We start from the raw sequence: 96,722 nt of genomic DNA, 5'->3' as shown, positions 1-96,722 counted from the left end.
ATCAATACCAATATCGAATATGCTTTTGGTGCCAGATATATACTCACTAAATATGTTTCGGCTTCGACTCATTACGACAGTGACATGAAATTCGGTGCTGGGATTACTTTAACATATTGACACTTAACGGTAATTTATATATTTATAGCGAGCTACGAAAGTGGCTCGCATTGTTTTTGTATATGTCGGTCGTCTTTAATTACATAAGGGTGTCTTATGTCTTCTAAAGAAAATAAAAGTCTTATCTTTATAACTAATAAACCAATAACAAGGGCGGCAAATATGAGCAAAACCAATTATTCGCTAAGTCTTCTCAAATCTTTATGGAAAAGGTTAAGGAGGAATGATGAGAAAATAGACATCAATGTTTATTTCATATCAGGTATGTGTTATAATTGTGCAGTATTTGACAATATTAAACTTCCTATAGGATATAAGAAAGTATATATCGAATGGCATACTCCGCGCCCCGATGAAAGTCTGACTGAGTATGCTCATACTATGGCTCAAAAAATAGATACTTCGTCTCCTTTTACATTGGTCGGTTACTCGTTTGGTGCAGTGATAATGCAGGAAATGAGCCTGTTTCTCCAACCCGAAAAAAGTATTATTATATCATCTTTCAAACGAGAAGAAGAGATTCCGACACTTTTTCGTGCAGTGAAAAGAGTTAATCTGACTGAAAGGTTACCAATGAGTCTCTATTATTCTACCGATTTTATAACAAATGCTTTCAATCAGTTTGTATATCAGATGCCTACAAGTGAAGTTTCGCAATTTATGATTTATACGGATCCTGTGTATGTGAAATGGGCAGTGAAGGAGATTACTAACTGGACTCCCAATAATAATTGCAAGCACCTTTATCATATCCATGGTACGGATGATCAGATATTTCCTTACGAACTGATACGGAATGCTTTTCCTGTGCAGGGAGGCGATCATTTGATGGTACTCAAAAAAGCAGATACCGTAAGCCTTATTTTGGGCAGTATATTACTGATGAATGAGTAAACAGTAGTATTTAAAATCAAGATAGATCCTTAATTTGCGTTGGATAGTAGAAAAGACTAGTTAAAATATTTATCTTTGGCGGATATAACACAAAGTAAATTTTGATGAAAGCATTACTATACCTTACTATCGCATTAATACTTATTGGTTTATCCTCCAACCTAAAAGCACAATCAACAATTAAGCCTCTTTTTCTTCACAACAAAGACAAGACTGATTTTAATTTACCTCAATTGGGCATAAGCTTATCATTACCTGCTTTAGCCGGTTTTAAAACAATGCCGACTTCTAAGAAGAATGTCTTTACAGATATGCAAGATGACAGAACAGACTATTTCTTCGATATTACAAATCTGGATGAGTCGAATGATAATCACATCCTTTTTTCTCTAAAGGAGAATTCTGTTTTTTTCAGAATGAGTATGACGGCTGGAGAAGCTAAGTTAACAAGAATGGCAGTATCTCAGCGACCATATTTCGTGGACTTTACATCTTCACTTAAGACCAAACTCGGGAAAACTACTTCTTATAAAATGAAACAAAAAGATGAAACACATGAGGTACATCTGCTTAATTATAATGGGTATTTATATGCTTTCAGCTTCAACTCCGATATCGACAAGAATACCAAGAAAGAATTTGAAAAAATAATCAAAAGTTTCCGTGCCGAGAAGTATAGTCTTGGGTTACTCACTTATGAAAATAAATTGAGAAACGGTTATTTCGATAAGAAAAGTAAGAAAACTGAAAATTCCGATATATTCGATGAATTAGTGAATATGGAAGGCATTCTATCTAAAGAAACTACATTCGATTTCGAAAAACTCAATTACAGTATTACGATTCCTGAAAAATGGGAATATAAGATTTCTGGTAAGCAGGTCGATAATCTGGATAAAGTGTTTAATCGAATAGAATTAGATGGTGTAGATCTAATAAAAACCTCTATGATAATAAACTCCTTCAGAAGTCCCAATACAGAAATGGGGTTAATACTTCGCAGCTATTTCTATAATACTACTTTCAATATGGAAGAATTTGCACAAAAGTCGGCTGTCGATGCAATATATTCGAAAGAGGGAAACATAGTAATTGATGGATTTGAATTTCCTGCTATAATATATGGAACAAAAGATCAGGTGGCACTGACCTTTTATTATACTGATAATGACATTAAATACAGTAACGAGATATTTGGTATTACAGAAAAGAATGCTTCAACAGTAGATGATCTCCTATCAACAATGAAGATAGAAAGCAATAACCTCCCTCGTGCAAAGAGCAATACGAACAAACCTTTTTCTTCTGTCTTTAAGTTGGCTCCTCTCTCTTCGGTGAAAATAGGAAAGGTATTATTGCCTGAACCTGATTTAACGAATACATTTAAATGCAATCTGTCAGCTTTGGGTCTGGAGATAAATCTATATGGAGCCTCTGGTGACTATCAATCTTCAATTGGAGGTAAGCATAAACAACTCCCTAAAAATGCAATAATATCTGACTTGCCCAAAGAAAAGACACAACTGAGTCTCTATTCGTTATCCAATTCAGGGGTATCTGTTACCATAAGAAAAGATCCAAAACCTATGGATTTGAAAATAACAGCAGAGGGAATGTTCAGATCTTTTTCAAGTAATAAGAATATTTCGATCTTCGAAAGTGGAATTAGTACTATAAAGTCGAAAAACTGGCATATCCTCTTATATCAGCAGGGCACTTACTATTTGGGTTTTATGAAAACATACAAGGACGATTATGAAGTATTAGTCACAGTAAGAGCCAAAAGTAAGGAAGAACTTTTGGATAAAGCCGCTATAATAAAATCATTTACGTTCAAGTAAGTAAATTTATAGAGTCGAGAACTTTGGAGGATGATCAATCAGAACTCGTCAACTTTCAAATCTTTTCTATACTTGTCTAATGTATCTTGCAGTTCTTTTGTAATTTCCTGATAACCATTTTGTCCGTACAGATTGTTTAATTCATTCGGATCACTCTTAAGATCATATAGTTCATTACAATTAATGTCTTCATCATCTGCCATCTCACCTTCTCCATAAAAATGGATTAGTTTGTAACGATCGGTTCTTACACCGTCGTGCTTCCTCACATTATGCACTGCCGGATAGTCATAGTAATGATAATAGAGGCTTTCTCTCCAATCGGCAGGTTTCTCTCCTTCAAAAAGAGTTTCGAGCGACCTTCCACTCATTTCTTCCGGTTTTTCTATTCCTGCCAATGAAAGATAAGTAGGAGCATAGTCGATATTCTGTACCAAAGCATTGGTTTTAGATCCTGCTTTTATGGCTTTCGGATAGCGGATAATAAGAGGTGTCCGGAAAGACTCTTCGTACATAAAACGTTTGTCGAACCATCCATGCTCACCCATATAGAACCCTTGGTCGGATGTATAAACAATGATTGTATTCTCTAATAACCCTTCTTTTTCAAGATATTGAATGAGTCGTCCTACCTCGTCGTCAATAGATTTAATACAACGAAGATAATCTCTCAAATAGCGTTGAAATTTCCAGTCAAGCAATTCATTACCCGATAGCTTATCGCTAATAAATTTTTCATTCTTTGGGTGGTAAGCATTTTCCCATGCTGTGCGTTGTGAAGGAGTCATTCTGTTCAGCGAATTTTCGAATCCTTTTATGTTTCCTTCTTTGTTATAGGGAGCAGTATCTTTTAGCTCGATCACCTTGAGGTCGTGTACAAATTCCATAGTCTTATCAACAGTCATATCCTGAGTACTTGCGGCAGAGCATCGTGTGCTATAGTCGTCGTAGAACGTAGATGGTTTAGGAAATTCCACATCCTCATACAGATCGAGATATTTCTCTTCGGGCATCCAGTTGCGATGAGGTGCTTTGTGATGTACAAGCAAACAGAATGGTTTATCTTTATCCCTTTGTTCCAAGAATTCAATCGAATGATCGGTAGTGAGAGTTGTAGCATATCCCTCTTCTTTTATATATTTTCCGTTGGAATTCTTACTTCTGAATGCCGGATTATAATAATCTCCCTGATCCCATAGTATATGATAGAAATCGAAGCCTTTAGGCTCACATTGCATATGCCATTTACCAACAACACCAGTTTCGTATCCCTGCTCGTGTAGCAGTTCGGAGAAGAATGTTTTAGTAGAATCGATCCCTTTTCCCAATTGACGTTGTCCATTTTGATGACTATATAAGCCCGTTATCAGACATGCCCTGCTTGGTGTAGATAATGAATTTTCAACAAATGCTTGCTGAAAAAGCATACCTTCATTCGCTAAACGGTCGATATTAGGAGTGGGAGCAAGTTGCGATATAGGATGTCCGTATGCACTGATGGTCTGGAACGAGTGGTCGTCAGTCATAATATGGATAATATTAGGACGCGATTTTTTAGTTTGTACATCTTGCTGTCCATATATGTAGGGGCTGAATAAAGTAATAGGGATGATGATTAATCCTGCTTTCTTAAGGTTGTCCATGGTATATGATTTTAGATTCAGCTATAAAGCTAAAAATATGTTTTGATAATTCAAAGGATATGTCCAATAGTTTATCCATCTATTTAAATAACTTTATTATCGCTATTTTTAACTTTTGTAAACAATAACAGAAGTTAATTGTTCTGATTGTAGCAAGTTTACTATGGAGATACGAATTTTAAACAGTGTTTGCATGTTTAAATAAATTGTCCCTTTGGTCAAATAAATACTTACCGCTTATGAAACGATTCCCAATTTCGAAGAATGCCAGAAATGCACTCTTTGTTTTGTTAATGGCATTCTCGGCTTTCTTAGCATTCGAGCCTTTGTTTGAAAATCTCGGTCAAAAGGCAGCGCAAGAGTTCGCAGCAGCTATTTTCGGAACTATCTTCGCTGCTGTTATAACAATGGTATTGTTGACAAAACAAACCGAAACAGAGCAAGAAAAAGATCGTAATGATAAAGTCTTCGAACAGAAGATACTGCTTTACAATCAGGTAATTGATACATTGCAGACTATCTTTGAGAAAACGGAAGACGGGTCATTAAAAATTACTCGGAAAGAAATAATGCAGATCGAATTTTTGCTGGCGAAGATGATGATGATTGGCAGCGATAAAACTATTTATGAGTTCAAGAGTTTTTATGAAACAGTTACAAATAACTATTCATCGGATACAGGAATCGTAAATCTTAGTTCGAGCGATAAACAGATTGTATTTCGCTTTGCCGACTATTGCCGCGAAGAACTGGGCTTGTCTACAAAGAATATAGAGAAAGATATATTAGAAGATATTATCCTTCAAAGTGAACTGCTATCTACTATGCAGCAAGTAGATGATATTGATGCTAATGCCATTGAAACAATAAAAGATATCTATGGATATTTAGTTTTTGATTTGAATATCCGTAATCAAAATGTAAGTTTTACTTCAAATGGATTTAAGGCTTATATAAATAAAAAGCAGACAGACGATGGTTGCTTCTTGAAGTGCGTTATCGATCGCGATCAAGTGTATCTGGTATTGAACAAGGAATATAAGACCAAAGAGTTCGAAAAGGGTAATTTAGATAATGAACCGGCTATAATATTAAAGTCATCGGATCGTAAAAATATTGAATTGCATTTTCCTGTTATAGAGAAGTTGATTAAAGAGAGCTTGAAAGAAACCATTGTATAAATTGAGCAATAGATTAGAGAATACGATAGAAGTATTTCTATCGTTTGAGGTTAACAAATATTTGAGTGTTAAGCCAACTTTTTTTACGATTATATCGTCTCCAAAGAAGACTATTACGGCTGCAATGCTCGAAGTTTGTATAGATATATTTTAGGGCTATACGTTAATTCGTTCCCTAAAATAGCTGAAAATGTCTGTTCAGGGAAATAATATATTTATCTTCGTCTAGAATTTACAAACACAACGTCATGGAAGAAAAAGATAGAGAAAAAGGCAAACGTATTCGTCGTACCAATTACGAAGTTGAGCGAGATATAATGAATGCCGTAAAAAACTTAGTTGAAGAAAGAGGTTTTGGTAACGTAACACTCTCTGCTGTTTCTCAAGAAGCTAAAGTTGAACTTCCTGTTATTTATAGTAGGTACGGTAACTTAAATGGCATGTTTGAAGCTTTTGTTGAAAAATATAATTTCTGGTTGAATAGTATTCTAGAGAATTATATTGATGATTTCAAAAGTGGAAACTACGATATTTTTCTGACTAAATTTTTAAGGGATGTTACTTTCGAGTTGTATAAGGACAAGGGAATGCAGCAATTAATTCTTTGGGAAATATCCGAAAATAATGCGATAACATCTAAAACATCGAAGCTGAGGGAGGCAAACACCAATATGTTTGTGAAATTTTACGAAAATCTGTTTAAAGATACTGATATAAACTTCAGTGCTCTTACTGCACTTGTAATGGGAGGTACTTATTATCTTGTCCTGCACCGAGACAGTTCCACTTATTGTGGGGTAGACTTTAGCACAGATGAAGGCAAGAAGGAGTTGGTAGATACAATAGATAAGATTTACTCTTGGGTGTTTTCTCTCATTCAGCCGAATAAACAAATGCAGGAGGTTGCTTCTAAATTGAAGAAAAGAGGAGTGGACTTCGAAATAATTTCTGAATCTACAGGATTAAGTATAGAGGAAATATCCGAATTAGCATAAAAGGTAAATACTGCACATTCAATATATATTACCCTATTTTCGAACAATAATTTTCATTACGAAATTATATAATTCCTGATTTTGAATAAAAGGTATTGCCGAGTCCTTTTATTTACTATTTTTGCGCCCGAATTATAAACTAGAAATAATGGAAATTAAAAAAGTAAAGGTAGAAGTTGCCGACCCTACGACTCTTGGTCTGTTTGGTTTGGCAATAGTAACGCTTGTGGCATCAACTCAAAAGTTAGGATTAACAGATGGTCTTGCATTTGTATTGCCTTGGGCTCTGTTCTTGGGTGGAGTGGCACAGATCATAGCATCTATATTCGATTTTAAGCATAACAATCTTTTTGGTGCAACAGCATTTAGCGCCTATGGCTTATTTTGGATTGGTATGTCGATGAGTTGGCTGATCAAGTTAGGGTGCTTAGGCGAGACTTTGGCCGCAACAGTTGATGTAAAACAGCTAGGAGCAGTATTTGTAGGCTATATGATTCTTACGATCATTTTGCTCATATCAGGATTGAAAATGTCGAAAGCCATGTTTTTCCTTTTGTTCTTAATCGTACTTCTATTCTTAGGCTTAGCACTAGATGCCTTTGGTTTTGGTCATATCTGGCATGCTGTTGCCGCTTATTCCGAATTGGCTATTTCATTATTAACCTTCTATGTGTTAGCTGCAAAGTATCTGAATAGTTTTTTCGGAAAAGACTTAGTGCCTGTTGGTGCTCCATTTCTAAAATAAAAATTTAGCTATATAATATTATAAAGCAGGAGGATGCAGCGTAAGTAATCTTTCGTATGATTCTGTTATCCTGAACGGAGAGAAGGATCTCTTAATCAAGAGTCGGGATTCTTCTCTCCGTTCAGAATGACAAGAGAGAGTAGCATTTTTACTGTACTATTTTAGTTATGGCATACCCTCCTGCTTTTTCATCTGTATATTTTTACTTCGTCATTTCAGACTGCCAACCATATCTTCGGGTTTCACCCATTCGTCGAATTGCTCACCCGAAAGAAATCCCGATTTCACAGCTTCTTCTCTGAGAGTTGTACCGTTTTTATGTGCAGCCTTTGCTATTTTTGCCGATTTCTCATAGCCAATATGTGTATTCAGTGCCGTGACAAGCATTAATGAATTATCTACTAGCTCTTTGATGCGTTTCAGATTCGGCTCTATTCCCGATACACAATGGTCGGTGAACGAAATACAAGCATCACCCAATAATTGAGCCGATTGCAGGAAGTTAGCCGCAATCACAGGTTTAAATACATTCAACTCATAATTACCATTTGCTCCGGCAAAAGTAATAGCTGTGTTATTACCCATCACTTGCACACAAACCATGGTTAGGGCTTCGTTCTGTGTAGGGTTAACCTTACCCGGCATAATGGACGAACCAGGCTCATTCTCCGGTAGATTGAGTTCTCCGATTCCCGAGCGAGGTCCCGAACCGAGAAGACGTATATCTTGTGCTATCTTAAAGAGTGCAACCGCTAATCTGTTCAATGCGCCATGAGTCCCCACTATTGCATCGTTCGAAGCCAGAGCCTCAAACTTATTGGGGGCTGTGACAAACGGGTGTCCTGTAAATTGGGCTATATATTCCGCTACTTTCGTATCATAACCTTTCGGTGTATTAAGTCCTGTTCCCACTGCTGTACCACCTAAAGCCAACTGTGACAGATGACCTAGCGTAGCTTTTATTGCTTCAATAGAATATTGTACTTGCGCAGTGTAACCCGAGAATTCCTGACCTAAGGTCAAAGGAGTTGCATCCTGAAGATGAGTTCTTCCTATCTTTACAATATCTTTGAATTGTTCAGCTTTTGTAGCCAGAGCTTTTTGTAATTTTTCTGCTGCCGGTATGGTATGTTCAACTATTTTCTTGTAGGCTGCAATGTGCAGAGCCGTTGGAAATGTATCGTTAGACGACTGCGATTTGTTAACATCATCATTGGGATGGATAGGACTTTTATCTCCTAGATTACCACCGCTTAAAACAAGTGCCCGATTGGATATAACTTCGTTTACATTCATGTTAGACTGAGTGCCTGACCCTGTTTGCCAGATAACCAATGGAAACTGATCGTCAAGCTTTTCTTCCAGAATCTCGTCACAAGCCTTGGCTATCAGATCCCTTTTATCGGCAGGTAGAACACCTAATTCTGCATTAGCAAATGCAGCAGCTTTTTTAAGATAACCGAAAGCATGAATAATTTCCTTAGGCATAGATGCCACAGGGCCTATTTTGAAGTTGTTTCTCGAACGTTCGGTCTGTGCTCCCCAGTATTTATCGGCAGGAACTTGCACCTCGCCCATAGTATCTTTCTCTATACGATATTTCATAAGAATAGTTATTAGTGAATTATTTATATTATAGTATAGGTAAAGATCGAGAATAGACTGTGTTTTATCAATACCTATTAATGGTGATTTATAAATAACAAAATCACTAATAGGTTTGTTTGAATTTAGAAGAATCTGTCATTCCGAAACGCAGTGAGGAATCTGCTGTCTCTGTAGCAAAATAACAGCCATAGATTCCTCACTGCGTTTCGGAATGACAAACAGAAAGATATAAAACTCATGATTACAAGATACTATATATTGCCATTATATGACATATACTACCTCCCAAGACAAATAAATGGAAAACAGTATGCATATATCTCCTCTTTTTCCAAGAGTAGAATAAAGCACCAACTACATATGAAACACCTCCTGCAATTATCCAATAAAGGGTGCTCACCAATCCCATAGGGGCTAATGTCTCTTGCAAAGGTTTGAAGGCTACAAGAATACTGGCACCCATTACTACAAAGCAGATAGTTTCGAGATGGCTATGATCTTTCAGTTTTTTGAAACTTGCAATTAGGCCCAGAATGGCAGATACCCATACAAAAGCGAATAAAGACCATCCCCATGCTCCCACATCACGTAATATAAGTAAGGTAAACGGTGAATAAGTTCCGGCAATATGCAAGTAGATAGCACTATGATCGAATTTGCGGAGTAATGCTTTTCGCTTTTCATGCCTGCAACTATGATACCAGGTAGATGTAACGTAAGAAGCGAGCATACCGAACAGGTAAATGCTGACACTGCCTATAGCCCATGGGTCGCCGTTTTGTATTGCAGCAGCAATCATAAACCATCCGGCTATCAATCCGATCAGGATGCCTACACCATGCGATATGGCATTTGCAGTTTCTTCGCTCTGTGTATAATTTCTTGTTCTCATCATTCATATTTTATATAAGAAATACAAATTTAGGGTTTAAAAGTAATAAACAGTTTAAAATTTCATTAATGCTGATATTTCGTCTCAAAAGTTATATGAAAAAATATACGAATTGTAAAGAAAACACCCTATAGTGTAAAAATAATTTACACTATATACTCCTTTTTATTTTTATAATTAATTGATATTAAGTGTATTATTGTTTTGGCATGCTATTGGCTTAATAAATAGTAAAAGCACCACTTATGAGATACATCTACATTATCGTTTTAATTTTGATTAGCCAGACAGGTAAGGCTCAGGAAAAAGAATGGACACTGGAAGAGTGTATGCAATACGCCGTAGAAAACAGTCTGGAAAAGAGGAAACAAGAAGCCCAGAATACAATCTATCATCAGAATTATCTGGAAGCCATCGGACGGTTATTGCCATCCATAAATGCTAATACGAATGCCAATTTTAATTTTGGTCGTGGTCTCGATTCTGAGACAAATACCTATACTGATGTGAACTCGTTTAGTAACAACTACAATCTTTATTCGTCTTTAATATTGTTTGATGGACTGACGAGTATCACCAGAGTAAGATTACAACGAGTAAATAAACTGATGGGCAGGCAGCAGCTAGAGGCAGTAAAGGATCTTATAGCTTACGAAACAATGGAATGTTTCTTCAATGTATTATATAGTACAGAATTAGTCAGATTGGCGGAGGCACAGCTCGAGGAGAGCACCGAGACACTAAAACAAATAACACGAATGGCAGAACTCGGTGTAAAGAGTTATCCGGATGTAGCCGAAATATCGGCTCAGGAAGCCGAGAATAATTATAATCTGACTCGTCAGAAGAATATACTGGCCATTGCAGTTATAAAACTGAAAGAGAAAATGAATTTTCCTATAGAAGACGTCCTTCATGTTTCAGATTCTGCTACTACACCACTAATAGTCAAATCGCAAGATACAGCGATCAGTATCTTTGAGCAATCTAGACTATTTATCCCCAAAGCTGTGGCGGCAGAGTCGAAACTGAAGTCTCAAAAATTAGCCTATAAATCGGCAAAAGGCGTATTGTTTCCAACACTCTCTGTTGATGGTGGCTATAATACAAACTTTTCACGTTATATGGATGGGAGTAACTATTCTTCATTTAATGAACAATTTAGAAATAAGGTAGGCCGTTATGTCGGTTTTACTCTCAGCATCCCTATATTCAATGGATTCTCTCGATCGGCACAAGTAAGGCGTGGTAAGGCTGAGGTTGTAATGGCGCAGGCTGAGCGCGATAAAACACTACGGACTTTGCATAGTGAGATAGAGCAGGCTGTAGCCGATATGAATGGAGAAGCAGACCAATATTATCAGGCAAAAAAACAAGTAGATGCTATGGATATTGCTCATCAGGTAAATCAGCGTAAGTATATTGAGGGACTTATAAATGCTCTCGATTTGCATATAACAGCGAATAGACTACTTCAGGCTAGAGCAGAGGAATTAAATTCTAAACTTAGATTTCAACTGAAACATAAATTAGTCGAATATTACAAAGGTGAGCCATTTATAATTATAAACGAGTAGAAATAAAATATAACAAACAATATATATGGATACAATTATTGAACAAAAAAAAGGATTGAAAAAGAAGCATATACCTTTTCTTATTGGCGGTCTCATATTCCTTATAGTTATTATATGGCTTGTATTTGGAGATCACTCATCCAAGCTTAATGTAGAGAAGGATAGGGTGACTGTTCAGGAAGTTACACATGGTCAGTTTAACGATTATGTCCGTATTAGTGGACAAGTGCAGCCAATCAATACGATTCAGTTAAGCGCAATAGAAGGCGGAATGGTTGCGGAGAAACTTATAGAGGAAGGTTCGGAAGTACGTAAAGGAGACATTGTTATACAGCTTACTAATCCGATGTTGAGTCTCAATATTCTGGATAGCGAAGCTCAATTGGCAGAGAAGCAGAACTTTTTACGTAATACGCAAGTTTCGATGGAACAGGAAAAATTAAACCTTAAAAAGGAAAAACTCCAGCTCGATATGGATGTTGAACGAAAGAAGCGCAAATATGAGCAATACAAACAATTGTATGCTGAAAAACTCTCGTCTAAAGAAGAATATCTGCAAGCTAAAGAAGATTACGAATATGCAGTTAATGGTCGCAGTTTAGTTGTGGAACGTCAGAAACAAGACTCGATTTATCGAGGAATTCAAATCGATCAGATGGAAGAAAGCTTACATAATATTCGTAAGAATCTAATATTGGTACGCCAACGTGTCGATAATCTGAATGTAAAAGCTCCTGTTGATGGGCAATTAGGTTTACTCGATGTCGAAATAGGTCAATCGATCAATAGCGGTGGACGAGTAGGGCAGATCAGTGTTTTGTCAGACTATAAAGTGGAAGCCATGATCGATGAGCATTACATAGACCGCGTAAGAGCAGGATTGGATGGGACATTTGAGCGTCAGGATAAAAACTTTGCTTTGCGTGTGCGAAAAGTATATCCTGAAGTGCGTGAAAAACAATTCAAAACCGATTTCGTATTCGAAGGTGAGCGTCCCGATAATATTAGAGCCGGACAGACTTATTATATAAATTTACAACTGGGCCAGCCTGTTGATGCAGTGCTTATTCCAAGAGGTGTTTTTTATCAGACAACTGGTGGACAGTGGATATTCGTTGTATCACCGGATGGAAGCAAAGCCGTGAGACGGAATATAACTATCGGTCGTCAGAATCCTAATTTTTATGAAGTAACCAGCGGACTGGAGCCCGGAGAGAAAGTGATCACATCAGCCTATGATTCGTATGGCGATGTACAAGAGTTAATTTTAAAATAACCTTTTAAATAAAATAACAAGAATAATAACAAATTTAAATAGTCAATTATGATACAAATTAATGATTTAAGAAAAGTATTCCGTACCGAAGAAGTAGAAACAGTAGCATTAAACAATATATCGTTGCATGTAGATGCTGGCGAATTTATAGCTATCATGGGACCTTCGGGTTGTGGTAAATCTACCTTGTTGAATATACTTGGTTTGTTGGACAATCCTACATCGGGAAAATATTTGCTCAATGGTAAAGAAGTTGGTAATTTGAAAGAAAAGGAACGTACACAAGCTCGAAAAGGCAATCTGGGTTTTGTATTCCAAAGTTTCAATCTGATAGAAGAAATGACCGTGTTTGAAAATGTCGAATTACCATTGGTTTATCTCAAAGTAAAAGCATCGGAACGAAAACAACGTGTTGAAGAAACGCTCCGTAAGATGAGTATCAGCCACCGTGCCAACCATTTTCCAAATCAGTTATCGGGTGGACAACAACAGCGTGTCGCTATTGCTCGTGCCGTAGTTGCTAATCCTAAATTGATATTAGCCGATGAGCCTACCGGTAATTTGGATTCAAAAAACGGAAAAGATGTGATGGATCTTCTTACCGAACTGAATCAGGAAGGTTCTACAATCGTAATGGTTACTCACTCTCAGCATGATGCTTCTTTTGCTCACCGTGTTATCAACTTATTTGACGGGCAGGTTGTGACAGAGGTTGAAGGTAAGATGTAAATAAGCCTATTGGAAAACTTTTATATCACTTTTAGAAAAAATAAATACGACTATGGGTTTCATATTTGAGAACTTTGTTCATCTGCTAAAGCGCTTCAGGGTGCCGTCTATTATTAATATAGTCGGTTTATCTCTCGCATTTGCTGTTTTTATAATTATTGGTATACAAACATGCTACGATGCCACGTTCAATAGACAATTTACAAAGTCTGATAATATCTATAATTTTAGTCGTTATTATCCTTCCGATGGCATACGTATATCAACTATTAGTGTTCCTGTGGCTGAAAGTATGGTACAAGAATTTTCCGAAATAAACAATTACTGCTTATTGCAAAGTTGGGATGAAAATTCTTTCGATATCTATGGTAAAGACAATAAGCATGTCACGCATACAGAGAATTTGGTCTTTACTACAAGCGGTTTTTTAGATATTTTCACTCCTGAAATAATATTAGGAGATGTTTCAAAAACGCTTGAAATCGATAACAGGGCTTTAATATCAGAAAGTGTAGCTAAAAAGATATTTGGAGATCAAAATCCTGTCGGTCAGGTTATATACGATCATTTTTCACAACAACCTATAACTATAGATGCTGTTTATAAAGACTTTCCTGAAAATTGCAGTCTGACAAATGGCATATATACAAAACTGGTTGATTATAATCAAAACAACTGGGCATACAAAGGCTATTTTGAACTCTTACCTGGCACTTACACCCAATTACAGGAAAAATTGAATGGAGCTGAATTTCGGGGCGAAGCCACTCTTAAAGCTCAGGATGAAGATCCGACAATCCGCGAAGATTATGAGTTAACTCCCCTGACTGACTTACATCTGAATCAGAACACAGCCCGGAAAACTTTATTTTTATCATTGATAGCTATTGGAGTAGTTATATTGGTAATTGTATATACCAATTATATTAACTTCTCTATAGCTATGGCATCTTCACGTATCAGGAATATTAATATCCATAAAATATTGGGTATCCATAAAATGTTGTTGAGAATATCTATTTTATTCGAAGGCTTATTTTTAACTCTCATCTCATTCATGCTTGCTCTGCTGTATCTCTATTTTTTCCAGAAAACAACTTTAAGTAGTTTATTCGATGCCGATTTATCTTTTGATCAGAATATATTTGTTATTAGTGCAGTAGGTGTAATCCTTTTGTTCCTGTCGTTTCTTGTCGGATTATATCCTACGAAATATGTGACCTCATTCAACGAAGCAGTTGCACTGAATGCTTCTTTTGCTTTATCACCAAGAGGTGTTAAATTGAGAAATGTATTGATCACCATACAGTTTACAGCAGCTATGGTACTCATCGTAGTTTCCTCTTTTATGCAAATACAGAATAAGTATATGCAGAATTATTCGATAGGAATACAGAAAGAAAATATAGTATACCTCCCTGTTGCTGGTTTGAAAACCGATCTGAAAACCTTTGCTGAAGAACTTAATAAAAATCCGAATGTAAAAGGGTTTACGGCATCGGAGCATCTTCCGGGCTACATCGGGATGAGTTGGAACAGAAATTTTGAAGGGCAATTTCTACAGAAAGTCGTTGCATGGTCAGTTACTCCCGATTTTTTAGATTTTTTTGGTGTTGATATTTTGGCGGGAAATAATTTTACAAAAAATGATACGATCGGACAGGAGCAAATTATATTTAACGAGAAGTTTCTCGAAAAATACGGATTGGATAAAAGTATTGTAGGCAAAGATTTCGAGTGTTTTAATCCGGGTATTATAGTAGGGATAGCAAAGGATATCAATTTTCAATCATTGCACTATGCCATAGAGCCGATGGGCTATGTAGTACTTAATGATCAAAAAGGCTGGATTAAATTTATGTACATCAAAATATCAGGACAGAATACACCTGAAACAATCGATTACATTGAGAAGACTTGGAGCAAATTCAATGATGAGACTTTCGATTTGAATTTTCTTGATTCTAAAATGAACGATCTTTATAAAAAGGAAGAAAATCAGTCCAAATTAATAACGCTATTTGGATTTATTACAATCGTAATTGCTGTTATGGGGGTTTATGGATTAATCTTATTTAATACGAGACAAAAAAACAAGCAAATAGCTATCCGTAAAATAAACGGAGCGAGTGAAGCACAAATTGTTTTTATGCTTAATAAAGATTTGCTTTTACTTCTTTTTATAGCCTTTCTGATAGCGATGCCGGTGGCTTACTATTTTGTCGGAAAATGGCTTGAAAATTTCGCTTATAAAACTCCAATTTATTACTGGGTATTTTTTGCCAGTGGATTTTTAGTGTTTCTGATTACGATAGCTACAGTTAGCATACAGAGCTGGAGAGCAGCAAAAGCAAATCCTGTAGATTCATTAAAAACTGAATAACCACAATTAATATAAAAATAGGCCAATTGTATAATATCACTGATTTAAGTAAAGTATAAAAATGAGAACTATTATAAGAAATTTTTTAAGTACGCTGAAACGCTTCAAAATGGCTAGCATACTCAATATTTTAGGATTGAGTGTGGCTTTTGCCTCTTTTGTTGTAATCATGATGCAGGTGGATTATGATTATAACTTTGATAATTTCGATAAAGACGCAGATAAGATCTATCGTGTCGAATGGGTGAACAACGAAGGAGGAAAACAATCCATTATATCAAGAGGTCTTGCGGATGTCTTGTTCGAGTCGTCTCCTGCTATTGAAGCCGGTACACTTAAAAGTTTTGTTAAAAAGATATATTTCAGTATCGATATTGATGGAGTTCCTGTCCATTATTGGGAAAAGGATATTGCTGTTTATCCTTCTTATACCAAGATATTCGATTTTAAAATGATAGAAGGAACTGCCGATGCTTTGAATGAACCTGATAAAATACTCGTTCCTCAGAGCCTTGCAAAGAAAATATTCGGAAAAGAATCTGCTTTGGGTAAAATATTAAAGGGGCAATCACAAAACTTTATAATTGGGGGTGTATATAAAGATTTTCCTCGCAATTCATCTGTTGAAAATGTCATAGTACGAACTATGCCGAAGGATGAAAATTTGAATAATTGGGGTAATTCAAATTATAATGTCTTTGTGAAACTAAATTCTTCGGATATCCCGAAAGGTTTGGGAGAAAATCTGAATGTACCTGAAGAGCAAAAAAACTTTTTGGAAGGTCATTTACAATTTACTCAGCTGAAAGATTTACACACTATTATAGGTATACAATATGATGAAATACCTAAAACGAGTAGTCAGACTATTATAGTACTTTTTACTATAGCTATTGCGATATTAATAATTGCTGCGGTTAATTTTACAAACTTTAGTATGGCTCTGGCTCCAATGCGTATTAAGAGCATCAATACACAAAAAGTTCTTGGAGCCGGCGAATCGGATTTAAGACGTTCGCTTCTGTTAGAGACTATTATAATCAGCTTTTTCGCATTTATCCTCTCTCTAGTCTGGATTCAGCTTTTCTCGATGTTTCCTGCAATTACTAAACTGATAAGCGCCGAGATTCTTTTATCTTCCTATCCTTCGTTGATCGTATTAACAGGTTTATTGTCATTATTGCTTGGCGTTGTTTCCGGTATTTATCCTGCCTATTATATGACATCTTTTGAGCCTGCACTTGTACTGAAAGGTAGTTTTGGTCTTTCGCCTAAGGGTCGTCAGTTGAGAAATCTGTTGATCGGTTTACAGTTCAGTGTGTCGATTGCATTGATTATTAGTGCATCGTTTATGTATTTGCAAAATTACTATATGCAAAATGCTTCCTTGGGTTTTGACAAAGATCAATTGATCGTAACGGATTTGAATACCAAGATAAACGATAACAAAAGTGCTTTTACCAACGGATTAAAGTCCTTTGCAGGTATCGATAATGTGACATCGGGGTTTGCAGTGCTTTCTAGTAGAGATAGTTATATGGGATGGGGACGAAAGTATAAAAATGAAGTTATCGACTTCCAGTGTTTCCCTGTCGATCCTTCTTTTTTGGAAGTCGTAGGTATAGATATTACTGATGGGCGAAACTTCAGGGAAGATGATGAAAAAACGAATCATGGTGTTTATATATTTAATGAGGCGGCACGGAAAAAATATAATTTGGAATTAAATAAATTTCTAGATGAGGCAGAGATAATCGGTTTTATCCCAGATGTCAAGTTTGCATCTTTCCGCAATACTGTCACACCTATGGCCTTCTATGTATGGGGTATCCATAATTGGGGAATGAATCCTAATTATGCTTATATACGTGTAGAAGCTGGTAGTGATATGTACGCGGCTATGGAACATGTTAAGGCATCATTAAAACATATTGATCCTGATTACCCTTTTGATGTTCGTTTTTACGACAATGTGCTGAATAGCCTCTACGAAAAAGAGCAGAACCTAACCTCCCTAATATCACTTTTTAGCTTGATAGCAATTATTATTTCTATGGTTGGTGTCTTCGGACTGGTTCTTTTCGAGAGTGAATATCGTCGTAGAGAGATCAGTATCCGTAAGGTTTTAGGAGCATCTATCAGTGAAATACTTATAATGTTTAATAAAACATACATTATTATTCTAGGTATTTGTTTTCTCATCGCTACTCCGATAGTTTACTATGCCATAGATATCTGGCTTGAAAATTTCGCATATAAAACCCCGATGCACTGGTGGGTATTTCTTGTTAGCGGTCTGATTATATTTTTTATTACAGTTGTAACTGTGAGTGTACAAAGCTGGCGAGCAGCCAATACAAATCCTGTAGATTCGCTAAAAAATGAATAACTACGGTTAATACGAAAATAAACCAATTGTATATTGTATCAATGATTTAAGTAAAGTATAAAAATGAGAACTATTATAAGAAATTTTTTAAGTACGCTGAAACGCTTCAAGATGGCGAGCATACTCAATATTTTAGGGTTAAGCGTAGCTTTTGCAGCCTTTGCCATTATCATGATACAATTAAATTATGAGCGGCAATTTGATAAGGTGCACCCTACATCAGACCGTATATTCCGTGTAGATTTACCTAACGAAGAAGGTGTTTTCTCTATGATTCTTCCCCGACCTTTTATCGAGGATGTGATGCGGTCTTCGCCTCATATCAAGGCAGCAACCATTATCAATCCGTTTATAGGTCAGGTTTATTTTACAGTAAATGATCGTGGTGAAAAGAGAGGTTTTAGAAAGAAATTTACAACATGTAGCTCTGATATAACCAAGGTATTCGATTTTCCGATAATAGACGGAGATATTAATTGCTTAAAAGATCCGGATAAAGTTATTATACCATTGAGTGTTGCACATGCATTGTTTGGAGAAACTTCGGCTATTGGGAAAGCTATACATTGTGAAGAGCCGGTATGGAGCAAAACACGTACAGATATGGTGGTGGGGGGTGTTTACCGGGATTTTCCCGAAAACACTCAATTAAGCAATGATATCTATACAGCTATGGATCCCGATTTTTCAATGGATAATTGGAGTGCAAGTAATTATTTATGTTATCTTCTATTAGATAATGCTAAGGATAGCCAAAGCGTAGTAGATAATTTTAATAAAAACTACGATTACTCCAAACTGGAATGGAACGATAGTAAAAAAGAAATAGGACTCACTTTGTTGACGGATATTTACTATGAAAATGAAAGTAAAGATGGTAATATAGTGCGTAGCGGGAGTAAAGAGTCTGCTAATCTTATTTTAGTAATAGGTATCTTGGTTATTGTTGTAGCTACTATAAATTTCATGAATTTTAGTACATCACTTGCACCACTGCGTATTAAAAGTATTAATACACAAAAAACGTTGGGTTGCCCGGATAGTATTTTACGAATCACATTAGTTAGCGAGGCTGTAAGTCTTGCCATAATATCCTATATGATAAGCATTCTGATAATATGGATATTAAATGAAACTACTTTATTGTCATTCTTTGATGCAGATCTTAGTATTAGCCGGAATATCCCATTGTTACTGATCTGTGGAGTAGTGGCATTTATAGTTGGTGTGCTAGCTGGTTTGTATCCAGCATTCTACATGACTTCTTTTTCTCCTGCTATGGTGCTGAAGGGTAGTTTTAGTGTTTCCCCTGCGGGACGGCGATTGCGTACAGCACTGATAGGTTTTCAATTTATAGTATCGATAGGATTGATAATTGCCTCTTCTTTCGTTTGGTTGCAAAACAATTATATGCAAAAATACTCATTAGGTTTTGATAGAGATCAGATTGCTATAGTTGAACTGGGTATCGATTTTTATAAAAATTATCGTGAAACTTATACAAACCAATTGAAAGCCTATTCGGGGATAGAGGATGTAGCCTTTTCTAGACAGAAGCTAGGCTCACGAGATACCTATTCATCATCGTCTACCACTTATAAAGAACAAACGTTCAATTATTATATGCTGGATGTTTCGTGGAATTTTGCCGATGTAATGGGTATACCATTAGTAGGAGGTAGAAAAGCTTCTCCGACAGATGAAAAGGGAGCGAATATGTCTTTTATTTTGAACAAAGATCTCCAGCAGAAATATAATATAGAAACCGAGACACCCATACAGCCTTTTGAGAATTCATCTATTATTGGCTTTGTCGACAACGTTAAATTTACATCTCTTCGCCAGGGAAATGATAATATAGTGCTTACAATTAATAATCCATGGAATACTTTACCTGTTTCTTATATACGATTGAAGGCCGGAACAGATTATTTTGCCGCTGTAAATCATATAAGTAAAACGATAAGTCAACTTGATCCGACATACCCTTTCGAAGTCGAATTTTATGATTCTCTGTTCAATCAGCTATACCATAAGGAGGAGAACCTGCGTAAGATGATTACTCTGTTTAGCTTATTGACAATTATTATTGCCATTGTCGGAGTATTCGGTCTCGTAATATTCGATACCGAATCGCGACGTAAGGAAATTAGTATCCGTAAAGTACATGGTGCTACAATCGGCGAGATACTCGTAATGTTTAATAAGACATATTTTTATATTATATGTACATGTTTTGCGATAGCCATACCATTGATTTATTATGGAATAACAAAATGGCTCGAAGGCTTTGCGTATAGAACGCCGATTTACTGGTGGGTATTTTTAGTAGGTGGTTTAGTGATATTTTTAATTACCGCAGCTACAGTTAGCATACAAAGCTGGCGAGCAGCAAGTACAAATCCGGTAGATTCACTAAAGACAGAATAGATAATACAAGAAAGTGATGAAACAATTTATACGTAATTTTAAGAAACAAAAGACCGTCAGCATTTTAAATATATGTGGATTGAGTCTTGGTATCATGGTGTCTCTTACAGTGGGACTGTGGGCTGTGAACGAACTGACTTTTGATGATTTTCATGTCAACGGGGATAAAATGTATAGGGTTGTACAGTCTTTCGAGCTTAATAACAAACCTCTTAGGGCTGCTACTTCTTTCGAACCTTTGGGAGAAATAGCTGCTGCCGAAATTCCTGACATAGTGCAAATGTGTAGGGTATATAAAGAAAATAATGGTGTAACAATAAATAATAAAGTCAATTTTGGCTTAACAGCTATTATGACTGATTATGACTTCTTTTCTTTCTTTACTTTCCCGATGAAAGAAGGGGATGCCAAAACAGCTTTCTCTGCTCCCGATAATGTAATAATTACCGAGTCGACAGCTAGGAAATATTTTGCGAATGAAGATCCCATCGGACAGAAAATTAGTTATCATGGATATAATTTTTCGGTAAGTGGTATTATGTACGATATGCCACGGAATTCACATATTCAGGCGGATATTGTGTTCCCTTTATTCGGCTATTTTGGCGATTGGGGGTGGAATAGCAGTTTCTCGTATGATACATATTTTATCCTGTCGAATAATGCAGATATCCCCTCGATTCAAAACAAGCTGACTCAAATTAATAGATCAGGCGCAGCTGCATTTTTAAAAGAAACATATAATAAAGTTGAGCTTGAGCCATTGAAAGATGTGCATTTCAGTAAGACTGATCCGACTTTCGACAGCGCGGTAAAAGGAGATAAAAAACTTTTAGGGATATTTATTATTACAGCTATAACTATCCTTGTCATCGCCTGTATTAATTTTACCAATCTGTTCATCTCTACATCTTTTATCAGGGCAAAAAGCATTGGTATAAGAAAGTCGCAAGGAGCAAGTAAAGCATTGCTGATGATTGATTTTTATAAAGAGACACTGTCATATGTTCTCATATCAGTTATCGGAGGCCTTGTATTAGCTATTCTGACATTACCGGTATTTAATAGCTATACAAGATCGTATATAACTATAGATTTTTCATCACCTCTATTGTATATATTTATTGTAAGTCTGATAATAGTAACAACTCTTATAGCCGGTTCTTTTCCTGCATTCCGGATGACACAGTTTGGAATTATCGAAACATTGAAAAGTAGATTCCGTGGAAAAAAGATGTCGGTATTTCAAAAGATTCTTATAATTATACAATTTACTTCGTCACTTTGCCTTCTTATAGTCGTATTCTTTTTTGGCAGGCAGATAGACCATATATTATCACAGGATCTGAGGTTCGATACTCAAAATGTGATTTATGTAAATGGATGGAGGGATTTCGGTGCTAATTACAAAACATTGCGTAATGATCTGGTCAGAGACCCGTCCATCGTCGATGTAGCTATGAAACAATACAACTTACCTATTAGGATGGGCAACGGCATAGGCGCGAAAAATATAGAAACAGGCGAACAGATAATGATGGATATGTCGGAAGTTTCTCCTAACTATTTTGATTTTTTCGGCATGGAATTCGTCGCAGGCGAAAATCCTTTAACCTTGGAAAGTGCTCCCGATCTTAATTATTGTGTTATAAACGAACGCGCAGCGGAAGTTCTTGGTCTTAAAAATCCTGTTGACAATTCTTTTATTCTAATTTCCATCGGCGGGGCACGTATCGAGAAAGATGGGCAATCCTTTATTGTAAAAGGAGTTGTACGTGATTCGTATGTAAAATCTTTATATCAGGAACCCGATCCTCAAATGTATCTGAACTTATCGAGGGACGATCACAATCCGATATTTTTTAAGATTGCAGGTAATCCTCAGAAAGCGATAAAAGTAATAGAAACAAAATGGAAAGAAATGGTTCCCGATACTCCTTTCGAATATCATTTCTTAAACGAAACATATCAGAATTTATATCTGTCCGAAATGAATACTCGTCATGTATTAAGCTATGCTTTGTTTATAACTTTTGTAATTACCGTTACCGGTTTGTACGCCATGGTTTTTTATTCTACGCAACGCCGGATAAAAGAAATAGGTATCCGTAAAATAAATGGAGCTACTATTAAAGACTTGCTTTTATTACTTAATAAAGATATTTTACTCTGGATCATAATATCGTTTGTGATAGCTTGTCCTATTTCATATCTGTATCTGACGAACTGGCTTGACACTTTTGTTGTGAAAACAACCTTAAGTCCTTGGGTATTTGTTTTAGCGGGACTAATAACTTGCCTAATAGCATTATTAACAGTTTCTTTTCAAACATGGAGAGCGGCAAATGCAAATCCTGTAGAGTCACTTAAAAACGAATAAGCATTTTTTTATTTAAGTTTAGTTCAGAACACCATGCTAAAGACAGTCCATTGGTCTGAGGTATGGTGTTTTAGATTCCCACCGTGCAATCTCATTATGTAACGTGAAACACTTAGCCCGATTCCTGTGCCTGTCTCTTTAGTGGTGAAGAAAGGAATAAATATATGAGGTGTAATATCGTGAGGAATGGGTTCTCCATTATTCGATATATCGATTCGTATTTTATGATCGGTGTCTGTAATCTTTATTAAGATTTTGCCACCCTCTCTCTCTCCGATAGCCTCTATCGCATTCTTTATAAGGTTTACAAGAATTTGAGTGATTTGAGATTCGTCTGCATTCAGTATATAATCTCTGCTATGAGATATTATTTGTATATCGATTTTTTTTCTTTCAATTTCGGACGATTCCAGATAAATAACCCTGTCAAGTAAAGGGATTAGTTCAACCTGATTGAACTGTGGTTTCGATACGCCTGTAAATTTGCGATAGGAATCGACGAACGAAGCCAAACCTTTTGCTGTGGAACTAATCGTCTCAAGAGCATCTATCGTATTTGCTCTAAGCGATTCGTTCGATAATTCTGCATGCTGTGTCTTATAAGAGAATAATAAAGTCTCCGTTAGCGATGTTATAGGCGCTATCGAGTTCATTATCTCATGAGTCATTACTCGGATAAGTCGTATCCACGATTCCATCTCTTTTGCTTCCAACTCGTTTCCAATATTGTTGAGTGTGATAATCCTTATTTCTCCTTTTTTAGATGTTATTTTCGAGACCTGTAAACTTATTTGTATTTCTTCCCGTTCGTTGCTTATCTTTATTTGTACGTTATCATTCGTATCCAGTTTTTTGAATAATTCGGGAAAGGTTTCATCAACAGTGGCTAACTGATTGAGATGAGTAAATACAGGTAATCCGAGCAACTTATTCGTTGCATGATTCACCGATTTGATATTATTTCGTTCATCTAATAATATGATTCCAGTAGAAACACTTTCGATAATAAGGCTTAGAAACTTTTCGTTTTCGATGATCTCAGTGCGTGCCCTACTTAATATTTCTTTGATCCGGTTGAGCATCTGATTCAATTCTTTTTCTCTCTTCGATATTTTGCTTTCGGCAAAATTGAAAGAGTAATCGCCGTTATCCAAAGCATTTAATAAAAAGAGGATATTCTGATTGAATTTCTTATAATGATTTTGCAAGCTTTTCAGCGAAAAAAGCAGCAATAGAATAAACAAGCTGCTATATATGTATGCCCCAGACACAATTAATGCAGTTGTCGTCGCTACCGATACGATCAATAGTCCGAGGTAGAGGATAAGTTTATATTCGATAGATCTAAACATTCGTATTCAGAGCTTTATTCAGATTTATGATAATCCGTATTTTTTCATTTTACTATATAGGGTAGGGCGTGTAACTCCCAGTTCCAATGCAATGGCAGATATATTTCTATCGTATTTTTGCAGCGCTTTTTCGATAAGTATTCTCTCCATTTCTTCCAGAGTTATAGCTTCGATAATAGAAGCCTTATTTTCCATCGACCGCATATAAAAATCAGATGGTTGTAATTCATTATTGTCGCTTAATATCACTGCTTTCTCGATAGTATGCTGTAATTCCCGCACATTTCCCGGCCATGGATATTCTGTAAGCTTGGCAATAGCCTTATCGCCCAGTTTCAATTCTTGCTTATTGTATTTTTTCGCAAATCGTCTGAGAAAGAAATTGGCTAACGCAGCAATGTCTTCACGGCGATCGCGCAAAGGTGGAACTTCTATCTGAATCGTATTGATACGATAGAGTAAATCTTCTCTAAACTCACCATCCTTAACCGATTTAAATAAATCCTTATTGGTAGCACATATCAGTCGTATATCAACCGATATCGGGTTATTGCTTCCCACTCTGATTATCTGTCTCGACTGCAGGGCTGTAAGTAGTTTGGCTTGTAATACATAACTTAGGTTTCCTATCTCATCGAGAAAAAGAGTTCCTTTGTCGGCAGCTTCAAATTTTCCTGCACGATCGGTTTTAGCATCAGTAAATGAACCTTTGGTATGTCCGAATAGTTCGCTTTCGAATAATGATTCAGTCACGGCACCCATATCTACTGTTACCAAGGTTTCGTTTTCACGCAACGATAAGTGATGTATTTTTTTTGCAATCAGTTCTTTACCTGTTCCATTTTCGCCGGTTATCAGAATATTTGCATCGGTTCGAGCTACTTTCTTTATGATTGCCAGCAGATTTTGCATAATTGCCGACTCTCCCCAGCATATATCATCTTCTTTGTTTAACTCGTGATTCAGTATATTCTGTTTTTCCCGCAATTTTTTCACTTCTTTCCTTGATTGGCGTAAAGAGAAGGCCGATTGAAGCGTTGCCAATAATTTCGTATTATCCCATGGCTTAACCACAAAATCACTGGCCCCTTCTTTAAGTGCTTTTACAGCCAGTTCTATGTCTGCATAAGCTGTGAACAAAACAACAGGAAGTTCAGGATCAACTTTTTTTATTTCCGATAGCCAATATAAGCCTTCATTACCTGTATTTATTCCTGCCGAAAAATTCATATCGAGCAAGACAACATCGGGACTTTTCTCTCTTAATGCTGATATTAGCATATTTGGGGAGGCTAAGAGGTGTACCTGTTCAAAATAAGTGTCTAATAAAATGCGTAAAGCATTTAAGACATTTTTATTATCGTCGACAACTAATATTGTTCCTGTTTTCATGTATGAAGTAGCTAAAACTTATATTACAAATGTAATTATTTATAAGTTACTATGCGATTCTATTAGAAGACAATTCTATCAATATAGTTCACTGTTACGATGTGATCTATTTTTATCACTGGTCAAAATATTTAAAATAATTATTTAATCATTTGTTTAAATCAATATATTAATTACATTTGCATTATCGTAATACTTTATGCAATATGGAAAAAGATATTTCAACAGAAAAAAAAATAAAAGAAGCCGCGCGAAAAGTCTTTCACGAAAAAGGATACGGACAGGCACGTACACGTGATATAGCAGACGAAGCAGGAATAAATCTGGCACTACTCAATTACTATTTCCGTAGTAAAGAGAAGTTGTTTGATATTATAATGGAAGAAAGTCTGATAGAGATATTCTCAATTATTATAGATATAGTGAACGATGAAAGTACGTCTTTAGATCGCAAGATCGATATAGTTGTCAATGGATACATCGATTCGCTACTTGTAAATCCCAATTTACCATTATTTGTATTAAGCGAAATACAGGCAAACCCTGAAAAGCTAATGAAAAAAGTTGGTGTGCCCAAAAGCATGATTCTTAACAGCTATTTCTATAAGCAGATGCAAGATCAGTTGGATCTGAAGGATATAAAAGATTTTACCCCTTTGCATATTTTTATCAATCTGGTGTCTATGACAGTGTTTCCTATTGTAGGTAAACCTTTGCTGATGGCATTACACCACCCAATGAATGAAGATATGTATATGACATTTATGAATGAGCGAAGAATATTTGTACCGATGTGGATTAAAGGAATGTTGAAAATAGACGAATAAGCTAAAGATTATGAAAAGGAATATATTTATAATTGCTTGTATGTTTGCGGTTCCGTTCGTTGTTTCTGCTCAGAATACGGCTCTAACATTAGAGATGTGCCACCAGAAGTCGAAGGAAAATTATCCGTTGATCAAGCGCTACGAGCTGATAGAGAAATCGAAAAACTACAATCTTGAGAATGCAAGCAAAGGATACTTACCGCAAGTTTCCCTATCGGCAAAAGCATCTTATCAATCGGAAGTAACCGCTGTTCCAATCTCAGTTCCGGGAGTAGATATACCGAGAATTAGCAAAGATCAGTATCTGGCAACACTCGATGTTACCCAGACCATCTGGGATGGAGGAGTAATCCGTTCAAAAAAAGAAATAACAAAAACTTCGGCGCAGGCAGATCAAAAGCAACTGGATGTAGATATGTATGCGATTAACGATCGTGTAAATCAGTTGTACTTCGGTGTATTACTTCTGGATGAAAAGCTAAAACAAAATAATCTGTTACAAGAAGAACTTCAGCGCAATTACAATCTGATAACAAGTTATATTCAAAACGGAGTAGCCAACCAATCCGATCTTGACGAAATAAAGATAGAGCAATTAAAGGCTATTCAAAATCAAGGGCAGTTACAATTAAGCAGAAAATCGTACATGGATATGCTGGCTATATTGCTTGGCGAATCATTTGGCGAAGAAACCTTATTGCAAAAGCCCAACAGTAACGACTTGCTTGTGCCGTCTCAAATTAAACGCCCCGAATTGGAATTATTCGATGCGCAATTAAATAATCTTGAGTCTCAAAAGAAACTAATCAAAGCCGCTTATATGCCTAAACTCGGATTGTTTGTTACAGGAGGGTATGGCAGACCGGGCTTGAATATGTTGGAAGATGAATTTTCGCCTTACTACATAGGTGGTATTCGTCTATCCTGGAATTTCGGTAGCCTTTATACTCAAAAGAACGATAGGAGATTGATCGAAATAAACCAGAATAATGTGCTGGCTCAGCGGGAAACTTTTCTTTTTAATACTACCGTAGAGACTACGCAGGAAAGTAACGAGATAAAAAAGAATCGTGATTTGCTTAAATACGATGATGAAATAATCTCGTTACGCAGTAATGTGAAGAAAGCCACAGAAGTGAAAGTTGCAAATGGTATATCTACAATAACCGATCTTTTGCGTGATGTGAATGCCGAAGATATGGCAAAGCAGGACAAGATACAGCACGAAACAGAATTGCTGTTATCTATTTATAATCTGAAATTTACAACGAACAATTAAACGAATATATATGAAAACGACAAAGAATATATTTTTCATCGGCCTTATACTGCTTTTGGCTTCGTGTGGCAACAGGGACGGAGATTACGATGCTTCGGGTGTATTTGAGGCAACAGAGGTGATTGTTTCGGCAGAAGCCAACGGTAAGATTATGCAGTTTGATCTGGAGGAAGGGCAGGAGGTTTCACCCGAAAATATTCTTGGCTATATAGACACAACTCAACTGTATTTGAGGAAGATACAGTTGTTGACGAACGTAAAAGCCGTGAAAAGCCGACAAACGAATGTACCGCAACAAATAGCTGCTATAAAACAACAGATAGCGACTCAAAAGAATGAACAAAAACGTTTCGAGAGTTTGGTAAAAGCCAATGCTGCCAATCAAAAGCAACTGGATGATATAAACGCTCAGATACTTTATCTGGAAAGGCAATTATCTGCACAAACAGAAGTATTGGAAAACTCAAACAGAGGTGTAACCGAAGAGAGTTCAAGCATAGATATACAAGTAGCACAGTTAGAAGACCAGATACAAAAATCTAAGATTATGAGTCCGATACAAGGTATGGTATTGACCAAATATGCAGAGCAGGGAGAACTTGCCACACAGGGCAAAGCTCTGTTTAAAGTGGCAGATATGAATAATATGTTTCTGCGTGCCTATATTACAGCCAGTCAGCTTACACAAGTGAAGATAGGGCAGGAGGTAAGAGTATTTGCCGATTTCGGAGAAAGTGGTGCTAAAGAATATACAGGTACAATTACATGGATTTCAGATAAATCGGAATTTACACCTAAGACGATTCAAACTCGTGACGAACGTGCAAATCTTGTATATGCTGTCAAAATAGCTGTAAAGAATGACGGTTATCTGAAAAAAGGGATGTATGGCGAATTGAAATTACAATGAAAGCGATATCGGTAAAAAATATAAGTAAGAAATATCGGAATGTGCAGGCTTTGAACGATATTAGTTTCGAAGTCGAGCAAGGGGATATCTACGGAATTATCGGTCCAGACGGTGCGGGTAAAACCAGCCTTTTCCGTATTCTTACCACACTACTTTTAGCAGATAGCGGAACAGCCCGGGTAGATGGTTTCGATGTAGTAAAAGATTATAAAAAGATACGTAACAGTATCGGCTATATGCCCGGTCGGTTTTCGCTTTATCAGGACATGACAGTAGAAGAAAATCTGGAGTTTTTTGCTTCTGTATTTAATACAACTATCGGGGAAAACTATTATCTGATAAAAGACATATATCAGCAAATAGAACCGTTTAAACACCGTAGAGCAGGGAAGCTGTCAGGTGGTATGAAACAGAAATTAGCCCTTAGCTGTGCATTGATACATAAACCGTCAGTTCTTTTCCTGGATGAACCGACTACGGGTGTTGACCCTGTTTCACGTAAAGAATTTTGGGAAATGCTGCGAAAGCTGAAAGAACAAAACATCACTATTTTAGTTTCAACCCCTTACATGGATGAAGCTACATTATGCGATCGTATAGCTTTGATTAGGGATGGTAGATTTTTGCAAGTCGATACACCTCACAATATTATCAATCGGTTCTCCGAAATCTTATGGTCTGTAAAAAGTAACAATATGTATAAATTGCTCAAAGATTTAAGAGGATATAATAAAATAAAAACATGTTTCACATTTGGCGAAGCACATCATATAACGGTAGATCAAAATTTATCTGCTGATACATTAAAAACCTATCTGACTGAAAAAGGGCATACGGATATTGAGATACATGCAATAGAACCAAGCATAGAAGATTGCTATATGCAATTCTCATAAATAAAAAGAACAATGGGCGAATCGGTAATATATACAGAAAATCTGACAAAGAAATTCGGCAGTTTCACGGCTGTAGACAATATATCTTTCACTGTTGATAAAGGTGAGATATTCGGATTTCTCGGTGCAAATGGTGCAGGTAAGACTACGGCAATGCGCATGCTCTGTGGCCTGAGTTATCCTACTTCGGGAAAAGGCACTGTTGCAGGTTTCGATATTGCACGTCAGCAAGAGGATGTAAAGAAAAATATAGGTTATATGAGTCAGCGTTTCTCATTTTATGAAGATCTGAAAGTATGGGAGAATATTCGTCTTTTTGGTGGTATCTATGGTGTGAATGAGAAACTGATCGCATCTAAAACTGACGAAATATTATCCGAACTGGGCTTTCAGAATGAGAAAAATACGTTGGTAAAAGAATTGCCTTTGGGTTGGAAGCAGAAACTAGCTTTTTCGGTTTCTATTTTTCATACACCTAAGATTGTTTTTTTAGATGAACCAACAGGCGGAGTCGATCCTGTTACCCGCCGTCAGTTTTGGGAATTGATATATCAGGCAGCCGATAACGGCATTACTATTTTTGTGACGACTCATTATATGGATGAAGCTGAATATTGTCATCGGGTCTCTATCATGGTCGATGGGCGGATAGATGCGCTGGATACACCTAAGAATCTGAAAGATCAGTTCAATGCTCAAACTATGGATGAAGTCTTTCAGCAATTGGCTCGTAAAGCAAAACGCAGTGATAGCTAATCAGAATATGATAAATCTAAAGATTTAATTGAATGAAACAATTCTTATCATTTGTAAAAAAAGAGTTCTATCATATTTTCCGTGATAAACGTACCATGCTTATTGTCTTGGGAATGCCTATTGTGCAGATTATTCTTTTTGGATTTGCTATTACTACCGAAGTGAAAAATACGCGTGTCGCAGTTTTCGATCCGTCAAAAGATGTTTCCACACAACGTATTATCGACCGATTGGAAGCCAGTGAGTATTTTACAGTAGTGGACAATCTGAATAATCTGGACGATATAGACAGGGTGTTTAAAGAAGGGCGGGCAAACTTGGTGGTAGTATTTAGCGATAATTTCAATGAAAATCTTATACATACAGGCGAAGCGAGCATTCAACTTATGTCTGACGCTACTGACCCCAATCAGGCAATAATGATTTCGGGCTATGCCTCTAACATTATAGCTGCCTATCAACAGGAATTAGTGCAGCAACAGAATATACCGATTCAGATTATTCCCGAAATAAGAATGCTGTACAATCCGCAGATGAAAAGCGCTTATAACTTTGTGCCTGGTGTTATGGGGTTGATTTTGATGCTTATCTGCGCTATGATGACATCTATTGCTATCGTTCGTGAAAAGGAAGCAGGCACAATGGAAATACTGTTGGCATCACCGATAAAACCTATCTATATCATTCTGGCAAAGATGGTTCCCTATTTTACATTATCGCTTATCAATTTGTCGACTATTCTATTGCTTTCGGTCTTTGTTTTACAAGTTCCCGTAGCAGGCAGTTTGTTTTGGCTGATGATTGTTTCGTTGATGTTCATTTTTGTGGCACTGGCATTAGGACTGTTTGTTTCTACCATTGTGGAGACTCAGGTGGCTGCCATGCTGGTTTCGGGAATGGGTTTTATGATGCCCGTTATGTTGCTTTCGGGTATGATATTCCCGATAGAGAGCATGCCTGTTGTACTGCAATGGTTTTCGAATATTATCCCTGCCAAGTGGTATATATCGGCTGTGAGGAAACTAATGATACAAGGCGTAGATTATATCTATATATGGAAAGAACTTACGGTCTTGGCAGGAATGGCTATTTTCCTGGTTACTGTTAGTTTGAAGAAATTTAAAATAAGGCTTAGTTGATTGATTATGATAAAGTTCCTGATAGAAAAAGAGTTTAAGCAAATCTTGCGGAATAAATTTATCCCCAGATTAATTGTCGGATGGCCTATTATGATGATGCTTATCATGCCTTGGGCTGCCAATCAGGAAATAAAGAATATAAACCTTAGTGTGGTAGATAACGATCACAGCACTTATTCCGAACGCTTAATACAAAAAGTCGTATCGTCGGGTTATTTTAATCTCACCGATGTATCATCATCTAACAATAAGGCTCTGGAAAGTATAGAATCGGGCAATGCTGATATAATTCTCGAGATTCAACCCGATTTTGAGAAGAATCTCATTAAAGAAGGATATGCCAATGTTATGATATCTGCCAATGCGGTGAATGGCACAAAAGGTGGCGTGGGGTCTTCTTATCTTGCGTCAATATTGGGTGACTATGCCAATGAAATACGTAGTGAATGGATACAAACTTCGGGTGAAAATACGATCCCTGTTATAACTATCGCTCCTCAATATAAATTCAATCCGTATTTAGATTACAAAATATTTATGATACCTGCACTGATGGTTATGATGATGACAATGTTTGCAGGTTTCCTTCCCGCACTGAATATTGTGGGTGAGAAAGAAGCAGGGACAATCGAGCAGATGAATGTTACTCCTGTCAGTAAATTCACATTTATACTGGCTAAACTGATTCCTTATTGGGTTATCGGGTTCATTGTACTTACCGTCTGCTTCATATTGGCGGCGTCGGTATACGGATTGTTTCCTGCGGGTAGTTTACTGACAATATATCTTTTTACAAGTATTTATATTCTTGTCGTATCAGGTTTGGGATTAGTTATCTCAAATTATTCGAATACCATGCAGCAGGCTATGTTTGTTATGTTCTTCTTTATGATAGTACTCATACTTATGAGTGGGTTATTTACTCCTATAAATAGTATGCCTGATTGGGCACAAAAGATTACGGTAATCAATCCGCTGAAATATTTTATTCAGGTGATGCGCATGGTTTATCTTAAAGGTAGTTCATTCTTGGACCTAACAACACAAATGTTTGCTCTGATTGGTTTTGCTTTGTTCTTTAATATTTGGGCTATAATTAGTTATAGGAAGACTAATTAATATGAGTTTGATATACCCGCCATCCTTTCGTACATTCTGTCATCCCGAACTGAAAGGAGGGATCTATTATGAAATAAGTCAGTAGCTAATAGCCTCAAGAATGAGCAGATCCCTCCTTTCAGTTCGGGATGACAGATTTGAATGAAGATTTACTATTGAACTTAGGTAAGATAGTAAATCATGCAACATAATTACAAATATTTGCACCAATTATTATAGTGTATTCATTATCTTATTCTTAAACTTGTAAAAACTTTGAATCGAATATATACTATAAAATAATTACTATGAATCTAATTCTAAAAATCACACTTGCAGTTAATCTTATGCTGTTTGGATGCCTCTCATCATTTGCGGGAGATGTTTCGATTAAAATCACTAAAAAGTATTTGAATTTACCCGTTTCTCAAAAAGAGAACAGAAGTAAAATGACGTTTGAAACGGATGGAAAACAAGAACGAACTTTTGTAATAAGGCTTGCCGGCGATGCGCCCGATTATTGGGTATTCGCCGATGTATCGGCATTGAAAGGAAAAACTATAAAGATAAGCTATGATGGAAATCCTGATGGATTGGCTAAAATATATCAGGATGATAAGAAAGCCGATGAGGATACTTTTTATAAAGAAAAGAACCGTCCACAATATCATTTTACAACCCAAAGAGGCTGGATCAACGATCCCAATGGATTAATATTCTATGATGGCGAGTACCATCTTTTCTATCAGCACAATCCATACGAAAGAGAGTGGGAGAATATGCACTGGGGACATGCTGTGAGCAAGGATCTTGTGCATTGGCAACAGTTGCCCGAAGCCTTATATCCCGATCATTTAGGTACTATGTTTTCGGGTTCGGCAGTGATTGATTATGATAATACAGCAGGCTTCAACAACGGGAATACTCCGGCTATGGTTGCCTTTTATACTGCTGCTACTCCTGATAAACAAACGCAGTGTGTTGCGTACAGTTTAGATAAAGGGCTTACATGGACCAAATATGATAAAAATCCCGTAATAGATTCGAAGGCGAAATGGAATAGTGTAGATACCCGCGACCCTAAAGTATTTTGGTACAAACCAGGTGGACATTGGGTAATGGCACTCAACGAACGTGATGGTCATTCTATATATACTTCTAAAAATCTGAAAGACTGGAATTACGAAAGCCATGTTACAGGTTTCTGGGAATGCCCCGAACTGTTTGAATTACCGATAGACGGAGACAAAAATAATACAAAGTGGGTGATGTATGGGGCAACAGGTACTTATATGCTCGGCTCGTTCGATGGTAAAGTATTCACACCCGAAGCCGGAAAATATTTTTATAGCACAGGAGATATTTACGCTGCTCAGACTTTTACCAACATACCCGATAGTGATGGCAGACGCATCCAGATAGGATGGGGTAGGATACAGCAAGCCGGCATGCCATTCAATGGTATGATGCTTTTACCTACCGAATTAACTCTGCGTACGACAAAAGAGGGTGTTCGACTAATTAATGTTCCGATAAGAGAGACAGAACAATTATTCGAGCCTGTTCATCAATGGAAATCTTTATCGTCAGACGATGCTAATAACAAACTGAAAGAATTTTACGCTGCTGATCGTTTACGAATAAAGACTACAATCAAACTATCTCATGCCACAAGCGCAGGATTCAATTTTTTTGGTCAGCGGATAATAGATTACGATATGAATGGCAATACCATAAACGGTGTTTTCTATTCGCCACAAGATAGAAGCAGTATGGAATTAACTGCCGATATTTTTATTGACAGAACCTCTATCGAAGTATTTATAGATGGAGGTATATATTCTTATTCTATGGAGCGTAAACCGAATAATGACAATAAGGAAGGATTCCACTTTTGGGGTAATAACATCGAAGTGAAAAATCTGGAAGTATATGCTGTAAAATCAATCTGGTGAAATTTTACGAATCGTAAATTATATAATACGATAACGCCCTGTATTCGATATCAGGGCGTTATTTTATTTTGATCTGATCTTTTATAAATCATGTACACATCTAACTAAAGCGCCGGATGCTCTGTTAATGGGGAAAATAAGATACGTTCCATTGGCAATACTCAATATCTCTGTAACATCTCCGAGTGGATTAACATCACTTGCCCAATAATGACTGTTGCTACCTGCACTCTCTAGTCCTCCTGTTGCATTTCTCGTACCTCCGGCAGGGAAGAATAATCCATTGCCCGGATTTTCAAAGTTGGCGGCTACTGCTTCTGCCTGTGTAGGTGCAAACCAAACTCCCGGATAATTGTATTGGTCTGAAACAATCCGCCAATCTCGACCTTCAGAGTCAAGTAAAGCTTGCAGTTCTGCTCTGGTCGGGATTCTCCAACCATCCGGACAAGGGCTTGTCGACCAATCTGTACCTATAGCACCTGTTGTATCCCAGCCTGTTACTTCGCCGGTACTGGCCCATGCAACGTTTCTGTTCCATTGGTAGAATTTACCTATCTGTGTCTGGTCGGCAAAGGTATATGGTAAATCGACATTTGTTTCGGCCCATACTACGCCTCCTGGTCCCGGTTCGGGAGTTGGGTCAACTGTTTTTTGAATGATGGTAACAAGTAGTTCTAAGGCTCCTCCTCTGATTAATACAAATCTAACCACATCATCATCATCGTCGGCAGAATTTTCCTCAATGGCAGTGACTGATATGGTTGATCCGTCTGACGATCTAACGATTTGGAAATGGTCGTCGTCCAATCCTATAGAAGACGGGTCGCCCGATGGATTACCTTCTACATCCGCCCAAGTCAACGTATAGGTTGTTAAATCGGTCTCTGTAAGTATATCGTAAGACGAGCCGGCCTCTCCTGGCAATCTTATATAGGATTCTGATACACCAAGATAGTTATTAATATCGAACACGACGTGTTTTATATAGTCTTGCCATAAGACAATTCTAGTATCCATCGATGAAGATATATTGTTTGCAGCTTCTTGCGCAGTTGCATAACCACTACGTGCCACAGAAGTTATATTAAATTCGTAGCGAGTATTCCGTAGTATTTGTCCGAGCGGATTTCCTGCTGTATTAGGATTAAAATCGAGCCTGTAATAGCTTACAGTTCCCCCTTCATAGCGACCTCCAATTACAATACAAGTCGCATCACTTACCAAGTTGCCCGACGATGGAGTAGGTGATTCCGGTAAATACAGCTCTGAAACAGACGATGTTGTAGCAGCAGTTAGTATAGGGTCGGTATTTATAGTATAAGTCGTTCCTGTAGGGATGCTGGGATCGGTAACACTCGGTGTTGTTGTAGGATCATTCGGTATGATTTGCATATTGTTTGCTACGCGAAAAGCTTGTATGCTAACCAATTCGAAGTTTGTTACAGCACTATTTACTATAACATCGACACGAGCCACAGAACGAAGCATCCGTATGTTATTAATCGTATTTTCTGTTGTGGCAGATAATCCCGATGGAAATTCGTAGGTGCCCCACATAGATAAATTGCCACTTATTGGACTTGCAGAAATTATCGTGGTCAACCGAGCCTTTACGGCAGCTTTGCTTTCGCCCGCTTGTGGCTCATTAGTATTGATTTCTGCATCTGCATTTGCAACTATATAAATAGTTGTCGGTTCGTCACTCGATAGTAAACGGGCTTTGAACGTTGCGCTATAAGTGCCGCTATTTATAATATTTGTACCATCTACACGATATAAGTAGTTATCATTTTCAAATACAAGTATTTGTATTTCATTAATAGTACTTTCTGAATCTGTTTGTCCCGATTTTACTAAAGATTTAGGAGGAGTGGCATTAGTAGTCATTACTCCGAATTGGATATAGGTCTCTGCACCGTTCCCATTGTTTTTATTTGTGATTGTTTCATCGGAACATCCATAGAATAAGCTCGCAATTATGAATAAAGATAATTGCAGGATATAGGTTTTTGTATGTTGTGAAAATATTCTCATTCTATTTATCTATAAAATTCTGTTGTTTAATTTGCTAAAGAACAGAATGGATTTATGATGTCTCTTGTATTACTTTAACAAGTATATGCGCTCTTTTAGCCACTATCAGAAAATATGCTTCTATATTGGTTCCTGATGTGTTAGCTGTCAAAGCATCGACTATAATAATATTACGTGATTTGGTAATCCTGAAAAAACCGTCATCAATGTTTTCTCCCGGTGTTCCTAATGGTGTTCCAGCCGCATCAGACCATTGTATAGTATAAACAGGCACATCGGTTGATATCGAAGCATAACCATACGCAGTTATCGGTGATTTCAAAGTTATTGTCCTTGTCGATATCCTGAAATAATCTGTTCCATCCATCCCTACGTTCATATTTTCATCCGCCCAATCTTGTATGGCAACTTCGATATTAGTAGGTATATTTTCCGCCGCTTCTTCGGGTGTAGGCCAGCCGGGTGATGTCACATTTATTATACTGAATGTATAGTGATGATTGCGCAGTATTTGTCCAAGTGGATAATTGACAATGTTTGGTGCGAAGTCGAGTCGATAATAGGTTATATCACTACTGCCGTTATATCTTCCGCCTACGATGACACATGTTGCATCTGATACCTGATTGGCTACAGCCGGTGCTTCAGATTCGGGCAGATATAATTGTGATTCGGATATATTGTCTGTAATGATAATAGGGGCAGTATTAATTGTTGCAGAACTACCTGTCGGAATACTAGGATCGGAAACCAGTAATGCACCAGTATAAGCATTGGGTGCTACTTGTAAATTATTATTGACTCTGAATGCCTGAGCACTTACCATTTCGAAGGTACTTGCGGTCTCTGTTGTGCTAATATCCACCCGTGCTACTGCCCGCAATACATTTAGCTGTACTACCGTGTTATTAAGTGTACTCGCTATCCCCGATGGTAAAAGGTATTCACCCCACATAGGAAAATTGTCCGTAATATTGGCAGATGTTACCGATTGTGTAATCTTCTGTTTCACTTCGCTTTCGGTATCGCCCACCATCGGGAGGTTATTGGCAATAGCATTATTTGCATTGGCTACAATGTATATTTTAGCAGGCTGACCTACAGTATAGACAACAATATCGAAAGATGTGGAAATATTATCGTCGGAATTTATAGATGTTCCTGTTGCTCCATAACTATATTTATAACCATTTCCATCGTTTATGAATACTAAGGCTTGTATTTCGCTAATTTGACTTTCGTTAGCTGTTTGTGCTGCAAAAGTGATATTCTTAGTGTGGAATTCCACTTTTATGGTCTTCTTACTTGTGTCAGTGGTGTCATCTTGCTCCTGATCGCTGCACGACACTAATACGCACATTATACCCAATAGTGTACAGGCCCGAAGTAAATGTTTTACTTTAGGGATTACTATTGATTTATATCGGCTAATTAGTATCATGAGTATTTTTTTTATTTTTATCTATCTATCAATTACCATTCAAACCAGTGATATTCATTATCCCAGTCGGTAACTTTTATATTTACAGTTAATGAACCTCGTAAATCTATCAATATATTAATAGTACCACCAATGATTGGTATAATGTCGGTTCCATCGCTGTTTGTTTCTGCTATCGCTATCAATGTATCGCCTTTATATATTGCAATTGTCAGGCGATTGCCATCTGATAAAGGATACATCGTAAACGGATAAGAAATGAACTGTGTATTTGAATCATTAAATTCACCTCCTTGATTATAGGTTATAGAATTGCCTGTTAGGTTTCCCTTAAAATTATAAGCATCTTCTTTAGTCCCGGTAATTATGAAATGATAATCGGATGCAGCTTTAGTAATCGAACTTGCGAGTACTGGTGCATCCAGACCTTTTACCATAATATTGACCAGAGCTGTTTTTCGGTGTATGGTTACATTATCTTCTATTGTTACGTCTGCATTGGCAGTTCTTTCTTTAATATTAGTAATACCATAAAATAAATCGTCGGAATTTTGGGCATACCCTTCAGTATCTCTTTTCAATTGTACTAGGGCTTGCTCCATACTCATACCCTCATTTAAGGTACTTACTTCCTGTTTACCGTTCAAATTGTTCCACACAACAACGGAGAAACTATCTCTTCCTTTATAAAATATTTTGACCGGCACTTTATTCTGTATATCAGTGGCTGATACTGCTATCTCCTGAACAAAACGCTGATTTTTGTCGAATATATAGACATGTGCTCCACCAGCTTCACCGCTTGATGTTATATCTTGGCCGGCCGGGTTAACAGCTTTTATATTCATGAAAAGCGTTGTGTCGCAAGTCGGGAAATCATCGTAAATACAAGCTGAAAAACACAAGGATACAAACAATAGAATTGTGCTGTATTTGAGTTTCCGGGCAAATATTAAATATTTCATATAGAGGTAATCTATTTTGTCTTTTGGAGCGTCTGTTTTTATATTAAGTAGAGAGAACTACCTGTCTAATTTTCGTTCTCTCTACTTTCTTTTTTTATTACCATTCTACTTCTTGAGTAGGCACAATAATCCAATCCTCAGGAGTAATCGTTACAGTCAATGTTGCCGGATCACTTGGTATTTCAGGGTCGGGAGAACCTGTGCCTAAACGACGAAGAGTAATATCAACCGTGTGTTGAGTATTACGTGCGATAGCAGGAAGGCGGAATGGAAAATACATTATTTCACCGTCATAAGCGCCTTCTAAAGTAAGTAGTGTCGCTTCTTCATCATTACTGCCACCATCTATGTTTGCAAAAACGTAGAAATATCTCTCGTCATGATCTGCTATGGTAATATTCTCATACAGATAAGGTTTAATATATATTCCATGAACAGTAGTACCTTCTATACCACTATAAAAAGGTTGTGCCGTAACAACGGAAGGTATACCTACCGAAGATAAACTTTTGGCCTTGATGATAGCTACTCCTGTTAATTCAAACAACAATGGATCTAATCCCGCGGCAGGATCGATTGTAATTGTTCCAAGTTTAATTTTAGCAACTATGCGGCTAACGGGAATAGTTATAGTATTAGTACCTACAGATTCAGATTGAAGAGTTATGTCATCTTCGCCACTCATTATAAGGCTGGGAGTAGGGTCTGCTGTCTGATCATCCAGATTAATATAATTTGCTACATTTCCCAGATCGCTGTACGGATCGCCCTCTGCTAAAATAGGGTTAGGATATCCGGCCGGCGTATTTGCAATAACAACTATCTTTTTTGTTCCTGTAGTAAGTCCATCTATAAATAACGATAAACCGGTAGATACTATTTCTGCCTTTTCCAGTCTGTTATTGGCAAATATATATACTGTAAATGTATTAATTGTATTTTCTTCTACTTGGGTAGGGTTGCCAACACCACGGGTTTCATTACTTTTGGTTCCACCCAAGGTAACCGTAAGAGAAGCTTTAGCTCCTGTTTCGGGTGAGCCTGGAGAACTCTCATCATCGTTGCTGCTACAAGCAGAGCACAATAGTGCTACAATGCTCGTTAAGAAAAAAAGTCGTTTCATTCTAAATTCAATTTTTAAATTACTATTCTAATTATTTCTTATTTTTCGTTAAGTTTACCTATATTTATTTCATTGTTTTTTGAGTTCTATTAATGCATAGTATACATCGAAGTGCATTCGTTATTAATCCTGTTTTCGGGGAAAATCCATTGGTAATAAAGTGGATAGATGCCAATAGGAGTGTAAGTTTATGCATTAAGATTGTTTTCATAGGAGAGAAAATATATTTCTCGTTATTTAGTGAATAATTTTTCCAGAAGCTAAGATTTAACTTCTCATCTGGGCTTTTATTAAAAACAAGTTAATGTAACTTTTGTTCATATAGAAGATATCTATCTTAGGAAAGGGTAAATGATGGGTGTTAATGAGGTTTGTGGGATAAGTTTGCTTAATTGTTAGATGAAAAATGAACTATCCTATTTTTAACAGTTAATATGTATCTGTTTAATCTATATAGCCTCTATACAGAACAATCCCTTATCTGGAGTTGTTTATATTTAAACCTTTTCCTGAATGAAAGATAAAAACAAGTTTTCTTCTAAATATATAATACTATTTTTTCTACTTATCCTATTTCCTGTATTTCCTGTAGATATACTGAAGGCTGCGGCATTTCCTTTGGCAAAAGATACAGCCTATACCGATACTATACCTTTATATTCGGATAATGTAATACAAAAATCTATCTATTTCCAAAAACTAAAGAAAAGGAGTAAGTTATATGACCGTCTATGGGGTAAACATTATAGAGAATTATATTCGACTCCTATTACTGTAAATTCTATATCATTAAAATATCTTTTTAGTGAAGTTACAGTAACAGGGCAAGCGAATGACTTTGGTGGGGTATATATAAAAGACAAAAATGAATATTCTTATTTACTGAAACCTTTAGGAGGATCTACAAGCTTTTTAAAATCTGATTTTTTTCAGGAAATGTATAACAAAAGGGATTTCGAAGATACTTATCTGGACGAATTTATAGGTGATGCGTATACAATCATCAATCCATATACATTTATTACATCCGACTATTTAGCTAAAAAGGTCGGTCTAAATACAAATAATCCCCATCTTTATTACATCCCTAAAAATGCGACATCAGATACTATTGCCGATGGTGGCAATATTCAAGATAAGTTGGTGAGTATAGTAGAAATGCCTGAGTTGAATTCTCAAAAGAGCACCTTCGTCACAGAGGAGCTATTCAAAATGCTTCAAACAGATAAATTGCAGATGGTCGATCAGCAACTCTATATAAGAGAGCGTTTGTTTGATATATTGATAGGCGACTGGAATAAAATACCCGAGAATTGGAACTGGGTATCCCGTAATGAAGGCGATAGTGTAATATACCAGCCCATTGTTATAGACAGAAGCCATGCTTTTACGCGAGTAGATGGATTGTTATTCAAACAAATGCTGAGTGTACTTGGGCTAGGTTTCATTTCTGAATATAAGGGGGAATTGAAAAATGTCAAAAAAGAAAATTCCCTTGGGTTTACATTTGATGTAGCTTTGAGTGCTCAGAGTGACGAGTCTCTGTGGCTAGAGCAAGCAGATTATGTGAAGCGTGAATTGACAGATGAATTGATTGATAACGCTTTCAACAAGTTGCCAAAAGAGATCCAAGCTGCTCCTGAAACTCTCAATCTGAAAGAGAAACTGAAAAAAAGGCGAGACTCACTAAATACTATTGCCAGAGAATATTATAAGGCATTGCAGGAAAATCCGGTTTTAGTTGGAACAACCCAAAGCGATAGTATTATTATCGATAAATATAGCTCAGATAGCCTTCAAATAAGAATGTATAGTCCACAAAATAATACACCATTATTTGATCGTAGATATGCAAAAAAAAATACAAAAGAAATCTGGATATATGGATTGGATGGAAATGATAAATTTGAGGTGAAAGGCAAAAACAAAATGCCTGTATTCCTCATAGGGGGAAAAGATGATAATACTTATAATATAGAGCAAAAAAGCAAGGTACGGATATATGGGTATCATTCGCAGAAAAATGCTTTAGATTCTGTCGATAATGCTCGGATTATTCTTTCGGATAATGATAATACTCATGATTACGATTATAATAAGAGTCGGTACAGAGACATTTCATTTAGTCCTTGGGGTTTTTATGATTCTGACTGGGGGCTAAGCCTAGGTAGTTTTGTTACTTACACACAATATGGTTTTAAGCGTGCCCCGTTTTCTTATCAGCATCGTTTGGGATACAATTACCTACAAGGATTTCTTTACAGAGGAATTTTTCCTACATACGATGAAAATAAGAGTATGCATATCGATGCCTTTATCGGTTCACCCGAAAACTTCAATAATTTCTTCGGATTTGGTAATAATACCAATGGGTACAAGGACGAAAGGAACGATTTTAACAGGGTGAATATCGGTCGATATAGCCTGACTCCCTCATATCATCTTGGTATTGATAATCAGCAAACATTTATCTTTTCAACTTCTTTCGAAATGTATAAGGTTAAATGGAAAGAAGGCCGCTTTGTCAGTCAGTTCTTCGGAAGTGATGATCATATTTTTAATATGAATTACTTTGCAGATTTTGGCGTGACTTATGATGTAGAGAAAGCGCTATCGCCTTTTATCCCTGTATTTCGTTCGACTATAACCGCCGGTTGGAAAATGAATTTGGCTGACCTTAATCGGAACTTTCCTTATTCACAGGCTGATATTATGTTAAATTTTCAGCTTATAGATCGTGTGATTCTTGCCACTAACATAAAAGCAAAAGCCATATTTAACAATAAATATGAATTTTATCAATCGGCATCTACCGAACTGAGAGGTTATCGTGATAGTCGATTTATAGGGCAGTATTCTTATTATCAATTGTTCGATGCGAGAGTGGATATGGGTAAAATAAAAAATCCGTTCACACCTCTTAAGTACGGTCTTTTTGTGGGGTCAGATTTCGGTCGTGTTTGGTATCCGGGCGAGTCGTCAAAAAAATGGCACACATCTTATGGTGGAGGCGCATGGTTAACTATAATAAACAAAATTACAACTAAGTATTCTATTTTTGGTTCGGGCGATAGTGTCCGTTTTATGTTCGAATTGGGGATGGGATTCTAGATTGTTGATCGCTATTGCAATAGTTATATATAGCTATTGTACATCTTTCTTATTGAAGATATTTTTGTCTGCATAAAAGATAGAAAGATGAATAATCCGATTACAGGTGCAGAGATATTATTACAATCCCTTTTGAATCATGATGTAAATACAATCTTCGGTTATCCGGGAAGTTGCGTTATGCAAGTATTAGATTGTTTGTATAGTCGCAAAGAATTGATGAATCATATTTTGGTACGTCACGAGCAAGGAGCTGTACATGCAGCACAAGGATATGCGGAAGTATCAAAAAAAGTTGGGGTTGCTTTATTAACTTCTGGTCCGGGTGCCACTAATACCGTGACCGGTATTGCCGATGCAATGGCGAATGCTATTCCGATTGTTGTAATAACAGGACAGGTAAATTCAAATCTATTAGGCACAGATGCTTTTCAGGAAGTTGATATTATAGGTATCACCCATTCCATTACAAAATGGGTATATCAGGTTCGTTCGGCAGGTGAAATTTCTTCGGCAATAGCACATGCTTTCTATATTGCGTCCACGGGTCGTCCCGGTCCCGTGCTTTTAGATATAACAAAAGATGCTCAATCAGAGAAAGCTATGTATATATCACAACAAACCAGTTTTATTCGAAGTTATAATCCAACTCAATATTCGGAAAAATGTGAAAAATTAACTCCTACTGATACTGCGGACATGAGCCAAAATATGCAGAACCGGATAATGATTATTATGCAAGATATAGATGACGATTTAATCATAGTTTTAGACTCTGCTCATCTTTCTAACCCGAATGAGTTTATATCTTGTGAGATTGTAAAATCAGAAAAGTTTGGCACACTCGGATTTGGTTTGCCTGCGGCAATAGGAGCAAAGTGTGCAGCTCCGGACAAAATTGTTTGTCTTATTGTTGAGGCAGCTCAATTTCAGGCTACAATTGAGGAATTAGGGGTCGTTATGCAATCGGGAATTGATATAAAAATATTCTTATTGAATCATCCGCATGAAGATAATCCGGATTTTATCCGCTTAGTTGATGCCTATAATATTAAAGGAGAGGTTGTTTTGGAGCAAAAGTATTTGAAGAAGAATATTCAAAAAGTGTTGTATTCAGAAGGAGCTTTTGTATTAGAAATAAGGATGTAAAATACTATTTTAAAATACCTAATATCCTGGCACGATTTACAGCTTCAAACGAATTGTCAGCATTCATTTTATGGAGAATATTTTGTCGATGTATGTTAACTGTATTTATGCTGATTGCTAATTGATCGGCAATTTCTTTACTTAAAAGCCCTTTTTGGATCAATTGCAAAATTTCTTTTTCACGCGAAGTTAATTCAATAGTAATTTCACCTGATGAAATAAAATCGATTCGTTCGCCTGTTTTAAGATTGATAAAAAAACTTTTGAAATCGTCTGTATTAATTTGATCAGATAGAATATTAATAATACCAAGCATTAACCACAGATTACCTAATTTATCTGTTTCTAATGCTTGTCGTTCCCAAGATAATCGAACATAGTTCCCTTGTATATTTTGTACTCTCAGTTCGAAGATGTGTTTATAATTTATCCTCTCGTCTTTAGGTTGTTGCATAATGAATTCTCCGACCTTTAGTTGTATTTCTTTATATTTCAGAAAATCATCAGAATGAATTCTGGAATCTAGGAATCGGTTGTCAGACGGATTTCTAAAATCATCTTTTGTCGGTACATATCCAACTATATTCTTAAAATTATCAGATGTAAATATGTATTCGAATTTATGTAAGTCTACAATAAAGAAACAGCAGTTATTCAGTTCAGACAATCGGTTTAAATCATCTTTATACTTATTCGCAATGGTATAATCTAAATCTGTTTCTTTCAGATTATGACCTGTGTAGATTTCTTGCAATATTTCTCTTATTTCTTGATTCATATCATCATTGTACTTATCACAAAAGTAAGATAATATTTGGGTGAAGTAATAATGATATTTTAATTATATTTGTTCGTTTCTCTAAATCTAATTGTGCAATAATCGGTTTTGATTAAACTTGCTATTCCATGTTGATAAAACGAATACGAAATAAAACTTAAAAAAAGTGATAATGCTCCAACGATTAGAACTAAACTATTTTACTTGTGTTAAGAATAGTAGAGTAAGATTTTTATTTTAAATTGATTATATGTATTGTTCTAAACGGATTTATTTGATGTTCTTGCCTTTATTCATCTTGCTTTGTTTAACATGCCCGGTTAAGCAAGAGATAAAGCGATCATTAAATATTCCGATCAATATACAGCTCGATTTAGAGAAAAGCAATAATTTCAGATCGTGCATATCAACATTCCAACAGAACGATTTAACTCAAAAAAATAAAAAGCAGGCAGAAGAAAGATACTTCTTATTTACAGATAAAAATCATTTAGATTATCGGGGCAATTTTACTTCTACAAACTTATATCCGCATCAACCTGTAGAGGTTGACATTTTATCCGTTCCACTATTCATATATCACAGGAAATTAATTATTTGATTTGCACTTATACGCAACTTTATAATGTCAGATTAATTAGAGATAATTAGTTTGCCATATTCTTTATATAGAAAATATAACACTCAATATTCAAATAATTATGATACAAAATAATACGAAAGAGATGCAGCAAGCATACTCTTTATCGGGCACTTTTGCCCTTGCTTTACGCTTAGTTGTAGGTTGGACTTATTTTTCGGCTTTCTGGCGACGATTAATCCTTGAAAACAAACTGAATCCAGATGAAGCCGGATATATTGGTGAAAAATTTAATCATTTCTTGCCAAATGCACTGGGAATAAAACCTATTATAGAGTATCTGGTATCTAATCCCGAATCGCTATGGTGGGCTATGGTAGCATTTACAATTATTGAAGGTATTGTCGGTCTGCTTATAATGCTGGGATTTTTCACCCGACTGATGAGCTTGGGGGTACTGGGGCTAGCTACAGGTATATTGCTTGGGTCGGGCTGGCTTGGGACAACCTGCTTAGACGAATGGCAGATAGGCATACTCGGTATGGCTACAGGATTCACCCTGTTATTTACAGGTGGAGGAAAATATTCCATAGATAATTATTGGCTTGCTAAAAAGCCTATTGCAAATACAAAATGGTTTAGTTGGGTTGCTTCCGGAATATTACCTATTGGCGAAAAGAGATTGAACCTGATAGTTATCTCGGGATCGGCAGTTATTTTGTTTATGACTCTCTTTACCAATCAATATTTCCATAATGGAGTCTGGGGACTACTGCATAATAAGTCTGTAAAACCGATTGTCGAAATATCTGATACAACACTCAACAATGAAGGTCTGGTTTTTACTGTTTTCAGAACAGAAGGTGCCGATGTATATGGCTCATTCTTAATAGGTATTACATTGAAAGATCAAGATGGAAAAATTGTCTTACAACAAGATGGAGATGAATTGTCTAAATTTCCGTTGTTAGATATCGAAAACAGTTATGTTGCCAAAGTTAGGCCGGGTAAACATAGTTTGGTTATTCCCTTGGGAAGTAAGGCCAAGTTAAGGATTAAAGACGAAAGTATTGTCAATCTCCGTAAAGGCCGTTATGAATTAGTATTGACTGATATTAGTGGCATAACATGGAGTGAAAGAATTACTTTTTAAAGAAGTCGTCTTGACTTTTTGTTTTTCGTATTATTTTGTCATCCTGAGGAACGAAGGATCTTGGTTAGGAGATGCTTCACTATCGTTCAGCATGACAAAGAGAGTCAAAAACAAACAAAAAGAAAACATTTTGAAAAGTCAAGACGACTTCAAATATAAAAATAAGAGAAGCAGAAAATTCTTTCTGCTTCTCTTATTTTAGTTCTTATATAAATGGCTACTTCTTAAACTTAAAGTAGCGGTTCTATATCCTTCTCTATTTTAGATGGATTCGTAGTAGGAGAGTAGCGTTTAAGTATCTTCCCATCACGAGAAACAAGAAATTTGGTGAAGTTCCATTTTATAGCATCGAATATAAATCCACCCTTACTCTTTTTTAGTAATTTGAAAAGAGGATCAGCATCCTTGCCATTTACATCAACTTTTGCAAATGTGCGGAAGGTTGTTTTGTATTTCATCTCACAGAAACTCGCTATTTCGTCATTTGTTTCCGGAGCCTGATTCCCAAATTGATTGCAGGGGAAATCAAGGACCTCGAATCCCTGATCTTTATATTTGAGATATAAATCCTGTAAATCTTTATATTGAGGTGTAAATCCACACTGAGTGGCAGTATTGACAATTAGTAATACCTTTCTTTTATAATCTGCCATCGAAACATCGTTATCTTTGGCATCTTTTACAGTTATATCGTAAATATTCATATCAGAACATGATAATAAGTTTCCATGTTGCACTTCTGTTTGCGTGCTGAGGCATTTTATTCCCCCTGGAAACAGACATTGTTATCGACTCTAGCGTTCCAACTACTTTCCAAACACCACTCTTAGGACATTTGTCTCCTGTACGGGCAGTCATACCCAGGCGAGGCTTCATCATATATTTAGCTTTATTTAATCTTGATATTTTTACAACTGAATTGAATTTCAGCGTGTAAAGGTACAATAAATAGGCTACGTTTGAAAATAAGACTTGTATTCGCTCCTATATTAAACCGTTATTCCCTATAGAATGTTCATGTTAATAGATGTCATCCAAACTATATAAAATATAAGATATTCATTTAAAAGCAAAATAATAGAAGATAGATGAACGAGATACAACATATTAACCTTACATTTAACAGATAAAATAAATGGGTTCATTTTGCTCTCTATCTTCAGTTCTATTTTCTTGGTATTATGTATTAAGACATCTTATCGTCGAAATTGACCATCCTAGACTCCTTTGTTTAAAATCATTTACATTTTAATTTAGTATTTATATGAATATTTACATTGGAAACCTCAGCTATGAGGTAAAAGAGTCTGATTTGCACAAAATCATGGAAGAGTATGGTAAAGTAATTTCTGCAAAGCTTATTGTTGATAGAGATTCTAACAGATCGAAAGGTTTTGGATTTATCGAAATGGAAAATAATGCGGATGGTCTTAAGGCTATTCAGGAACTTAACGGAAAAGATTATTTAGGACGTCCTATCGTTATAAAAGAAGCTATTCCAAGAGATTGATGGTCTCTTGCCACCGTAAGTGCAAAGCACTATTGAAAATAAAGCCATAAACATAACATTAAACAATGCAGATGGGTTCTTGTATGAACTTATCTGCTTTTTTGCATTATTATGAAATCATTTTATCTAGGAAATATTGAAATAAAACTGCCTGTTATTCAAGGAGGAATGGGAGTTGGTGTCTCTCTCTCGGGTCTGGCTTCAGCTGTGGCCAACGAGGGTGGAATAGGTGTTATATCATGTGCCGGTTTAGGATTGATATATCATAAATCTCAAGGAAATTATCTCGAAAATTGTATTTGGGGTCTGAAGGAAGAATTACGTAAAGCCAGAGAAAAAAGTAATGGGATTATTGGAGTCAACATTATGGTTGCTCTAACCAATTATGTGGATATGGTAAAAACATCGATAGCCGAAGGAGTGGATGTTATTTTTGCAGGAGCAGGCCTTCCATTCGATCTGCCCTCATATCAGACTCCAGGTAGTAAAACAAAGCTGGTACCGATTGTTTCATCGTCGAGGGCTGCCAAGATACTTTGCGACAAATGGAAAAATAATTTTAACTATCTGCCTGATGCCATTGTAGTAGAAGGTCCAAAAGCCGGAGGGCATTTAGGTTTTAAATTAGAACAGATTGATGATGAAAAGTTTTCACTGGAGCAATTAGTACCTGAAGTTTTAGAAGTTGTAGCTCAATATAAAGATGAGAAGGTTATACCTGTTATTGCAGCGGGTGGCATATCATCTGGATACGACATGTATCGTTTTATCGAAATGGGTGCAGCCGGCGTACAGATGGGAACAATATTTGTTACTACCGAAGAATGCGATGCCGTCACCGAATTTAAAAAGATATTTATTGATGCAGAACAAGGGGATCTGCAGATAATACAAAGCCCTGTCGGTATGCCGGGTAGAGCTATTACTGGTGATTTCATTAAGAGTGTAGAAAAAGGGCTGGAAGTACCTAAGAGTTGTCCGTTTCATTGTATTAAAACCTGCGATTATAGCAAAAGTCCTTATTGTATTATACAAGTTCTTTATCAGGCAGCGAGAGGCAATATGAAAAAAGGATATGCCTTTGCTGGAATAAATGCGCATTTAGCGAAAAAAATAATAAGTGTAAAAGAAACTATAGCTACTTTGCAAGCCGAATTTTCATTGGCGAAGCAAGGAGCGTTGTAAGAAAAACAAGAAGCAATATTCTTCATCCGAAAATGAAGAATATTGCTTTCTATAAAAGATAATAAAATGGGGCTAAGTTTTAGGTCAATTTGCTAGGGACTTGTTTAATCACCCATTTTTTCAATCCTCCAATCAGATATAGTAGCCCTATTATTAAAGCTCCCGATGAGTTTATACTTTCGAGTAAAGGGGGCGTATCTGTAATTATTATTTCCACGACACCCGCTACTGCTCTGAGTATATATATTGCAGCAATCGCAAATACAGCTACTTTTAATAAAGGTAGTTTTCTTATCTTCCCATCGGCAGACAATCCATATAGTCCAAATACGAAAAATCCTCCTGAAACTGTTACTGTAAGTATATACGGCAATAAAGGATGTATCTGAGATAGTTCATTTATTTCTTTGCTTAAACCATATATTTCAAAGACTTTCATTAACCATATTAATGCGATTAAATGCCCTGCTGCTAATATGAAATTTAAAGTACTCCCAATTTTGAACATGATTTTTCAGTTTTTAATTAATTATTACTAACTGATTGCAAATATAAATCTAAGGTTAGAGTTATTGATTGAAAATAAAGCCATAAATTTGTCCAAACACGACAAGCGATATTTATTATGTATATAGCAGCTGGGTTATTTAATATTTTCTTGAAACAATTTGAAGATATCCAAATTGATATTTCTAAAATATTTTCTGAGTTTGCAACAGATCTTAAAATATTGGATAATCCGATTGCTAAAATAGATGCCAATATATTCGGTCGATATATGGAACAGATTGTTGCCAAGAAAAATAATCAACGAATTGGATTGGAAATCGGCTTTATTATTCCGTTTACCTTAACTGGTACAATTTTCAATTTATATCATAACAGAGCTACGGTCGGCGATATATTCGAAGACTTGGATTTATTAGATCCTACAGAGAATGATATAATTCACTATACGACAAAAACAGAAGGTGACCTATTCTATTATGAAATATCTATTAGTCAAGAATTTGTAGATAAATATCCTGTTGCTTCCAGACAATGGTACGAGATGCAATATGGTATCTCACTTCAATATAGCTATAGTTTTACGGGAAGATACCTATACCCTGTTTCAGCTCATTCTGTTTATAAAAAAGAGGGCAAAATGGATAAATTAGAAAAATATCTGAATTGTCCTGTCGAATTTGGACAGAATAAATTGGCCTTAATTTTTAACAAATCTGTTCTCGATCTACCTGTAATAACAGCAAGTAGAGATTTCTTGCCGATTTTTGAAAACTTCATAGCTGAGATACAAGATAGTAAACTTAATAATGTACTGTCGGGAGCTGTTCGAAGATATCTTTTACATAGTATCTCAACAATTAATCTGGATTTGAAATTACTTGCTGAACGGTTCAATATGAGTGAACGTAATATTCAGCGAAAACTAAAGTTAGAAGGGACTTCCTATCAACTTATTCTTAATGATCTTCGTATAGAATTATCTCGAAAATATCTAAAGGAGAAGATTTCTTTAACAGAGATTACTTTTCTTTTGGGTTTCGAAAGTCAAAGCGCTTTCAATAAGTTTTTCAAGAAACATTTCGGCTGTACACCAAGCCAATATATGAGTAAACTCAGTTCTTAGAACTGAGTTTACTATTTCGAAACAAGGTGTCTTTATTATTTGTTAGACTCGTTGACGATCTCTTTCAATATATTTGTTCCGTTTATTGCTGCCGGAAAACCTGCATATACTGACATTAGTATCATGATCTCTTTAATTTCTTCTGCTGTCAATCCGATATTTAGGCCTGCATTCATGTGAAACTTTAGTTGTGATGGTGCATTTCCTAATGTTGTCAATGCCGAAATGCTTGCTATCTGACGATATCTTTTGTCTAAACTTTCTCTGGAGTATATATCCCCATATCCATACTCAATAATAAATCTCGCTAGATCGGGGGAGAAGTCTCCGTAAGCATCTTGTATAACTTGTTCTTGATTCTTATCGAGAATCGCCAGATATTTCGAACCTAAATTATATCTGTCTGTTTCATTATTTGATAATATTTCTATTCCTTCTTCGTCAAGAATCCCATTGTTTTTTCGCTCTTGCAGCACTTCTTTCAATGTGTTCATTGCATTGATAGTTCTGGGGAACCCAAGGTAACCAGTAAGATGTAGTATTAATTCTTTTACTTCAATAATCGAACTGCCTGTATTTAAAGCACCATTCAGATGTACTTTCAATTGAGGTATTGCGCCTTGAGCAATAAGAGAAGATACAACCGCTATTTCTTTCGATTTATTATCTAATCTGTTCAAATTGTATACATCACCAAAAGAATATTCTATGATGAATTTGCTTAACTCCGGAGAAATATCTTTCAATCCGTTTACAACATTTTCACCTGCTTCTCCGTCAATTTCCATCAATTTGTTCCAACCACGCTCATAACGTTCCGATTTCTCCATTTGTCCGTAAGAATTTAGTACCGACAATAGTGTCAGTATAATTAATAATATCTGTTTCATATCTATCTTTATTTTTGTTTGAACAAAGGTAGATGCTTACGATACTAATGTTAGAGGACTTTTAAATGTGTTTTCGGTACTTTCTTAGAAAGTTAGTTGGAGATAAAGTGGTTTTTTTCTTGAAAATTCGTGCAAAGTACGATGAATCTTCAATGCCAATTTGATTTGATATCTCATTAATATTTTGATCAGAGTATATCAGCAGGCGCTTAGCTTCTGTTATCTTAAGATCTAGTGAATATTGTTTTGCAGATACTCCTGAAATCTGTTTCGAAAGGATATTAAGTTCATCTGCTGATATGGCTAGTTTTCGCGCATAATCTTCTATCGACTGATTCTTATTGAGATTATTCAATATAGATAGTTTGAATTTTTTAAATATCGGATTTGCTGTAACTGAGATGGTATTATTTTCTTTTGCGTAGAGCTTAATCTGCTTATAGAGGTATTGTATATCAATTCTGATCTCGTTATGGATTTCATATTCTGAAATAAGCTTTTTAAAAACGGGCTCAAGAAATAGTTTTGTAGCATTGTCTAAATCTATGTAAGGGAATTGAAAATCTATATTTAATTCGGTACCTAGCGTAGTATCAACAATTAAGATATATCCCTCACTATTTTCAGAATAGTCCCAATTATGTACTTGCTTCGGATTCACAAGGAATATTCTGTTTGGTTTTATAACATATTCTTGAAAATCTATAACATAAAAACCCGAACCGTGGGTAAACCAAACCAATGAATAAAACGAATGACGGTGTGGCCATTCAACATCAGTATCTTCTGTATCCTCAAAAGTTCCTGCGTAATATGGAATATGTTGGGACGGTACAGCTAACAGATCGGATATAGAATATTCTTGTAACACTTAATAGATATATGCTAGTATTTTGCCACTTATTTGAATCAGAGATATTTCGCAGAGTTTAGTATTATATTGGGCTTCAACAAGACGGTCTTCGGCCTCTAGTAAACTATTCTGAGCTTCGCGCAATTCTATCCCCGATAAATCTCCGAGTTTATAACGTTCAAGGGCAATTCCGTAATTGTCATGAGCCGTCTGAAGATTTTCCTGTTCAAGATTTGTCAGTTCCATATTATTCTGGTACGCCATCCATATATTAGAAAGATCTGTTCGTAGAGATAATTCTAACTGTTGGTATTCCAGTATTTTATTCTCAACTTCAATTTTGGCATTTTTCTTTTTTCGTTCACGATTGAAACCGTCAAAAATATTGAAACCGACCGTAAAGCCGTAATTAAATCCCAGATTTCGCTGTCGATTATAGTTTCCTACATCATACATGTTTTGGGTATATCCATAACCGGCATTAAGTCTAAGATAAGGATAGTATTGGCTTTGTATCGATTTGAGATCGAGAACACTAATGTTTTTATCTCTTTCGTATAATTGGAGGAATACATTTGATGCTTGCAGGTTATGCCAAATATCATCTTTATTAAGTAGCGGATTGAACTCAATGATCGAATCAGGAACAAGTAGAGGTTGTTCTACATTGTCCATTGCCATCAATTGATTGATATGCACCCGAGATTTAAATATAACTTCATGTTGTTTGATCAGCATAGAACTATCAGCATTGAAATCGACCTTAGCTTGTTGCATTTCAAGTCGTGAACCGGCACCAATAGTATAACGGGCTTCAACAATCCGAAGCCGCTCTTTCGATAATTTGACTGCATATCTAAGATTGCTCAGTCTTATATTCTGTTGAATATAATTGTAGTATTCTCCTGTAATATTTAAAATGAAATTCTCAATAGCGAGACGTGTATTCAATTCTCCTGTTTTTTGCAGTTCTTTCAGCTTACCATAATTCGCCTGAATATTAAATCCGTCAAAAACCATCCAGTCCATATTAACTCCGGCATTCAGAGCTTGATTATGCACCCCATTGTTTTTACTTATTTCCCCCGATGTAGTTCGTTGTTCGGTATCATTTATAGTTCCCGAATAACCGCTGATCAAATTGAGGTAAGGTAAATAACCGGCATTACCCCGGGTTAGGTTATTATTCGCTATTTCTTCATCATTGCGGGTTATTCTTATTTCATAATTGCGATCAAGTCCTATTTCTATGCAACGTTTAAGGTCGAAGACTTCTTGTGCGGCAATATAGTATGGTAGTGTAAAGAATAATATAATGATGTAATACTTTTTCATAATTATGTAGTTTGGGGTTATCAAACATCAGATGTTTTCTTCCGTTTTCTTAGGTTTTTTATCTCTGTCCGTCGATATATATAAATACATACAAGGAACAATGAATACAGTGAGGAATGTAGACACTAGCATACCACCAATCACGGCTACACCCATTGCTATACGTCCGTTCGAACCCTCTGCACTGGCGAGAACCAGTGGTAGTAAACCAAGTATTGTAGCAAAACTGGTCATGAGGATAGGTCGTAAACGTTGCACCGATGCTCCTTGAATAGCTTCAAGTCTGGTCATTCCCGATTCTTGCCGTTGGTTGGCAAATTCAACGATCAGAATTCCATTTTTGGCTACCAGCCCGATAAGCATAATAATACCGATCTGACTAAATATATTCATCGTTATATCGAAAATATACATAAATAAGAGTGCTCCGGCAATCGCCAAAGGTACGGTAAGCATTATTACAAATGGGTCTTTGAAACTTTCGAATTGGGCAGCTAATATAAGGAATATAAGAACAATCGCTAATAAGAATGCAAACATCAGACTCGAAGAGCTTTCGCGGAAATCTTTAGAGTCTCCGGCTAATGCTGTACGGAAACTTTCGTCCAATGTTTCTTTAGCTATACGATCCATCTCGTCGAGGCCTGCTCCAATAGTTACACCCGGTGCAAGTCCCGAAGATACGGTTGCTGAATTGAAACGGTTGTATCTATAAAGTTGTGGAGGGGCAACACTCTCTTCAAGTTCGACAAGGTTATCTAGCTGAATCATATCTCCATTCAGATTTTTGAGATATATCGATTTTAAATCTAATGGTGTATTTCGTTGCTGGCGGTTTATCTCTCCTAATATCTGGTATTGTTTACCATTCATATAAAAGTATCCCATACGCTGACCACTGAGGGCGTATTGCAGCGTCTGTCCAATATCACGTGTACTTACACCGAGTAAAGCGGCTTTATCTCTATCGATCTTAATTCGTGTCTCGGGTTTTGTAAACTTGAGGTTTACATCTGCCATTTGAAACATCGGGCTTTCATTTACCTTTTGCATGAACAGAGGGATAAATTCTTCCAGCTTAGCAATGTTAGGGGCTTGTAACACATATTGGATAGGCATACTGCTTCTTCGTCCGCCGAATGTAGATTGTTGTTGGACGAAAGCTCTGGCCTCAGTTTCTTTACGAAGGATGGGAGCAAGGGCATCAGCTATTTGCATCTGACTTCGTTCGCGATCTCCGATATTGGGTAAAACAACTGTGATATTACCGCCACCACTTCTGGCCCGTACGATGTTAGATTCTCGTTCGGGTGCGATCGAGTCTACTACCTGAGCAATTTTCTCGGTATAGTCTCTGTAAAATTCGTATGTTGCCCCTTCCGGACCACTAACCCTGATCGATACTTGGGAACGGTCTTCTAAAGGAGCCATTTCAGAGGGAATATTTTTACCAAGATAACCGATTGCAATAATGGTTATTAATATAATCGGCCAAACAACTATTTTATGTCTTAAGAAAAATTGTAATGCTTTGCTGTATCCATAATTAAGTCCTTTGAAGAAAGGATCGGTTTTTCTGTAAAACCACCCCGGTTTATCGTTTCTCTTTAATAGCTTAGTTGCTAACATTGGTGTAAAGGTTAAGGCAACAAAGGACGATATGAGTACTGATCCTGCTATTACGATACTGAACTCACGGAACAAACGCCCAGTCATTCCTTCGAGGAATACGATAGGGAAAAATACAGCTACGAGTGTGATTGTGGTAGACACCACGGCGAAAAATATTTCTTTGGATCCTTCTATACCCGCTTGCAGAGGAGCCATACCATCTTCTATTTTCAGATAGATATTCTCCGTGACCACAATGGCGTCATCAACTACCAGTCCTACAGCCAAGACGACGGCAAGCATCGACAATACATTGATGGAGAATCCGGCAACGTACATTACGAAGAATGCTCCGATTAATGATATAGGGATAACGACGCATGGTACTAACGTAACACGCCAATCGCGTAGAAAGACAAATATAATTAGTACAACGAGTAAGAATGCTATATAAATAGTTTCTTCCACTTCATATATCGATGTTCTGATAAATTTTGTATTATCGAAAGCAATGCCCAATTGTACATCATCGGGTAAATCTTTCTTCATTTGCTCGATTCGGATCATTGTTTCGTCCGATATTTCGATCTGATTGGCACCCGGTTGAGGTATAATAACGGTTGTAACCATTGGTATACCATTTTTGCGCATAATGTTTCTTGGGTTTTCGGTACCTAACTCGGCTGTTCCAATGTCCCCAAAGCGCACGACATTGTAATTGTCTTCCTTTATAACCAGATTGTTAAACTCTTCGGGAGTCTCCATCAAACCAAGTGTGCGGATCGATAATTCTATCCTGTCACCTTCTATACTTCCTGATGGTAATTCTACGTTTTCTTTGTCAATGGCATTTTTTACATCCATCGGTGTGATGCCATAAGATGCCATTTTTACAGGGTCTAGCCACAAACGCATAGAGTAGCGGTGTTGTCCCCACAATTCAACAGCACTAACATTTGGAATCGTTTGAAGACGTTCTTTGATTGTTAGCTCGGCAATCTCACTTAACTCGAGCAATGAGCGTTTTTCGCTTTGAACTGTAATCTGTATAATTGGATTGGCATCGGCATCAGCCTTCGATACTGTTGGAGGGTCGCAGTCGCGAGGGAGGTATCTTTGTGCCCGTGAGACTTTGTCTCGAACATCATTGGCAGCGGTTTCGAGATCAACACTTAATTCGAACTCAACAGTGATATTACTCGATCCCTGACTACTGCTACTGACAAGCGAGCGTATACCGGGAATCCCGTTGATATTTTGTTCAAGAGGTTCTGTTATCTGGCTTTCGATAATTTCGGCATTAGCCCCCGGATAAGATACACTTACCGTAATAATAGGATTGTCGATGTTAGGATATTCACGTACTCCCAGATAGGTATAGCCAATCATCCCCAATATGAAGATAATCAATACTAATACAGTGGATAGTACAGGGCGTCGTATGCTTAATTCGGAGATTGTCATAGTTAATTTATATTGTCGAGTGTGACAGGTATTCCATCACGCAATTGCATAACACCACTTATCAATAATGTATCTCCAAGACTTAATCCGTCCAGTATTTGTACAGACGAAGCTGTTCTCATACCTTTCTTTACAGTTACTTGTCGTGCTACACCATCCTTGTATATATAAGCAATATCACGCCCCATTTCGGCTATTGTAGCGAGACTTGGCACAACAAGCGTATTTCTGATCTGTTGAAGTTTGATTTCAATATTAGCCGAATGACCGGGTTTAAGTCTTCCTCCCGGGTTTTGATAGATTGCACGGGCTTTAAGCGTAAGTGTTTGCCTGTCTAAGTTAGACTCGATAGCGTATACATTTGCCTGATATTTGTTTAAATCATTATCTAAAGAAAATGTGAGAACTGTTCCCGGTTTTATTTCATTAGCTTGTCTTTCATTCACCGAAAATTCAATTTTGAGAGGAGAAACTTTTGTTAGCTTCGAGATTATTGTAGTGGGAGATACATAAGTACCTTCGCTAATGAAGCGTAGACCAATAATTCCACTAAAAGGTGCTCTTAATTCAGTCTGAGCTATTTTCGATCGAACCAGTTCTATATCGGCATTCAGTTTTCCTAATTCAGTATTTACCGATTCATAGGCTTCCTGACTTACAGCGTCTTTTTCCAATAGGGATTTTTGACGAAAAACACGATCCTCAGCCAATGGTTTCTGTGCTTCCAGCTTTTTCAATTCGGCTTGTAGAAGTTGATCGTTTACTTTAGCCAGCAGATCTCCTTTATTAACAATGGTTCCTTCTTTGAAATAGATATTCGTGATCTTACCGGAAGTTTCAAAAGATAAATCGACTTCTTCGTCAGGCATCAGTATCCCTTTTGTTCTGAAAATGTCATCCAGATTTTCGTATTTTAATACCTGTGCATTTACATTCAGCGACCGTTGTTCTCGGTTTCCATTGCTTATTGGTATTTCTAGTTTTCCATCTTTAATTGGAAGCATGTTTTTTATATTCGGATAAAAAGCCATTCCGGCAATTATCAGTACAATAACTATTATCAGTACTATTTTCGCCTTTTTATTCATAGATGCAATTCATGGATGTGTATATTATAGATAACTGTATAACTAACGTAAGTGGTTAGACATAATAAATTGTAAAAGGTTTAATCTGAAAAATAAATAATATTTAAAGTTAATAATATTATATTGAGCTTTCTAAAATATGAAAAGATTTTCGGCCGTAGAAATATATGTAGATTTATTGCTTCATACATGATATGTAATAACAAAGGAGGATAATATATCCTCCTTTGTCAATCAATCTAATTTCATTTGCATCATTTTTTTCCAACCATGTCTTCTACACGATCTTTCAAATATTCTGCTTCATTTTTTGCAACGTCTGCTACATTTTTCAGATTTCTCTTCGATTTACTGAGGAATTTGTCAGTGCAGTCGCAGATGCAGTCAAATTGTCCATCATCTTGTAGTTTTCTGATTGCATATCCAACTACCGCACCAACTGCTAAACCTAATAATACTCTTTTCATAATAATATAATTTTATTGTAAATACTGTTTCAATATTGCAGATGAATAGGTGAATAAGGATCGCGTGGTAGGAAGAGTCGCAAAACCATTCAATAAGCCAAAATCATGGATTACACCATTGTAGCGTATAGTTGTTACTTCTACTCCGGCTTCGTCCAGTTTGCGTCCAAGAGCTTCTCCTTCGTCTCTCAAAATGTCATTTTCTGCTACCTGAATAAGGGTAGGAGGCAGACCTTTTAACTCATTGAGGGACGCTTGCAAGGGTGCAACATAAATTTCTTTACGTTGTTTCGGATCTGTGGTATACTGATCGAACATCCATTTCATTAACGAAGTAGAGAGGAATCTTTGTTCTGCATAAATTTTATAAGAATCCGTATTGAAGGACGAATCTGCGACTGGCCACAATAGAATCTGGAGCTTAATATGCGGCCCTTTGTTCTTTTTAGCCAACAAACTGGTTGCTATTGCCATATTTCCACCTACACTATTGCCTACCAAAGCCAAATTCTTTCCATCCACATTAATTTCGCTACCATGTTCTGCAACCCACTTTGTAGCTGCATATATCTCATTGATAGCTTGCGGATATTTTGCTTCGGGAGAAGGTGTATAATTAACAAATACAGCTGCATAACCCGATTCAACGACTAAATCGCGAACCATACGTTTGTGCGTATCATAGTCGCCCAGTATCCATCCACCTCCATGTATAAAAATAAAAACAGGTAGTTTCTCTTTTATACCTTTTGGTCGGACGATATTCAACTTAACAGGATAATCTTTATCATTAATTATCTTTTCTGATTCCTCAATTCCCGATAAGTCGACTTTCACCCCTTTTTGTACTGTAACCAATACATTACGGGCGTCTTCTTTTGATAATGCTTCAACCGGACCTCCCGAGTTTAGCACTTTCAAGTACTCTTTGACTGCCGGACTTAGGTGCGGATCTTTCAAGTAATCGGGTGCTTTTTGAACATTCTCTCCCATGATATTATATTTTAAATTGGAATTTGAAGCTCTACTTGTTTCGCATCATTCCTTTTTACTGTTACAGCGGCAGTACCTTTAACGCCTTCTGTGTCACCAATAGTATAAAATACAGCAAAATAGAGTGATGTCTGAGATTCAAGAATATTTAATTCGGTAAAATTAAGTTTGAATGTCGCTACGCCGTTTTCATCAGTTACAACCTGTCTATCAGCATTGGCACTTTCTGTATTATCGTCAATAGCTTTATCTTTATACATATAAACTGTTGTACCTTTTTGAGGAGTTCCCAATAAATTCTTTACTGTAACTTGTACATTTGCTCCTAATGCAGGAGCTTCATCATCATCGCTGCTACATGAAGCGAAAGCGAGCATTGTCAAAATTGATATGCTTAAAAATAGTAACTTTTTCATAAATCTAAATTTAATTGAGCCAACAATCTTGTTTAATGTGGTTGGTTGGCATTTCCCGCAAAGACTACAATTTAAAATACAATAGAATGTACTAAATATAGTCGCTTAGTTATAAAACGCACCGGAGTTGTATATAGTTCCTGTTTTTAAGAAATATACAGTATTATCTAACAATTTTTATGGAAAAGCTTTTTCTATTTTAAAATATTAGGATTTTGTTTTGTTTAGTCAATTACGAATACTATTGTTGATTCTAACTCCACCCAATCGTACATAAACTTGGCATGAGATGTGGCATTTCGAACACACATGTGCGAACGGGGAGTTGTTCCCAGCGACGAACTAAATTCTATCTGTTTGGTATGTGGCACATTTACGGGAACACCATGCAGGTAGCCACCATTGGTAAAGCGACTGGCATAGGGTGCATACCCTCCTGTTTCCTTCGATCCATCTGCCAGATAAACCATCTTTACCTTCTTTTCTTGTACGACAAACATACCAAGAGGTGTCTCTTGGGCATAAGGAGGATTATGCAGCCCTGTGGTTGCAGGGTTCATACTTCTTACGACCCATTTTGAATCTTCTTTGTCAAGGGTCATAATATTTTGATTAGTGCGATCGACAATAATAGCTTTTTTGAATGTGACTGTATCTCTGATAACCTTAATATATTTTTGTGGCACAAGCCATTCTCCTGTAAAATCTACAGTTGCTATTTTGGTGAAATTAGAACTGTCTTTAATAATCTTTACAAGCGCCCCATCCCTGCCATAGCGGAGTGGAGTAATTGAGTCATTTGGCAAGTATAGTGGTATACCTTGATATCGTTCTACCCCCAGTGTATCGGATATACGTTTATATTCGTCTCGTTTATAAGTTTTCACAAGAGGTGCTTCGCCGTTTTTATTCTTGTAATTTTCCAGAATAGCCCATGTAGCTGGAGTTTGTTGTATAGAATCAAGTAAAGCCAAACGTTTGCGTATCTTATCCCATTGAAACATACGTGTTGTATCTTTATAAGGATAACTGTCTTCTAGTGTATACTGATCATACAGAAAAGCTTTTTCTATTTTTATGTCTTCCGGGTTAATAGAGATTGGCTTTGAGTCTTCCGCTGCCAACGAGTCTGTAGTAGTACTATTACTTACAGGGTCTTTTTCTTTATTCTGAGAACAGTGACTAAAAAAGAATATGCTAATAAATAGAAGAACAGGGATTATTTTATTTCTCATTTGATGTTAATGTATTTATATCTTAAACGAAAAAGTTATGTTATTGTTCCCTAAAAAGCGGATTAAATGTTAAATTGAATAGATATTGATAGCAACAGCCTTCATCATTTGGTTTGTAATTCTTTTCTATTTTATCCTATATAAAATTCCATTATATTTATGTAATTTGCACCCGTCTTATTCAACCTGTGTAAAATATTGATAATGTATTGAATAAGTACTATTTATCTAGAATATGTAATAACCTTTTATTTAATGCTTAAAAACACATTGTGGACAAATGTTAACAAAAAATACTTTTGAGAATGATTCTTCATTGTGGGATAGTTTCCTTAAGGGAGATGATGATGCATACAGCTATATTTATAAAAAATACTCTAAAAAATTATTTATTCAGGGCTTACAATTTACTGCCGACAGAGAATTGATAAAAGATTGTATTCATGATGTATTTGTGAGAATATACCACAATAGAAACAATCTAAGTTCTACAAATAATATTAAACTGTACTTGTTTGTGGCATTGAAAAATAGCCTCTTGAATGCTTTTAAACTGCAAAAAAAATATACTGATTCTATTGATGATCTGGAAACTGAAGATTTTCTTATAGAAACTGAAGATACTATCGAAGAACAATTGATAAATAAAGAAACTGAAAACCACCTTAAATATAAAGTAACTCATCTGCTTTCTACTTTGACTTCCCGTCAGAAAGAGGCTGTTCATTACCGTTTTATAGAGTCAATGAGTATAGATGAAATATGCATCCTAATGGATATGAATTATCAATCGGTACAAAATCTTCTTCAGAGATCTTTAAAAAAAATAAAAGATTCTTTGATAATTGTTGAAAAAAGTGAGTATAAATAGCAATAATGATTGTTTCCTTATATATAGAACGATATGCAAAATATGCCAGAAGAACATTTAAATAGAGATTATACCCAATATACATTCGATGATTTTTTACAGGATGATTTTTTTATATCCTCTATAAAAAATCCGACAGAAGAGTCTTTAGAGTTTTGGTGTAAACTTGAAGAAACTTGTCAAGTAAATGTAGTGGAGTATAATTTAGCTAAAGAATTTCTTTGCTCAATGGAGTTAGAAGATTCCATGTCGGATACCGAGGAACTCGAACTATGGGATAGGATAGTTACTTCTAACCAAATGATTAATAAGAAAAGAAACAAACGAAGACAACTTGCCTTCGTTGTCGGCATAGCTGCATGTATTGCTATAGTTGTATTTAGCTTGCCATATATAACCGATAAATCTTATACTGAATCAAGCGATATACTGAATTATGCAGCGGAAAATCGTGTGGAAAATATTCAAACGGAAATCCAACTAATATTATCTAAGGAAAAGACAATTCAGCTAACCGAAGAATCTGATATAGCTTACGACTCCACTGAAATAAAAGTTTCAGAAAAAGGAATTTCTAAAAATGAATCAGCTGCATTTAATCAGCTTTTAGTCCCTAGAGGTAGAAGATCAAAGCTAACATTGGCCGACGGAACAAAAATGTATGTAAACTCGGGTACACGAGTTGTTTATCCGATTGAGTTTGCAGGAGAAAAGAGAGAGATTTATGTAGATGGAGAAATATTCATAGAGGTTCATCCGGATTCTAAACGTCCGTTTATAGTGAGAACAAGCAATATTGATGTACAGGTTCTAGGAACTAAATTTAATGTTATGGCTTACGAATCAGACAAAAATAAGCAAGTTGTACTAGCAAGTGGGTCAGTCAAAATATTAGCTAGAAATAATGCTAAAGATACATTTCTATCCCCGACACAAATGTATGAGTATAGTAATGGAAAAGAACATGTGGAAACCGTAGATGTTCAGAGGCATACTTCTTGGATAAAGGGTCTTTATTATTTTGATGGTGAAAAACTAGAAGTAATTATAGCACGTCTTTCGAGATATTATGGTGTGGAAATTAACTATGAGAGTGAAATTGCAAATCTAAAATGTTCGGGAAAATTAGATATGAAAGATAATTTGGCCGATGTCTTAAACGGGCTGGCCTTTACCTTACCAATAAAAGTAGAGTATAATAATGAAAGTTATAATCTAATAAAAACCTCTATGTAAAACCTAAAATAAATACACTGCCTATGAAGAACACGTGAAATTTAAGTGCTGAAAAGATCGGGCGACATCGCCAAACACCACCCGATCAAGATTCAGAAGTTAAAAATGTATATGTCTAACCTTTAAATCATTACAAATGTATGATAAATATCAATAGATTTAGCATAAAATGTGCTAATACTAGGAGACTATTTAAAATTTTGAGGGTAATATTTTTTACCTTTTTTATCAGTATTAGTGCATGTTATGCCAGTAACAGTTATGCTCAAAATGCTCTTCTTACACTAGAAATAAAAAATAAACCAATAAAAGAAATCTTTAGCGAAATAGAAAAGAATAGCGAATATGTATTCTTTTACTATGATGAAATTTTAGATGGAAACAAAAAAGTCTCTGTTTCTATCCATAATGAACCTGTAAATAAGGTTCTGGACGAAGTTTTCAAAGATACAGACAACACATACCGTATATCTGACAAGCAGATATTCGTATCGAGAAGAGCCTCGGTTAGTGTTAATAACATAGAACAACAGAAGGATCGCCTTTCTATCAGAGGAAATGTTACAGACAAAAAAGGAGAACCACTTATCGGGGTATCTATCGTGTTGAAAAGTGATCCTAAAGTAGGTACTATAACAGATATTGATGGTAATTATTCAATTTTGGTTCCTGATAGATTTGCTGTTCTCCAATATAAATATATAGGTTTTATACAAAGAGACGAAGAGGTCGGTAATCGAAAGATTATTAATATTGTTCTCGAAGAAGACATTGGTCAGCTCGAAGAAGTGGTTGTAGTAGGTTATGGTTCCCAGAAAAAAGCATCGGTAGTAGGTGCTATATCGACTATGGAACCATCTAAACTACAAACGGGAACTACTCGTTCATTAAGTAACAACTTAGCTGGAAACGTCGGTGGGATTATTGGAGCCCAACGCTCGGGTGAGCCCGGTAACGATCATTCCGATTATTGGATACGTGGTATAAGTACCTTTGTTGGAGGAAATGCCCGTAAACCATTGGTATTAATTGACGGTGTAGAGCGTTCGTTAGACAATATTGATGTAGAAGAAATAGAAAGTTTCTCGGTATTGAAAGATGCTTCCGCCACAGCTGTTTATGGTGTGCGTGGAGCCAACGGAGTAATTCTAATTACTACAAAACGTGGGAAAGCAGGGCGAACAAATGTGAGAGTAAATGTCGAACACGGAATTACAGAACCTGTGCAGGTGCCGGAGTTTTTAGGTGCAGCCGATTATATGCAACTATTAAACGATATTAGTACGCAGAATGGTGGTAATGTCATGTTCGATCCACGAAGGATTGAGAATACCAGACTTGGTGTAGACCCGGATCTTTATCCGGATGTGAATTGGCTCAAAGCTATATCGAACGACCGTGGATCTAATACACGTGCATCTGTCGATATATCGGGTGGTACTGAACGCCTTCGCTATGCATTTGTTACTGCCTATTATCACGAAAATGGTATGCTAAAAAGAGATGAAGAGCAGGAATGGAATTCATCGCTAAGACTGGATAGGTATAATGTGCGCTCAAATGTAGATCTTGATGTGACATCTACGACTCTCTTGAGAGTTAATATGGGTGGTTATTTACAAAAAAGGGTTTCTCCACCAAGTAGCATTGACGACTTGTTCAAAGATGCTTTCCGTACTCCACCCTTTGTGCACCCAACCCGCTATTCGTCGGGTCAGATACCAAAAGTTCCTGAGCAGACAAATCCTTGGGCTATTGCAACGCAGAGAGGTTATGAACGCGACTCTCAAAGTAAACTGGAGACGCTAATATCTGTTGATCAGGATTTGAAAGATATCTTGCCCGGACTGAGGGCAAAAGTTACTTTTGCATTCGACAACTTTTCACGCAATGGAGTTAAACGATCTAAAGATCCTGATTATTATGCTGTTGCAACGGGTCGAGATCCCGAGACAGGAGCATTACAGACAATTATCACTTCTTACGGGCAAGAATTTCTAGGTCAGGAACAAATAAAACATTGGGGCGATAATAGTACATATCTGGAAGGTAATATTACTTATAACCGCACCTTTGCTTCTAAACATGCAGTGGATGCACTCCTTCTTTATAATCAAAGAGATTATGATAATGGCGACAAATTGCCTTATAGAAATCAAGGGTTTGCAGGCCGTCTTTCTTATACGCTAAGTGGAAGATATATTGCAGAGTTTAACTTTGGTTATAACGGATCTGAGAATTTTGCTAAAGGACAACGCTACGGTTTTTTTCCTTCAATAGCTGCGGGTTGGATTATGTCGGAAGAACCTTTTATGCGTCCGTTAAATAAAACATTTTCCAAAATAAAGTTCAGAATATCGCATGGATTAGTCGGAAATGATCAACTTGACGGGCGACGTTTTGCATATATAACAACCATCAGTGATGGAGGTGGAAATGATGGTTATTATTGGGGAAATTTTGCAGATTTCCACCGGAATGGTAAATGGGAAGGAGATATAGGAGTACCCGGATTAACATGGGAAACTGTGACAAAAACCAATCTGGGGCTGGAGCTTGGTTTATGGAATATGCTCGAATTGCAAGTTGACTATTTTGATGAAAAACGTCGTGATATTTTTATGCAACGCAAGAACTTCCCTAACTCAGCAGGTTTTGCAAAATTGCCTTGGGCTAACTTTGGAAAAGTAGATAACAAAGGTATTGATTTGACACTGGATGTAAATAAACGAATTAACAAAGATTGGTTTATTTCGGTGAGAGGTACGCTGACTTATGCTAAAAATAAGATTATAGAACAAGACGAAGATATGGGAGTAATTGGTACAAACCGATCTTCTACAGGATTGCCCGTAGGACAAATATTCGGTCTGATAGCTGAAGGGCTTTTTACTGAACAAGATTTCGCTGATGTAGCGGAAGGCCAATTAGCAGAAGGTATTCCTGTTCATACTTTTGGCCCGGTGCGTCCGGGAGATATAAAATATCGGGATGTAAATGGTGACGGAGTAGTAGATTCGAAAGACAGATCTCCGATAGGAGGAACTGTTGATCCTCAGTTGATATATGGATTTGGATTAAATATGAATTATAAGAATCTCGACTTTGGATTCTTATTTCAAGGCAGCGGAAAAACTTACCGGACAATTGGTCGTGGTGCTTTCTTTTTACCGGGTTCTACGCAAGGGGCAACAGGAAACATATATTCTAATGCTTATGATCGTTGGACACCTGAAAATCCGAGTCAGGACGCATTCTATCCAAGATTATCGATAGGAAGTAATGCCAATAATTCTCAAGAGTCTTCGTGGTGGCTGAGAGATATGAGTATGATGAGACTCAAGAACTTAGAGGTTGGATACTCTTTCCCCAGAAAAATGCTACGTAAAGCAGCGATGCAAAATGCCAGAATATTTGCACGAGGAACAAATCTATTTTGTCTTTCTGATTTTAAACTGTGGGATCCCGAATTAAATACACCTGATGATAATGGTTTGAGATATTCTATAATGCGATCATATTCAATAGGATTGCAAGTGAGTTTTTAATAAAATAAGATGTTGAAACTATGAAATATAATATATTAACGTATTTATTGATTGTAATACTCCCTGTTTTCACGGGTGCTTGTTCCGATTACCTCGACAAGTCGCCCGATGATGAACTAACCCTTGAAATGGTTTTTAGGGACAAGACGAGGACTGAAGACTGGTTGGCCGGTGTATATTCAAAAATACCGAATCCTTATCTGGAAAAGGTGAAACATGTCGATGCTCTGGCGGATGATTATTCTCCATCTAAAGGGTGGGAAACATACGGCTGGGATTGTATCTCAAAAGCACAAGGAAACTGGAGTTCATCGAGTAGCTGGGGGGCTGGCTATTGGGGTGATTTTCCTCCTAAGATAAGAGCAGCTTATATCTTTATTAACAATGTAAAGGCTAATCCGCAACAATTGGTAACAGAGCAGGAGGTTACTTATATGAAAGCCGAATGCCGTTTTTTGATAGCATATTACTATTATATAATGGTTACTAATTACGGAGCTATTCCGTTGCAAACATGGCTGTCTGACTTCGATTCATCATCGGAAGAGTTGATGATAGGGCAAACTCCGTTCGATGAAGTAATTGCCTGGATCGATAACGAATTGCAAGAGGTTGCTAAAATACTACCTCCTTATTACACCGATTCTCGTAAATATGGACGGGTTACATCAGTTATGTGTATGGCGGTAAGAGCTCGCATGCTTCTTTTTGCTGCAAGTCCGTTGGTTAATGGAAATCCTTATTATAAAGGATATGAGAATAATAAAGGAGTTGAAATATTTAATACGACCAGAGATGATCAAAAATGGGTAAAGGCAACTACAGCATGTAAAGAACTTATTGATTTTGCTCATGCTAATGGTCATCAGTTATACTATGAATATAATGATGATGGCTCGATCGATCCTTTTTTGTCGTATCAGAATATGTCATTCAAAAGATACGATGAGGGAAATAAAGAGATTTTATTTGGTCGCCCTAGCACAGGTGAAGGTGGTTCAAATAATAATGAGTCTTATGATTACGATAAGCATGCACAGCCTAGAGGTACAGGAGGCAACGGTGGTTTAGGTGTTTCTCAGGAATTAGTGGATGCCTTCTTCATGGCAAATGGGCAAAGCCCTATAACTGGTTATAATGGGGACGGAAGCCCAATTATAAATTCAGCTTCAGGCTATAGTGAAAGTGGTTTTTCTGAAGCTAACGATGTGAGGAAAACAAAGTGGATAGAATCGAAGGGAGATATTGCGAATGTAGTAAATCCTGTTACACTCGAAGGAACATATAACATGTATTGTAATCGCGAACCACGTTTCTATGTTTCGGTTTTATATAATGGAAGCTGGTTCAGGAGAGATAATCGTGAGACTAAGTTTTACATGAACGATGTAGACGGAGGTCCTACACACGATGCCCCTCAGAACGGGTATTTAGTGAGAAAGCGTGTACACCCGAATCATGATCCTCGAAATAATATCAGACCTTATCGTCCCGGAATCCTTTATCGCTTGGGAGAAGCATATCTTAATTATGCTGAAGCGTTGAACGAATCGAATCCTGCAAATCGAGCTGAAATTTTGTTATATCTGAACAAAATCAGAGAAAGAGGCGGCATACCTATTTATGGCGGTGGAGTGGGTGAAATTCCTGTACCGGCTAATCAGGATGATATGCGCGAAGCAATCCGTCGCGAGCGCCGTGTAGAATTAAACTGTGAGTTTTCTATCAGGTACGATGATTTGCGGAGATGGATGATTGGGGAGAGTACGCTTAACAGAACATTCTATGGGATGAATTATGAAGGAACAGAAAAGAGCGATGATAAAAGTAATTCAAAAGCATTTTTTACAAGAAAACCATATTTGAAACGTGTTTTTACAAAGAAGAATTACTGGGCTCCGATTCATCAGAATCAGATTGATAAAAATCCGAATCTAAGACAACTTCCCGGATTTTGATTATGGCTAAACAATTGAAGAATGATATCATAACGGATTTGTCTAATAGTCATTTTCCATACCAATCATTCAAATTAATTACACAGAAATATAATATATATGAGAGCAATTTATAAAATAATTTTCATTTTTTTATTGGCTGTATTTTCAATTGCTTGTAGCGATGATGACAATAATGATGGTCCAGTCGATGCTTTAGTTTTGAAATCATCGAATGATACCATTGTTTTGGATGAAGATAAAGCAGATGAAATAGCAGTTACTTTCTCTTGGAACAAAGGCATAGATAGAGGGCCTGAAAATACAATTGTCTATATTTTCAGACTGGATATATATGGTGCAGATTTCGAAACATCAACCGACCCTATTGAAATCCCTGCCGATGGCGAGCGGGCTATAGTTTATACCAATAAAGAATTAAATGATTTATTAGTAAAAAAATGGGGATATTATCCGGGCGATGAGGTAATGCTTCAGGCAAGGGTTGTAGCAAAAGTTACAGGACCGAAGTTTATTTATCCAGAGATATCTGTTGTCGAAGTAGACGTTAAGAGCTATATTATTGCTCCTAAACCTTTATATTTGTTAGGGAGTGCGACTCAAGCAGGTCTAGATCCAAGTAAGGCTACTAAGATGACAGAAGCAGAGAATGGCGTATTTTACCACTGGAGAGGAAATTTGAAAACCGGTGGGTTCAAGTTTATAATGTCAACGAATAGTCTCTTACCATCTCTGAACAAAGGAACTGATGACGAAGCATTGGTAGAGAGACTTAGTGATAGCGATCTTGATAACATGTTTACAATAGAGCGCGAAGGGCTTTATGCAATTGCTCTATTTAGAGAAGAATTGAAAATTATTTACCACTATGTACCTTATCCGACTCTCTATATGATAGGCAATGCCACATCTGCCGAATGGAGTATCGATAAAGCGCTTGAGATGCAATGGGATCCTGCTAATCCGAATACTTTTATATTTGAAGGTGACTTAAAAGCCGGAGAATTAAAATTACCGACCTTGAGAAGTTGGGATGATGATACATTCAGGCCACTGGTTGCCGATGGATCGATCAACGATACTAGATTGCAGGTTTATAAAGGAGGAGATGATCTTAAATGGAAAGTGAATGATGACGAAGCAGGGAAATATAAAATAACTGTGAATACTGAGAAAATGACAATAAAATTCGAAAAACAATAATTATTTACTCTTAATTTAAACAACGCTATCAGGTATGAACTGATAGCGTTGTTTCTTATAAAATTAGCCTCTTAAAACCAATAAGGCAATATTCAGATTCGAAAGTATTTTGCGAGAAACACTGGGGATAAAAATACGCCCTAATATATTGCGCTTACGCGTATTCAAAGCTACTATCTGTACATTCTCTTTTGCCAGAAATTCACTAACGCCGTTTAATGCATCAGGAGTATCTATCAATTTATAATCGAACTTCAAATTTGGATATAGTCCTGTGTAATAATCTCGCATTACTATTAATTCTGATTCTGCCCATTTCTCTTTTTCTTTAGCCCCTGAGTTGACATGGACTAATGAAATCCTGACATCATGAAACGGTTTTAATATTGAAACCATCGTATTAAAAGATGGGAAATCTGATTTTCTGTAATTAGAAAAGAAAGCGATGTGCTTAATTGTAGACACGTCATCAAAAGGTGAGTCTTGTGGTACAGCCAAAACAGGTACATTATTCATTTCTATAATATCAGCCGTAACATTTCCTAACACGCTAGCCTTATTCTGATGTTTTCCTTTTGTCCCTATTACTACTAATGTCGGATCATACTCTTCGATGAATTCGGAAATCTCATCTTCTACAATTCCTTCCCGAATAGAATAGGAATAGTTTATAGATGGGAATTCTTTCTTCATTATCCTACTATCTATATCGCAGCATAAATCGAGCATTTGTTTTCTCACTTTATCAAGAAGTCCTACATCATCTTTATCTTTTAATTGATCGGCGAAAGGAAAAGGCGATGGATAATATATTTTATAAAATACATGAAGGATTTTTACTTTAGCATTTAGATCTTTTGCGATGTTAAATGCTACCCGGCAAGCATTGAGTGAATAGTCGGAGAAATCGACCGCAACTAAAATGCGTTTTCTTCCATCGTCTATTTTAGAAATTTGCTGATCACTGTAGTCAAACGGTTTATTCTCTTCTACAATTTGCAGGGCTTTATTTAGATCAGAGTCTTTTATGCGCACAATTATCCCTGTTGAGGGGTTATTGTTTTCTTCTATCGTTTCAAGCAAGACTTCAATGCCGTTTTCTTCCAATAGATGTTTAAGAATCTGTGCTTTTGGAGTGGTATGTATTGCGAATGTTATCAAGTTGTTTTGCATCTCTCTCTATTTTAGTTTAATAATATATTTCATGTAAAATATTTGAAGTGAAAAATAAAGTATCCTACTTCGTTATCGAATAGTTGTTCTCTATTCTTAGATGTTAATTGCCAATGGCTTTCCATGTTAATGATTTGATTTTAACATGATCTTGCGATTATAAGTGTTACCCAAATTTACACAAAAATATAGGATAAGCAATGATTCTTTAGGACTAAAATATATCGTGATATTCTCTTTGGCATAAAAATTAACAATGCCTAATAATAGTTAAACGCAAAGCAAGTGATTTTCTCATTTCCTGTTTCCATTTTGCTAATTTTATGGTTTTTAATATATTATTACGACAGTGGAAGTTCGAAAATTCGAAACAATACAAGGCGACTGTTGTTTATATAACATAGCCTTTCCTTATTTTTTTAGGCTATTTCATTTTTTTATTGAAAACACATATTAATATTTGAAATCCATGAATAAACATTCTGCATTATTCAGGATAGGAAATTTAAAATCAATATAATGTAGGCTATAGTATAAATAAATTCCTCTCGGGCAAAATGAAAGTCTGATTAAATCACATATTATGGCAGTATTGGTTATTTAAAACGTAACTTTAAGAGATATGGACATATTAAAGTATTTAGATCGTAAATCTGTAGAACTGCCCTTGCGTGATGAACTATTCAATATTGAACAACTCATTCAGCATGCAGAAAAACTTGCAGGAGAAGAACAGCTGACAAGTGGACGAAAAGACAATTTTCTACTCGAAAAGCTTAATCGTAATGATAAGGTATTGCGTAATTTTAATAAAGCGATACTGATACAAAAGAAACCGAATAATTTAACTCCTGCGTCTAAATGGCTGGTTGACAATTTTTATTTGATAGAAGAGCATATTCAATTGGCTCGCCGACATTTTCCGGAGAAGTATAGTAGGGAACTACCTTGTCTTGCAACTGGAGTATCCAAAGGATTACCTCGTGTTTACTGCCTCGTTTTAGAACTAATATCACATGTGGACGCTCAGATAGATAAGGAATCCCTTCGTGCATTTATTGAAGCATATCAAACAAAGTCACCATTAACATTGGGCGAATTGTGGGCTGTTCCTATTATGCTCCGATTGGCACTTATCGAAAATTTACAACGTGTAGTTTCTCGTCTACAAGAGAATCAATCTCATCGAGATATTGCAAATCAGTGGGTTGATAAATTGCAACAAATGGCAAAGAAAAGGCCATCGCGGCTTATAGAAGTCGTAGCAGACATGGCTAAGTCTAATATACCTCTTTCCAGCTCTTTTATTTCAGAATTCTGTCAACGCCTGTCGTCTCAAAATCCGATGCTTCATATAGCACGCAGATGGCTCGAACAGCGGTTGGCTGAGGACGGCTTGTCTATTGAGGAACTTATACATGCTGATAGTCAATATCAGGCAGCAGATCAGTTATCAGTTAGTAATAGTATTAGCAGCCTTCGTGCCCTAGGTGTAACAGACTGGAAAATATTTGTAGAGACACTGAGCGTTGTGGAAAATACGCTGAAAAAAGATCCTGCGGGTATATACCATTTAATGGACTTCACCACACGTGATCATTATCGGCATACGATAGAAAGGGCTGCGAAACAGAACTCATCTTCGGAGGTAGAGGTTGCTCAAAAAGTTGTCCGTTTGGCAGAGGAAGCTCAAAGTCAGCAGCTCGATAATGTAAAAACGCATGTTGGCTTTTATTTGGTTGGGGATGGACAAATGAACCTTAATCTCGCACTTAGTGGAAGGGAATCATTCTCGACAAAATTTATAAGAGCGGTTCATCGCTATCCTCTGATCTCTTACGGAGGTGCTATTACACTACTCACTCTAATCGGTGGTGGAGCGCTTATGACCATATTACAGGCCAGAGGTGTTGCTTTTGATAACTGGAAGTCTATTACATTATCCATTATATTTCTATTGTGTGTGAGTCAGCTGGTTGTAGATCTGGTCAATTGGCTATCTATGATACTTGTAAAACCCAATGTTCTGCCACGACTTGACTTTTCAGATGGCATACCGTCCGAATATCGTACTATGGTCGTTATTCCAACTATGCTTTCGGATGAGGACACAGTAGACAGACTCGTCAATAATTTAGAACTTCATTATTTAAGTAATCGCGACGAACATTTACACTTTGCGTTGTTGACAGACTTTCTCGATGCAGATCAGGAGATAATGCCATCAGATGATTTTTTACTCGAGCGGGCCAGATCGGGTATCGAAGCTTTGAATAAAAAATATGTATCGATCACTAGCTCAATATTCTATTTATTACATCGCCCCCGTCGCTGGAATGCGAGCGAGAGTAAATGGATGGGCTATGAGCGTAAACGCGGAAAACTGATGGAGTTTAATGCTCTTCTCAGACGAAGAGACACGAATGCTTTTACACTTATAGAGGGCGATACTTCTTTTTTTACGTCTGTAAAATATGTAATAACACTAGACAGTGATACACAACTGCCCGGAGACACAGCTTATAAACTGGTAGGAGCAATGGCGCATCCGTTGAATCGTCCGGTTATAGATCCGAAACGAAATATTGTAACCGAAGGTTATGGCATTCTACAACCCCGAGTATCTATTAATCTGGTTAGTAGTCAACGTTCGATATTTACACGTCTTGTTTCGGGCGACCCGGGAATCGACCCTTATACCCGTGCTATTTCGGATGTATATCAGGATGTCTTTCGCGAAGGATCTTTCGTCGGAAAAGGTATTTATGATGTAGATGCTTTCGAGCAGGTATTGGCTGATCGATTCCCTGAAAATAAAATTCTTAGTCACGATTTACTGGAATCTACATATGTTCGTTCAGCACTTATTAGCGATATAGAGATGTATGAGGCCTATCCTCCGGGTTACAATATGGACGCTATTCGTCGTCATCGTTGGATTCGTGGTGATTGGCAGATTATCCAATGGTTATTACCTTGGGTACCTGTATTTGGAGGAAAATCAGAAAGAAATCCCATATCTAGATTAGGTGTTTGGAAGATGAGCGATAATCTTCGTCGAAGTCTTATTCCACCTGCTTTATTAGTGTTTCTTATTTTATTCTATACTTGGTTTCCTCAGTCAGCATGGTTAATGCCTCTACTGGTATCAGTCATCCTACTGTCTCCTGTTATTTTAAATTTCTTCACTAATATTGTTCGCAAGCCGATAGATCAATCATGGTCAATGCACTTGGGAGAAAGTCTACATAAAGGCTGGAGACAACTAAAACAGGTTTTGCTATCGTTAATGCTATTACCATACGAGGCTTATCTGAACCTTCATGCCATAGTATCTACTTTAGTCCGTTTGTTGATAACACATAAATATTTATTAAAATGGAAGACTTCGGTTGATACAGAACAAACTTCAAGCGATTCACTGGCGGGATTTTATTCATTAATGTGGTTTTCTCCTTTCTTTGCACTTGTTTGTGTGGCACTATTGGCTTTTTGCGACCCAATGCTATTATTATGTTCGTCACCTATTTGGATAACATGGCTTGCAGCTCCTTGTATAGCATGGGTTATTAGTTGTCCGATAGAACCGAAAATCCCTAGTTTTACGGCTGAACAAAGTTTACTTCTGCATCGGATTGCCCGTAAGACATGGTCTTTCTTTGAAACATTTGTAACGGCTAAAGAAAATTGGCTGCCACCTGATAATTATCAGGAAATACCAGTTCCAATTGTGGCCTCGAGAACATCTCCGACCAATATAGGCTTAGCTCTCTTGGCTAATTTGTCAGCATACGATTTTGGATATATTCCTGCCGGAAAAGTAGTTGAACGTACACAACTTACGTTTGCGACTATAAATAATATGAAGAAATATCGTGGTCATTTATATAATTGGTACGATACCCGTACGCTCGAGCCATTACCTCCTCTATATGTATCGAGTGTAGATAGTGGGAATCTAGCCGGTCATTTACTTACACTAAGTCAGGGACTAAGGGAGCTGCAACATGCACCTGTCTATGATCCTGTCATATTTAGTGGACTATTAGATACTGTGCGTGTAATGAAACGCTACACTGCTAAAAATACGGGAATATTGCAACTCGAAAAAGAATTGGAAATAAATAAACCCGAAACATTGCAGGCGGCATTCTCATTTCTCAAATCCGTAAAACTTCAGACTGAAAAAATAATTGAATCTTTAGCTCCTTCTAATGCAGAAGTACATGCATGGGCGCAGACCTTGATTATTAATATTGAAGACCACATAGAGGAACTATTATATCTGGCCCCGTGGTTGCAGATGCAAAATACATTGTCAAAAGGGCTGGATGATAATCTGGATTATATCATTAATAATATACAAGCTCTTGACAAAGGTTTTACATTGCGTGAACTATCTAAACTAGGGCATGGACTTTGTCCGTTGATTGAATCTGCCCAATTAAGGTTGGTCGATATTCGTGATGCATCTGTCAAAGAGAGGTGCGCAGTATATCTTAATGCATGGTTAGCAGATATTCATACAGCGTCTAAACACGCTATTCAGCGAATACAGATTTTGGAATCATTAACGGAGCAAAGCGAATCATCTGCCGAAATGGATTTCGCTTTCCTATATAGTCCGTCTAAGAAATTATTTGTTATCGGATATAATGTTACTGAGCAACGTGCTGATAACTCGTCGTACGACATGTTGGCATCCGAAGCCAGGCTATGTAGTTATGTCGCTATTGCCCAGAGGCAAGTACCCCAAGAACATTGGTTCTTATTAAGCCGCTTGTTGGTCGTGTCTCACGGAAAACCCGTATTGTTATCATGGAGTGGCTCTATGTTCGAATATCTTATGCCTTTGCTGGTAATGCCTAATTTTAAGCAAACGCTTCTTGACCAGACTTACAAAGTTGCTGTAAAAGCACAAATAGAGTATGGTAAAACACTTGGTGTTCCATGGGGTATTTCCGAATCAGGATATAACAGAACCGATACATCATTAAATTATCAGTATAAAGCATTTGGAATTCCAAGTCTTGGTTTGAAACGAGGATTGTCCGAAGATCTCGTTATTACACCCTATGCAACAGTAATGGCATTAATGGTCTCACCGAAAAAGGCATGTGAAAATATGCAGCGTCTTACAGCCGAAGGACACGAGGGAGCTTATGGCTACTACGAAGCTATTGATTACACACCATCACATCTGCGTCCCGATCAGACGAGTGTAAATATCCATTCGTTTATGGTACACCATCAGGGAATGAGTCTTTTATCGTTAAGTAATTTAATAAAAGATAATTCTATGCAGCGACGTTTCATGGCTTGTCCGATGCTGAAGGCATCTGAATTATTGTTGCAAGAACGTGTACCTCATAATATAACGGATAATGCTATTTCTGACGATTCTGAATTCGAAATAAAAGGCTTGCATCCGCTTCTTAACGATAGTACAGAAGTAATGCGTATTGTTGGTGATATGGATATTAAGCCCGAAGTCAATTTATTGTCTAACGGTCGTTACCACGTAATGATAAATAATGCTGGATCCGGATACAGCCGTTGGCATAACATAGCCGTTAACCGTTGGCGTGAAGATGCAACTTCCGATAGTTTGGGGATGTTTGTTTACTTGAGGGATAAAGATACAGGTGAATTCTGGTCTACGACTTATCAACCAACCTCCCGGAAGACTAAAAATGATGAGGCGATATTTACGCAGGCATATGCTGAGTTTCGTCAAAGGCAATCTGATCTGGAGATTCATTCATCTATTTGTATTTCGCCCGAAGATGATATTGAAATAAGGCGTATTCGACTGATTAATCATTCCAATAAGCCGCGTAAGATAGAAGTAACAACTTATAGTGAGGTAGTTATTGCCCCTCAGGCTGCAGATGAAGCTCATCCTGCATTTAGTAATTTGTTTGTTCAGACAGAATTTGTACCCGAAGATTCGGCAGTATATTGTACTCGCCGAGCACGTTCTGAGGATGAAGTTCCTCCACATTTAGCCCATTTGATGTTAGTTCCGGATGATCAACAAGGAGGAATATCCTGTGAAACAGACAGATCACTCTTCATTGGTCGGGGACGCTCTTTGGCAAACCCTTTAGCTATGGATAATAGAGGATCGTTGTCTAATAGTAGCGGGTCGGTTCTTGACCCTGTTATCTCTTTACGCCGTACTGTCACTGTACCTGCAGGTAAAACAGTCACCGTATGTGTTTTGCTGGGAATGGCTGAAACAAAAGATACGGTGGTGGCATTAGCACATAAATATCAAAGTATACGCATGACTGATCGGGCTTTCGAACTGGCTTGGACACACAGTCAGGTTGTACTCAATCAGCTTGGTATTGCCGAAACGGAAGCACAGATATATGGTAAATTAGCAGGTGCTTTAGTTTATGCTAATTCGTTGAGGCGCGCATCGCAAATCATTTTGAAAAATAACCGGCGTGGGCAGGATGGTCTTTGGAGTTATAGTATTTCGGGTGATACGCCTTTGGTATTATTGCGCATAGGTGATGTGTCGGGAATAGAACTAGTAAGGCAATTGGTTTTGGCTCATGCTTATTGGCGAATGAAAGGTCTTACAGTCGAACTAGTAATACTCAATGAAGATGTTTCTGTTTATCGTCAGTCTGTGCACGACGATATCGTTAATCTCATATCATCAGGTATTGAAGCTCCGTTATTAGAAAAAGCCGGAGGAATATTTGTTCGTCGTATAGAACAAGTACCTCGCGAAGATATGCTCTTGCTGCAAGCAGCGGCACGTATTGTATTGAGTGATGAGCTGGGAACATTGAACAAGCAACTCCAATCATTGAATATTTCGGAGTTGAAAATTCCTTCTTTTCAGCCTACACATTCAGCCTCGCCGAGAATTGAGAAACTTTTACCATCGCGCGATCTGATTTTTAAAAATGGTTTGGGGGGCTTTACTCCCGATGGACAGGAATACGTTATTACGCTTCAATCGGGACAAACCACACCTGCTCCTTGGAGTAATGTATTGGCTAATCAGCATTTTGGAACAGTAGTTTCAGAAAGCGGAAGTTCATATACGTGGGCAGAAAATGCCCATGAGTTTAGACTTACCCCATGGAATAATGATCCTGTAAAAGATACATCAGGCGAAGCATTCTATATCCGAGATGAGCAAACCGGAGAATTTTGGTCACCTACGCCATTACCGGCAAAGGGAGCAACTCCTTATGTTGTAAGACATGGCTTTGGATATACGGTATTTGAACATACCGAAAATGGAATCTTTTCGGAGTTGACAGTATATGTAGCAATGGATGCACCAATTAAATTCGGTGTGTTGAAACTTCGTAATATTTCGGGGAAACCTCGGAAACTATCTGTAACCGGATATTATGAATGGGTATTGGCAGATCTCCGTCAGAAGAGTTTGCTACATATTCAGACTGAAATAGATGTGAGAACAGGAGTTCTGTTCGCCCGTAATTTTTATAATATCGGTTTTGCCGGAAAAATAGCTTTTATAGATGTCGGAGAATCGCGGACACTGACAGGTGACCGAACAGAGTTTATAGGACAAAATGGTAATATTTCGCAACCTGCATCCATGAAGCGTAGCCGTCTTTCGGGCAAAGTCGGAGCAGGGCTTGATCCTTGTGGAGCTATGCAAGTAGTATTCGATTTGCAGGATGGGCAGGAGAGGGATACCCGTTTCCGTTTGGGTTTTGCGCATAATAAAGAGGAGATGCGTGATCTTGTTTTGCGTTTCCGTACAACAGGTGCTGCAAAAGAGGCTCTCAAAGGTGTATGGGATTATTGGAATCGTACACTTGGAACTGTAAATGTGGATACTCCCGATGCATCGGTAAATGTGATGGCTAACGGATGGTTATTGTATCAAACATTGAGTAGCCGTGTATGGGCACGATCTGGATATTATCAATCCGGAGGAGCCTATGGATTCCGCGATCAATTACAAGATGTTATGGCGTTGGTACATGCCGAACCTTCTATTGTTCGCAAACAAATACTTCGTGCTGCAAGCCGTCAGTTTCTAGAAGGTGATGTGCAACATTGGTGGCATCCGCCTATGGGACGAGGGGTAAGGACACATTTCTCCGACGATTACCTATGGTTGCCATACGTAACTTGCCGATATGTGACAAGCGTTGCAGATACAGGTATTCTTGATGAAAAGGTATCCTTTATTGAAGGAAGAGCATTACGAGCTGATGAAGAATCGTATTACGACTTGCCCGGACGTTCGCAAGAATCGGCAACACTCTATGAGCATTGTGTAAGGAGTATCAAATACGGATTGAAATTTGGAGTTCATGGCCTACCTCTAATCGGTTGTGGTGATTGGAATGATGGTATGAATCTAATCGGAAAAGATGGACGTGGCGAAAGTGTTTGGCTGGGTTTCTTCTTATACGATGTATTGATTAAGTACTCTAAACTGGCAATCTTACGAAATGATACTGCATTTGCAGATCACTGTATAGAGGAAGCCCGTAAATTGAAAGAAAATATAAAAATTCATGCATGGGACGGAGAATGGTATCGCCGTGCCTATTTTGATAACGGCGAACCTTTAGGATCGAAAGTGAATGATGAATGTCATATCGATTCTTTACCGCAAAGCTGGTCAATCATAAGTGGGGCAGGAGACCCCGAGCGATCTTTGATGGCTATGGAACAAGTGGATAAACAACTTGTTCGTCGTGATGATAAACTGATCCAGTTATTTACGGCTCCGTTCGATAAGTCGGCTCTTAATCCCGGATATATTAAAGGATATATTCCGGGAGTACGCGAAAATGGAGGACAGTATACACATGGTGCCATATGGACGGTTTTGGCTTTTGCTCTTATGGGTGAAACCGAAAAGGCATGGGAGCTTTTTGGATTGCTTAACCCTGTGAACCACAGTGATAATGCTGAACGGGCAGCTATTTATAAAGTTGAACCTTATGTTATTGCCGCCGATGTATATGCCGCCGATCAACATAAAGGCAGGGGAGGATGGACTTGGTATACCGGCTCTGCAGCATGGATGTATCGCCTCTTGGTCGAAACTTTACTTGGGATAAATATCGAGGGGGATAGACTGCATTTGTCTCCTCATTTACCGAAGAAGTGGAATGGTTATAAGATACATTATCGATATAAAGAAACTGTGTATCATATAACTTTCTCTCGTATATCGAATAAGTCATTACCACGACTCATACTTGACGGACAAGAACAAGAAAACAAAGATATTCTCTTTATGATAAATGATAACAGAGAACACTTTGTGGAAATGTGGATAGAATAAAAGCTGAACTTAATATTTAAAATAACGTGAGTTCGAAGTAAGCATCATATTATTGTGAGGTATGAATTAGTATCTATCTTTCGTCCATTCTGTCATCCCGAACTGAAAGGAGGGATCTATTATCTCTTGAGGCTATAAGCCAATAGCTATTAGCTAATGGCTTATTTCAGAGTAGATCCCTCCTTTCAGTTCGGGATGACGAATTCGGATGAAGATTTTATTGTTCCTTTTCTTACTTCGAACTCACGCTAGAATAAAGAAGGAGATAATCGATAGACTATCTCCTTCTTTATTCTAAATATTCTTATATTCTCTATTATATCGATACTGCAAAAACAGAACTTACGGGAGATAAAACTAAATGGATACGGGTATATTTATTTCCGTCCTTATCCTTTATTGATTCAGTTTTAGACCACTCTTTTATTGAACCTGTATGAGGATTCCATTCTTCCAGATTTAATGATCCTCTAATATCGACCCATGTATCTAATGGACGGTCAGTTGTGTTGGTAAAGAAAAAGATGTCTTTTCCATCTTTTTGTTTATGAATGTAATTTACATAGCCAATACTTTTGTCAGAGTGTATATCTGCGAAATTAATATCTGCGGATATATTCATCTTAGCAAATGTAGTTTCCATATTCTCTTGTGTTGTATTTGCGATAAAAGCAATTTGCCCACCCTTCGTATTTGTTTTGAATATGTCGGATGGAATTCCTAGTTTCGGATCAATGCCAAATAATTCTGTTATTATGCGTTGAACTTCCCTGTCGGCACTAAATTCAGCAGATTTAAACGGCAAAGAAGCTGTCGCAATAACACTACCACCATTGTCATAGTATTGTTTTATACTCTTTAGTGTCGATAATGAGATCACATCACCTCCCGGCATTATCAATACTTTGAAATTTTGAATATTTGTAGTATTGTTTAGTTTCAATTCTTTACCATTACTTGTGATTTTCCCGTTACATAAATTTTCAGGATGAACAAATGTGAAGTCTCTACGGATATCATTTGTTAGTAAATTGCTTAAAACATGATGATTAACGTGTTCGGGAAGCCAATTGGCCACAGGCAGACCTGATGTAGCATCTCTATTTATATAGGTTTCACCTTGTATAGCTGTTATAGGCCACAATAAAGCTATATCTGAGACCCGATTACCACCTTGCAACATCATACAAGAACGCCCGACATAAGCGCTATAGTTTGGTAAACAATCTCTAAGTAAAGGATTCTCATGTGAAATAAGTGGAGGTATGCGGATTTTGTCAGCATCGGTTGTATACCACATGCCGTGAGGCACTGCAAAATTCACTCCACGCGCCATTGCATCCATTACGGTTCTATACAAGGTGAGGGAATCCATATCGGCAGGGAATGCTCCACATAATTCAGCCCCCACTATTGGTTTGTCTCCTAAATCGGCGGCCGAACTTATTTGTTTATATCCATGTATTCCACGACCGTAATAGAATATTGCATCCATTAGCGGTATTTGGGTATGTCTATAGTATTTTAAGATATCGCCATGGGCTACGACCGAATTAGGACTATAATTTTCAGGCGGATGCCCCATGCTTCTCAAATTATTTTTAGCTGACCATTCGGCTACCGATTTGACATAACCTTCGGCCATTAGTTCGGAACGTATATCGAAAAATGCTACACGAGCCTGATGGGTTTCGGGACCGATGTCGTAATAAAGAGCAGGGTAATATAAAGCCGGATTTTTTCCATATTTTTCTTCAAAAATCGTGCTTATAGCTGGTGTCCATACATTTTCCTGATGTACGAAACCAACATCGTCATAAAATGTTTTGGTTATTACATTCCCAAAATATTTGCCGAATCTTTTACCATATTGGTCGTAAGTCATTTCCAGCACTTTCGAAACGGCTTCAGGCTGCATATAATCGACCGCATCTGCTGTATTATATTTACAGGAGAAGAACATTACACGCCATTCTCCCAGAGGAACATTCCATTCTAAACTCTTACCTTTCATATATGGCTTAAGATCTACTACTTCGAGGCTCTTTGTGTTCATTGCCGAAACAGCAAGAAGTAAGGATGTTGTATCTGGCGCTTGTTTCTTGAAAAGTTGTTTTCCTTGTATTAAAAATTCATCTTTATTTAGTTCCTTTCTTGTGTATTGAGGATATTCCTTTTGTAGCCTTCCTCCGGCGCTGCCGCTCGGGAAATCTATATCGTCGTATAGAATGACCTCCATACCTTGTTTTTCAGATATACTTAGAATGTCTGCATATCGATTAAAATACTCTTCGCTTAGGTAGGTCGGCTCTGTACCCGGGCAGAGGTATCCCGTTTGCCATTGAGTGTTTGGATTGACTGGAAGTACTGTGACACCGCCGAAACCCGATAGAGTTCTGGCTTCGGTTATACGCTTATTGATACCCTCGGTTGTCAAATTACCGTTGATGTGCCAGAAAGGCATCGGGCGATATTTATTTGGCGGATTTTTGAAATCGGCTTTTAAGCTGTTGTCAAGCGAAGAATTATTGCACGAATAAGCGCAAAATGCGACTGTCAGAATAAGCAGACAGCCGAAAATCTTTTTTTTCTTGATTTTCATAATATAAAATTTTAAGGTCGTACACAGTTGTCTTTTACAATCGCTATGTAAAATTGATTCTAAGGTCGAAACGTAATAGTAAATTATCTAGTTCAGTCTCATTCTTTTAAGAAGTTTTCTAAATATGGGTATAAGATATCTTTATTTATGATATAACTACCATGATCGTGTCCTTTCATTATTTGTAATCTCGCATTTGGCATAATTTTTACAATATCGTCAAAGCTTTCTTCTTTATATATGTCATCTTCACCTGCAATCAATAATGTGGGCGTATGTATATCTTTCAATTGTTCTAGCTCGATATTTGGTTGTTCCAGCATCATTTTTATCAAAGGGTCTTTTGTATTTTCATATTCGTCTACTAAGTAATTGTAGATATCGGTTTTGAAGTCTGTCGGTTTTAAATTCACACCCAAAAGCGCCATTTTATGGAATAAATTATCATGGTCTATAGCCAATAGCAAACTTAAGATTGCGCCATCGCTAAAGCCTATTACAGATACATTTTTTAGTTCGAGTTTTTCTATGAATTGATAAACGTCCTCTGCCATTGTTTCATAAGTAAAATCTTCGGTTTTTGTGCTGCCACCATGATTTCGGCTATCAATAGCATATATGGTATAGTTTTCTTTTAATTTCTCGGTCAGTTCATTGAAGATGCCAGAATCTTCGCCATTCCCATGCATTAAAATCAGAGGATTACCTTGACCTTCTTTAATATAATTCAGTGTGATATTATTAACTTCTATTTTCATATTTGTGTATTTATAAGATTTCGTATTACTCTTTTGTGCATGTAAATTTACTATATGTATTAACAGAAAACTAAGGAAAATTAGATTTTTCATTTATTCCAAGCTGGTTTAGCATTTAATATCTTTTGATAAATAGGGCAATCTGCTGTGTGGGAACCAGATAGGTAACCACTACTCATTAAGAATTCATTGACAATTTCTCCACCTACGAATTTGAAGTTTTTCTTAAATAATTTTACCCATTCATCTTTTGTAAGAGGATGATTCATATCGAGCCAATTTTTAAAAGAGCCATGTGCTTTTTGTAGCTCCAATATTACATTCGCATTGTGTATTGCAGCATTTATTTTTAACTTGTTACGGATAATTCCCGGATCATTAAGTAGACGCTCGCAGTCTTTTTCTCCGTAAGATGCTACAGTAAGAATATCAAAATTATTGTATGCTTTTTGAAAATTCTTCTGTTTTTTCAGAATGGTTATCCAGCTTAGTCCGGCTTGGTTTATTTCTAAAACAAGTCGTTCAAAAAGCTCATTGTCATCATCGATAGGGAATCCGTAATGATTATTGTGATAATCAATATTGGGATTTGTATCTTCGGTAGATAAATTATTTACGTATTCACAATAGGTCATAGATATGTTGTATTTTGTAGTATTATAGTGATTTTTGTCCCCTTATTTAATTCAGATATGATCTCATATTTGATGTTATTTTTTTCAAGTATTCTGAGTGCGATAGAAAGGCCTATACCGCTACCCTGTATCTGATTAGCATTGTCGGCTCTGTAAAAAGGCTTACTTATGTTCTCCAATTGTTCGGGAGGAATCCCAATTCCATAGTCAGTTATTGACAGGCATAAAGCATTGTCATTATTTTTATAAATATGGATATCGACTGCATTTCCATGAGAATATTTTACTCCATTTTCTATCAGATTGAATAAAGACATAAATAGCTGAGTCTTATCTCTACTGATTGACAACAAATGTTCGTCCTCGGACTGAATATCTGTATTGACTTTTATTTTTGAGCTTGGATAATGCTCTGTTATTTTATTTATTATTTCCCATATCAGTTCATCGATTCTTACTAATGTCGTTATATCTGAATCTTTTCTGAGATCGGACACAATAATAAGGGTATCTAAAATCCCTTCCAACTGATATATTTCCTGAATTAATTTCTTAGATAAATTCATATATTCTTCGGAAGTACGCTCTTTCATAGAAAAGACCTCGAGATTGCCTAAGATGGATGCTAAAGGTGTTTTGAATTCGTGTGAAACATAACTGACAAAATTTTTCTGAATGATGAGAGTCTCCGATATTTTGGTCAAGAGTTTATTAAATGTATCAATTAGATCCTGTAACTCATCTTTTGTTTCGGGCGATTCGATCTGTACATTTAAATCATTTGTCGATATACTATTTACTTGGTTTATAACTTTCTGAAATGGACGGTATGCAACATGCGAAACCCATCTGCTTAATCCTATAATTGCAATAAGCCCAATAAAAAATGATGCGGAAAGTATCCATAATAAGATATTCATTTGCATGGACAATTCCTCTTCTTTATTTTTTGTAATAACTACAAAGTTTCCTTGGTTATCTTCGTAAAAGATACCATAGCATCGAAACCCATCCGTTTTAAAAGAGAGAGATTTTTCGTTCCTTATTTTATCTAGAATATCGGCAGGTATGTTGGGTTGTTGAGTTCCATAACAAATATTGTTCTCTTTATCATATATCTGATAAGAAGCATCTGAAACGAATTCATCGAACTGATCCTTTACCTTTTCGAAATCTTTACTATTGAGCTCATCCTCTTCTAAATAGAAGATTGCCGAAATGTAAGCTGTTTTTTTGAGATTGTTATATATTTGTTTCTCTGTATTCTGATAAAACAAGCCATAAATAAGGAGGGATATAATTGCAAAAATCACCCCGAATACAATAGAACAAAACAGAGCCAGACGAGTTTGTACTTTCATTCTCTTGTTCGTATTAAATAGCCTCTGCCTTTTACCGTATCTATCAGTTTAGTGGCATCTGCTGTGTCTATTTTATTGCGGAGATATGATATGTAAACATCAACAACATTGGTGTTTGTATCATAATTTATACCCCAGACTGTATCCAGTATCTGAGCTCTGGAAAGTACTTTGTTAGGGTGCTCCATCAATAGTTTTAGGAGTTTAAATTCCTGAAAAGTTAGTTTTATTTCTCTTCCGTCTCTTTCTACACGATGTTTATCGATATATAATTTTAGACCCTCACATTCAAGTATTTCCGAGGGAGTGTTGTAATCGAGTTTTGCTCTGCGGGTGAGAGCATTGATCCGGGCAATTAATTCTTTGAAATGGAATGGTTTTGATAAGTAATCATCTGCTCCGTAATCGAGGGCTTTTACCTTATCTTCCGGTTCGCTTAAGGCACTGATTACCAGAATAGGTGTATTAATCTTCTTATAGCGGGTGTATTGTAGAAGTTCTATACCGTCAATATCAGGAAGCATGATATCCAGTAATATCAGATCCCATTCTTTGTTGGCAATAAAGCTACGGGCATCAGTTCCATTTTCAGCCAATACAACTGAAAACCCGCTTTCTTCAAGACCTTTGACAACAAACTCACTAATTCGCTTATTGTCTTCTACAAGAAGTAATTCCATATATTCCTATATTTTTAGACTATAAAAATAAGGATTATTTATCAATCCTGATCTCTTTTCAATCTCTTATCTCGGCGATATGCAAAATAGAATACTTGTGGTAAAACAGTAAATGATAATATCATACATGTAATAATTCCCCCAACGATCATTATTGCCAATGGTTTTTGGATTTCCGATCCCATTCCACTCGATAAGGCAGCAGGAAGTAATCCCATCGATCCCATCAAAGCGATCATCAATACGGGTCTTATCCGACTTTTCACAGCACTGTCAATTGCCACGCGCAGATTACGGGTTTGTTGCATTTTGTTTTTCATCAAAGCTATCAGCAGAATGCTATCTATTGCCGTTATACCAAATAAAATAACAAATCCTATTCCGGCCGATATTCCAAAGATTGTCCCCGTTATCCATAGCGAAATAAATCCTCCTATTAAGGCGTAGGGCATAGCACTTGCAGCAATCAGGGTATCTTTTACTGTTCCAAAATTGAGGTACAATAAGAATAATATTAGTAGCAATACTGCGGGAACGATAAGCATCAGACGGTTTGTTGCCCGTTGTTGACTTTCGAACTCACCTGCCCATACCATTTTGTTTTCAGTTTTGAGTTGTATATTCTGATTTACTTTTTGCTGGGCTTCTGCTATTGTCGATCCTAAATCGCGATCGCGAATACTGAATCCGACACCGATATAGCGGCTGCTACCGTCGCGATACACAAATGTGGGACCGGTTATAAACGTAATATCGGCTATTTCTTTTAACGGAACATATTTCCCGTCCATTGTAGGAATGAGTATGTTTCCTATTTTATCTTCATTATCCCGATGTTCTTTCTGAAAACGTACTTGTATATCGAAGGTGCGCTCTCCTTCATAGAATTTTGTTGCAGCTTTTCCTCCTATGGCCATTTCGACTACAGCCTGAGCATCAGCCATTGATACTGCATAACGAGCCATGCGTGCTTCATCTAACTTTATTTGCAATTCGGGCAAACCAATACTTCTAAACACATTAACATCTTCTACACCGTTCACATCTTTTATTATTGCCGCAGTTTGATCTGCGAGGTCTTCCAATTGCAAGAGATCGTCTCCGAATATTTTGATGACGAGTGCACTTTTTACTCCTGCAACATATTCTTCTACATTATCTTGGATGGGCTGACTGAAACCAAATATTACACCGGGATATATATCGAGAGAGTCTTGCATTTGCATTATCAACTGATCTTTTTTGACTTTTCGTTTCCATTCTTTCTCCGGTTTAAGCTGGGCATGAAATTCTATATTGAAAAAGCCTGTAGGGTCTGTTCCATCATTCGGTCTTCCCGTTTGACTTAATACAAATTGTACTTCATCGAAATTTCGGAGTTTAGACTTCATCTGTTTGGTTACTTCAACAGATTCGTCAAGATTTATACTATTAGGCAATGTTGCCCGAATATAAATTGCTCCTTCATTCATACTTGGTATAAATTCAGTACCCCAGAAGCAGAAACGAACGATGCAAACGATCAATAATACACTGAACGATATAATAGCACCTTTGCGGTAACGAGACGCAAACTCATATATTTTATATAATGTGCCAGTGAAGAATCGGCTGATAAAATTAGTTTTACTTACTACCGGTTTCTTCAACAATATCTTGCATACTACCGGTACATAAGTCAGTGATAATATAAGAGATCCTAATAGTGCATACCCTAAAGTAAATGCGAGTGGTGAGAACATTTTACCTTCCACTTTCTCGAAAGAGAAAATTGGTATCATTGCCACTACCAGAATGATTTGAGCAAAGAATATATGTGAAGCTACACTTCCCGCACTCTTTTTGATAAGCCCGCTTTTAGATGTTTTAGTGAAGCGTTCGCCAAGTTGGAGCGATCGTTTTTCCATCGCAACAAATACTATTTCGACAATCACCAATGTGCCTTCGAGCAGAAGCCCGAAATCTAAAGCACCCATCGAAATAAGATTGGCAGGTAAACCCTGTATTCTCAGCATAATGATCGCAAAAAGAAACGAAAGTGGAATCACAGACGCAACAATAACTGTTGTCCGCCAGTTGAATAAGAATATGAAGACTACAATGGAAACCAAAATGATTCCTTCCAGCAAATTTTTGATTACTGTATGCACTGTAGAATCCACCAACGTTGTGCGATCTAAAAACGGTTCTATTTTTACGTTTTCGGGTAAAATCCGTTCATTTAATTCGGTTATTTTATCTTTTAGGTGATTGATTACTTCACTCGGATTTTGTCCTCGTAGCATAACAACGATGCCTTGTACAACATCGTCCTGATAGCCAAGACCAACTTGTCCTAATCTCGGTTTGGATGAGATGCTGACAGATGCGACTTGTTTTACCCGAATAGGTGTACCGCCTTTTACTTCTATGAGAATATTTTCTATATCCTCTATACTTTCAAGTAGTCCAATGCCCCTTACTACAAAGGCTTGGCTACCTTTTTGAATAATGTCTCCTCCGACATTAATATTACTATTCGATACTGCTTCATATACCTCTAGCGGAGATAAGTTGTAGTTATTTAGCTCGGTAGGATCGACTTTTATTTCAAATATTTTTTCTTCGCCTCCAAAACTATTTATACTGGCCACGCCCGGTACAGATAGTAGTTCGCGTTCTATTACCCATTCATTTATAGCTGCAATCTCTCTAATTGGTAAGTCACTCTTCAATACATAGCGGTATATCTCGCCGGTTGCTCCCGAAGGAGGCTCGATGGAAGGGTCGGCACCATCGGGTAGATCGAGATCTTGCATACGGTTAGATGCATATTGCTGAGCAAAAAAGTCATCCACATCATCTTCGAAAATTACGGTAACAACTGATAACCCAAATAAAGAAGTTGATCGTACATCACTTTTACGAGGTATGGTGTTCATCTCTCTCATAATGGGTAATGTAACGAATTTTTCGATTTCCTCAGCGCTTCTTCCCGGCCACTGTGTTATAATCCGTACACGCGTATTTGTTACATCGGGATAAGCCTCAATAGGAGTATGGATGTAGCAGACTATTCCTACAACAAACATCAGTCCTGTAAGAAAAAGAACAAGTATATGATTACGTAGCGCAAAGGCTATAATATTTTCTACAAACTTATGCATCGATTAATAGATCTTTAATGTAACAAATACAGTATCCAATGAAGAGAAACTTAGTTTAGGTTGCTGGTTTTGGCTTTAGACAGGCTATTGGCGAAATTAATTTTCTTTAAGTCCCGAATAGATAAGGAGCTGGTTTTTGATTACGATATATTCTCCTTCCAGTAATCCGGATGCTATATAACTAGTATCCTTATTGTGCCCTTGAACAGTGACTTCTTTAATTTTAAAATTGTCGGCAGATTCTTCAACAACAACGAAATAGCGATTGGCATCAAAAATTAGTGCATCGGATGGAATGGCTACTAATCGTTTATTGGTTTTATTCTCTAATTTGACAAGGACAGACATTTCGGGTTTGAGTTTCAAATCTTTGTTAGGCATGACTATTCTGGCTTTCAGTACTTTTTCTTCAGGATCAAATACTTGTGACAGAGTATTGATCTTCCCTATAAAAACGTCTCCGGGATAGGAGAGGGACGTTATTTTCACATCCATTCCTTCTTTGACAAATAATAAATTACTTGCATATACATTTACCGTTATCCATACAGTATTTAGGTCGGCAATCGAGAAAAGGGGTTCACTATCAGACGATACGGGAGTTCCTGATGATGCATTCTTATTGATAATATATCCCGACATTGGCGCCTTTATCGAAAATGAGCCATTACTCTTATTCGATCCCCAAAATGACATATCTGTCCGAACACGATTGAGGGCTGCTTGTGCCTGATCGACTTTTCCTAGTGCCTCCATCAATTCTTTTTCCGATAGCATATTATCTTCAAACATAGCTTGCGCTGTTTTCAGCTCCCGTTGTGCTATTTTTACTTCCGATTCTAAGGTTATTAATTCAGCTTGTAAAGAACTTAGCTCGGTACTTCTAATATCAATCAATGTTTGTCCTTTCTGCACCTTATCACCTAACGCAAAATAAGAACGCTCAACAACTCCATTGATAAGAGGTACATAATTAATCATATTGTCGGGGTCATATTCGACTTTTCCGGTGAGTGTTAGTTCCTCGAGTTGATCGCTTAATATCGCCGTCGTTGTTTTTACATTTCTTAAAAATGCCTTATTGATGTCTAACGAATTATTCGTGTTTTCTTTATCTGTATTTCCAGAGCAAGATGTCGCAAATAAGATAGCCGATATAATTAATGTTGATGTAATGTATCTTTTTATCATGATTTTATTTTATTTCTGTACCTACTGTATATTGAAGTTCTTCGAAAAGTGTACTGACTTTCTTTCGTGCTGTAAGAATGGTTTCTTTATTTGCTTTATAGGTATCCATAAAGTCGATATATTCGAGCATACTCACATTTCTATTCAATAAATTCTTTGTGTAAATTTCAAGCATGCTATCAATATCGGAAAGCAAGTTGTTATCATTTATTTTATTATAAAATTTATATGCCATCGTATAATTACTATATGCTTCTACTACTTCGTGTTGAGCCATGTTTTGCTGTTGTTGAGCCAAATACTGACTCTGATCTCTATTGATCTTCGCAGCTTTGATATTACCTTGATTACGATTGAAAAAGGGTAAGTCGAAACTAACTCCGAATCCAACGAAATCTTTCCATACACCACCGTATCGATCATAGTTTGCATTAACTGCCAGATCTGGAATTCGCTGGGCTTTTTCGTAGGCCAGCGATTTTTCGTGATACTTAGTTTGCAATCGTTGTCTAGTTACATCTGGACGAAACTCAGAAGCTTGCTCCAATAGGTTAGCTAATGATACTTCATCCGGATTTTTAGCATTAATACAAACGTCTTGTATCTCTATAATTAAAATCGGTTCGATATTTAATAAGGTTTTAAGCGATTTTTCCTGCTCATTTATTTCTATTTGTAAATCATTATATTCATTCTCTATTTCCAGAAGAGAAGATTGTAATCTTAGTAATTCACTTTTCGCAATATTACCTTGTGCTACTTGATTTTTATATCCTTCAATTAGTTGAGAGAATGATTCACCCTGAGATTTTAAAACCTTTTGGTAAGATTGTAGATATATTATTTCATTGATCGATTTTCGCAATTCGACTTTTAGTCCTCGCAATACATCCTCAAATTCCTGAATGGCTATTTCTTTCGATACTTTTTCTTTGTTTACTAATTTTCCACGTTTACCAGCTGTTTGTATCAACTGGCTAAGTTCTATGGTGAATTGAGTATTTCTCGCAAATGATCCGAATATGGGAGGGATGGCCTCTTTCTCACCTTCACGTTGAGTATCTGTACTCCATAAATTAATCTGCCCAATTTCGAGAGAAGGGTTGTCCCATAATTTGGCTTGTGCAATTTCTGCGTCGGCAATACTAATATTCAGATGTTCCGCTATTAGCTGTAAATTATTTTCTAGAAACAAAGCTTCGATTTGTTCAGAAGCCAACCTCAATATTTGCCTTTCTTGTGCCAATAAATTAGTGAGGATAAAAAAGCTTACAAATAGTAATAGATGTTTTTTCATTCTTCGAGATCAATATTTTTCTGTTGCAAATGTATCTTGTATAGATTACAGGCATTTTAGAACTACATTAGAAATAGATTAGAAATGTTTGAAGAGTTTATATTAATACTTTTGGAATATATATGAATACAATTATAGAATAAGAATTATAGAATTATTGTTCATTCTTTTGATAATGAAATATAAAAGTATAATACTCCATTATTTGTTAAATCTATGCTTAACTTGCCCTATCTAAATACGGGTTTTTAATATAAATTGAATTAGCAATAATAATCCATTGTTTGTGCAAGATTTATCTATTTTTTCATCATTGCTATTATGTAAATTTGTTACTACCTAACTAATACCTAAAATTGCAATACAATTGGTAAATCTGGAAAGAAAGAAACTTTACTAGAATTGATATTACATATTGTACTATTTAGATTTATATTTGTTAGAGGAGGAAGTCGTCTTGACTTTTTGTTTTTCGTATTATTTTGTCATCCTGAGGAACGAAGGATCTCGGTTATGAGATGCTTCACTATCGTTCAGCATGACAAAGAGAGTAAAAAACAAACAAAAAGAAAATCTTTTGAAAAGTCAAGACGACTTCGTGGTTTAAAAAAAGTCTGGAATATAATAATATTGATAATTAAATGAATGTATTATGAAAAACATATCTTATATTTTGATATCCTCACTAATCGTATTACAGTTTCTTGCATGTAATAACAAGACAAAACAAGGAGTATCAGGACAAGACATCGTAACAGATCCTTTGACATTATATGGTGAGATAGATCGCTCATCAGAACCAAATTCACTATCCGAAGTTGAGAAGTCTAAAGGCTGGCAAATACTTTTTGATGGAAAAACGAGTAATGGATGGCATGGCTACAATCAGCAGGGAGTGCCCGACTGTTGGGCTGTAGAAGATAATTGTCTCACTATGAAAAGCGTTGGTGGCAATGAAGAACAAGATCTTATTACGGATAAGGAATATAAAAAATTTGCACTGTCGGTTGAATACAAACTAACTAAAGGAGCAAATAGTGGCGTACTTTTCCAAGTAAAAGAAGATCCAAAATATACATTTGCGTATGAAACAGGGCCTGAATTTCAGGTAATAGATCATCAGGATTGGCCCGATCCTTTAGAAGATTCACAAATTAATGGTGCCAACTATGCTATGTATGCACCAATGGAGAAACCATATAAGCCGCTTGGCGAATGGAATCAATTGATGCTGGTTGTAGATGGTAATGATGTTACACAGATACTAAATGGTGTTGTTGTCGTGAAATATACAAAGTATTCGGATGAGTGGACAGCCTTACGAAACAGTGGTAAATGGTCGGATTTTCCCGACTATGGCAAATATGATGAGGGGCATATCTCTTTGCAGAATCATGGAACCAAGGTTTGGTATAGAAATATAATGATTAAAGAACTTTAAATAATATAACCATGAAATCAAGAAGAGATTTTATCAAGAAATCGGCTCTGGCTGTTGCTGGTCTTTCTATATTTCCATCAAAAGTTATTAGCGGATTGGGCTATAAAGCGCCTAGCGATAAACTGAATATAGTTGGTATTGGTATCGGAGGCAAAGGACACCCCAACTTAGTTGGTATGAATACTGAGAATATTATAGGCTTGTGCGATGTGGATTGGAAATATGCAGCAAATTGTTTTAATGATTTCCCCAAAGCCAAGCGATATAAAGATTGGCGTCTTATGTTCGACGAGCTGGGTAAAGATATTGATGGTATCATGATTTCGACTCCCGACCACACACATGCTACTATTGCTGCTACAGCTTTAACGATGGATAAACATGTATATTGCCAAAAGCCATTAACTCATTCTGTATACGAAAGCCGATTGCTTACACGCCTCGCTGCAAAACATAAAGTTGCAACACAGATGGGGCATCAGGGGAATTCGGGAGACGGAGTTCGTCAGGTATGCGAATGGATATGGAACGGAGAAATAGGAGAGGTGAAGGAGGTCCATGCATGGACTAACCGCCCTCTTTGGCCTCAAGGGCTGGAACGACCTAGAGAAACTGTTAAGGTACCGAGCCATCTCGATTGGGATTTATTTATAGGTCCTGCACCATTTCGTCCATACAATCCTGTATATACACCATGGAACTGGCGAGGATGGTGGGATTTTGGAACAGGGGCGTTCGGAGATATGGCATGCCATGTGCTCGACCCTGTATATCAGGCATTAAAATTAGGCTACCCTGACAGAGTACAAGGAAGCTCTTCTTTAATAAATGTTGAATCACCTCCTCAATCAGAAAAAGTTGAATTCCGCTTTCCGGCACGCGACAATTTAGCAAAGGTTGCACTGCCAGAAGTAGCCGTTCACTGGTATGATGGTGGTTTATTACCTAATCGTCCCGACTTATTACCGGATGGAATTGATCTGATGCGCGATGGTTTAGGTGGTTGTCTATTTGTCGGATCGAAAGACACATTATTATGTGATTGCGGTGGCTTCAATCCTCGTTTATTATCGGGTAGAACTCCGAATGTACCACAAAAACTAAGGCGTGTACCTAATGCTACCGGCTATTTCGATGGCTTTCATGAGCAGGACTGGATCAGGGCTTGTAAAGAATCGCCGGAGAATAGAGTGGAGACAAGTGCCAACTTTGCTTATGCAGGACCGTTCAACGAAATGGTACTCTTAGGAGTCTTGGCTATTCGTCTTCAAGGATTAAATAAAGTATTAAGATGGGATGGACCAAATATGACATTTACTAATATCTCGCCAGATGAAGAATTGAAGATAATTTCTAAAAATGAATTTGAAATAATCGATGGTCATCCAAACTCCGATGTAAAATTCACAACCTTCAACGCACAAACGGCAGCAGCCGAGTATATAAAACATACATATAGAGAAGGATGGTCGTTGCCATCCATGCCTTAAATGGTAGTTAGTTGAAGAGCCGAGAAACACTTTTCTATTTTCGGCTCTTTCTTTTTGTAAATTCTTAATATTGAGGGGCATAATCCCAAATGGAGACGTACAGAACGGACTTGTAACACTTAACTAGCACATACACAAACGCAAACGCCAAACGCAACTATAATCGGTCGCCAAGAAAATGAATACGTTTGAGTGAGATATGAAGTCGAATGACGTAAATACGTGCGAAATATGCGAAGTTTGCGTGTACAGTGGACTGTAATGAGGTAAGAAACCAAAGAAGACTATATGAGACCTATGAGAGTGGGTCTCTTTTTTATGCGAAGTGTTACCGAACTATGAGCGAATGTAACCAAGTCGGTTACATATTTTGTAACCGATAGTGTAACCACGGTTACAATGTTAAAAAACACAAATGGCGAAACTTTAACATTTCGCCATTGCTACGGATACAATATCCTTTATCAAATACACCAATACAAATATAAGTTATTTATCTGAAATATCTATAATTGGTTTAAATTATTCTTTCTTCTGATATCTCCAGTAGATTGAGTTTCTTTCTTAGAAATAATAACATGACTGTTTAGATAGTCAAACTGATTGAAATTATGCTTTTCCAATTTAGATTTACTAGCTCCAATAACACTGATATCATTATCTTCTAATAATGCAACCAAAGAAGAATAGACTTTGATCTTAAGAGGCTTCTGAAATATTTAAATAAATACCTTCATATTTGCATATTATAAAATTATTATGCAATAATAATAGTATATAATTTCATAATATAACAATAATGAAAAATACATTTCAAAATAATTATTGATTAGTAACTATTGTTATTTTGAATAAGTTTATAATCGCGAAAATGAAAAATACACATTTTCCAAATGAAAAGTACAAAAAAAAGTAATGTGTGTGCGATTGAAAAACCAATCGCACACACAAATAGAATACAATAACGCTAATTAAATAGCATTTAAATACTATTTAAACAGCTATAAGAACGTGGCGAAATTATCGCCTTTCTTTGGCTCATTATCAAATATCAAAGCCTCTATAACTCGCGCATTTGCGCGCTCGTCTATATCGGATGAAACAAGAATAATACTAGTTAACTC

The 96,722-nt window shown here is 36.8% G+C and carries 64 protein-coding genes and 2 pseudogenes; 35 read left to right on the top strand and 31 right to left on the bottom strand.

Going from position 1 to position 96,722, the window contains the following annotated elements; genetic code table 11:
- The first annotated feature begins 282 nt into the window (after positions 1-282).
- Complete coding sequence (locus G7Y57_RS11840; protein ID WP_165024268.1) at positions 283-1,014, top strand: alpha/beta hydrolase; 732 nt, start codon at positions 283-285, stop codon at positions 1,012-1,014.
- Between the two features lie 104 nt (positions 1,015-1,118).
- Positions 1,119-2,855: a hypothetical protein gene (locus tag G7Y57_RS11835; protein ID WP_165024265.1), complete on the top strand. Its 1,737-nt coding sequence runs from the start codon at positions 1,119-1,121 to the stop codon at positions 2,853-2,855.
- A 38-nt stretch (positions 2,856-2,893) separates the two neighbouring features.
- On the opposite strand, the gene G7Y57_RS11830 is transcribed toward G7Y57_RS11835, so the two are convergent.
- On the bottom strand, positions 2,894-4,498 hold the full coding sequence (locus G7Y57_RS11830; RefSeq protein WP_165024263.1) for a sulfatase: 1,605 nt from the start codon (positions 4,496-4,498) through the stop codon (positions 2,894-2,896).
- Between the two features lie 239 nt (positions 4,499-4,737).
- On the opposite strand from G7Y57_RS11830, the gene G7Y57_RS11825 reads away from it, so the two are divergent.
- From G7Y57_RS11825 to G7Y57_RS11815, 3 genes are all read left to right on the top strand, one after another.
- On the top strand, positions 4,738-5,679 hold the full coding sequence (locus G7Y57_RS11825; protein WP_165024260.1) for a hypothetical protein: 942 nt from the start codon (positions 4,738-4,740) through the stop codon (positions 5,677-5,679).
- 248 nt (positions 5,680-5,927) lie between these two features.
- Positions 5,928-6,674: a TetR family transcriptional regulator gene (locus G7Y57_RS11820; RefSeq protein WP_165024258.1), complete on the top strand. Its 747-nt coding sequence runs from the start codon at positions 5,928-5,930 to the stop codon at positions 6,672-6,674.
- Between the two features lie 148 nt (positions 6,675-6,822).
- Positions 6,823-7,419 carry an acetate uptake transporter gene (locus G7Y57_RS11815; protein ID WP_165024255.1) on the top strand — a complete coding sequence of 199 codons (597 nt, stop codon included), beginning with the start codon at positions 6,823-6,825 and terminating at the stop codon, positions 7,417-7,419.
- Positions 7,420-7,629: 210 nt separating this feature from the next.
- Here G7Y57_RS11815 and fumC read toward each other — a convergent pair whose 3' ends face one another.
- Positions 7,630-9,024 (bottom strand): class II fumarate hydratase, encoded by a 1,395-nt coding sequence (fumC, locus tag G7Y57_RS11810; RefSeq protein WP_165024253.1) that lies wholly within the window; start codon positions 9,022-9,024, stop codon positions 7,630-7,632.
- Between the two features lie 244 nt (positions 9,025-9,268).
- Positions 9,269-9,919: a PAQR family membrane homeostasis protein TrhA gene (gene trhA / locus G7Y57_RS11805; RefSeq protein ID WP_165024275.1), complete on the bottom strand. Its 651-nt coding sequence runs from the start codon at positions 9,917-9,919 to the stop codon at positions 9,269-9,271.
- Between the two features lie 245 nt (positions 9,920-10,164).
- On the opposite strand from trhA, the gene G7Y57_RS11800 reads away from it, so the two are divergent.
- The 7 genes from G7Y57_RS11800 (at position 10,165) to G7Y57_RS11770 (ending at position 23,083) form a co-directional block, all read left to right on the top strand.
- Positions 10,165-11,496 (top strand): TolC family protein, encoded by a 1,332-nt coding sequence (locus G7Y57_RS11800; RefSeq protein WP_165024251.1) that lies wholly within the window; start codon positions 10,165-10,167, stop codon positions 11,494-11,496.
- 25 nt (positions 11,497-11,521) lie between these two features.
- Positions 11,522-12,772: an efflux RND transporter periplasmic adaptor subunit gene (locus G7Y57_RS11795; RefSeq protein ID WP_165024249.1), complete on the top strand. Its 1,251-nt coding sequence runs from the start codon at positions 11,522-11,524 to the stop codon at positions 12,770-12,772.
- A 48-nt stretch (positions 12,773-12,820) separates the two neighbouring features.
- Positions 12,821-13,501 (top strand): ABC transporter ATP-binding protein, encoded by a 681-nt coding sequence (locus tag G7Y57_RS11790; RefSeq protein ID WP_165024245.1) that lies wholly within the window; start codon positions 12,821-12,823, stop codon positions 13,499-13,501.
- 52 nt (positions 13,502-13,553) lie between these two features.
- Positions 13,554-15,884: an ABC transporter permease gene (locus G7Y57_RS11785; protein WP_165024242.1), complete on the top strand. Its 2,331-nt coding sequence runs from the start codon at positions 13,554-13,556 to the stop codon at positions 15,882-15,884.
- Positions 15,885-15,945: 61 nt separating this feature from the next.
- On the top strand, positions 15,946-18,273 hold the full coding sequence (locus G7Y57_RS11780; RefSeq protein WP_165024240.1) for an FtsX-like permease family protein: 2,328 nt from the start codon (positions 15,946-15,948) through the stop codon (positions 18,271-18,273).
- Between the two features lie 63 nt (positions 18,274-18,336).
- Positions 18,337-20,703, top strand: a complete 2,367-nt coding sequence (locus G7Y57_RS11775) for an ABC transporter permease (RefSeq protein WP_165024238.1) — start codon at positions 18,337-18,339, stop codon at positions 20,701-20,703.
- Positions 20,704-20,719: 16 nt separating this feature from the next.
- A complete protein-coding gene (locus G7Y57_RS11770) occupies positions 20,720-23,083 on the top strand; it encodes an ABC transporter permease (RefSeq protein WP_165024235.1) in 2,364 nt (787 codons plus the stop codon).
- 23 nt (positions 23,084-23,106) lie between these two features.
- Here the strand turns inward: G7Y57_RS11770 and G7Y57_RS11765 are convergent, their stop codons facing one another.
- On the bottom strand, positions 23,107-24,435 hold the full coding sequence (locus G7Y57_RS11765) for a sensor histidine kinase (RefSeq protein ID WP_165024233.1): 1,329 nt from the start codon (positions 24,433-24,435) through the stop codon (positions 23,107-23,109).
- A 24-nt stretch (positions 24,436-24,459) separates the two neighbouring features.
- Positions 24,460-25,827, bottom strand: a complete 1,368-nt coding sequence (locus tag G7Y57_RS11760; RefSeq protein WP_165024230.1) for a sigma-54-dependent transcriptional regulator — start codon at positions 25,825-25,827, stop codon at positions 24,460-24,462.
- 206 nt (positions 25,828-26,033) lie between these two features.
- Between G7Y57_RS11760 and G7Y57_RS11755 the strand changes: the two genes are divergently transcribed.
- The 8 genes and pseudogenes from G7Y57_RS11755 (at position 26,034) to G7Y57_RS11720 (ending at position 34,687) form a co-directional block, all read left to right on the top strand.
- Complete coding sequence (locus tag G7Y57_RS11755) at positions 26,034-26,654, top strand: TetR/AcrR family transcriptional regulator (protein ID WP_165024228.1); 621 nt, start codon at positions 26,034-26,036, stop codon at positions 26,652-26,654.
- A gap of 10 nt (positions 26,655-26,664) precedes the next feature.
- Positions 26,665-27,933, top strand: coding sequence for a TolC family protein (locus tag G7Y57_RS11750; RefSeq protein ID WP_165024225.1), 1,269 nt, complete (start codon positions 26,665-26,667; stop codon positions 27,931-27,933).
- A gap of 10 nt (positions 27,934-27,943) precedes the next feature.
- Positions 27,944-28,843 (top strand): HlyD family secretion protein, encoded by a 900-nt coding sequence (locus G7Y57_RS11745; protein ID WP_165024223.1) that lies wholly within the window; start codon positions 27,944-27,946, stop codon positions 28,841-28,843.
- Positions 28,840-29,739 (top strand): ABC transporter ATP-binding protein, encoded by a 900-nt coding sequence (locus tag G7Y57_RS11740; RefSeq protein ID WP_165024220.1) that lies wholly within the window; start codon positions 28,840-28,842, stop codon positions 29,737-29,739. The genes G7Y57_RS11745 and G7Y57_RS11740 overlap by 4 nt, the downstream gene beginning before the upstream one ends.
- 27 nt (positions 29,740-29,766) lie before the next feature.
- Positions 29,767-30,495, top strand: a pseudogene (locus tag G7Y57_RS11735) (ABC transporter ATP-binding protein); the annotation flags it as partial.
- 32 nt (positions 30,496-30,527) lie between these two features.
- Positions 30,528-31,634, top strand: coding sequence for an ABC transporter permease (locus G7Y57_RS11730; protein WP_165024215.1), 1,107 nt, complete (start codon positions 30,528-30,530; stop codon positions 31,632-31,634).
- 6 nt (positions 31,635-31,640) lie between these two features.
- Positions 31,641-32,753 carry an ABC transporter permease gene (locus G7Y57_RS11725; RefSeq protein WP_165024212.1) on the top strand — a complete coding sequence of 371 codons (1,113 nt, stop codon included), beginning with the start codon at positions 31,641-31,643 and terminating at the stop codon, positions 32,751-32,753.
- 287 nt (positions 32,754-33,040) lie between these two features.
- Complete coding sequence (locus G7Y57_RS11720; protein WP_165024208.1) at positions 33,041-34,687, top strand: DUF4980 domain-containing protein; 1,647 nt, start codon at positions 33,041-33,043, stop codon at positions 34,685-34,687.
- An 81-nt stretch (positions 34,688-34,768) separates the two neighbouring features.
- On the opposite strand, the gene G7Y57_RS11715 is transcribed toward G7Y57_RS11720, so the two are convergent.
- The 4 genes from G7Y57_RS11715 to G7Y57_RS11700 all read right to left on the bottom strand — a co-directional run bounded on the left by G7Y57_RS11715 (position 34,769) and on the right by G7Y57_RS11700 (position 40,250).
- Positions 34,769-36,721: a fimbrial protein gene (locus tag G7Y57_RS11715; protein WP_165024204.1), complete on the bottom strand. Its 1,953-nt coding sequence runs from the start codon at positions 36,719-36,721 to the stop codon at positions 34,769-34,771.
- Positions 36,722-36,773: 52 nt separating this feature from the next.
- On the bottom strand, positions 36,774-38,162 hold the full coding sequence (locus G7Y57_RS11710; protein WP_165024199.1) for a fimbrial protein: 1,389 nt from the start codon (positions 38,160-38,162) through the stop codon (positions 36,774-36,776).
- 32 nt (positions 38,163-38,194) lie between these two features.
- Positions 38,195-39,127, bottom strand: a complete 933-nt coding sequence (locus tag G7Y57_RS11705) for a FimB/Mfa2 family fimbrial subunit (protein ID WP_165024196.1) — start codon at positions 39,125-39,127, stop codon at positions 38,195-38,197.
- Positions 39,128-39,224: 97 nt separating this feature from the next.
- On the bottom strand, positions 39,225-40,250 hold the full coding sequence (locus G7Y57_RS11700) for a fimbrial protein (RefSeq protein ID WP_165024194.1): 1,026 nt from the start codon (positions 40,248-40,250) through the stop codon (positions 39,225-39,227).
- A 513-nt stretch (positions 40,251-40,763) separates the two neighbouring features.
- Here G7Y57_RS11700 and G7Y57_RS11695 point away from each other — a divergent pair.
- The 3 genes and pseudogenes from G7Y57_RS11695 to G7Y57_RS18005 all read left to right on the top strand — a co-directional run bounded on the left by G7Y57_RS11695 (position 40,764) and on the right by G7Y57_RS18005 (position 44,510).
- Positions 40,764-43,361: a hypothetical protein gene (locus tag G7Y57_RS11695; protein WP_165024191.1), complete on the top strand. Its 2,598-nt coding sequence runs from the start codon at positions 40,764-40,766 to the stop codon at positions 43,359-43,361.
- Positions 43,362-43,448: 87 nt separating this feature from the next.
- Positions 43,449-44,009, top strand: a pseudogene (locus G7Y57_RS18010) (thiamine pyrophosphate-binding protein); the annotation flags it as partial.
- Positions 44,010-44,060: 51 nt separating this feature from the next.
- Complete coding sequence (locus G7Y57_RS18005) at positions 44,061-44,510, top strand: thiamine pyrophosphate-dependent enzyme (protein ID WP_317167535.1); 450 nt, start codon at positions 44,061-44,063, stop codon at positions 44,508-44,510.
- A gap of 4 nt (positions 44,511-44,514) precedes the next feature.
- Here the strand turns inward: G7Y57_RS18005 and G7Y57_RS11685 are convergent, their stop codons facing one another.
- Positions 44,515-45,288, bottom strand: coding sequence for a helix-turn-helix transcriptional regulator (locus G7Y57_RS11685; RefSeq protein WP_165024186.1), 774 nt, complete (start codon positions 45,286-45,288; stop codon positions 44,515-44,517).
- A gap of 701 nt (positions 45,289-45,989) precedes the next feature.
- On the opposite strand from G7Y57_RS11685, the gene G7Y57_RS11680 reads away from it, so the two are divergent.
- The gene (locus tag G7Y57_RS11680) at positions 45,990-47,021 is read left to right on the top strand and encodes a TQO small subunit DoxD (RefSeq protein WP_165024184.1); all 1,032 of its coding nucleotides are present in this window, start codon (positions 45,990-45,992) and stop codon (positions 47,019-47,021) included.
- 230 nt (positions 47,022-47,251) lie between these two features.
- Here the strand turns inward: G7Y57_RS11680 and G7Y57_RS11675 are convergent, their stop codons facing one another.
- Together G7Y57_RS11675 and G7Y57_RS11670 are read right to left on the bottom strand one after the other, a co-directional pair.
- The gene (locus tag G7Y57_RS11675; protein WP_165024181.1) at positions 47,252-47,725 is read right to left on the bottom strand and encodes a glutathione peroxidase; all 474 of its coding nucleotides are present in this window, start codon (positions 47,723-47,725) and stop codon (positions 47,252-47,254) included.
- 1 nt (position 47,726) lies between these two features.
- Positions 47,727-47,900 (bottom strand): hypothetical protein, encoded by a 174-nt coding sequence (locus G7Y57_RS11670; RefSeq protein WP_165024179.1) that lies wholly within the window; start codon positions 47,898-47,900, stop codon positions 47,727-47,729.
- A 385-nt stretch (positions 47,901-48,285) separates the two neighbouring features.
- Here G7Y57_RS11670 and G7Y57_RS11665 point away from each other — a divergent pair, with 385 nt between their 5' ends.
- Positions 48,286-48,531 (top strand): RNA recognition motif domain-containing protein, encoded by a 246-nt coding sequence (locus G7Y57_RS11665; protein WP_165024176.1) that lies wholly within the window; start codon positions 48,286-48,288, stop codon positions 48,529-48,531.
- A 111-nt stretch (positions 48,532-48,642) separates the two neighbouring features.
- Complete coding sequence (locus G7Y57_RS11660; protein WP_165024174.1) at positions 48,643-49,716, top strand: NAD(P)H-dependent flavin oxidoreductase; 1,074 nt, start codon at positions 48,643-48,645, stop codon at positions 49,714-49,716.
- Between the two features lie 79 nt (positions 49,717-49,795).
- Here the strand turns inward: G7Y57_RS11660 and G7Y57_RS11655 are convergent, their stop codons facing one another.
- A complete protein-coding gene (locus G7Y57_RS11655; RefSeq protein ID WP_165024171.1) occupies positions 49,796-50,224 on the bottom strand; it encodes a hypothetical protein in 429 nt (142 codons plus the stop codon).
- A gap of 117 nt (positions 50,225-50,341) precedes the next feature.
- On the opposite strand from G7Y57_RS11655, the gene G7Y57_RS11650 reads away from it, so the two are divergent.
- Complete coding sequence (locus G7Y57_RS11650) at positions 50,342-51,349, top strand: helix-turn-helix transcriptional regulator (protein ID WP_165024169.1); 1,008 nt, start codon at positions 50,342-50,344, stop codon at positions 51,347-51,349.
- Between the two features lie 35 nt (positions 51,350-51,384).
- Here the strand turns inward: G7Y57_RS11650 and G7Y57_RS11645 are convergent, their stop codons facing one another.
- The 9 genes from G7Y57_RS11645 to G7Y57_RS11605 form a co-directional block, all read right to left on the bottom strand.
- Complete coding sequence (locus tag G7Y57_RS11645; RefSeq protein ID WP_221412128.1) at positions 51,385-52,239, bottom strand: carboxymuconolactone decarboxylase family protein; 855 nt, start codon at positions 52,237-52,239, stop codon at positions 51,385-51,387.
- A 61-nt stretch (positions 52,240-52,300) separates the two neighbouring features.
- A complete protein-coding gene (locus G7Y57_RS11640) occupies positions 52,301-53,110 on the bottom strand; it encodes a helix-turn-helix domain-containing protein (protein WP_221412127.1) in 810 nt (269 codons plus the stop codon).
- Positions 53,111-54,427, bottom strand: coding sequence for a TolC family protein (locus G7Y57_RS11635; RefSeq protein ID WP_165024166.1), 1,317 nt, complete (start codon positions 54,425-54,427; stop codon positions 53,111-53,113). It abuts the gene before it with no gap.
- A 27-nt stretch (positions 54,428-54,454) separates the two neighbouring features.
- Positions 54,455-57,502: an efflux RND transporter permease subunit gene (locus G7Y57_RS11630; protein WP_165024164.1), complete on the bottom strand. Its 3,048-nt coding sequence runs from the start codon at positions 57,500-57,502 to the stop codon at positions 54,455-54,457.
- A 2-nt stretch (positions 57,503-57,504) separates the two neighbouring features.
- Positions 57,505-58,590 carry an efflux RND transporter periplasmic adaptor subunit gene (locus G7Y57_RS11625; RefSeq protein WP_165024161.1) on the bottom strand — a complete coding sequence of 362 codons (1,086 nt, stop codon included), beginning with the start codon at positions 58,588-58,590 and terminating at the stop codon, positions 57,505-57,507.
- 254 nt (positions 58,591-58,844) lie between these two features.
- The gene (locus G7Y57_RS11620; protein ID WP_165024159.1) at positions 58,845-59,057 is read right to left on the bottom strand and encodes a hypothetical protein; all 213 of its coding nucleotides are present in this window, start codon (positions 59,055-59,057) and stop codon (positions 58,845-58,847) included.
- A 12-nt stretch (positions 59,058-59,069) separates the two neighbouring features.
- Positions 59,070-60,050, bottom strand: a complete 981-nt coding sequence (locus tag G7Y57_RS11615; RefSeq protein ID WP_165024156.1) for an alpha/beta hydrolase — start codon at positions 60,048-60,050, stop codon at positions 59,070-59,072.
- A gap of 11 nt (positions 60,051-60,061) precedes the next feature.
- Positions 60,062-60,466 (bottom strand): hypothetical protein, encoded by a 405-nt coding sequence (locus tag G7Y57_RS11610; RefSeq protein WP_165024154.1) that lies wholly within the window; start codon positions 60,464-60,466, stop codon positions 60,062-60,064.
- Between the two features lie 224 nt (positions 60,467-60,690).
- A complete protein-coding gene (locus G7Y57_RS11605; RefSeq protein ID WP_165024152.1) occupies positions 60,691-61,701 on the bottom strand; it encodes a L,D-transpeptidase in 1,011 nt (336 codons plus the stop codon).
- 280 nt (positions 61,702-61,981) lie between these two features.
- On the opposite strand from G7Y57_RS11605, the gene G7Y57_RS11600 reads away from it, so the two are divergent.
- The 5 genes from G7Y57_RS11600 to G7Y57_RS11580 all read left to right on the top strand — a co-directional run bounded on the left by G7Y57_RS11600 (position 61,982) and on the right by G7Y57_RS11580 (position 70,517).
- Complete coding sequence (locus G7Y57_RS11600; protein ID WP_165024150.1) at positions 61,982-62,572, top strand: RNA polymerase sigma factor; 591 nt, start codon at positions 61,982-61,984, stop codon at positions 62,570-62,572.
- 42 nt (positions 62,573-62,614) lie between these two features.
- On the top strand, positions 62,615-63,808 hold the full coding sequence (locus tag G7Y57_RS11595; RefSeq protein WP_165024147.1) for a FecR family protein: 1,194 nt from the start codon (positions 62,615-62,617) through the stop codon (positions 63,806-63,808).
- A 140-nt stretch (positions 63,809-63,948) separates the two neighbouring features.
- Positions 63,949-67,356: a TonB-dependent receptor gene (locus G7Y57_RS11590; RefSeq protein ID WP_165024145.1), complete on the top strand. Its 3,408-nt coding sequence runs from the start codon at positions 63,949-63,951 to the stop codon at positions 67,354-67,356.
- Between the two features lie 20 nt (positions 67,357-67,376).
- A complete protein-coding gene (locus tag G7Y57_RS11585; protein ID WP_165024142.1) occupies positions 67,377-69,314 on the top strand; it encodes a RagB/SusD family nutrient uptake outer membrane protein in 1,938 nt (645 codons plus the stop codon).
- 99 nt (positions 69,315-69,413) lie between these two features.
- Positions 69,414-70,517 carry a SusF/SusE family outer membrane protein gene (locus tag G7Y57_RS11580; protein WP_165024139.1) on the top strand — a complete coding sequence of 368 codons (1,104 nt, stop codon included), beginning with the start codon at positions 69,414-69,416 and terminating at the stop codon, positions 70,515-70,517.
- A 63-nt stretch (positions 70,518-70,580) separates the two neighbouring features.
- Here G7Y57_RS11580 and G7Y57_RS11575 read toward each other — a convergent pair whose 3' ends face one another.
- Positions 70,581-71,690, bottom strand: a complete 1,110-nt coding sequence (locus tag G7Y57_RS11575) for a universal stress protein (protein ID WP_165024137.1) — start codon at positions 71,688-71,690, stop codon at positions 70,581-70,583.
- A 622-nt stretch (positions 71,691-72,312) separates the two neighbouring features.
- On the opposite strand from G7Y57_RS11575, the gene G7Y57_RS11570 reads away from it, so the two are divergent.
- Complete coding sequence (locus G7Y57_RS11570) at positions 72,313-80,997, top strand: GH36-type glycosyl hydrolase domain-containing protein (RefSeq protein WP_165024134.1); 8,685 nt, start codon at positions 72,313-72,315, stop codon at positions 80,995-80,997.
- 316 nt (positions 80,998-81,313) lie between these two features.
- Here G7Y57_RS11570 and G7Y57_RS11565 read toward each other — a convergent pair whose 3' ends face one another.
- The 8 genes from G7Y57_RS11565 to G7Y57_RS11530 all read right to left on the bottom strand — a co-directional run bounded on the left by G7Y57_RS11565 (position 81,314) and on the right by G7Y57_RS11530 (position 92,667).
- The gene (locus G7Y57_RS11565; protein WP_165024132.1) at positions 81,314-83,599 is read right to left on the bottom strand and encodes a glycosyl hydrolase; all 2,286 of its coding nucleotides are present in this window, start codon (positions 83,597-83,599) and stop codon (positions 81,314-81,316) included.
- A gap of 98 nt (positions 83,600-83,697) precedes the next feature.
- The gene (locus tag G7Y57_RS11560) at positions 83,698-84,357 is read right to left on the bottom strand and encodes an alpha/beta fold hydrolase (RefSeq protein ID WP_165024129.1); all 660 of its coding nucleotides are present in this window, start codon (positions 84,355-84,357) and stop codon (positions 83,698-83,700) included.
- 89 nt (positions 84,358-84,446) lie between these two features.
- On the bottom strand, positions 84,447-84,992 hold the full coding sequence (locus G7Y57_RS11555; RefSeq protein ID WP_165024126.1) for a DNA-3-methyladenine glycosylase I: 546 nt from the start codon (positions 84,990-84,992) through the stop codon (positions 84,447-84,449).
- The gene (locus G7Y57_RS11550; RefSeq protein WP_165024124.1) at positions 84,989-86,353 is read right to left on the bottom strand and encodes a sensor histidine kinase; all 1,365 of its coding nucleotides are present in this window, start codon (positions 86,351-86,353) and stop codon (positions 84,989-84,991) included. Before G7Y57_RS11550 ends, G7Y57_RS11555 begins: the two co-directional genes overlap by 4 nt.
- Positions 86,350-87,033 (bottom strand): response regulator transcription factor, encoded by a 684-nt coding sequence (locus G7Y57_RS11545; RefSeq protein WP_165024121.1) that lies wholly within the window; start codon positions 87,031-87,033, stop codon positions 86,350-86,352. The genes G7Y57_RS11550 and G7Y57_RS11545 overlap by 4 nt, the downstream gene beginning before the upstream one ends.
- A gap of 41 nt (positions 87,034-87,074) precedes the next feature.
- The gene (locus tag G7Y57_RS11540) at positions 87,075-90,179 is read right to left on the bottom strand and encodes an efflux RND transporter permease subunit (RefSeq protein ID WP_165024119.1); all 3,105 of its coding nucleotides are present in this window, start codon (positions 90,177-90,179) and stop codon (positions 87,075-87,077) included.
- 96 nt (positions 90,180-90,275) lie between these two features.
- Positions 90,276-91,370 carry an efflux RND transporter periplasmic adaptor subunit gene (locus G7Y57_RS11535; RefSeq protein ID WP_165024117.1) on the bottom strand — a complete coding sequence of 365 codons (1,095 nt, stop codon included), beginning with the start codon at positions 91,368-91,370 and terminating at the stop codon, positions 90,276-90,278.
- A 4-nt stretch (positions 91,371-91,374) separates the two neighbouring features.
- Positions 91,375-92,667: a TolC family protein gene (locus tag G7Y57_RS11530; RefSeq protein ID WP_165024114.1), complete on the bottom strand. Its 1,293-nt coding sequence runs from the start codon at positions 92,665-92,667 to the stop codon at positions 91,375-91,377.
- Between the two features lie 652 nt (positions 92,668-93,319).
- On the opposite strand from G7Y57_RS11530, the gene G7Y57_RS11525 reads away from it, so the two are divergent.
- Together G7Y57_RS11525 and G7Y57_RS11520 are read left to right on the top strand one after the other, a co-directional pair.
- Entirely contained in the window at positions 93,320-94,108 is a 789-nt protein-coding gene (locus G7Y57_RS11525; RefSeq protein ID WP_165024112.1) for a DUF1080 domain-containing protein, read from the top strand.
- Positions 94,109-94,119: 11 nt separating this feature from the next.
- Positions 94,120-95,598 carry a Gfo/Idh/MocA family protein gene (locus G7Y57_RS11520; RefSeq protein WP_165024109.1) on the top strand — a complete coding sequence of 493 codons (1,479 nt, stop codon included), beginning with the start codon at positions 94,120-94,122 and terminating at the stop codon, positions 95,596-95,598.
- The last annotated feature ends 1,124 nt before the right edge of the window (positions 95,599-96,722 follow it).

Origin of the sequence: Dysgonomonas sp. ZJ279 (assembly GCF_011039205.1) — a bacterium.
Classification (GTDB): domain Bacteria; phylum Bacteroidota; class Bacteroidia; order Bacteroidales; family Dysgonomonadaceae; genus Dysgonomonas.
Note: the sequence above shows the minus strand (reverse complement) of the source record. Positions and strands in the feature narration are given on the sequence as shown.

Coding starts and splice junctions, on each gene's coding strand:
- G7Y57_RS11840 (WP_165024268.1), top strand. CDS start 283: ATGAGCAAAACCAATTATTCGCTAAGTCTTCTCAAATCTTTATGGAAA.
- G7Y57_RS11835 (WP_165024265.1), top strand. CDS start 1,119: ATGAAAGCATTACTATACCTTACTATCGCATTAATACTTATTGGTTTA.
- G7Y57_RS11830 (WP_165024263.1), bottom strand. CDS start 4,498: ATGGACAACCTTAAGAAAGCAGGATTAATCATCATCCCTATTACTTTA.
- G7Y57_RS11825 (WP_165024260.1), top strand. CDS start 4,738: ATGAAACGATTCCCAATTTCGAAGAATGCCAGAAATGCACTCTTTGTT.
- G7Y57_RS11820 (WP_165024258.1), top strand. CDS start 5,928: ATGGAAGAAAAAGATAGAGAAAAAGGCAAACGTATTCGTCGTACCAAT.
- G7Y57_RS11815 (WP_165024255.1), top strand. CDS start 6,823: ATGGAAATTAAAAAAGTAAAGGTAGAAGTTGCCGACCCTACGACTCTT.
- fumC (WP_165024253.1), bottom strand. CDS start 9,024: ATGAAATATCGTATAGAGAAAGATACTATGGGCGAGGTGCAAGTTCCT.
- trhA (WP_165024275.1), bottom strand. CDS start 9,919: ATGAGAACAAGAAATTATACACAGAGCGAAGAAACTGCAAATGCCATA.
- G7Y57_RS11800 (WP_165024251.1), top strand. CDS start 10,165: ATGAGATACATCTACATTATCGTTTTAATTTTGATTAGCCAGACAGGT.
- G7Y57_RS11795 (WP_165024249.1), top strand. CDS start 11,522: ATGGATACAATTATTGAACAAAAAAAAGGATTGAAAAAGAAGCATATA.
- G7Y57_RS11790 (WP_165024245.1), top strand. CDS start 12,821: ATGATACAAATTAATGATTTAAGAAAAGTATTCCGTACCGAAGAAGTA.
- G7Y57_RS11785 (WP_165024242.1), top strand. CDS start 13,554: ATGGGTTTCATATTTGAGAACTTTGTTCATCTGCTAAAGCGCTTCAGG.
- G7Y57_RS11780 (WP_165024240.1), top strand. CDS start 15,946: ATGAGAACTATTATAAGAAATTTTTTAAGTACGCTGAAACGCTTCAAA.
- G7Y57_RS11775 (WP_165024238.1), top strand. CDS start 18,337: ATGAGAACTATTATAAGAAATTTTTTAAGTACGCTGAAACGCTTCAAG.
- G7Y57_RS11770 (WP_165024235.1), top strand. CDS start 20,720: ATGAAACAATTTATACGTAATTTTAAGAAACAAAAGACCGTCAGCATT.
- G7Y57_RS11765 (WP_165024233.1), bottom strand. CDS start 24,435: ATGTTTAGATCTATCGAATATAAACTTATCCTCTACCTCGGACTATTG.
- G7Y57_RS11760 (WP_165024230.1), bottom strand. CDS start 25,827: ATGAAAACAGGAACAATATTAGTTGTCGACGATAATAAAAATGTCTTA.
- G7Y57_RS11755 (WP_165024228.1), top strand. CDS start 26,034: ATGGAAAAAGATATTTCAACAGAAAAAAAAATAAAAGAAGCCGCGCGA.
- G7Y57_RS11750 (WP_165024225.1), top strand. CDS start 26,665: ATGAAAAGGAATATATTTATAATTGCTTGTATGTTTGCGGTTCCGTTC.
- G7Y57_RS11745 (WP_165024223.1), top strand. CDS start 27,944: ATGAAAACGACAAAGAATATATTTTTCATCGGCCTTATACTGCTTTTG.
- G7Y57_RS11740 (WP_165024220.1), top strand. CDS start 28,840: ATGAAAGCGATATCGGTAAAAAATATAAGTAAGAAATATCGGAATGTG.
- G7Y57_RS11730 (WP_165024215.1), top strand. CDS start 30,528: ATGAAACAATTCTTATCATTTGTAAAAAAAGAGTTCTATCATATTTTC.
- G7Y57_RS11725 (WP_165024212.1), top strand. CDS start 31,641: ATGATAAAGTTCCTGATAGAAAAAGAGTTTAAGCAAATCTTGCGGAAT.
- G7Y57_RS11720 (WP_165024208.1), top strand. CDS start 33,041: ATGAATCTAATTCTAAAAATCACACTTGCAGTTAATCTTATGCTGTTT.
- G7Y57_RS11715 (WP_165024204.1), bottom strand. CDS start 36,721: ATGAGAATATTTTCACAACATACAAAAACCTATATCCTGCAATTATCT.
- G7Y57_RS11710 (WP_165024199.1), bottom strand. CDS start 38,162: ATGATACTAATTAGCCGATATAAATCAATAGTAATCCCTAAAGTAAAA.
- G7Y57_RS11705 (WP_165024196.1), bottom strand. CDS start 39,127: ATGAAATATTTAATATTTGCCCGGAAACTCAAATACAGCACAATTCTA.
- G7Y57_RS11700 (WP_165024194.1), bottom strand. CDS start 40,250: ATGAAACGACTTTTTTTCTTAACGAGCATTGTAGCACTATTGTGCTCT.
- G7Y57_RS11695 (WP_165024191.1), top strand. CDS start 40,764: ATGAAAGATAAAAACAAGTTTTCTTCTAAATATATAATACTATTTTTT.
- G7Y57_RS18005 (WP_317167535.1), top strand. CDS start 44,061: ATGAGCCAAAATATGCAGAACCGGATAATGATTATTATGCAAGATATA.
- G7Y57_RS11685 (WP_165024186.1), bottom strand. CDS start 45,288: ATGAATCAAGAAATAAGAGAAATATTGCAAGAAATCTACACAGGTCAT.
- G7Y57_RS11680 (WP_165024184.1), top strand. CDS start 45,990: ATGATACAAAATAATACGAAAGAGATGCAGCAAGCATACTCTTTATCG.
- G7Y57_RS11675 (WP_165024181.1), bottom strand. CDS start 47,725: ATGAATATTTACGATATAACTGTAAAAGATGCCAAAGATAACGATGTT.
- G7Y57_RS11670 (WP_165024179.1), bottom strand. CDS start 47,900: ATGATGAAGCCTCGCCTGGGTATGACTGCCCGTACAGGAGACAAATGT.
- G7Y57_RS11665 (WP_165024176.1), top strand. CDS start 48,286: ATGAATATTTACATTGGAAACCTCAGCTATGAGGTAAAAGAGTCTGAT.
- G7Y57_RS11660 (WP_165024174.1), top strand. CDS start 48,643: ATGAAATCATTTTATCTAGGAAATATTGAAATAAAACTGCCTGTTATT.
- G7Y57_RS11655 (WP_165024171.1), bottom strand. CDS start 50,224: ATGTTCAAAATTGGGAGTACTTTAAATTTCATATTAGCAGCAGGGCAT.
- G7Y57_RS11650 (WP_165024169.1), top strand. CDS start 50,342: ATGTATATAGCAGCTGGGTTATTTAATATTTTCTTGAAACAATTTGAA.
- G7Y57_RS11645 (WP_221412128.1), bottom strand. CDS start 52,239: ATGAAACAGATATTATTAATTATACTGACACTATTGTCGGTACTAAAT.
- G7Y57_RS11635 (WP_165024166.1), bottom strand. CDS start 54,427: ATGAAAAAGTATTACATCATTATATTATTCTTTACACTACCATACTAT.
- G7Y57_RS11630 (WP_165024164.1), bottom strand. CDS start 57,502: ATGACAATCTCCGAATTAAGCATACGACGCCCTGTACTATCCACTGTA.
- G7Y57_RS11625 (WP_165024161.1), bottom strand. CDS start 58,590: ATGAATAAAAAGGCGAAAATAGTACTGATAATAGTTATTGTACTGATA.
- G7Y57_RS11620 (WP_165024159.1), bottom strand. CDS start 59,057: ATGAAAAGAGTATTATTAGGTTTAGCAGTTGGTGCGGTAGTTGGATAT.
- G7Y57_RS11615 (WP_165024156.1), bottom strand. CDS start 60,050: ATGGGAGAGAATGTTCAAAAAGCACCCGATTACTTGAAAGATCCGCAC.
- G7Y57_RS11610 (WP_165024154.1), bottom strand. CDS start 60,466: ATGAAAAAGTTACTATTTTTAAGCATATCAATTTTGACAATGCTCGCT.
- G7Y57_RS11605 (WP_165024152.1), bottom strand. CDS start 61,701: ATGAGAAATAAAATAATCCCTGTTCTTCTATTTATTAGCATATTCTTT.
- G7Y57_RS11600 (WP_165024150.1), top strand. CDS start 61,982: ATGTTAACAAAAAATACTTTTGAGAATGATTCTTCATTGTGGGATAGT.
- G7Y57_RS11595 (WP_165024147.1), top strand. CDS start 62,615: ATGCCAGAAGAACATTTAAATAGAGATTATACCCAATATACATTCGAT.
- G7Y57_RS11590 (WP_165024145.1), top strand. CDS start 63,949: ATGATAAATATCAATAGATTTAGCATAAAATGTGCTAATACTAGGAGA.
- G7Y57_RS11585 (WP_165024142.1), top strand. CDS start 67,377: ATGAAATATAATATATTAACGTATTTATTGATTGTAATACTCCCTGTT.
- G7Y57_RS11580 (WP_165024139.1), top strand. CDS start 69,414: ATGAGAGCAATTTATAAAATAATTTTCATTTTTTTATTGGCTGTATTT.
- G7Y57_RS11575 (WP_165024137.1), bottom strand. CDS start 71,690: ATGCAAAACAACTTGATAACATTCGCAATACATACCACTCCAAAAGCA.
- G7Y57_RS11570 (WP_165024134.1), top strand. CDS start 72,313: ATGGACATATTAAAGTATTTAGATCGTAAATCTGTAGAACTGCCCTTG.
- G7Y57_RS11565 (WP_165024132.1), bottom strand. CDS start 83,599: ATGAAAATCAAGAAAAAAAAGATTTTCGGCTGTCTGCTTATTCTGACA.
- G7Y57_RS11560 (WP_165024129.1), bottom strand. CDS start 84,357: ATGAAAATAGAAGTTAATAATATCACACTGAATTATATTAAAGAAGGT.
- G7Y57_RS11555 (WP_165024126.1), bottom strand. CDS start 84,992: ATGACCTATTGTGAATACGTAAATAATTTATCTACCGAAGATACAAAT.
- G7Y57_RS11550 (WP_165024124.1), bottom strand. CDS start 86,353: ATGAAAGTACAAACTCGTCTGGCTCTGTTTTGTTCTATTGTATTCGGG.
- G7Y57_RS11545 (WP_165024121.1), bottom strand. CDS start 87,033: ATGGAATTACTTCTTGTAGAAGACAATAAGCGAATTAGTGAGTTTGTT.
- G7Y57_RS11540 (WP_165024119.1), bottom strand. CDS start 90,179: ATGCATAAGTTTGTAGAAAATATTATAGCCTTTGCGCTACGTAATCAT.
- G7Y57_RS11535 (WP_165024117.1), bottom strand. CDS start 91,370: ATGATAAAAAGATACATTACATCAACATTAATTATATCGGCTATCTTA.
- G7Y57_RS11530 (WP_165024114.1), bottom strand. CDS start 92,667: ATGAAAAAACATCTATTACTATTTGTAAGCTTTTTTATCCTCACTAAT.
- G7Y57_RS11525 (WP_165024112.1), top strand. CDS start 93,320: ATGAAAAACATATCTTATATTTTGATATCCTCACTAATCGTATTACAG.
- G7Y57_RS11520 (WP_165024109.1), top strand. CDS start 94,120: ATGAAATCAAGAAGAGATTTTATCAAGAAATCGGCTCTGGCTGTTGCT.